Origin of the sequence: Streptomyces sp. NPDC053474 (genome assembly GCF_044544845.1) — a bacterium.
GTDB lineage: Bacteria > Actinomycetota > Actinomycetes > Streptomycetales > Streptomycetaceae > Streptomyces.
The window spans coordinates 351,977-463,508 of the sequence record NZ_JBITXV010000005.1 but is presented as its reverse complement, the minus strand read 5'-3'; the positions used below and the strand labels follow the sequence as shown (position 1 = coordinate 463,508).

The 111,532-nt window shown below is 72.6% G+C and carries 107 protein-coding genes, 1 tRNA gene and 1 riboswitch (1 of these 109 only partly in view); of the genes, 52 read left to right on the top strand and 56 right to left on the bottom strand.

Annotation, left to right across the window (positions count from 1 at the left end; all coding sequences use genetic code 11):
- Both ACIG3E_RS14930 and ACIG3E_RS14925 read left to right on the top strand, forming a co-directional pair.
- Positions 1-249, top strand: partial view of a trans-aconitate 2-methyltransferase gene (locus ACIG3E_RS14930; protein WP_242719512.1) — the final stretch only. The gene continues 522 nt to the left of window position 1, outside the view; 249 of the gene's 771 nt are visible here — the last part of the coding sequence; the start codon falls outside the window, past its left edge; the stop codon is at positions 247-249.
- 751 nt (positions 250-1,000) lie between these two features.
- Entirely contained in the window at positions 1,001-1,162 is a 162-nt protein-coding gene (locus ACIG3E_RS14925; RefSeq protein WP_399615629.1) for a hypothetical protein, read from the top strand.
- An 80-nt stretch (positions 1,163-1,242) separates the two neighbouring features.
- Here the strand turns inward: ACIG3E_RS14925 and ACIG3E_RS14920 are convergent, their stop codons facing one another.
- Positions 1,243-2,004: a phosphoglyceromutase gene (locus ACIG3E_RS14920; protein ID WP_399615627.1), complete on the bottom strand. Its 762-nt coding sequence runs from the start codon at positions 2,002-2,004 to the stop codon at positions 1,243-1,245.
- A 173-nt stretch (positions 2,005-2,177) separates the two neighbouring features.
- On the opposite strand from ACIG3E_RS14920, the gene ACIG3E_RS14915 reads away from it, so the two are divergent.
- The 3 genes from ACIG3E_RS14915 (at position 2,178) to ACIG3E_RS14905 (ending at position 4,035) form a co-directional block, all read left to right on the top strand.
- The gene (locus tag ACIG3E_RS14915; RefSeq protein ID WP_399615625.1) at positions 2,178-3,455 is read left to right on the top strand and encodes an MDR family MFS transporter; all 1,278 of its coding nucleotides are present in this window, start codon (positions 2,178-2,180) and stop codon (positions 3,453-3,455) included.
- Between the two features lie 74 nt (positions 3,456-3,529).
- Entirely contained in the window at positions 3,530-3,778 is a 249-nt protein-coding gene (locus ACIG3E_RS14910; RefSeq protein ID WP_138960437.1) for a hypothetical protein, read from the top strand.
- A 65-nt stretch (positions 3,779-3,843) separates the two neighbouring features.
- Entirely contained in the window at positions 3,844-4,035 is a 192-nt protein-coding gene (locus ACIG3E_RS14905) for a hypothetical protein (protein ID WP_399615832.1), read from the top strand.
- 9 nt (positions 4,036-4,044) lie between these two features.
- Here ACIG3E_RS14905 and ACIG3E_RS14900 read toward each other — a convergent pair whose 3' ends face one another.
- Positions 4,045-5,691: a hypothetical protein gene (locus ACIG3E_RS14900; RefSeq protein WP_399615622.1), complete on the bottom strand. Its 1,647-nt coding sequence runs from the start codon at positions 5,689-5,691 to the stop codon at positions 4,045-4,047.
- Positions 5,692-6,232: 541 nt separating this feature from the next.
- Positions 6,233-6,913: a phosphate signaling complex protein PhoU gene (gene phoU, locus ACIG3E_RS14895; RefSeq protein ID WP_399615620.1), complete on the bottom strand. Its 681-nt coding sequence runs from the start codon at positions 6,911-6,913 to the stop codon at positions 6,233-6,235.
- Positions 6,914-7,209: 296 nt separating this feature from the next.
- Here phoU and ACIG3E_RS14890 point away from each other — a divergent pair, with 296 nt between their 5' ends.
- Together ACIG3E_RS14890 and ACIG3E_RS14885 are read left to right on the top strand one after the other, a co-directional pair.
- On the top strand, positions 7,210-8,475 hold the full coding sequence (locus ACIG3E_RS14890) for a sensor histidine kinase (protein WP_399615618.1): 1,266 nt from the start codon (positions 7,210-7,212) through the stop codon (positions 8,473-8,475).
- Positions 8,472-9,152 carry a response regulator transcription factor gene (locus ACIG3E_RS14885; protein WP_030682312.1) on the top strand — a complete coding sequence of 227 codons (681 nt, stop codon included), beginning with the start codon at positions 8,472-8,474 and terminating at the stop codon, positions 9,150-9,152. The genes ACIG3E_RS14890 and ACIG3E_RS14885 overlap by 4 nt, the downstream gene beginning before the upstream one ends.
- Positions 9,153-9,290: 138 nt before the next feature.
- Here the strand turns inward: ACIG3E_RS14885 and ACIG3E_RS14880 are convergent, their stop codons facing one another.
- Positions 9,291-10,037: a DUF461 domain-containing protein gene (locus tag ACIG3E_RS14880; protein WP_399615616.1), complete on the bottom strand. Its 747-nt coding sequence runs from the start codon at positions 10,035-10,037 to the stop codon at positions 9,291-9,293.
- Positions 10,038-10,721: 684 nt separating this feature from the next.
- Between ACIG3E_RS14880 and ACIG3E_RS14875 the strand changes: the two genes are divergently transcribed.
- The 7 genes from ACIG3E_RS14875 to ACIG3E_RS14845 all read left to right on the top strand — a co-directional run bounded on the left by ACIG3E_RS14875 (position 10,722) and on the right by ACIG3E_RS14845 (position 17,776).
- The gene (locus ACIG3E_RS14875; protein WP_003953493.1) at positions 10,722-11,204 is read left to right on the top strand and encodes a CarD family transcriptional regulator; all 483 of its coding nucleotides are present in this window, start codon (positions 10,722-10,724) and stop codon (positions 11,202-11,204) included.
- A 454-nt stretch (positions 11,205-11,658) separates the two neighbouring features.
- Positions 11,659-12,396 (top strand): 2-C-methyl-D-erythritol 4-phosphate cytidylyltransferase, encoded by a 738-nt coding sequence (gene ispD, locus ACIG3E_RS14870; protein WP_399615614.1) that lies wholly within the window; start codon positions 11,659-11,661, stop codon positions 12,394-12,396.
- The gene (gene ispF, locus ACIG3E_RS14865; RefSeq protein ID WP_399615612.1) at positions 12,386-12,886 is read left to right on the top strand and encodes a 2-C-methyl-D-erythritol 2,4-cyclodiphosphate synthase; all 501 of its coding nucleotides are present in this window, start codon (positions 12,386-12,388) and stop codon (positions 12,884-12,886) included. The genes ispD and ispF overlap by 11 nt, the downstream gene beginning before the upstream one ends.
- 111 nt (positions 12,887-12,997) lie before the next feature.
- Positions 12,998-13,402 carry a PPOX class F420-dependent oxidoreductase gene (locus ACIG3E_RS14860; protein WP_399615609.1) on the top strand — a complete coding sequence of 135 codons (405 nt, stop codon included), beginning with the start codon at positions 12,998-13,000 and terminating at the stop codon, positions 13,400-13,402.
- A gap of 120 nt (positions 13,403-13,522) precedes the next feature.
- Positions 13,523-14,929: a cysteine--tRNA ligase gene (gene cysS / locus ACIG3E_RS14855; RefSeq protein ID WP_399615607.1), complete on the top strand. Its 1,407-nt coding sequence runs from the start codon at positions 13,523-13,525 to the stop codon at positions 14,927-14,929.
- An 88-nt stretch (positions 14,930-15,017) separates the two neighbouring features.
- Positions 15,018-15,959, top strand: a complete 942-nt coding sequence (gene rlmB / locus ACIG3E_RS14850) for a 23S rRNA (guanosine(2251)-2'-O)-methyltransferase RlmB (RefSeq protein WP_399615605.1) — start codon at positions 15,018-15,020, stop codon at positions 15,957-15,959.
- A gap of 113 nt (positions 15,960-16,072) precedes the next feature.
- On the top strand, positions 16,073-17,776 hold the full coding sequence (locus tag ACIG3E_RS14845; protein ID WP_399615830.1) for a DoxX family protein: 1,704 nt from the start codon (positions 16,073-16,075) through the stop codon (positions 17,774-17,776).
- A 100-nt stretch (positions 17,777-17,876) separates the two neighbouring features.
- On the opposite strand, the gene ACIG3E_RS14840 is transcribed toward ACIG3E_RS14845, so the two are convergent.
- The 3 genes from ACIG3E_RS14840 to ACIG3E_RS14830 form a co-directional block, all read right to left on the bottom strand.
- The gene (locus tag ACIG3E_RS14840) at positions 17,877-18,596 is read right to left on the bottom strand and encodes an NDP-sugar synthase (protein WP_399615828.1); all 720 of its coding nucleotides are present in this window, start codon (positions 18,594-18,596) and stop codon (positions 17,877-17,879) included.
- 109 nt (positions 18,597-18,705) lie between these two features.
- Complete coding sequence (locus ACIG3E_RS14835) at positions 18,706-19,164, bottom strand: hypothetical protein (protein WP_399615603.1); 459 nt, start codon at positions 19,162-19,164, stop codon at positions 18,706-18,708.
- A 243-nt stretch (positions 19,165-19,407) separates the two neighbouring features.
- Positions 19,408-20,544: an ABC transporter ATP-binding protein gene (locus tag ACIG3E_RS14830; protein WP_399615601.1), complete on the bottom strand. Its 1,137-nt coding sequence runs from the start codon at positions 20,542-20,544 to the stop codon at positions 19,408-19,410.
- Positions 20,545-20,752: 208 nt separating this feature from the next.
- On the opposite strand from ACIG3E_RS14830, the gene ACIG3E_RS14825 reads away from it, so the two are divergent.
- From ACIG3E_RS14825 to ACIG3E_RS14815, 3 genes are all read left to right on the top strand, one after another.
- A tRNA-Thr gene (locus ACIG3E_RS14825) sits at positions 20,753-20,829 on the top strand.
- 177 nt (positions 20,830-21,006) lie between these two features.
- Complete coding sequence (locus ACIG3E_RS14820) at positions 21,007-21,795, top strand: DsbA family protein (RefSeq protein WP_399615599.1); 789 nt, start codon at positions 21,007-21,009, stop codon at positions 21,793-21,795.
- 63 nt (positions 21,796-21,858) lie between these two features.
- Positions 21,859-22,767, top strand: coding sequence for an aminoglycoside phosphotransferase family protein (locus ACIG3E_RS14815; protein WP_399615597.1), 909 nt, complete (start codon positions 21,859-21,861; stop codon positions 22,765-22,767).
- Here ACIG3E_RS14815 and ACIG3E_RS14810 read toward each other — a convergent pair.
- The 4 genes from ACIG3E_RS14810 to ACIG3E_RS14795 form a co-directional block, all read right to left on the bottom strand.
- Positions 22,764-24,338 (bottom strand): hypothetical protein, encoded by a 1,575-nt coding sequence (locus ACIG3E_RS14810; protein WP_399615595.1) that lies wholly within the window; start codon positions 24,336-24,338, stop codon positions 22,764-22,766. The two genes, ACIG3E_RS14815 and ACIG3E_RS14810, sit on opposite strands and share 4 nt — an antisense overlap.
- Before the next feature lie 17 nt (positions 24,339-24,355).
- Positions 24,356-25,621, bottom strand: coding sequence for a GNAT family N-acetyltransferase (locus tag ACIG3E_RS14805; RefSeq protein WP_399615593.1), 1,266 nt, complete (start codon positions 25,619-25,621; stop codon positions 24,356-24,358).
- A 180-nt stretch (positions 25,622-25,801) separates the two neighbouring features.
- Positions 25,802-26,809, bottom strand: a complete 1,008-nt coding sequence (locus ACIG3E_RS14800; protein WP_399615591.1) for a zinc-binding dehydrogenase — start codon at positions 26,807-26,809, stop codon at positions 25,802-25,804.
- Between the two features lie 69 nt (positions 26,810-26,878).
- Entirely contained in the window at positions 26,879-28,093 is a 1,215-nt protein-coding gene (locus ACIG3E_RS14795; RefSeq protein ID WP_399615589.1) for an NAD(P)-binding protein, read from the bottom strand.
- A 1,037-nt stretch (positions 28,094-29,130) separates the two neighbouring features.
- Between ACIG3E_RS14795 and ACIG3E_RS14790 the strand changes: the two genes are divergently transcribed.
- On the top strand, positions 29,131-29,631 hold the full coding sequence (locus tag ACIG3E_RS14790; RefSeq protein ID WP_399615587.1) for a hypothetical protein: 501 nt from the start codon (positions 29,131-29,133) through the stop codon (positions 29,629-29,631).
- Positions 29,632-29,638: 7 nt separating this feature from the next.
- Here the strand turns inward: ACIG3E_RS14790 and ACIG3E_RS14785 are convergent, their stop codons facing one another.
- Complete coding sequence (locus ACIG3E_RS14785; protein ID WP_399615826.1) at positions 29,639-30,259, bottom strand: response regulator; 621 nt, start codon at positions 30,257-30,259, stop codon at positions 29,639-29,641.
- Positions 30,260-30,596: 337 nt separating this feature from the next.
- Positions 30,597-31,877, bottom strand: coding sequence for a sensor histidine kinase (locus tag ACIG3E_RS14780; RefSeq protein ID WP_399615585.1), 1,281 nt, complete (start codon positions 31,875-31,877; stop codon positions 30,597-30,599).
- A gap of 228 nt (positions 31,878-32,105) precedes the next feature.
- On the opposite strand from ACIG3E_RS14780, the gene ACIG3E_RS14775 reads away from it, so the two are divergent.
- Together ACIG3E_RS14775 and ACIG3E_RS14770 are read left to right on the top strand one after the other, a co-directional pair.
- Entirely contained in the window at positions 32,106-32,663 is a 558-nt protein-coding gene (locus tag ACIG3E_RS14775; protein ID WP_399615583.1) for a heme-binding protein, read from the top strand.
- Between the two features lie 73 nt (positions 32,664-32,736).
- Positions 32,737-34,197 carry a M1 family metallopeptidase gene (locus ACIG3E_RS14770; protein ID WP_399615581.1) on the top strand — a complete coding sequence of 487 codons (1,461 nt, stop codon included), beginning with the start codon at positions 32,737-32,739 and terminating at the stop codon, positions 34,195-34,197.
- Between the two features lie 93 nt (positions 34,198-34,290).
- Here the strand turns inward: ACIG3E_RS14770 and ACIG3E_RS14765 are convergent, their stop codons facing one another.
- Positions 34,291-34,851, bottom strand: coding sequence for a tellurite resistance TerB family protein (locus ACIG3E_RS14765; RefSeq protein WP_399615579.1), 561 nt, complete (start codon positions 34,849-34,851; stop codon positions 34,291-34,293).
- 180 nt (positions 34,852-35,031) lie between these two features.
- Complete coding sequence (locus ACIG3E_RS14760; protein ID WP_138960413.1) at positions 35,032-35,607, bottom strand: TerD family protein; 576 nt, start codon at positions 35,605-35,607, stop codon at positions 35,032-35,034.
- Positions 35,608-35,814: 207 nt separating this feature from the next.
- On the opposite strand from ACIG3E_RS14760, the gene arfB reads away from it, so the two are divergent.
- The gene (gene arfB / locus ACIG3E_RS14755; protein ID WP_399615576.1) at positions 35,815-36,246 is read left to right on the top strand and encodes an alternative ribosome rescue aminoacyl-tRNA hydrolase ArfB; all 432 of its coding nucleotides are present in this window, start codon (positions 35,815-35,817) and stop codon (positions 36,244-36,246) included.
- A gap of 87 nt (positions 36,247-36,333) precedes the next feature.
- Here arfB and ACIG3E_RS14750 read toward each other — a convergent pair whose 3' ends face one another.
- A complete protein-coding gene (locus tag ACIG3E_RS14750; RefSeq protein WP_399615574.1) occupies positions 36,334-36,852 on the bottom strand; it encodes a flavin reductase family protein in 519 nt (172 codons plus the stop codon).
- Between the two features lie 483 nt (positions 36,853-37,335).
- Between ACIG3E_RS14750 and cdgB the strand changes: the two genes are divergently transcribed.
- Positions 37,336-39,015, top strand: coding sequence for a diguanylate cyclase CdgB (gene cdgB / locus ACIG3E_RS14745; RefSeq protein ID WP_399615573.1), 1,680 nt, complete (start codon positions 37,336-37,338; stop codon positions 39,013-39,015).
- Between the two features lie 99 nt (positions 39,016-39,114).
- On the top strand, positions 39,115-40,089 hold the full coding sequence (locus tag ACIG3E_RS14740; RefSeq protein ID WP_399615571.1) for a carbohydrate-binding protein: 975 nt from the start codon (positions 39,115-39,117) through the stop codon (positions 40,087-40,089).
- Positions 40,090-40,148: 59 nt separating this feature from the next.
- Here the strand turns inward: ACIG3E_RS14740 and ACIG3E_RS14735 are convergent, their stop codons facing one another.
- The 5 genes from ACIG3E_RS14735 to ACIG3E_RS14715 form a co-directional block, all read right to left on the bottom strand.
- On the bottom strand, positions 40,149-40,997 hold the full coding sequence (locus ACIG3E_RS14735; protein ID WP_399615569.1) for a ketose-bisphosphate aldolase: 849 nt from the start codon (positions 40,995-40,997) through the stop codon (positions 40,149-40,151).
- Positions 40,998-41,043: 46 nt separating this feature from the next.
- Complete coding sequence (locus tag ACIG3E_RS14730) at positions 41,044-41,979, bottom strand: 1-phosphofructokinase family hexose kinase (protein WP_399615566.1); 936 nt, start codon at positions 41,977-41,979, stop codon at positions 41,044-41,046.
- A 130-nt stretch (positions 41,980-42,109) separates the two neighbouring features.
- A complete protein-coding gene (gene nagA, locus ACIG3E_RS14725; RefSeq protein WP_399615564.1) occupies positions 42,110-43,249 on the bottom strand; it encodes an N-acetylglucosamine-6-phosphate deacetylase in 1,140 nt (379 codons plus the stop codon).
- On the bottom strand, positions 43,249-44,247 hold the full coding sequence (locus ACIG3E_RS14720; protein WP_399615562.1) for an ROK family protein: 999 nt from the start codon (positions 44,245-44,247) through the stop codon (positions 43,249-43,251). Before ACIG3E_RS14720 ends, nagA begins: the two co-directional genes overlap by 1 nt.
- 71 nt (positions 44,248-44,318) lie before the next feature.
- Positions 44,319-45,212 (bottom strand): SIS domain-containing protein, encoded by an 894-nt coding sequence (locus tag ACIG3E_RS14715; RefSeq protein ID WP_399615560.1) that lies wholly within the window; start codon positions 45,210-45,212, stop codon positions 44,319-44,321.
- Between the two features lie 248 nt (positions 45,213-45,460).
- Here ACIG3E_RS14715 and ACIG3E_RS14710 point away from each other — a divergent pair, with 248 nt between their 5' ends.
- Genes ACIG3E_RS14710 through otsB form a run of 3 tightly spaced genes read left to right on the top strand, consistent with a single transcriptional unit; the run spans position 45,461 to position 47,847 of the window.
- Positions 45,461-46,681, top strand: coding sequence for an extracellular solute-binding protein (locus ACIG3E_RS14710; RefSeq protein ID WP_399615824.1), 1,221 nt, complete (start codon positions 45,461-45,463; stop codon positions 46,679-46,681).
- A gap of 40 nt (positions 46,682-46,721) precedes the next feature.
- The gene (locus tag ACIG3E_RS14705) at positions 46,722-46,979 is read left to right on the top strand and encodes a DUF3263 domain-containing protein (RefSeq protein WP_399615558.1); all 258 of its coding nucleotides are present in this window, start codon (positions 46,722-46,724) and stop codon (positions 46,977-46,979) included.
- A 16-nt stretch (positions 46,980-46,995) separates the two neighbouring features.
- On the top strand, positions 46,996-47,847 hold the full coding sequence (gene otsB / locus ACIG3E_RS14700) for a trehalose-phosphatase (protein ID WP_399615556.1): 852 nt from the start codon (positions 46,996-46,998) through the stop codon (positions 47,845-47,847).
- Between the two features lie 4 nt (positions 47,848-47,851).
- Here otsB and ACIG3E_RS14695 read toward each other — a convergent pair whose 3' ends face one another.
- Both ACIG3E_RS14695 and ACIG3E_RS14690 read right to left on the bottom strand, forming a co-directional pair.
- Positions 47,852-49,240 (bottom strand): trehalose-6-phosphate synthase, encoded by a 1,389-nt coding sequence (locus tag ACIG3E_RS14695; RefSeq protein ID WP_399615554.1) that lies wholly within the window; start codon positions 49,238-49,240, stop codon positions 47,852-47,854.
- Between the two features lie 172 nt (positions 49,241-49,412).
- Positions 49,413-50,408, bottom strand: a complete 996-nt coding sequence (locus tag ACIG3E_RS14690) for a glucosyl-3-phosphoglycerate synthase (RefSeq protein WP_399615551.1) — start codon at positions 50,406-50,408, stop codon at positions 49,413-49,415.
- Positions 50,409-50,578: 170 nt separating this feature from the next.
- A riboswitch (SAM riboswitch) is annotated at positions 50,579-50,730 on the top strand.
- On the opposite strand from ACIG3E_RS14690, the gene thrC reads away from it, so the two are divergent.
- The 4 genes from thrC to groL all read left to right on the top strand — a co-directional run bounded on the left by thrC (position 50,724) and on the right by groL (position 55,869).
- On the top strand, positions 50,724-52,046 hold the full coding sequence (gene thrC, locus ACIG3E_RS14685) for a threonine synthase (protein ID WP_399615549.1): 1,323 nt from the start codon (positions 50,724-50,726) through the stop codon (positions 52,044-52,046). (Overlaps the previous riboswitch by 7 nt.)
- A 101-nt stretch (positions 52,047-52,147) precedes the next feature.
- Complete coding sequence (locus ACIG3E_RS14680) at positions 52,148-52,423, top strand: MoaD/ThiS family protein (protein ID WP_399615547.1); 276 nt, start codon at positions 52,148-52,150, stop codon at positions 52,421-52,423.
- A 481-nt stretch (positions 52,424-52,904) separates the two neighbouring features.
- Complete coding sequence (locus ACIG3E_RS14675) at positions 52,905-53,108, top strand: cold-shock protein (RefSeq protein ID WP_005315736.1); 204 nt, start codon at positions 52,905-52,907, stop codon at positions 53,106-53,108.
- Positions 53,109-54,246: 1,138 nt separating this feature from the next.
- Positions 54,247-55,869: a chaperonin GroEL gene (gene groL / locus ACIG3E_RS14670; protein ID WP_030682188.1), complete on the top strand. Its 1,623-nt coding sequence runs from the start codon at positions 54,247-54,249 to the stop codon at positions 55,867-55,869.
- Between the two features lie 86 nt (positions 55,870-55,955).
- Here the strand turns inward: groL and ACIG3E_RS14665 are convergent, their stop codons facing one another.
- Both ACIG3E_RS14665 and ACIG3E_RS14660 read right to left on the bottom strand, forming a co-directional pair.
- The gene (locus ACIG3E_RS14665) at positions 55,956-56,216 is read right to left on the bottom strand and encodes a DUF397 domain-containing protein (protein WP_399615544.1); all 261 of its coding nucleotides are present in this window, start codon (positions 56,214-56,216) and stop codon (positions 55,956-55,958) included.
- A complete protein-coding gene (locus ACIG3E_RS14660) occupies positions 56,200-57,039 on the bottom strand; it encodes a Scr1 family TA system antitoxin-like transcriptional regulator (RefSeq protein WP_399615542.1) in 840 nt (279 codons plus the stop codon). The genes ACIG3E_RS14665 and ACIG3E_RS14660 overlap by 17 nt, the downstream gene beginning before the upstream one ends.
- A gap of 115 nt (positions 57,040-57,154) precedes the next feature.
- On the opposite strand from ACIG3E_RS14660, the gene ACIG3E_RS14655 reads away from it, so the two are divergent.
- The 4 genes from ACIG3E_RS14655 (at position 57,155) to ACIG3E_RS14640 (ending at position 58,227) form a co-directional block, all read left to right on the top strand.
- The gene (locus ACIG3E_RS14655; RefSeq protein ID WP_242719405.1) at positions 57,155-57,370 is read left to right on the top strand and encodes a hypothetical protein; all 216 of its coding nucleotides are present in this window, start codon (positions 57,155-57,157) and stop codon (positions 57,368-57,370) included.
- Positions 57,367-57,570: a hypothetical protein gene (locus ACIG3E_RS14650; protein ID WP_399615540.1), complete on the top strand. Its 204-nt coding sequence runs from the start codon at positions 57,367-57,369 to the stop codon at positions 57,568-57,570. The genes ACIG3E_RS14655 and ACIG3E_RS14650 overlap by 4 nt, the downstream gene beginning before the upstream one ends.
- 117 nt (positions 57,571-57,687) lie before the next feature.
- Complete coding sequence (locus ACIG3E_RS14645) at positions 57,688-57,867, top strand: hypothetical protein (protein WP_366791257.1); 180 nt, start codon at positions 57,688-57,690, stop codon at positions 57,865-57,867.
- Positions 57,868-58,053: 186 nt separating this feature from the next.
- Complete coding sequence (locus ACIG3E_RS14640) at positions 58,054-58,227, top strand: hypothetical protein (protein ID WP_158857758.1); 174 nt, start codon at positions 58,054-58,056, stop codon at positions 58,225-58,227.
- Here the strand turns inward: ACIG3E_RS14640 and murQ are convergent.
- On the bottom strand, positions 58,224-59,174 hold the full coding sequence (murQ, locus tag ACIG3E_RS14635) for an N-acetylmuramic acid 6-phosphate etherase (protein ID WP_399615537.1): 951 nt from the start codon (positions 59,172-59,174) through the stop codon (positions 58,224-58,226). The two genes, ACIG3E_RS14640 and murQ, sit on opposite strands and share 4 nt — an antisense overlap.
- Before the next feature lie 105 nt (positions 59,175-59,279).
- Positions 59,280-60,191: a MurR/RpiR family transcriptional regulator gene (locus tag ACIG3E_RS14630; RefSeq protein ID WP_399615535.1), complete on the bottom strand. Its 912-nt coding sequence runs from the start codon at positions 60,189-60,191 to the stop codon at positions 59,280-59,282.
- An 83-nt stretch (positions 60,192-60,274) separates the two neighbouring features.
- Here ACIG3E_RS14630 and ACIG3E_RS14625 point away from each other — a divergent pair, with 83 nt between their 5' ends.
- Both ACIG3E_RS14625 and ACIG3E_RS14620 read left to right on the top strand, forming a co-directional pair.
- Entirely contained in the window at positions 60,275-60,631 is a 357-nt protein-coding gene (locus ACIG3E_RS14625; RefSeq protein WP_399615533.1) for a hypothetical protein, read from the top strand.
- Positions 60,628-60,882 carry a DUF4031 domain-containing protein gene (locus ACIG3E_RS14620; RefSeq protein ID WP_399615531.1) on the top strand — a complete coding sequence of 85 codons (255 nt, stop codon included), beginning with the start codon at positions 60,628-60,630 and terminating at the stop codon, positions 60,880-60,882. The genes ACIG3E_RS14625 and ACIG3E_RS14620 overlap by 4 nt, the downstream gene beginning before the upstream one ends.
- A gap of 87 nt (positions 60,883-60,969) precedes the next feature.
- On the opposite strand, the gene ACIG3E_RS14615 is transcribed toward ACIG3E_RS14620, so the two are convergent.
- Positions 60,970-62,082, bottom strand: a complete 1,113-nt coding sequence (locus tag ACIG3E_RS14615; protein WP_399615529.1) for a GNAT family N-acetyltransferase — start codon at positions 62,080-62,082, stop codon at positions 60,970-60,972.
- 9 nt (positions 62,083-62,091) lie between these two features.
- Positions 62,092-62,736, bottom strand: coding sequence for a hypothetical protein (locus ACIG3E_RS14610; RefSeq protein ID WP_399615527.1), 645 nt, complete (start codon positions 62,734-62,736; stop codon positions 62,092-62,094).
- 196 nt (positions 62,737-62,932) lie between these two features.
- Between ACIG3E_RS14610 and ACIG3E_RS14605 the strand changes: the two genes are divergently transcribed.
- On the top strand, positions 62,933-63,610 hold the full coding sequence (locus ACIG3E_RS14605; RefSeq protein ID WP_399615525.1) for a maleylpyruvate isomerase family mycothiol-dependent enzyme: 678 nt from the start codon (positions 62,933-62,935) through the stop codon (positions 63,608-63,610).
- Positions 63,611-63,642: 32 nt separating this feature from the next.
- Here ACIG3E_RS14605 and ACIG3E_RS14600 read toward each other — a convergent pair whose 3' ends face one another.
- Complete coding sequence (locus ACIG3E_RS14600) at positions 63,643-64,572, bottom strand: hypothetical protein (protein WP_399615523.1); 930 nt, start codon at positions 64,570-64,572, stop codon at positions 63,643-63,645.
- A gap of 175 nt (positions 64,573-64,747) precedes the next feature.
- On the opposite strand from ACIG3E_RS14600, the gene ACIG3E_RS14595 reads away from it, so the two are divergent.
- Positions 64,748-67,000: a heavy metal translocating P-type ATPase gene (locus ACIG3E_RS14595; RefSeq protein WP_399615521.1), complete on the top strand. Its 2,253-nt coding sequence runs from the start codon at positions 64,748-64,750 to the stop codon at positions 66,998-67,000.
- 153 nt (positions 67,001-67,153) lie between these two features.
- Positions 67,154-67,843, top strand: coding sequence for a copper homeostasis protein CutC (locus ACIG3E_RS14590; RefSeq protein ID WP_399615519.1), 690 nt, complete (start codon positions 67,154-67,156; stop codon positions 67,841-67,843).
- Positions 67,844-67,852: 9 nt separating this feature from the next.
- Here ACIG3E_RS14590 and ACIG3E_RS14585 read toward each other — a convergent pair whose 3' ends face one another.
- Positions 67,853-70,000: a HelD family protein gene (locus ACIG3E_RS14585; RefSeq protein ID WP_399615517.1), complete on the bottom strand. Its 2,148-nt coding sequence runs from the start codon at positions 69,998-70,000 to the stop codon at positions 67,853-67,855.
- A 133-nt stretch (positions 70,001-70,133) separates the two neighbouring features.
- On the opposite strand from ACIG3E_RS14585, the gene ACIG3E_RS14580 reads away from it, so the two are divergent.
- Positions 70,134-70,340, top strand: coding sequence for a hypothetical protein (locus tag ACIG3E_RS14580; RefSeq protein ID WP_171075778.1), 207 nt, complete (start codon positions 70,134-70,136; stop codon positions 70,338-70,340).
- A 14-nt stretch (positions 70,341-70,354) separates the two neighbouring features.
- On the opposite strand, the gene ACIG3E_RS14575 is transcribed toward ACIG3E_RS14580, so the two are convergent.
- The 4 genes from ACIG3E_RS14575 to ACIG3E_RS14560 all read right to left on the bottom strand — a co-directional run bounded on the left by ACIG3E_RS14575 (position 70,355) and on the right by ACIG3E_RS14560 (position 77,087).
- Complete coding sequence (locus tag ACIG3E_RS14575) at positions 70,355-71,995, bottom strand: DNA repair helicase XPB (RefSeq protein ID WP_399615514.1); 1,641 nt, start codon at positions 71,993-71,995, stop codon at positions 70,355-70,357.
- A gap of 83 nt (positions 71,996-72,078) precedes the next feature.
- Positions 72,079-74,466 (bottom strand): tetratricopeptide repeat protein, encoded by a 2,388-nt coding sequence (locus tag ACIG3E_RS14570; protein WP_399615512.1) that lies wholly within the window; start codon positions 74,464-74,466, stop codon positions 72,079-72,081.
- The gene (locus ACIG3E_RS14565; RefSeq protein ID WP_399615510.1) at positions 74,463-76,091 is read right to left on the bottom strand and encodes a hypothetical protein; all 1,629 of its coding nucleotides are present in this window, start codon (positions 76,089-76,091) and stop codon (positions 74,463-74,465) included. Before ACIG3E_RS14565 ends, ACIG3E_RS14570 begins: the two co-directional genes overlap by 4 nt.
- A gap of 81 nt (positions 76,092-76,172) precedes the next feature.
- Complete coding sequence (locus tag ACIG3E_RS14560; protein WP_399615508.1) at positions 76,173-77,087, bottom strand: GDSL-type esterase/lipase family protein; 915 nt, start codon at positions 77,085-77,087, stop codon at positions 76,173-76,175.
- A 156-nt stretch (positions 77,088-77,243) separates the two neighbouring features.
- On the opposite strand from ACIG3E_RS14560, the gene ACIG3E_RS14555 reads away from it, so the two are divergent.
- Together ACIG3E_RS14555 and ACIG3E_RS14550 are read left to right on the top strand one after the other, a co-directional pair.
- Positions 77,244-79,682 (top strand): helicase-associated domain-containing protein, encoded by a 2,439-nt coding sequence (locus tag ACIG3E_RS14555; protein ID WP_399615506.1) that lies wholly within the window; start codon positions 77,244-77,246, stop codon positions 79,680-79,682.
- Positions 79,683-79,785: 103 nt separating this feature from the next.
- Positions 79,786-80,949: a hypothetical protein gene (locus ACIG3E_RS14550; RefSeq protein WP_399615504.1), complete on the top strand. Its 1,164-nt coding sequence runs from the start codon at positions 79,786-79,788 to the stop codon at positions 80,947-80,949.
- A 37-nt stretch (positions 80,950-80,986) separates the two neighbouring features.
- Here ACIG3E_RS14550 and ACIG3E_RS14545 read toward each other — a convergent pair whose 3' ends face one another.
- Genes ACIG3E_RS14545 through ACIG3E_RS14530 form a run of 4 tightly spaced genes read right to left on the bottom strand, consistent with a single transcriptional unit; the run spans position 80,987 to position 84,970 of the window.
- Positions 80,987-81,958 carry an ABC transporter substrate-binding protein gene (locus ACIG3E_RS14545; protein WP_399615502.1) on the bottom strand — a complete coding sequence of 324 codons (972 nt, stop codon included), beginning with the start codon at positions 81,956-81,958 and terminating at the stop codon, positions 80,987-80,989.
- Complete coding sequence (locus tag ACIG3E_RS14540) at positions 81,955-82,896, bottom strand: ABC transporter ATP-binding protein (protein WP_399615500.1); 942 nt, start codon at positions 82,894-82,896, stop codon at positions 81,955-81,957. Before ACIG3E_RS14540 ends, ACIG3E_RS14545 begins: the two co-directional genes overlap by 4 nt.
- Positions 82,893-83,975, bottom strand: a complete 1,083-nt coding sequence (locus ACIG3E_RS14535; protein ID WP_399615498.1) for a FecCD family ABC transporter permease — start codon at positions 83,973-83,975, stop codon at positions 82,893-82,895. Before ACIG3E_RS14535 ends, ACIG3E_RS14540 begins: the two co-directional genes overlap by 4 nt.
- A complete protein-coding gene (locus tag ACIG3E_RS14530; protein ID WP_399615496.1) occupies positions 83,972-84,970 on the bottom strand; it encodes a FecCD family ABC transporter permease in 999 nt (332 codons plus the stop codon). The genes ACIG3E_RS14535 and ACIG3E_RS14530 overlap by 4 nt, the downstream gene beginning before the upstream one ends.
- Before the next feature lie 138 nt (positions 84,971-85,108).
- On the opposite strand from ACIG3E_RS14530, the gene ACIG3E_RS14525 reads away from it, so the two are divergent.
- Entirely contained in the window at positions 85,109-85,774 is a 666-nt protein-coding gene (locus ACIG3E_RS14525) for an HAD family hydrolase (RefSeq protein WP_399615493.1), read from the top strand.
- On the opposite strand, the gene ACIG3E_RS14520 is transcribed toward ACIG3E_RS14525, so the two are convergent.
- A complete protein-coding gene (locus ACIG3E_RS14520; protein WP_138960378.1) occupies positions 85,738-86,001 on the bottom strand; it encodes a hypothetical protein in 264 nt (87 codons plus the stop codon). The genes ACIG3E_RS14525 and ACIG3E_RS14520 overlap by 37 nt on opposite strands.
- 210 nt (positions 86,002-86,211) lie before the next feature.
- Between ACIG3E_RS14520 and ACIG3E_RS14515 the strand changes: the two genes are divergently transcribed.
- On the top strand, positions 86,212-86,595 hold the full coding sequence (locus tag ACIG3E_RS14515; RefSeq protein WP_030363393.1) for a cold-shock protein: 384 nt from the start codon (positions 86,212-86,214) through the stop codon (positions 86,593-86,595).
- 102 nt (positions 86,596-86,697) lie between these two features.
- Here the strand turns inward: ACIG3E_RS14515 and ACIG3E_RS14510 are convergent, their stop codons facing one another.
- The 4 genes from ACIG3E_RS14510 to ACIG3E_RS14495 all read right to left on the bottom strand — a co-directional run bounded on the left by ACIG3E_RS14510 (position 86,698) and on the right by ACIG3E_RS14495 (position 90,405).
- The gene (locus tag ACIG3E_RS14510; RefSeq protein ID WP_399615490.1) at positions 86,698-87,555 is read right to left on the bottom strand and encodes a 1,4-dihydroxy-6-naphthoate synthase; all 858 of its coding nucleotides are present in this window, start codon (positions 87,553-87,555) and stop codon (positions 86,698-86,700) included.
- The gene (locus tag ACIG3E_RS14505) at positions 87,548-88,249 is read right to left on the bottom strand and encodes a futalosine hydrolase (protein ID WP_399615822.1); all 702 of its coding nucleotides are present in this window, start codon (positions 88,247-88,249) and stop codon (positions 87,548-87,550) included. The genes ACIG3E_RS14510 and ACIG3E_RS14505 overlap by 8 nt, the downstream gene beginning before the upstream one ends.
- 2 nt (positions 88,250-88,251) lie before the next feature.
- Complete coding sequence (locus ACIG3E_RS14500; protein WP_399615488.1) at positions 88,252-88,755, bottom strand: DUF2771 domain-containing protein; 504 nt, start codon at positions 88,753-88,755, stop codon at positions 88,252-88,254.
- Positions 88,756-88,932: 177 nt separating this feature from the next.
- Positions 88,933-90,405 (bottom strand): MFS transporter, encoded by a 1,473-nt coding sequence (locus tag ACIG3E_RS14495; protein ID WP_399615486.1) that lies wholly within the window; start codon positions 90,403-90,405, stop codon positions 88,933-88,935.
- 374 nt (positions 90,406-90,779) lie between these two features.
- Here ACIG3E_RS14495 and ACIG3E_RS14490 point away from each other — a divergent pair, with 374 nt between their 5' ends.
- The 4 genes from ACIG3E_RS14490 (at position 90,780) to ACIG3E_RS14475 (ending at position 96,818) form a co-directional block, all read left to right on the top strand.
- On the top strand, positions 90,780-91,730 hold the full coding sequence (locus ACIG3E_RS14490; RefSeq protein WP_399615484.1) for a DUF3027 domain-containing protein: 951 nt from the start codon (positions 90,780-90,782) through the stop codon (positions 91,728-91,730).
- Between the two features lie 83 nt (positions 91,731-91,813).
- Complete coding sequence (locus tag ACIG3E_RS14485) at positions 91,814-95,026, top strand: sacsin N-terminal ATP-binding-like domain-containing protein (RefSeq protein ID WP_399615482.1); 3,213 nt, start codon at positions 91,814-91,816, stop codon at positions 95,024-95,026.
- A gap of 143 nt (positions 95,027-95,169) precedes the next feature.
- Positions 95,170-95,997 (top strand): calcium-binding protein, encoded by an 828-nt coding sequence (locus ACIG3E_RS14480; RefSeq protein ID WP_399615480.1) that lies wholly within the window; start codon positions 95,170-95,172, stop codon positions 95,995-95,997.
- Positions 95,998-96,038: 41 nt separating this feature from the next.
- Entirely contained in the window at positions 96,039-96,818 is a 780-nt protein-coding gene (locus ACIG3E_RS14475) for a calcium-binding protein (protein WP_399615479.1), read from the top strand.
- A 3-nt stretch (positions 96,819-96,821) separates the two neighbouring features.
- Here the strand turns inward: ACIG3E_RS14475 and ACIG3E_RS14470 are convergent, their stop codons facing one another.
- Complete coding sequence (locus tag ACIG3E_RS14470) at positions 96,822-99,224, bottom strand: HAD-IC family P-type ATPase (RefSeq protein ID WP_399615477.1); 2,403 nt, start codon at positions 99,222-99,224, stop codon at positions 96,822-96,824.
- Between the two features lie 81 nt (positions 99,225-99,305).
- Complete coding sequence (locus tag ACIG3E_RS14465) at positions 99,306-99,581, bottom strand: DUF2530 domain-containing protein (RefSeq protein ID WP_399615475.1); 276 nt, start codon at positions 99,579-99,581, stop codon at positions 99,306-99,308.
- Positions 99,582-99,784: 203 nt separating this feature from the next.
- Between ACIG3E_RS14465 and ACIG3E_RS14460 the strand changes: the two genes are divergently transcribed.
- On the top strand, positions 99,785-101,233 hold the full coding sequence (locus ACIG3E_RS14460) for an NCS2 family permease (RefSeq protein ID WP_399615473.1): 1,449 nt from the start codon (positions 99,785-99,787) through the stop codon (positions 101,231-101,233).
- 116 nt (positions 101,234-101,349) lie between these two features.
- Here the strand turns inward: ACIG3E_RS14460 and ACIG3E_RS14455 are convergent, their stop codons facing one another.
- Entirely contained in the window at positions 101,350-101,526 is a 177-nt protein-coding gene (locus ACIG3E_RS14455; RefSeq protein ID WP_242719343.1) for a ribbon-helix-helix protein, CopG family, read from the bottom strand.
- Between the two features lie 166 nt (positions 101,527-101,692).
- On the opposite strand from ACIG3E_RS14455, the gene ACIG3E_RS14450 reads away from it, so the two are divergent.
- On the top strand, positions 101,693-102,130 hold the full coding sequence (locus ACIG3E_RS14450; protein WP_138960366.1) for a MarR family winged helix-turn-helix transcriptional regulator: 438 nt from the start codon (positions 101,693-101,695) through the stop codon (positions 102,128-102,130).
- A gap of 86 nt (positions 102,131-102,216) precedes the next feature.
- The gene (locus tag ACIG3E_RS14445) at positions 102,217-103,563 is read left to right on the top strand and encodes an MFS transporter (RefSeq protein WP_399615470.1); all 1,347 of its coding nucleotides are present in this window, start codon (positions 102,217-102,219) and stop codon (positions 103,561-103,563) included.
- Positions 103,564-103,612: 49 nt separating this feature from the next.
- On the opposite strand, the gene ACIG3E_RS14440 is transcribed toward ACIG3E_RS14445, so the two are convergent.
- A complete protein-coding gene (locus ACIG3E_RS14440) occupies positions 103,613-104,152 on the bottom strand; it encodes a GNAT family N-acetyltransferase (protein WP_399615467.1) in 540 nt (179 codons plus the stop codon).
- A gap of 17 nt (positions 104,153-104,169) precedes the next feature.
- Between ACIG3E_RS14440 and thpR the strand changes: the two genes are divergently transcribed.
- On the top strand, positions 104,170-104,739 hold the full coding sequence (gene thpR / locus ACIG3E_RS14435; protein WP_399615465.1) for an RNA 2',3'-cyclic phosphodiesterase: 570 nt from the start codon (positions 104,170-104,172) through the stop codon (positions 104,737-104,739).
- A 97-nt stretch (positions 104,740-104,836) separates the two neighbouring features.
- On the opposite strand, the gene ACIG3E_RS14430 is transcribed toward thpR, so the two are convergent.
- The 8 genes from ACIG3E_RS14430 to ACIG3E_RS14395 all read right to left on the bottom strand — a co-directional run bounded on the left by ACIG3E_RS14430 (position 104,837) and on the right by ACIG3E_RS14395 (position 111,353).
- A complete protein-coding gene (locus ACIG3E_RS14430) occupies positions 104,837-105,184 on the bottom strand; it encodes a hypothetical protein (RefSeq protein ID WP_399615463.1) in 348 nt (115 codons plus the stop codon).
- 26 nt (positions 105,185-105,210) lie between these two features.
- Positions 105,211-106,119: a radical SAM protein gene (locus tag ACIG3E_RS14425; protein WP_399615461.1), complete on the bottom strand. Its 909-nt coding sequence runs from the start codon at positions 106,117-106,119 to the stop codon at positions 105,211-105,213.
- A 316-nt stretch (positions 106,120-106,435) separates the two neighbouring features.
- Complete coding sequence (locus ACIG3E_RS14420) at positions 106,436-106,642, bottom strand: hypothetical protein (protein ID WP_399615459.1); 207 nt, start codon at positions 106,640-106,642, stop codon at positions 106,436-106,438.
- Between the two features lie 310 nt (positions 106,643-106,952).
- Positions 106,953-108,131 carry a helix-turn-helix domain-containing protein gene (locus ACIG3E_RS14415; protein WP_399615457.1) on the bottom strand — a complete coding sequence of 393 codons (1,179 nt, stop codon included), beginning with the start codon at positions 108,129-108,131 and terminating at the stop codon, positions 106,953-106,955.
- Between the two features lie 225 nt (positions 108,132-108,356).
- The gene (locus ACIG3E_RS14410; protein WP_399615456.1) at positions 108,357-108,764 is read right to left on the bottom strand and encodes a hypothetical protein; all 408 of its coding nucleotides are present in this window, start codon (positions 108,762-108,764) and stop codon (positions 108,357-108,359) included.
- A gap of 415 nt (positions 108,765-109,179) precedes the next feature.
- A complete protein-coding gene (locus tag ACIG3E_RS14405) occupies positions 109,180-110,172 on the bottom strand; it encodes an aldo/keto reductase (protein ID WP_399615454.1) in 993 nt (330 codons plus the stop codon).
- Between the two features lie 59 nt (positions 110,173-110,231).
- A complete protein-coding gene (locus tag ACIG3E_RS14400; RefSeq protein ID WP_399615452.1) occupies positions 110,232-110,819 on the bottom strand; it encodes a Uma2 family endonuclease in 588 nt (195 codons plus the stop codon).
- A gap of 66 nt (positions 110,820-110,885) precedes the next feature.
- Positions 110,886-111,353 (bottom strand): MarR family winged helix-turn-helix transcriptional regulator, encoded by a 468-nt coding sequence (locus ACIG3E_RS14395; RefSeq protein ID WP_399615820.1) that lies wholly within the window; start codon positions 111,351-111,353, stop codon positions 110,886-110,888.
- Positions 111,354-111,532 lie beyond the last annotated feature (179 nt).

The window sequence follows — 111,532 nt, the reverse complement described above, 5'->3', positions numbered from 1 at the left end:
CTGGCCGAGCGGCTGCCCAAGGCGCTGATCCACCGGAACGTGCCGGGCGAGCCGGTGCACGCCTTCCTGCGCGACTTCGACCGGGCGTGGGCGGCGGCCGCCCCGTACGCGTCGTACGGGGCGCGGCAGCGGTGGATCCGGTCGGTACGCGACCTGCGGGCCGACTGGCCGGTCGTGGACCGCGGTGCGCGGTGGCGGCAGGGCGAAGTGACGGTGCGCTGGGAGGCGCTCGCGCCGCGCGGGGCGTGAGGCGCGCCCGGGGCGTACGACTCACGGGGTGTGAGGCGCCCTTCTCTGACTTCAGGTAGCTGATCGCCTGGCGCGCGGCATGGCCCGCGACTGGAGCACAGGCCCGGCCGGGGGCCAGGTTGCGCGAGGGGAGTGGAGCGAGGCGCCCTGACGCGGGGGAGAGCGTTAAGGTCTTGGCTGAATACCTTGGCCATTCGGATCTTGGCCTGACGCTTCGCGTCTACGAACACCCCATGTGTCCAGCCGCGAGCGCTCCCACAAGGCAGTCGAGAACATTTACGATTACCTGGAGTTGGAGGAGGCTCTTTCAAAATTCGGAGGCGCGCGACACTCCCTATTGTGCATGCGTGCACGCGCAATGTGCACGCATGCACAAAGCTTGCCGAGGGGCGATGTAGGAAGCATAGGATGGGCTCCTCTATCGGCTTCACCTAGCAGCTCCTGAGGTCTGAGCCCCAGCTCGGAGCGCTCTGGAGCGCCTCGTTCCAGATTTATGGACGGCGCGCCTACGAATTGAGTCAGGCGCTAGATGCACCCATTTTTCGCTAGCGAAGAATGGAGGCCCAGGATCGCCTGATGATCACGAAGTTCAATCGTCCTGCGGGTTTGTTGAGCGAGCGGAAGCTGTGGGAAGGTCTCACCGCATACGAACGTTGCTTACCCCGGAGCGGAATTCTTTCACTTCCGCTTCCGGAAACCACTTGATCAATAACCCGATACGGACGGAGGCCATATGGTCCCGCGCACAGGCGTGACCGTCGACATCTGCCCACGCGACCTGCCGATCGCGCTCATCGGCGCCGGAGGAGGTGCGCTCGCCCTCTGGGCGCAGGCTCCGGTCGAGATCGCCATCCCTGTGGTGCTGCTGATCGTGCTCGACGTCCGGGTTCGGCGCATGCGCCGGAGCACCTGACGGCCCAGCGACGGCCCCAGAGCAGCAGCAAGGCCCCCACCGGCGAGGAAACCGCAGGTGGGGGCCTGGAACGCGTGGGCCTACTTCTTCTTGCCCTGGTTCTTCACGGCCTCGATCGCGGCCTTCGCTGCCTCCGGGTCGAGGTACGTGCCGCCCGGGTTCAGGGGCTTGAAGGCGGCGTCCAGGTCGTAGGCGAGGGGGATGCCGGTGGGGATGTTCAGGCCCGCGATGTCGGCGTCGGAGATGCCGTCGAGGTGCTTGACCAGGGCGCGGAGGCTGTTCCCGTGGGCGGCGACCAGGACGGTGCGGCCGGCCAGGAGGTCGGGGACGATGCCGTCGTACCAGTAGGGGAGCATGCGGACGACGACGTCCTTCAGGCACTCCGTGCGGGGGCGCAGCTCCGGCGGGATGGAGGCGTAGCGCGGGTCGTCCGACTGGGAGAACTCGGTGCCGTCCTCCAGGGCGGGCGGCGGGGTGTCGTAGGAGCGGCGCCAGAGCATGAACTGCTCCTCACCGAACTCGGCGAGGGTCTGGGCCTTGTCCTTGCCCTGGAGGGCGCCGTAGTGGCGCTCGTTCAGGCGCCAGGAGCGGTGGACCGGGATCCAGTGGCGGTCCGCGGACTCCAGCGCGAGCTGGGCCGTGCGGATGGCGCGCTTCTGGAGCGAGGTGTGGACGACGTCGGGCAGCAGGCCCGCGTCCTTGAGCAGCTCGCCGCCGCGGACCGCCTCCTTCTCGCCCTTCTCGTTGAGGTTGACGTCCACCCAGCCGGTGAACAGGTTCTTCGCGTTCCATTCGCTCTCGCCGTGGCGGAGGAGGATCAGCTTGTACGGTGCGTCGGCCATGCCCACGAGCGTAATGGAACTCCGGAGGGGGCCGCGTCCCGGAGCGATTGACGCTACCTGTCAAATGAGTAGTCCGCAGGAGCCGCGGTTGCGTAAGTTGTGACTGCTGTTCCTGGTACTTACATGCCCGATCGCCGCGGCGGCCGGGCCCGCACCGCCCCGGGGGTCCTCGCATGCCGCTCACCGCCGCAAGACGCGCCGTCAAGGAATCCGTGTCGGGCCTGCCACCGGCGTTCTGGTGGCTGTGGACCAGCACCCTGGTGAACCGCCTCGGGGCCTTCGTCTCCACGTTCCTGGCGATCTACCTGACCCTGGAGCAGGGCTACTCGGCCACGTACGCGGGCCTCGTCGCGGCCCTGCACGGGCTCGGCGGAGTGGTGTCCTCCCTCGGCGCGGGCGTCCTGACCGACCGCCTGGGGCGGCGGCCCACGCTGCTCATCGCGCAGACGTCCACGGGCCTGTCCGTGGCGCTGCTCGGGTTCATGACCCACCCGGTGGCCATCGCGGCGGTGGCCTTCCTCGTGGGCATGGCGAGCAACGCCTCGCGGCCCGCCGTGCAGGCGATGATGGCCGACATCGTCCGGCCCGAGGACCGCGTCCGCGCCTTCTCGCTGAACTTCTGGGCCATCAACCTCGGCTTCGCCATCTCCTCGGCCGCCGCGGGCTTCATCGCCTCGTACAGCTATCTCGCGGGCTTCCTCCTGGAGGCCGCGATGACCCTCGCGTGCGCGGCCGTCGTCTTCGTGAAGCTCCCGGAGTCGCGGCCCGCGCCCGGCGAGGGGGAGGCGGGTGAAGGGCCGGAGCCCGGGCTCGGCACGGTGCTGCGGGACGGCCGCTTCATGGGCGTCGTCGGGCTCTCCTTCCTGGTCGCGCTGATTTTCCAGCAGGCGTACGTGGGACTGCCGGTCGCGATGGGCGAGGCGGGCTTCAAGCCGAGCGACTACGGCATCGCGATCGCCTTCAACGGCGTCATGATCGTGCTCCTGCAGATCCCGGTGACGCGGTTCATCGAACACCGGGACCCGCAGCGCCTGCTGGTGCTCTCCTCGCTCGTGGCGGGGTACGGCTTCGCCCTCACGGCGTTCGCCGGGTCGGTCGGCCTCATCACCCTCACGGTGTGCCTGTGGACGCTCGCCGAGATCGTCAACGCCCCCACCCAGACGGGCCTGGTCGTCCGCCTCTCGCCGACGAACGCGCGCGGCCGCTACCAGGGCATGTACACCATGTCGTGGGCGGTCGCGGCGCTCGCGGCCCCGCTGATCTCCGGCTCCGTCATCGACCGCTTCGGCGCGGACTGGCTGTGGGGCTTCTGCGCGGTCGTGGGCACGGTCGCGGCCCTCGGGTACTGGGGCCTCATGCGCAACCTCCCGGACCCGGTGGCGTACGAGAGCGGGCCGCGGCCCGGCAGCGGCAGGGAGAAGGCGGCGGAGAAGGCCGACGCCAGCGGCTGAAAGCCCCCGGCCCGGCCGCTACGGTGACAGCAGTGCCGGGACCGTCCAGGGACCCCAGGGAGAGTGACCCGACCATGGCCGAACCACTGAAGACCTTCATCGGCGGCGAGGAGGTCGAGGTGCCCAACACGATCCCGGACATCCGCGCCGCCCTCCCCGAGGACCGGCGCGCGGACTTCGACCGCGCCATCAACGGGGCGGGGGTCGACGAGATCCACTCGGTGATGCGCCACTGGATGCTCCAGGCCGTGCCCGACCCCGAGGCCGAGGCCCTCCTCGACCGCCTCGCGGCCGACGAGGCCGAGAGGCGGAGCATCGCGTGAGCCGTCACCGGAGCCGGAGCTACCGGATCACTTACGCGCCGCCCGCCGACGACACCCTCGCCAAGATGGGCGACGCCGACCAGTTCCGGGCGGCGATGGAGCGCACCCTCGGCCGGGACCCCTACGGGCACGGTTCGACGGCCGTGGACCAGGAGCGGGACCGCAGGGAGGCGACGGTCGGCGGCGCGATCGTCCTCTACTACGTGTCGGGTTCGGTCCTGACGGTGACCGTCGTCCGCCTGGTCCCCTTCAGTTGAGTCCTGCCTTCAGCTGAGTTCCAGGGAGCGCTGGGCCTCGTACAGATTCCGGGGACGTACGGCACCGGGTGAACCGTAGGCCTCGATGCGGGAGGCGAGCTCTCCGGAGAAGTCCGGTACGTCGATCTGGTCGAACTCCCGCACAAGGGAGATGCCGACCGTGGCGCTGTACGGTGCGATGTCGTCAATTTTGATCAGTCCGGCGCGCTGGTTGCTGACGGTGACGTTCCAGTGGGTGAACCGGGCGCCGTAGAGGGGCCCGGCGCTGGCGTCGCCGCCGTGCCGCCCGTCGTTGTTGACGACGATCTCCGTGCGGACGTTCGCGAACGGCATGCCCCGGTGCGTGTCGAAGGTGCCCGTCTCCATGCGGCCGCGCGACCAGACGTTGTACGAGGACAGCCCCTCCACGTTGATGCCGTGCAGCTGCGTCCCCGGGGGCGCGGGCACGGTCCGCCGCTCGACGCGGAAGTCCTCGATCAGGTTGTCGTGCGAGCCCTCGCGGCAGAAGTACGGGTGGTGCGCGCCGCGCCCGCCGACGGAGGTGCGGCGCAGGGTGCAGGCGGACGCGGCAACGAGCCCGAAGCCGTTGTCCACGTGCCGCACGCGCACGTCGTCGGCCCAGCAGTCGTACGCGCACTGGAAGGCGACGCCGTTGAACCCCTTGTCGAGGAGGTGTGGCGACTGCGGCGTCTCCATGGCCTCCAGGGTGAGCCCTTCGACGCCGGAGCCGGTGAGGGCGGTGACGTGGGTGGTGAGCAGCGGATTCCACTCGGGCCGCACGTCGAGCGGGAGCGGCCGCTCAAGGGTGACCGCGCGCCCGTGCACCTCGGTGACCCGTACGGGCCACTCGTAGGGGACGTACGAGGTCAGCTTCGTCTTGTCGTCCCAGGAGTACGCCTCGGGGCCCGGGCCGCCGCCCGCCATGTGCTCCAGGAGGGTGTGGCCGCGGTCGTCGGCGAGGCGGAGGAGGACGAGGTCGCCGGGGCGCACGCGCGCGGGGTCCGCGACGCGCACGGTCCGGTCGCCGCGGCGGGCGGGGGAGAGGGCGGTGAGGCCGCGCCACTGGTCCCGCCGGTTTCCGGTCCACCCCTCGAAGGGCCACTGCCCGGCCCGGATCGCGGCGACGAGGGAGTCCCAACGCTCCTGCGGGCACAGCCAGATGAGCCCTCCGGCCCAGGACCAGCTGGACTTGTCCCCGCCGTAGCGGCTGCCGTAGGGGCCGATCAGCTCGGTGAGGTGGCGGGTGGCGACGAGCGTGGTGCGGCCGCTGCCCGCGCCGCGCAGCACGACGTCGTCGTGCGCGATCCGGACGACGCCGTCGATCCGGTACGTGCCGGGTTCGAGCTGGACCGTGCCCCCGCCGGCCCTTCCGGCGGCGGCGAGGGCACGGTTGATCGCGGGCGCGGCGTCCGCCCCTGCGTCGGGGCGGCGGACGGGGAAGACGGCGCGCGGCCTTCGAAAGCGGCGCTCGCCCCCTCGGTACCCGGCGCGGCCCACGTAGGGGATCTGCGGGTGGGCGTAAGGGTTCCGGGCGAACTCCCGCCAGAGCGCGGCCGGGTGGGGCTCCCCGGCCGCGGCGGGCCCGGCCCCGGTCGCGGCGGCGGTCGCGACGGCGAGGGCTCCGCCCAGGACACCGCGTCTGCTGAGGTTGGGCATGGGGCCCTCATCTCCTCGCGGGTGTTTATGTGGATGAACGAGGTTCACGTCCGCGTCGAGCGGGAGCATGGCACGGCACCGCACCGCGCGGGAACCCCTCGGTGCGGCTCAGATCCATGAACGGCCACTAACGGGCCCTGCCGGGCGGGCAGTTCGCAGAAGGGAGGGGGTTGCACGGAGGGCGGCGAGCGGCGCTCGGGGGGCTGAGCGCGCGTACGTGCGCCGTTGACGCGCCCCGTTGCCCGGTGCATGGAATGGAGAGCAGGCAGTACGTCTCACGCCTTCGAGGAGGAGACCATGGCTGAATCCCCTGAGCGCGACACCTGTATGAGCGGTTGCCAGTGCGGTCCGGGCTGCAGTTGCGGCTGCCAGTCGGGTGGGCCTTGCCAGTGTGGCGGCGGCTGCGGCTGACGCTCCGCTGGGCTTAGCGGAGGGCGCCGGGCCCGGGGCCCGGCGCCCATCCCCCGGGCCAAGCCCGTCCAAGGGGTCAGGCCCGTCCAAGGGGTCAGGCCCGTCCAAGGGGTCAGGCACGTCCCAGGGGTCAGGCCCCCTCCACAGCCGTGCTGCCCGGCTGCAGCTCATCCGCGTGCTCGCCCGTCACCAGGTACACCACCCGGTTGGCCACGGACACCGCATGGTCCGCGAACCGCTCGTAGTAGCGGCCGAGCAGCGTCACGTCGACCGCGGTCTCGATGCCGTGCTTCCAGCGGTCGTCCATGAGGTGCTGGAAGAGCGTGCGGTGCAGCAGGTCCATCTCGTCGTCGTCCTGCTCCAGCTGGAGCGCCAGGTCGACGTCCTTGGTGATGATGACCTCCGCCGCCTTGGCCATCAGGCGCTGCGCGAGCTGGCCCATCTCCAGGATGGTCGCGTGCAGGTCGCGCGGCACCGGCGACTCCGGGAAGCGCAGCCGCGCGAGCTTCGCCACGTGCTGGGCGAGGTCGCCGGACCGCTCCAGGTCGGCGCTCATCCGCAGCGAGGTCACGACGATGCGCAGGTCGGTGGCCACCGGCTGCTGGCGGGCCAGCAGTGCTATCGCGCGGGCCTCCAGGTCGTGCTGGAGGTCGTCGACCTTCTGGTCGGCGGCGATCACGGTCTCCGCGAGCTTCAGGTCCGCGTCGAGCATGGCCGTGGTGGCGCGCCCGATCGCCGACCCGACGAGACGGGCCATCTCGACCAGTCCCTCGCCGATCGAGTCAAGTTCCTCGTGGTACGCGTCACGCATCTGGCTGTCCCTCTCTCGTACGTCACAGGGGCGGGCCCCTACGTCATCAGGGGTTCTCCCCTACGCTCCCACGGTGTGGTGCGCACGCGTCCGTTACCGGCATCACAAGTGAATCGCCCCTGTCCTCCAGGTGAACGGTGGGATACGCCCCCTGCGCCCCGGAACGAACCGCTCCGCCGACCCGGCCACCCAAAATGAACCATCACTGTCCCCTCGGTGAACTCTGAGCGACGACTGTTCGAGGGGCCACTCGGATGGCTGTGGCTGGTGCTCCGACCACGCATAACCTTGGAGGCATGGACGTGAACGCGGCGGTCGCCGCAGCGGCAGCGATCGCCGGGGTGTGCACCGGTGTCATCGCCATGCTGGCGTTCCGCTGGAGCGAACGCGACCAGAAACGCCCCACTAGGACTTCCCTGCACACCGACCCCGTACTCCCACCCGGCGTCGACACCGTGCTCTCGGTGCTGCGCTCATCCGCCGTCGTGCTCGACGAGGCGGACAGCGTGGTCAAGGCCAGCTCGGCCGCGTACGCGCTCGGTCTCGTACGCGGCGGGAAACTGGCCGTCGAGCCCATGCTCCAGATGGCCAGGGACACCCGGCGCGACGGCGAGATACGGCAGGTCGAGCTGGACCTGCCGCGCCGCGGCACCGGCAGGGGCGACGCCCTCGCGGTCTCCGCGCGCGTGGCCCCGCTGGGCTCCCGGCTCGTCCTGCTGCTCGTCGAGGACCTCACCGAGGCCCGCCGCATCGAGGCCGTGCGCCGCGACTTCGTGGCGAACGTGAGCCATGAGCTGAAGACCCCGGTCGGCGCCCTCAGCCTCCTCTCCGAGGCCGTCATGGACGCCGCCGACGACCCCGAGGCCGTCGAGCGCTTCGCGGGCCGGATGCAGAACGAGGCGACCCGCCTGACCAACCTCGTGCAGGAGCTGATCGACCTCTCCCGGGTGCAGAACGACGACCCCCTGGAGGACGCCGAGCCGGTCCGCGTGGACGAGCTCGTCGCCGAGGCGATCGACCGCTGCCGCCACCAGGCGGGCACGAAGCAGATCACGATGGCCGCGGGCGGCACCGCCGACCTGCACGTCTGGGGCAACCGCGGCCAGCTGGCCGCCGCCCTCGGCAACCTCGTGGAGAACGCCGTGAACTACTCGCCCGCCCGCACCCGCGTGGGCATAGCGGCCCGGCGGGTCAACGCCCCCGGCGGGGACCTCATCGAGGTCGCGGTCACGGACCAGGGCATTGGCATCTCGGACAAGGACAAGGAGCGCATCTTCGAGCGCTTCTACCGCGTCGACCCGGCCCGCTCCCGCGCCACCGGCGGTACGGGCCTCGGCCTCGCCATCGTCAAGCACGTGGCGGCCTCGCACGCCGGGGAGGTCACCGTGTGGAGCTCGGAGGGACAGGGCTCCACCTTCACCCTGCGCCTGCCCGAGGCGGGCGCGACCCGCGAGCGCGGAGCCGGGCACGGCTTCGGCGACGAGGGCGCGCGCCAGGGCGCCAGGCCCGACGACACAACCGCATACGAACCCATTCCTGCCGCCCCGGAGGTCCTTCCGTGACCCGAGTGCTCGTCGTCGAGGACGAGGAATCCTTCAGCGACGCCCTGTCGTACATGCTCCGCAAGGAGGGCTTCGAGGTCGCGATCGCGGCCACCGGCCCGGACGGACTCGACGAATTCGAGCGCAATGGCGCCGACCTCGTCCTGCTCGACCTGATGCTGCCGGGCCTGCCCGGCACGGAGGTCTGCCGCCAGCTGCGCAGCCGCTCCAACGTCCCGGTGATCATGGTCACCGCCAAGGACAGCGAGATCGACAAGGTCGTCGGACTCGAAATAGGAGCCGATGACTACGTCACCAAGCCGTTCTCGTCGCGTGAGCTGGTCGCCCGCATCCGCGCGGTCCTGCGCCGCAGGGGCGAGCCGGAGGAGGTCACCCCGCAGGCCCTGGAGGCGGGCCCGGTCCGCATGGACGTCGACCGGCACGTCGTCACGGTCTCCGGCTCCAAGGTCGACCTGCCCCTCAAGGAGTTCGACCTCCTGGAGATGCTGCTGCGCAACGCGGGCCGCGTCCTGACCCGCATGCAGCTCATCGACCGCGTCTGGGGCGCCGACTACGTGGGCGACACCAAGACCCTCGACGTCCACGTCAAGCGCCTGCGCGCCAAGATCGAGCCAGACCCCGGCGCCCCCCGCTACTTGGTGACGGTACGAGGCCTGGGCTACAAGTTCGAGCCGTAAACCCCCGCGGGAGCGCCCCAAAGGGGCGCGGGGAACTGCGCGCCCAGCCACACACGGCCCGCAGGTCGGAACAACAGCACGTACGGGAGAGGGCGGGAACCCCAAAGGGTTCCCGCCCTCTCCCGTACGTGCGCGGCCTCAGTGCCCCGCGGCCTCGTGCGAGGCCCCCGCATCGGCGTCCGCCCCGTTAGCCGGGGCCCCCGCCTCACCGGAAGGGTTGCCCGACGGAGCCCCAGAGGCCCCCTCAGACGGCTTCCCGGACGGCTTGCCAGAGGGAGAGCCAGAGGGCTTACCGGAGGGCTTCCCGGAAGGGGAGCCGGACGGCTTGGCGTCCGGCGCCTTCGGCAGCTCGCTAGGCCCCCACTTCTCGAAGTAGCTCTCGGCGGGCACGACGAACGACTTCAGCTTGACGGCGCCGGTCTTGTCGAAGGCGAAGGTCACAGGCTGCGCGTTGCCGTCCTTGACGGCCTCGCGGCTGCTCGGCAGGACGGCGGACGCGTTGTCCTTGCCGCCGATGACGACGGAGCCGTGGGCCGGGATGACCAGGCCGCCGCCCTTGCCCTTCTTGCCGGGGCGGTCGCCCTTGGCGGGGCTCAGGGCGGCCTTCTTGCCCGTGCCGTCGACCGTGATCGACTCCAGGGTCTGGGCGGTGCGGCCGTTGTTGAAGACGGTCGCGGAGATCACCGCGGGACCGGTCGACTCGCGGTCCGGCTGCGTGATGATCATGGCGTTCTGGATCTTGATGTCGCCGACGGCGGTCGCCGCGTTGTCCGGCTTGATCTCGATCGTCTGGGCGTTGTTCCCGGCACCGCAAGCGGTGAGCGAGGCGAGCGAGATCGCGAGGGCGGTGGCGGCGATGGCGCCGCGTCGAAGGCTGCGGCTCACGGCGGCGGCAACTCCTTGAACGTGGGCGATACGGGCGGGCGGTTGCCCTAAGGGTGTGTCAGCGCGCTTAGGTTACCGAGCCGTTCCCGCACCGCGGCACCCGACCCGCCCCTACGTGCCACCAACCTCCGGCGCCTCCACCGCCCCACGCTTCCCATTGGCCTCACGTTTCGGCATTCGTATAACCACGTCAGTGGTGTCCCGGGGATTTCCCGTAAGGAATGCGGGGTGGGCCGGAAATTGATCAGCGTCCGGGTCGTCGCCGTATCGCGGTCGTATCGCCGCCGTATCGGCAAGCGCATCGGAGCGCGGTTCCGGCGCATGGGGCGCCCGCGCTTCTTGATCAATTCTGGATTCGCTCCCGCGCGGCCCGCACTTCGCCGCTCACCGGCGGGCGTACACGTGTCCCCGGTCACCGAACGGAGTAGCGGAAGTTCACCTGAGGGAACCCGGCAAACCGGGACGTTCGTCCCCTTGGGGCGCTCTCGCGGGGTGTGTAACGTGGGCGTTTCACCGTCGCCGGAGAGCGGCTCCGACCTGCGAATACCCCCTTCCGCAGCCGGTCCGCAGCACGTTCCTGTTGCTGTTGTCAAGCCCCGAGATATGCCCTGACCTGCGAAAACGCCATTCAGAAGACGCCGTATCCGTGTTACCCTGGATAGCCACGGAAGGGGTACCTGTCACATGACGTTCAAGGTTGGCGACACCGTGGTCTATCCCCATCACGGGGCCGCGCTGATCGAGGCCATCGAAACTCGTCAGATCAAAGGCGTGGACAAGACCTACTTGGTGCTGAAGGTCGCCCAGGGCGACTTGACGGTACGTGTGCCAGCGGACAACGCGGAGTTCGTCGGTGTGCGTGATGTGGTCGGCCAGGACGGCCTGGACCGGGTCTTCGAAGTACTGCGCGCGCCGTACGCCGAAGAGCCCACGAACTGGTCGCGTCGCTACAAGGCAAATCTCGAGAAGCTCGCCTCCGGCGACGTCATCAAGGTCGCGGAAGTAGTCCGTGACCTGTGGCGCCGGGAGCGGGAGCGCGGGCTGTCCGCCGGAGAGAAGCGCATGCTCGCCAAGGCCCGTCAGATCCTGGTGAGCGAGCTCGCGCTCGCGGAGAACACGAACGAGGACAAGGCCGAGGCCCTGCTCGACGAGGTCCTCGCGTCCTGACGACCGAAGCCGTCGCTCCGGCGCGTGCGGACACCGCCCCACCTGGGTGCACGTCCGGAATGGTCGCGTCCGGAATGATTCCGGGATGAAGGAACTGCCGCAGTGCCCGCCGACCCCTGAGGGGTGTCGCCGGGCACTGCGGCATGTTCGTACCCAAATGCGTACCCAACAGCGCTCGTACGCACGTCAAGGCTCTTGCACGCACATCGCCGCACGCACATCACGCTCGGGACGCACGCACATCACGCTCGGGATCCGGGGCCCGGCCACGCCCTGTCGTCCCCCGGACTTCACCGGCGGTTGGCGGGCACGGAAAGATCCCCCGGTACTTTGGCGTGCCGGGCTCGGGCAGCTGGCTCGACCAGATGTCACGGAAGGGTCCGGTCAAGGCGTCGCGCCCGGCACGGTGTGGCCATACCCATGTCGCCCGAGCGCACAAACCTGAACGGAACCGATGTCTGACGTAACCTCTCGCACCGCGGCCGTGATCCCCGCCGCGGGCCGCGGCGTACGCCTCGGCCCCGGTGCTCCCAAGGCCCTGCGCGCCCTCAACGGCACGCCGATGCTCGTCCACGCCGTGCGCGCCCTGGCCGCCTCGCGCGCCGTCGCGCTCGTCGTGGTCGTCGCCCCGCCGGACGGCGCCACCGAGGTCAAGACGCTGCTCACCGACCACGCGCTGCCCGAGCGCACCGACGTCGTCGTCGTGCCCGGCGGCGCCACCCGCCAGGAGTCGGTGAAACTCGGCCTCGACGCGCTCCCGCCGGACGTCGACGTCGTCCTCGTGCACGACGCGGCCCGCCCGCTCGTGCCCGTCGACACCGTCGACACCGTCATCGAGACCGTCCGCGACGGGGCGCCCGCCGTGGTGCCCGCGCTGCCGCTCGCCGACACCGTCAAGGAGGTCGAGCCCGGTGCGCCGGGGGCGCCCGAGCCGGTCCTCGCCACGCCCGAGCGCGCGCGGCTGCGCGCCGTGCAGACGCCCCAGGGCTTCGATCGCGCCACCCTGGTCCGCGCCCACGAGGCCGACGTCGTCGGCGAGGGCGCCACGGACGACGCCGGGCTCGTCGAGCGGCTCGGCGAGCCGGTCGTGCTCGTCCCCGGCCACGAGGAGGCGTTCAAGGTGACCCGCCCCCTCGACCTCGTGCTCGCCGAGGCCGTACTCGCCCGCAGGAGGGCCAACGATGGCTTCTGAACCGCTGCCGTACCCGCTGCCGCAGGTCGGCGTCGGCACCGACATCCACGCCTTCGAGGACGGCCGCGAGCTGTGGTGCGCCGGGCTCAAGTGGGAGGGCGAGGGGCCCGGGCTCGCCGGGCACTCCGACGCGGACGTCGTCGCGCACGCCGCGTGCAACGCGCTGTTCTCCGCCGCCGGGCTCGGCGACCTCGGCGCCCACTTCGGCACCGGCAGGCCCGAGTGGGCCGGGGCCTCGGGGCTCACGCTGCTCACCGAGGCCGCGCGGATCGTCCGCGCGGCCGGTTTCACCATCGGCAACGTCTCCGTCCAGGTGATCGGGGACCGGCCGAAGATCGGCAAGCGCCGCGAGGAGGCCCAGAAGGTCCTCTCGGACGCGGTCGGCGCCCCGGTCTCCGTCTCCGGCGCCACCACGGACGGCCTCGGCTTCCCCGGCCGCGGCGACGGGCTCGTCGGCATCGCCACGGCGCTGGTGGTCCGTACGGGCTGATCCGTACGGGCTGAGAGGGGGCCGAAACCCGCCCCGCCCCGTGGTGCGGAACAGCGGGATCCGATAGGGGTACGACTCGTCCAGCGATCAACCAGGCCGAGGAGCGAAGCCATGTCCGCCACCCTGTCGGAAGACCTCAAATCCCTGCTCGACACGCCCGTGTTCGTCACCGTCGCCACCATCCAGCCCGACGGCAGCCCCCAGCTCTCACCGGTCTGGGTGAAGCGCGACGGCGACGACCTCCTCATCTCCACCACCATCGGGCGGCAGAAGGAGCGGAACCTGCGCCGCGACCCGCGCGTCACGGTGCTCTTCCAGCCCTTCGACGCGCCGTACACCTACGCGGAGATCCGCGGCACCGCCGAGATCACCACCGAGGGCGGCCAGGAGCTGATCGACGAGCTGTCGCGGAAGTACACGGGCAAGGACTACGCCGACTTCAACCCGGCGTCCAAGGACGACGCACAGCGCGTGGTCGTCCGCGTGACGCCCCGCAAGGTCGTCGGCCGCATCTGACCGGACCGGGCGACTCCGGGCCGCCGTCCGGACGGCTCCCGGGGGCACCGACATCACAGTTGTGTGCCCCGCGCCCCCATGGGGCGCGGGGCACTGTCCCGCGCCCACTACCCTGGAGTGGTGACGATTCGCCTGTACGACACCAGCGCCCGGCAGATCCGTGACTTCCAGCCCCTGACCCCGGGCTGTGTCTCGATCTACCTGTGTGGTGCCACGGTGCAGGCGGCCCCGCACATCGGGCACATCAGGTCGGGCCTCAACTTCGACATCATGCGCCGCTGGTTCGCGTACCGCGGCTACGACGTGACGTTCGTCCGCAACGTCACGGACATCGACGACAAGATCATCCGGAAGTCGGCGGACCAGGACCGCCCCTGGTGGTCCATCGGCTACGAGAACGAGCGCGCCTTCAACGACGGCTACGACGCCCTCGGCTGCCTCCCGCCCACCTACGAGCCGCGCGCCACCGGCCACGTCACCGAGATGGTCGAGATGATGCGCGGCCTCATCGAGCGCGGCCACGCCTATGAGGCCGACGGCAGCGTCTACTTCGACGTGCGCTCCTGGCCGCGGTACCTGGAGCTGTCGCGCCAGGACCTGGACAAGATGCAGCAGCCCAGCGAGGAAGGCATCACCGGCAAGCGCGACCCGCGCGACTTCGCCATGTGGAAGGCCGTCAAGCCGGGCGAGCCCGCCTGGGACACGCCCTTCGGCCCCGGCCGCCCCGGCTGGCACCTGGAGTGCTCGGCCATGGCGCACAAGTACCTGGGCAGCGCCTTCGACATCCACGGCGGCGGCATCGACCTGATCTTCCCGCACCACGAGAACGAGATCGCGCAGGCCAAGGCCTTCGGCGACGACTTCGCGACGTACTGGGTGCACAACGCCTGGGTCACCATGAGCGGCGAGAAGATGTCCAAGTCGCTCGGCAACTCGGTGCTCGTCTCCGAGATGGTCAAGCGCTGGCGCCCCATCGTCCTGCGCTACTACCTGGGCACCCCGCACTACCGCTCGATGATCGAGTACAGCGAGGAGGCCCTGCGCGAGGCCGAGGCGGCGTTCGCCCGCATCGAGGGCTTCACGCAGCGCGTGGTGGAGCTGGCCGGGGGCGTCGTGGAGCCCGCGGCCGAGGTGCCGCCCGCGTTCGCCGACGCGATGGACGACGACCTGGGCGTCCCGCAGGCGCTCGCGATCGTGCACACCACGGTCCGGCAGGGCAACTCCGCGCTCGCCGCGGACGACAAGGAGGCCGCCGTCGCGCGGCTCGCCGAGGTGCGGGCCATGCTGGGCGTCCTCGGCCTCGACCCGCTCGACCCGCACTGGGCGGCGGCCACCGGCGAGGGCTCGGGCGACGAGCTGCACGGCGTGGTCGACGCCCTGGTCCGGCTCGTGCTCGACCAGCGCGAGGCCGCGCGCGGCCGCAAGGACTGGGCCACCGCCGACGCCATCCGCGACCAGCTCGCCCAGGCGGGCCTCGCCATCGAGGACAGCCCGTCGGGGCCGCGCTGGACGCTCGGCTCCCGCTAGCGGGACCCCGCGAATGTGCCGCCCGGCGCGCCGGGCGGCACACTGCATTGCAGAGACATACGTACGTAACCCGAGGAACAGGTAGGTCATGGCCGCTCACAACCGCCGCATGTCCGGCAAGAAGGGCGCGCAGGTCGGCAGCGGCGGCAAGCGGCGCCGGGCCCTCGAGGGCAAGGGGCCGACGCCGCCCGCCGAGATGCGCAAGGGGCATGCCAAGCAGCGCCTCGCGCAGGCCCAGGCGCGGCGCGCACAGGGCCGCCCGCAGCAGCGCCGTGGTGGCCCCAAGGGCACGGCCGAGATGGTCGTCGGCCGCAACCCGGTGTTCGAGGCGCTGCGGGACGGCGTGCCCGCGACCACGCTGTACGTCCAGCAGTTCATCGACAACGACGAGCGCGTCCGTGAGGCCATCCAGCTCGCCGGTGAGCGCGGTGGCATCCACCTGATGGAGGCCCCGCGGCCCGAGCTGGACCGCATGACCAACGGCCTCAACCACCAGGGCCTCGTGCTCCAGGTGCCGCCGTACGAGTACGCGCACCCGGAGGACCTCGCCGCGGCCGCGTACGACCAGGGCGAGGACCCGCTGATCGTCGCGCTCGACGGCGTGACGGACCCGCGGAACCTGGGCGCCGTGGTGCGGTCCGTGTCCGCCTTCGGCGGCCACGGCGTGGTCGTGCCCGAGCGCCGGGCGGCCGGGATGACGGCGGGCGCGTGGAAGACGTCCGCCGGTACGGCCGCGCGCACGCCGGTGGCGCGGGCCACCAACCTCACGCGGGCGCTCGAGGCGTACAAGAAGGCGGGCATCGCGGTCGTCGGCCTGGCCGCCGACGGGGAGCACGAGATCGGCGAGCTCGACGCCCTGGAGGGCCCGGTCGTCATCGTCGTCGGCAGCGAGGGCAAGGGCCTCTCGCGCCTGGTCGGCGAGACCTGCGACTTCCGCGTGCGGATCCCGATGCCGGGCGGGGCCGAGTCCCTGAACGCGGGCGTGGCCGCGGGCGTGGTGCTCTACGAGGCGGCCCGCCGCAGGCGCTGACCCTCCCGGCGTCGCCCCGCGGGGGGCGGGGAAAGGTGGGGGTTTGACGGGGTCCGGACAGATCCGGGCGGTCAAGGCAGTGTCCAAACCTCCCGTCACTCGGTTAGATGAGTGTGGACACCAGAACACCCCGCACACCCACGGGGGGACGCTCGTCAGGGTTCGACGACACTCCCGCGCTGAGCATGGTGAAGGTGCCCTGCGACCCCGCGCAGGTCATCGTCAATCACGCGAGCTTCCGCGTCCAGCTGCCCCCGGCAGGGCGGACCCCGTCGCCGCGCGTCGCCCGCCATGTGAGCGCCGCCGAGGAGACCGTGCGCATGCCCGCGGTGGGCGCGGCGGGCGGCGGGGCGCGGCGGCGCGCTCCGGTCGTCTGGAGCGGCAAGTCCGAGCCGGGTGACCCCGGCGCGGGCGGGCTGTTGCAGGCCGTGCGCGGCAGCGGGGTGCGCCGCGCGGCGGACCTGACGGCGGGCGGCGATCCGCAGGGCACCCGTGTCGGCTACGACGACGCCGGAGCCACCCAGGTCATCCCGCGCGTCGACGTCGACGATCCGTACGGCGACACCGTGCAGACCCCCGCCGTCGGCGGCGGCGACCACGGCCCTACCCGGCTCCTGCCGCAGATGCGCATGCCGGGCAGCGTCGACGACGAGGCGCACGCCGACGATCCGTACGACGACGGCTACGGGGACGAGGCCGCCGACTTCGCCGACGACGCGGCCGGGCGCCGCGCGGGGAAGTCGCCCAACGGCGTGCGGCACGCGTACTACCCGGGGCGCCGCCTCAACCTCGGCGTGGTGCTGCTCCCGCTGCGCGTCTTCCTCGGCTTCATCTCCATCTACGCGGGCATGGGCAAGCTCTGCGACCCCGTCTACTTCGACGGCGGCGAGCGCGGCTCCATGGTCAAGTGGCTGAACTCGCTGCACCCGTGGGCGCTCGCCGAGCCGCTGCGGGACTGGGCGCTCCAGCACCCCGTGGGCGCGGGCCTGGTCATCGCCTTCCTCCAGGTGATCGTCGGCGTCCTGACCGTGCTCGGGCTCTGGCAGCGGCTCGCCGCCGGGGTGGGGATGCTCCTGTCGATCGCGCTGCTCGTGACGGTGAGCTGGAAGACCGTCCCGGCGTACGACGCGCCCGACATCATCTATCTCGCCGCCTGGTCGCCGCTGATCATCGCGGGCGCCCCGGTGTACTCCGTCGACGCCCGGCTCGCCGGGGAGGCCTGGCGCACGCTCGGGCCGCGCGCCGCGCTGTGGGAGCTGCGCCGCCGGGTGCTGCGCAGGGGCGGGCTCATCGGCACCGTCGTGGTCGGCCTGACGCTGCTCATCGGCTCGCTGCTCGGCGGGGCGGTGCGGGACGCGGACCGCGTGACCGTGCCGGGGCCCGGCGAGGCGCCGCGCAACGAGCTGCCGGGCTCCCCGCTGCCGGGCGACCCGGACGGCAAGCGCGAGCGCCGCAGCGACCCGCGCCACCCCTCCGCCTCCGCGGGGACGCCGACGCAGGGCAGCACGGCGAGTCCCTCGCAGGAGGGCGCCACCGGCACGCCGGACGCGGCCCGCGAGTCGACGGGCAGCGTCAGCGGCACGGGCAGTCGGCCGAGCGCGACGCAGGGCACCGGCGAGCAGGCTCCGGCTCAGCAGCAGCCCGCGCCGACCCAGGAGCGGCCGCCCGCCGCCACCAGTGGCCCGACCTCCAGCGGCGGCACGGGCGGCGGCGCCGGGCCCAGCGGGGGTACGACCGGGGGCACCACGGGCGGTTCGGATGGCAGCACCGGCGGCAGTGGCGGCCGCCCTGGCCTGCTCGGCGGCGTGCTGGGCTGAGGCCGTCGTTAGCTGCAGGCCGTCTGTGGCTGGTCGCGCCCACGCGGCGGAGCCGCATATTGACTCAGCCCCGCGCCCCTTCGGGGCGCTGCCGCACTGCTCAGTGGTTCTGCGCGGCCAGTTCCTTGGCGGCCTCGGTGAGGTCCTTCGCGGTGTCGATGGCGCGCCAGTACGCGCCCTGCGGCAGCGGGAAGCCCGCGAGGCGCTTCTCCCGGGCCAGGCGCGGGAACGTGGTGCGCTCGTGGTCGCCGAGGTCAGGGAGCAGGGCGGTGAAGGCCGCGGAGAAGACGTACACGCCCGCGTTGATGAGGTACGGGGACGGCGGGGCCTCGATGAAGTCCGTGATGTGGCCGAACGCGTCGGTCTCGACGGCGCCCCAGGGGATGCGGGGGCGGGCGAGGGCGAGCGTGGCGGTGGCGTCCCGCTCGGCGTGGAAGGCCGCCATGTCGCGCAGCGAGAAGCGGGTCCAGATGTCGCCGTTCGTGGCGTACCACGGCTGGTCGGGCTTGGGCAGGTGGGCGGCCGCGTACTTGAGGCCGCCGCCGCGGCCCAGGGGCTCCGTCTCGACGACGGTGGTGACCTTCAGCGGCAGGTCGGCGCTCTCCAGCCAGTCCTGGAGGACCTCGGCGAGGTGGCCGCAGGAGACGACCGCGTCCGTCACGCCCTCGGCCGCGAGCCAGGCCAGCTGGTGGCCGATGATCGGGGTGCCCGTGCCGGGGATCTCGACCATGGGCTTGGGGCGATCATCGGTGTACGGGCGCAGCCGGGAACCCTGGCCGCCGGCCAGGACCACGGCCTGCGTGGGCTTTGCTGTGTGGATGTCACCGGTGGTCATGACGGAACCCTACGCGTTGGGGCGCGCAGGGTTCCGACGTGGCCGGCGCTGACAGGGGGCGCTAGGGGTGGGGCCGGGGTCGGCCCGGCGCGCCTCAGTTGTTGTGGTGGGCGGCGACGCCCGCGGCGAAGGACGTGTCGCAGACCGGGCGGGCGTACGACTGGGCGCGGCTCGGGCCGTAGGCGCGGACGGCGGCGCGGCCGAGGGCGCGGGCGATGGACACGCAGTGCTTGGCGAGCGACGGGTGCCGGTCGACCTCCTGCTGGAGGTGGGTGAGGGCGACGCCCGGGTTCTTCTCCTGGAGTTCCAGGAGGAGGCGGTCGCGCACGATCTCGTGGGGGCCGCGGGACCTGGCCGGCGCGGAGAGGTCGCCCGCGGAGGCGGTGAGGACCGAATCCGATGAGCTGCCGGACCAGTTGACCCGGGTGACCGCGAGCGTGCCGGACAGCACCAGGACGACGGGCAGGACGAGGGCGAGCGTGCGCCCGATGCGGCGGCCGGGGCCGCGGTGGCCTCGGCGCGACTTCTGGGTGTGGTTGGCGGAGTGCGTCACGCGAGTGAGGGTAGCGCTAGGTGATGATTTGGCGACATTTAGTCACCCGGTTGGGTGAGGGGGAATGTGGTTTGGCGCAGTGGATGTTGACGAACGCCGGGCGAAATGACCGATGTGCCGGGGTATTTGTCGACAACGCGCTGAGATGTCCCGGAGCGCGCGAAGGGCCCCGTGCCGGAGCACGGGGCCCTTCGGGCCGGTTGACGTCAGGGAAGCCCGGCGCTAGCCGCGCCCCGGGGGACGTCAGTCGGTGAGGCGTTCGCCGGTGGAGGTGGAGAAGACGTGGGTCTCGCCCGGGCGCGGCACGACGTGGAGCAGGGCGCCCTTCTCGGGGACCTGGCGGCCGTTGACGCGGACCACGAGGTCCTTCTGCTCGCCGCCGACCTCGGCGGTGCCGTACACATAGCCGTCGGCGCCGAGCTCCTCGACGACGTTCACGGACACGGCGAGACCGGCCGGGGCGTCCTCGGACTCCTTGGAGAGGGTCTTCGCGGCACCGCCGTTCTGCTCGACCACGTCGAAGTGCTCGGGGCGGACGCCGACGGTGACGGTGCGGTCGCCCTTGTCGGCGGCCGCGGCGAGGGCCTCGCGGCTCACCGGCACCACCGAGTTGCCGAACTTCACGCCGCCGTCGGTGATCGGGACCTCGACGAGGTTCATGGCGGGCGAGCCGATGAAGCCCGCGACGAAGAGGTTCGCCGGGCGGTCGTACATGTTGCGCGGCGAGTCGACCTGCTGGAGCAGGCCGTCCTTGAGGACGGCGACGCGGTCGCCCATCGTCATGGCCTCGACCTGGTCGTGGGTGACGTACACGGTGGTGATGCCGAGGCGGCGCTGGAGCGAGGCGATCTGCGTGCGGGTGGAGACGCGCAGCTTGGCGTCGAGGTTCGACAGCGGCTCGTCCATGAGGAAGACCTGGGGCTCGCGGACGATGGCGCGGCCCATCGCGACGCGCTGGCGCTGGCCGCCGGAGAGGGCCTTGGGCTTGCGGTCCAGGTACTCGGTGAGGTCGAGGATCTTCGCGGCCTCCTCGACCTTCTGCCGGATCGTGGCCTTGTCGACGCCCGCGATCTTCAGGGCGAAGCCCATGTTCGCGGCGACCGTCATGTGCGGGTACAGCGCGTAGTTCTGGAACACCATGGCGATGTCCCGGTCCTTGGGCGGCAGGTGCGTGACGTCGCGGTCGCCGATGCGGATCGCGCCGCCGTTCACGTCCTCCAGGCCCGCGAGCATGCGCAGGGAGGTGGACTTGCCGCAGCCGGACGGACCGACCAGGACGAGGAACTCGCCGTCCTCGATCTCGATGTCCAGACCGTCGACGGCGGGCTTGGTGGAACCCGGGTAGATCCGGGTCGCCTTGTCGAACGTCACAGTGGCCATGGTGAGGGCCCCCTTCACCGGCAGGAACGTGCCGGACGATCCGAGTAAAGGATGGGTCTAGTCCAGTCGTCTGGACTGCCCGTGACGCTACCCCGCTGGTCACCGCTCTGTCAGTAGTCCGGAGGTGATGACCTTCGACGAGATTTTCGACTGCGGCGGGGGTCCCGTTGGTTACACTGCACGGGCACGGCCGCACAGGGGCGTGCAGGCCTCCTTAGCTCAGCTGGTCAGAGCGCCGCTCTTGTAAAGCGAAGGTCGTCGGTTCGAATCCGACAGGGGGCTCCACACACCGTCCTCGCGAACCGTTTCCGCTGGGGCCGCCGCGAGGCCGTCCCGGCTCAGCCGAGGCCGGTGAGGCGGTCTGCCCCGTCCCGCCCGCCTCGCGTCCCGCCGGATAGATTTCCGGTACTTCGGGTGCCCTCAGCGGTACGTGGCGATTTCAGGAGTTCTGGAGGGCTTTTCATGGCCGTACGCAAGGCCGGGCGCGTGGCCGCGTCGGTGGCCGCCGTGGCGCTGCTCGGTGCCGTGGTCACCGGGTGCGACTCCGACGACGACGGCGACGGCGACTGGATGGGCGGGGGCAAGAAGTCCCCGTCGGCCTCCGCCGAGCCGTCCGACCCGGCCCGGAAGTCGCCGTCCCAGGACACCGGACCGGCGGCGAAGGTCCCGCCCGCCTCGGTGAACGACCTCGCGAAGGTCCCCACCGCCGTCAAGGGCGGCGTGATCACGGTCGGCGAGCCGTCCGCGAAGCACACGGTGAAGGTGTACGAGGACCCGCGCTGCCCCTTCTGCAAGAAGTTCGAGGAGAACGGCGCGCAGGCGCTCGTCGCGCCGCTGGCCGCGGGCGACGTGAAGGTCGAGTACACGATCGCCTCGTTCCTCGACAGCAACTTCGGCGGCGACGGCTCCAAGAACGCCGCCAACGCGCTGCGGGCCGCCGTGGACACGGGCAAGTTCCCGCAGTTCCACTCCGCGCTCTTCACCAACCAGCCCGAGGAGAGCGACGACGGCTTCACGCCCGCGTTCCTGCTGAAGGTCGGCGCGGCCGCGGGCATCAAGGACGCCGCGTTCGACAAGGCGGTGACCGGCAACGCGCACAAGGCGTGGGTGGCCACCGCCATGAAGGCGTTCACCGCCGACGGCGTCACCGGGACGCCCACGGTCGAGATCGACGGCAAGAAGGCGCCCGCCGACTCCCTGTACGACGAGGCCGACTTCGGGAAGGTCCTGAAGAAGGCCGGGGTCTCCTGATCGAGCCGGGTGGCCGGTTTTAATCGGGCGCGGCCCCGCCGCGACCCACGTAGGGTCGCGCCCGTGATCGAGATCCACGTACCGGACGCCCTGGTCGAATCCCAGCACCTGTACGCCGGGGAGGCGGGCCGCGCCTTCATCGCCGGGCTGCCGGAGCTGGCCGCGCGGACGCTGGAGCGCTGGGAGCTGACGCCCGTCGGCGCCTCCATGCACGGCATGGCGGCGCTCGTCCTGCCCGTGGAGCGCGCCGACGGCTCACCGGCCGTGGTGAAGTTCCAGGTCCTGGACGAGGAGACCGAGGGCGAGCCGGTCGCGCTGCGCGTGTGGGACGGCGACGGCGCGGTGCGGCTGCTCGACCACGACGCCGCCACCGGCACGATGCTGCTCGAACGGGCCGGTGACGGCCGGGAGCTGACCCGGTTCGCCGAGGCGGGCAAGGACGAGACCCGGGGGGCCGTCCTCGTCATCGCGGAGCTGCTCGCGCGGCTCACCGCCGGGCCCGCGCCCGCGGGCATGCGCACGCTCGGCGCCATCGCCGGGCAGATGCTCGACGACACCCCGGCCGCGCTCAAGGAGATCGCCGACCCGGCCGACCGGGCGCTCGTCGCACGCTGCGCGGACGCCGTGCGCGAGGTCGTGGGCGAGCCCGGGGACCGCATGCTCCACTGGGACCTGCACTTCGACAACGTCCTCGCGGCCGGGCGCGAGCCGTGGCTCGCCATCGACCCCAAGCCCCTCGCGGGCGACCCCGGCTTCGACCTGTGGCCCGCCCTGAACAACCTCTTCGACCCGGACGACGCGCGCTGGCGCTTCGACGCGATGACGGAGGTCCTGGGCCTGGACCGGGGGCGGGCGCTCGCGTGGACCCTCGGCCGGGTGCTCCAGAACACGCTGTGGGAGGTCGAGGACGGGCGTCCGGCGCCGGAGGAGGACCTGGAGCTGGCGCGGCGGCTGCTCGGGGGTCCGCTCTAGCCCTCGGGCCGGGCGTCGCGCACGGCGGCCCGCAGACCCGCGTCGCCCGGCATCTCCTGGGCGAAGTACCACCAGAAGGTGCCGCCGACGCTCGACGGGTAGCCGAGGGCGGCCGCGTAGTAGCGGCGGGCGACCCGCCGCCGGGCCGCGGCCGGGTCGTCCTCGTCGAAGGCCCAGTAGAACCGTGACGTGTCCGCGTTCCAGTAGCCCAGTTCGCCCAGGCCGACGCGCTGGTCGGGGAAGTCGGCCGCGAGCCGCGTCATCACCTGGTCGAAGGCGAGGCCGAGCGGGGCGTCCTCGATCCAGCTGGACAGCAGCACGACGTCGATGTCCTCGCGGACCGCGCGCGGCAGGTTCGCGCGCGGCCAGGTGAACGCCGACCAGCGGGCCGCGTCCGTGCCGAGCTGCCAGTACAGGGTCAGGACGACGTCGGCCCCGGGCCGCTTCTTGCGCACGTACGCCGCCGCGTCCGCGATCTTGTGCCGCATGCGGTCGCGCGGCGGCAGGAGCCGGTCGGTGCAGTCGCCGTCGGCGGTGGTGCGGGAGTCCGTCCAGCAGCCGTTGACCTCGTTGCCGATCTCCCAGGCCTCGATCTCCGGGAACGCGTCGACGTACCGCTTGATCCGGGCCAGATAGCCCGCGCGGGTGCCGAGCGCGCGGTGCTCGGAGCCGCCTGCGTACGCGGAGTCGACCGGCTGGCCGAGGACCTTCAGACCGGCGGCGTGGGCGGCGGCCACCGCCTCGCGGTAGCGCCGGGGGACGGGCCCGCGGGGGTCGTCGTCGGCGTCGAAGACGATCCGGGCCCAGCCGTGCGGGCGGGTCAGGCGCCCGGCGAGCGGCGCCCACCGCCGCGGGTCCGCGCCGTCGGCGACGGTCACGCCCGTCCACGGCGCGTGCGCGCGGCGGGCGCGCGGCCCGTACTCCTCCAGGAGCAGCCCGTACGCCGCGTCGACCGCGCTCAGGGCGCGCTGGCCGTGCTGGCCCCGGCCCGCGTCGGAGCCCGCGGCGTCGGCGCGGGCCAGCTCGCGCGCGGCCTGGCGGTAGGCGGCGGTGAAGCGGGCCGAGCGGCGGTAGGCGGGGCGCAGGGCGAGGGCCTCGTCCAGGCGGCGCTTGGCGTCCTTCGCGGCGGCGTGGTTGAAGACGACGGTGGTGCCGCGGGTGAAGCCCTTGCCGCCGTGGTCGAGGACGACGGTGGAGAAGCCCTGGTCGGTGGGCCAGTTGAGGGCGAGCGCCGCGGGTTTGCCGCGCCCGGGCAGGTCGAAGCGGAGCCGTCGCCCGTCCTCGTACAGCGGGAAGTCGTCGAGGACGCGCAGGGTGCGCGGGTCGACGAGGGCGTCGCTGTCGGAGCCGCCGCTGCCGTGGGTGACGGCGCGGGCGCGGCCGGGGGTCAGGAGCGTGCCGCGGCCCTGGGGGTCGTAGAACTTCAGGGCCACGGTGCCGCCCGTGCGGCCGGTGTCCGTGTGCGAGCCGGAGCCGCCGGAGGTGCAGCCCGCGGTGAGGACGGCGGCGAGCAGCGCGGCCAGGGTCTTCCGGTTGACCCGTGGCCGTCGCCCGTGGCTCGTTGCGCTCATGATCCGTACGCGGGCGGCTAGAACGAGTCGACCGTGTGCGGCAGCAGCGCGGTCGTGAGCGCCGCGTCCAGGGCGGCGGCCGCGCCCGGCGTGTGCTCGGTGACGGTGCCCGCTCGGACGAAGGACACGAGGGGCGCGCCGCCGAGGTAGGCCGAGCCGAGGTCCCGCACGTCGAGGGTGAGGTCGGCGGGGGCGTCGGTCGGCTCGTACGCCGCCGGGCCGCCCGCGGCGGTGACCGTCAGGCGGAAGCGGCCCTCGTTGGCGGGAAGCTGGGGGTCGCGGACCTCGAGGACCAGGTCGGCGGGGGCCGCCCAGGAGCGGGCGAGCAGCGCGGCGCGCACGTCGACGAGCCGGACCCTCAGGCCCGGGTACTGGCCCGTCACGCGGACCTGGTCGCGGTCCCCGGCGAACAGGAGCAGCGGGTCGTCGAGCGGGCGGCCCCACGCCTGGATCAGGCCCGTCAGGTCGATCGACGCCAGATAGCGCCACAGCGCGGCCTCGGCCTCCGGCGAGTCCGCCTCCAGCTCGTCCAGGCGGACCAGGCCGGGGGCTTCGTCGCGGCCCTTGGTGCGGTAGATGGCGTACCCGGTGACGCGGTCGGGCGCGGCCGCGTCACCGAGGACCACGACGCGCGGCGGCGACAGGTCGTCGTCGTCCTCGTCCTCCGTGGCCATCCACTCCTCGCGCCACCAGGCCTCGGTGCGCTCGATGCGGCCCGCGCGTGCGGCGCGCGTACGGTCGTAGTACTCGGCGAGCAGCGCGGGGGCGGCCGCCGGGTCCACCAGGCGCAGGGGGCCGTCGGCCGGGGTGATCCGCAGGGCCAGGGGGCGCTCGGACTTCACCTCGACGGTGTTGTTGTACGTGGCCGGGCCGAAGCCGAAGCGGCCGTAGATCGCGTCCTCCGACGCCCACAGCGCCGCCAGCGGACGGCCGCTCGCGCCGCATCGCTCGAACAGCGCCGCGACCATGCCGGAGAGCACGCCGCGGCGGCGGTGGGTGGGCGCGACGGAGACGAACGTGACGCCGGGGCACGGCAGTTCGCCGCCCGGCACGGACAGGGTGAAGCGGAAGGCGGCGAGAAGGCCGACCAGCGTCTCCCCGTCGTACGCCCCGACGCGGTCGCAGCCGCGCAGCAGGTCGTGGTGGTGCTTGCGCTTCTCGTCCTCCGGGTTCTCGTGGAAGGCGAGGTAGGACAGGTCGAGGGCGCGGTCCAGGTCGGTGTCGGGCAGGTCGCGGAAGGTGATGGCGGTGGACGGGGCCGGGCTGGGGGGTGCGGAGTCCATAATCCGGACGGTAGTTCGCGAAAGCCGCATGGGCATCCGATTTTTGCCGGAGTGGGACCGCCATTGCTGGAGTGGAACCGCTTTTGCCGAAGGGGGACCGCGCCTCCCGGACGGGCCCTCGGCTCACGGGCCCGGTGGATCAGGGGGGGCGGTGGATCAGGGGATCAGGGGCCCGGTGGATCAGGGGATCAGGACCACCTTGCCCGTGGTGGCGCGGGTCTCCAGGGCGCGGTGGGCCGCGGCCGCCTCGGCCAGCGGGAAGGTCTGCACGGCGGGGGTGAAGTAGCCGCCCTCCCAGGCGCGCAGGGCGGCCAGCTCCAGGGTGCGGACGGGGTTGTCGCCGCCCGCCTTCTCCAGCATGGCCCCGCCGAGCGGGTTGATCCGCGTGATGCCGCGCGCGGCCAGCTCCTCGTCGGTCAGGGCCACCGGGCCCTTCTTCTCCGACCAGCCGAAGGTGAGGTGGACGCCGCCGGGCCCGAGCAGGTCGACGGCGGCCCGGCCCGCGTCGCCGCCCACCCCGTCGAGGACCACGGTCGCGGCGCGGCCGCCGTCGCCCAGGCCCTTCAGGAACGCGCGGACCTCGTCGGGCCAGGCCGGGTCGGTGTAGTCGACGGCCAGGTCGGCGCCGTTCGCGCGGACGCGGGCCGTCTTGGCGGGCCCGCCCGCGAGCCCGATCACCGTGGCCCCGGCGTGCTTGGCGTAGCTCACGAGCAGGGTGCCGATGCCGCCCGCCGCGGCGGGGACGATGACGACGGAGTCGGCGTCGAGCTCCGTGTACTGGAGGATGCCCATCGTCGTGCGCCCCGTGCCGATGAGCCCGACGGCCTCGGGGAAGCCGAGCCCGTCGGCGAGCTCGTGCAGCCGGGCGGCCTCGGTCACGGTCAGCTCGGCGTAGCCGCCGGGGGCGAAGCCGATGTGCGCGACGACGCGACGACCGGCCCAGGCGGTGTCCACGCCCTCGCCGACGGACTCGACGGTGCCCGCGACCTCGCGGCCCGGGACCGTCGGCAGCTCGGGCAGCTGGGGCAGCGGACCCTTCTCGCCCTCCCGGATCGAGGTGTCGAGCAGGTGCACCCCGGCCGCCGCGACGGCGATCCGCACCTGGCCAGGACCGGGCTGCGGGTCCTCGACGGTCTCGTACGTGAGGTTCTCGGCGGGGCCGAAGGCGTGCAGGCGTACGGCGTGCATGGCGAACTCCTCAGGGGCGCGGGCTTGCTGGACCGGCGGGAACGGCCGACCGCCACCCACCCTTCAACCTCAAGCAGACTTGAGGTCAACCCAGGGTGTGGTGGCGGTCAGCCGGCCCGTGCCGGTCAGGGCCAGCGACACCGCCTCGATGGCGCTGTTGAAGGAGACCTCGCTGAGCAGCCCCGGCGCCGCCACCTGGTCGCCCGCCAGGAACACGCCGTCGCCCCGGTCCACCGCGGGCCGGTCGCGCCAGGTCGTGCCCGGCCGGTCGACGGCGCCCGTGCGGCCGGTCGCCACCGAGGCGCGGCGCCAGGTCACGCGCTCGCGCCAGTCGCGGAACCCGAGGTCGAGCAGCTCCTCCGCGCGCCTGACGCCGTCCGCCTTCGACTCGTGCGGGGCGAGCGGGATCTGCCCCTGGATCAGCTGCTCCCCCTGCGGGGCGAGCGTATGGTCCTGGGCGGTAAAACGCTCTATCCAGCCCGTGCCGTCAAGGTCCGACACCGCGAACAGATCGCCCCGGCGCGAGCGCAGCGCCAGGTCCACGAGCGTGGTGCGCCCGCTCTCCCAGGTCAGCCCCTCGTCCCCCAGGAGCCGCCGCGCGGCGTCGAGCGAGGTCGCGACGATGACGGGGCCGCGCCGCGCGGGCTCCGCGATGTCCCCGACGCGGGCCAGGGTCTCCACCCGGACGCCCAGGTTCCAGGCGCGGGCGGCCATCCGGTCGATGACCGCGCCCCAGCCGCCCACCGGGTAGTGCGCCTCCGGGGGCAGCTTCGCGGCCCGGCGGAACCGGGTCTGCACGAAGCGGGCGGACAGCGCGCCCGGGTCGTGGTGGAAGAGCGCCACGGCCGTGTAGTGGGCCGCCGCGCGGGCGCCCTCCGGGCCCACCTCGCGCGTGGCCCAGGTCAGGAAGTCCTCGTCGACGGGGGCCTGTTCGGGCGCCCGGCGCAGCAGCCGCAGCATCGCGAGCGGCGGGGTGCGGCGCAGCGCGCCCTGGTGGCGCAGCCGCAGCCGCGTGCCCTCCAGGGGCGGCAGCGGGGCCAGTTCGCCGATCAGGTCCCGCTGCTTGAGCCAGGTCCAGTGCGGGCCGCCGTTGTACAGCGCGTGCGGTCCTTCATTCGTCCGGTACGTGCCCTCAGCGGTGCGGGCGCGGCCGCCCAGCGTGTGGTGCGCCTCGTGCAGGGTGACCCGGGCTCCGCCCTCGGCGGCGGCGATGGCCGCGGTGAGGCCGGCGAAGCCGCCGCCGATCACCGTGACGGTGGGGGTGGTCGAAGGGGTGCGGGGCATGGGTGGGGTCCGTTTCTGTCGTGGTCCTGTACGGGTACGACGGGTCTGCCCTTGAACGATGTGACATCCGCAGGCCAGAGCCCTGCGGGGGCCTGCGCCCCAGCCTGGCCGCGGCCTTGCCCCCCTGCCCTGGCCTGGCGGGCTTGCCCTCTGCCCTGGCCTGGCGGCCTGCCCTCTGCCCTGGCCTGGCGGCCTTTCTCCCCTGCCCTGGCCTGGCGGCCTTGCCCCCAGCCCTGCCCGGCGGGCTTTCGCCGCTGCCCTGGCACAGCCCTGCCTCGGCGGGCGGTCGCCAACGGTCTGCTGCGGCCCTGCTTTGGTGGGCCCTTCCCGGGGCCTGCGGCTTAGCCCTGGCGGGCCGTTCGCGTCGGCGCGGTGTCGCTTGGCCCTGGCGGGCCTTCCCGCCCTCCCACCCGTGCCGCCCCGGCTTTCGGTCGCGCGGGCCCGACGCGGGGCGCTGCGGCTGGTCGCCCGCCCCCGCCGCTACCGCGGCGGACTCTCCCACCCGCCCACCCGTTGCGGCTGGCTTCGTCGGTGGGGGTGGGGGGTGGGACTGGCCCGGGCGCGTGGCATCGGCCGCGGTGGTGAGTTGGGTGGCGGGGCCTGCTGGGGCTTCGCCGGTGGGGGCGGGTGGGTGGGACTGGCCCGGGGGGCGCACAGTGCGCGGGGGTACTGGCTTCGCCTGGTGGGGCTCGTGCTGGGTGGCTGCGCCGCAGGTGGGGGCGGGTGGGCGGGAGTGGCCCGGGCGCGTGCAGCGTGGGCTTGCGGTGGCTGTGGCTGGGCGGGTCGCGCTGCTGTTGCCGCAGGCGGGCTCCTTCGTCCGCTGCGCGTGGCTCCTGGCTTCGCCGGGTAGGGCCCGCGCTGGGCTCCCGCGCCGCAGGTGGGGGCGGGCGGGTGGGATGGCTCGGGCAGGCGCGGCGTGGGCTCGTCGGTGGTGGGGCCGGTACCCGGGGCGGAGGGTGGCTGCGCGTGGTGGCTGGGGGCCGGGGCGGAGGGTGGCTGCGCGTGGTGGCTGGGGGCGCGCGTGGGAGCATCGAGGGGTGCTTGACATCGGCTACGCCCTCTCCCGCCGCTTCCCCGACCCACCCCAGCTGGACTACCGCACCGCGGACGTCCACGCCCTGCGGCACGACCTGTTCTGCGGGGACGTGTACCTGGCCGACACCAAGGCCGACCGGGAGTTGTCCACAGCCTGGGGATGGGTGCCGGTGCTCGACTTCGCGTGGGCCCTGTGCGACATCGTGGAGCGGCTCGACCAGGACCCGATGGGCAGCAGGGCCGCCCGGCCCCAGCACGCCGAGCTGGACTTCACCGAGTCCACGGACCGGATGCTCTTCGAGCGGCGCTTCGGCTGGGTCGACATCGACGCGGACTGGCTGGACCCGGGCGAGCCGCCGCTCACGTTCTCGCACGCCGAACTGCGCCGCGAGGCACGCGACTTCCTGCACGACGTGGTGGCCGACCTGACCGACCTGCACGAGGGGCTCGGCGAGAACCCGGCGCTGTGGACCCTCCTGGCCCGCTTCCCGCGCGTGTCCTAGGCCCCGGCTAGAGGAGGCGCTGCTCCTTGGCCACGGCCACCGCGCCCGCCCGCGTCTCCACGCCGAGCTTGTCGTAGATGCGGCCCAGGTGCGTCTTCACCGTGGCCTCGCTGATGAACAGCGCACGGGCGATCTCGCGGTTGCCGAGGCCCTGTGCCAGCTGGCCCAGGATGTCGCGTTCGCGCGGGGTGAGGCCGGGCCGGGGCTCCCGCATGCGGGCCATCACGCGGGACGCGACGGGCGGCGAGAGCGCGGTGCGGCCGCACGCGGCGGCGCGGATCGCCGAGAACAGCTCCTCGGGCCGCTCGGCCTTGAGCAGATAGCCGGTGGCGCCCGCCTCGATCGCACGGGTGATGTCGGCGTCGGTGTCGTACGTGGTGAGGACAAGCACGTGCGGCCTGCCGCCCCCGGCCGCCGCCGTGATGCGGCGCGTGGCCTCCACGCCGTCCATCCCGGGGCCCAGCTGGAGGTCCATGAGGACGACGTCCGGCCGCAGCTTCGCGGCCAGGGCCACCGCCTCCTCACCGGAACCGGCCTCCCCGGCCACCTCGACCCCGGGCGCGCTACCGAGCAGGGCGAGCAGGCCCGCCCGTACGACGGCGTGATCATCACAGACGAGAATCCGCACCGGCGCGCCACCCGAGCCGCCGCCCGGGGCGCCGCCCGGGCCACCGTCTGGGCCGCTGTCCGGGGCCCCACCCGGGCCGCCGTCCGGGCTGCCGTCTGGGGCGCCGTCCGGGCTGTCGCCCGAGCCGTCGCGCGGGGCGCCGTCCGAGCTGTCGCCCGAGCTGCCGTCTGGGGCGCCGTCCGGGCTGCCGTCTGGGGCGCCGTCCGGGCTGCCGTCTGGGGCGCCGTCCGGGCTGCCGTCCGGGCCGTCGCCCGGGCCGTCGCCCGGGCCGCCGTCCGGGGCACCACCCGGGCTGTCGCCCGCGCCGCCGCCAGGCCCGCCGCTCAGGTCCGGATCCTCAGCCGCGTTCATCATGCCTCCCGTGTCCGTCCTCTCGGTCCTCTCGGTCCTCTCGGCCCTCGTCGTCGAGCCCCAGCGGAATCGCCACCGAGAGCACCGTCCCCTCGCCCGGCGTCGACTCCACCGTCAGCGTCCCGCCCAGCTGCGCCGCCCGCGCGCGGATCGCCGGAAGGCCGTGCCCCCGCGCGCCCCGCGCCCCGCCGGGGGCCTGGGGCGAGAACCCCCGCCCGTCGTCCGCCACGTCGAGGACCACCTGGTCGTCGAGGTACGTCAGGGTCAGCGCGGCCGTGCCCGCGCCCGCGTGCTCGCGTACGTTCGCCAGCGCGCCCTGCGCGATCCGCAGGAGCGCCGCGCGGGCCCGGCCCGCCAGCGGGACCGGTGTGCCCTCGGCGTGGAAGCGGACCGTCAGGCCCGCGCCCGACTCCCGCCCCGCCAGCGTCCGCAGCGCCACGGGGAGCGCGTACGCCGGGTCGGGCCCCGCCTCCGCCAGGTCCACCGGGGCCAGGTCGTGGACGAGGCGGCGGGCCTCGGCGAGGCCGCGGTCGGCGATGGACCCGGCGGTACGGACGTGGGCGCGGGCCGCCGCCGCGTCCGTGTCCCACACCCGGTCCGCCGCCTGGAGCAGCATCCGCTGGCTGGACAGGCCCTGGGCCAGCGTGTCGTGGATCTCCATGGACAGGCGCTGCCGCTCGGCGAGCGTGCCCTCGCGCCGTTCGGTGGCGGCGAGTTCGCGCCGGGTGCGCAGCAGGTCGTCGATGAGGGCGCGCTGCCGCGCCGTCTGCCGCTGCATGTGGACGAACACCGCCGTCGCCACGGCCGCCACGGCGGGCGGCGCGAACGCCAGATTCGGGTCGAAGCCGTCCGCGAGCCGCAGCTGGGCCGCGACCACGAGGGCCGTGAGGACGGTGACGAGGGCGAGGGCCGCGCGCGTGGGCAGCGTCCGCAGGCCCGTGTAGAAGAGCGGCACCGCGCACCACGCGTAGCTCGGCGCGAGGACCACGAGGACCACCCACACGCCGACGACCGCGCCGAGCCACAGCAGCCGACGCGGGTTCGGCGTGGCGCCGAGGGCCGGGCCGAGTACGTACAGGAGGGCGAGTACGGCCGAGAGCGCGATGATCCAGGGCGTACGGGGCTCGCCGGGGTGGCGCAGCAGGAAGCGGGAGAGCGAGGCGGCGAGCAGCAGGAAGAAGGCGGTGTGCATGACGGCCGCGAGCCACCGGCCCTCCGGGCCGACGACTCCGGGACGGTCCGCTCCCGCCCCGTCACCTCCGTGCATCCCCGACCTCCTGACACGCGCGTGAACTGGGCAAACACCCTCATTGTGGCCCGCTGGGCGCAGGCCCGGGTCAACCGATCGGCTGACCCGGACGTCGTCCGAACCGCGCGCGACCCGCAGCCGGTGTGCCGACGGGGCGGACCGGAACCCGCCGGGAGGATCGAAGCACAGGGCCCGCCTCCGGACCCGTACCGCCGCACAGACCGTGCCGCCCCAAGGAGTCACACCATGAAGCAGCTCTCGCCGCGTGCCCGCGTCCTCACCGCCGCCGCCGTCCTCGGCGTCGTCGGCGCCGGGACGGTCGGCGCCGTGTCCGCCAGCGCCGACGCCCCGCAGGCCGCCGCCAAGGCCGCCGTCAGCGCCGACGCGGGCAGCCGCGACCTGACGCAGAGCACGCACCTCACCGTGGCCGCCGCGACGAAGGCCGCGCAGGCGACGCTGGACGCGGCGAAGAAGGAGAACCAGCGCGTCACGGTCGCCGTGGTCGACCGCAACGGCAACACCGTCGTCACCCTGCGGGGCGACGGCGCGGGCCCGCAGTCGTACGAGTCCGCCGAGCGCAAGGCCTACACCGCCGTTTCCTGGAACGCGCCCACCTCCGAGCTGGCCAAGCGCCTGACGCAGACGCCGAACCTCAAGGACATCCCGGGCACGCTGTTCCTCGCGGGCGGCGCCCCGGTCACCGCGAAGGGCGCCCCCGTCGCGGGCATCGGCGTCGCGGGCGCACCCAGCGGCGACCTGGACGAGAAGTTCGCGCAGGCGGGCGTGGCCGCGCTGGGCCGCTGACCCCCGGGCACGCTGACCCCCGGCACGCGGGGGCCCCGGCGCGGCGGGGAGCGGTGGCCATAGGATCACCGGGGTGATCTACCGAGCCACCGCCCCCCTGACCAAGGGGCCCCGCCGCACCCCCCTCGCGCTGCTCTGCGCCACCGCCCTCGCGACCGCGCTCACCGCGTGCACGAGCAGTGGCGTCGGCGGCACCCCGGGGGCCGCGGGCGTCCGCGACCCGTACTTCCCGAAGCTCGGCAACGGCGGCTACGACGTGGCTCATTACGGACTGAAGATCGGCTACGACCCCGAGTCCCGCCACCTGACCGGCACCGCCGACATCACGGCCCGCGCCACCAAGACGCTCAGCGCCTTCAACCTCGACCTCTTGGGCCTGGACGTGAAGTCCGTGACCGTCGAGGGCAAGGAGGCCCGCTTCCAGCGCGCGGGCAGCGAGCTGACCGTCCGCCCCCGCGACGACCTCGACCGGGGCGAGACCTTCCGCGCCACCGTCCGCTACTCCGGCACCCCGCAGACCGTCACGGACGCGGACGGCGCCAAGGAGGGCTGGCTCAAGGGGGAGGACAGCGCGCTCGCGACCGGCCAGCCCGCGGGCTCGATGGCGTGGTTCCCGGGCAACCACCACCCGGTCGACAAGGCCTCGTACGACATAGAGGTCACCGTCCCCAAGGGCCTGAAGGCCATCTCCAACGGCGAGTTGACGAAGGAGACCACCGCCAACGGCCGGACCACCTTCGGCTGGCACACCGCCGAGCCGATGGCCAGCTATCTGGCGACCGTCGTCGTCGGCACGTACGACACCAAGACGGCGATGACCGACAGCGGCATTCCCGTCTTCACCGCGATCGACCACACGCTGCCCAAGGCCAAGCGGAAGAAGACCGAGAAGGTCCTCGCGAAGATCCCCGACATCATGGACTGGGCGGAGCTCAACTTCGGCGACTACCCCTTCTCGTCCACCGGCGCCGTCGTCGACGGCCGCGCGGACCTCGGCTACGCCCTGGAGACCCAGACCAAGCCGCTGTTCCCCGTCGAGGACGCCGACACCACGACCCTCGTCCACGAACTGGCCCACCAGTGGTTCGGCGACTCGGTGACGCCGAAGAGCTGGCAGGACATGTGGCTCAACGAGGGCTTCGCGACGTACGCCGAGTGGCTGTACGAGGAGGACAACGACGGCGACACCGTCGAGGAGCGGGTCGACGCGATCTACGAGGACGAGGACGAGGAGTACGACTCCGACGTCTGGGACTTCCCGCCCGCCAAGCAGCCGGACGCCGCGAGCATCTCCGACGACCCCGTCTACGCCCGGGGCGCCATGGTCATCCAGAAGATCCGCGAGACCGTCGGCGACGACACCTTCTACGACATCATCCAGGGCTGGGCGAAGAAGTACCGCCACGCCAACGCGGACACCGAGGACTTCACCACGTACGTCGAGAAGCACGCGGGCGACGACGAGGCTCGGGGCGAGCTGAAGCGGGTGTGGTCGGACTGGTTGTACGGCGACGGCAAGCCGGACCAGCGCTGAGCGCTTCGCTGGACTTGCCGCGATGGGCCGTCTGTCGTCTGCGGGGCCGTTGTGGCTGGTCGCGCAGTTCCCCGCGCCCCTTCGGGGCGCTCCTCAGAGGCCGAACTCCTGCGGTGACAGGCCGAGGGTCGCGCAGGCCTCGCGTAGGGCCTGTTCCTCGGCCGGGGCCACATAGCCGTCCGCCCCGGCGATGACGAAGCCGGTCTGGACGACCGCGCGGGCCTCGGCGGGCTTCTTCGCGGCCTTGGCGATCTCCTGCATGACCGTGGCCTTGCCCTGCTGGAAGTTGAAGGACAGCTGGTCCGCGTGCTTGTTGAAGCGCTGGCGGAGCTGGTCCGGGGGGAAGTTCTGCAACACGTCGTTCTGCAGGATCAGGGATTCGACGTGCTGGCGCTCGGCCGGGTCGACGGTGCCGTCGGCGGCGGCCACCAGGGCGCACATGGCCATGCTCGCGTCGCGGTAGGCGCCGCTCTTCAGCTCCGACTTCAGCGAGGTCAGCTGGGTCTTGAGCAGGCCGATCAGCTGGGCCTTGGACCCCTTGGAGCCGCTGCCGTGCGTGCCGTGCCCGGGCGCGCCGTGCCCGCCGGAGGTGCGCCCGCCCTGCGTCTGCTGCAGGGTCTTGGCCTGGTCTTTGATCCGGTCCCACATAGCCATTCCGCGCCACCTCGGCTTCTGCCCGTGTCGTACCCGTCGGCCGCGCGCTGTGCGCACGTCGTCCTGGAAACGCCGCCCCGCGCCGCGAAGTTCCCCGCGCGGCCCGCGTCTTGGGGCGGACACGGGACGGGCCCCGGCCGGAAGGAGTCCGGCCGGGGCCCGTGGTCAGTCGCGGTGGACTCAGACGTTGACGCCGAAGTCCTGGGCGATGCCGACCAGGCCCGAGGCGTAGCCCTGGCCGACGGCGCGGAACTTCCACTCGGCGCCGTTGCGGTAGAGCTCGCCGAAGACCATGGCGGTCTCGGTGGCGGCGTCCTCCGACAGGTCGTAGCGGGCGATCTCGGCGCCACCGGCCTGGTTCACGATGCGGATGAACGCGTTGCGGACCTGGCCGAAGTTCTGCGAGCGGTTCTCGGCGTCGTAGATCGAGACCGGGAAGACGATCTTCTCGATGTCGGCGGGCAGGCCCGCGAGGTTGACGTTGATCTGCTCGTCGTCGCCCTCGCCCTGGCCCGTGACGTTGTCACCGGTGTGGACGATCGTCTGGTCCGGCGTCGCCTTGTTGTTGAAGAAGACGAAGTGGGCGTCCGAATAGACCTTGCCCTGGGTGTTCACCGCGATCGCGGAGGCGTCCAGGTCGAAGTCGGTACCCGTGGTGGTGCGGACGTCCCAGCCGAGGCCGACCGTGACGGCGGTCAGGCCCGGTGCCTCCTTGGTGAGCGAGACGTTGCCGCCCTTGGACAGGCTTACAGCCATTGTTGGGAGTCCCTTCCCTAGTCGCCTATGTGCGGGCTTCACTCTGGGGGCGAAGCTACCGGCATCCCTATGAACGCCGTGGGGGGTACCCAAGGTTCCATATGCGGACGCGCTTCTTTACTTTCTTTGCCGAAGGTGCCCCGGGACGTGGCCGCGGCGGCGGAAAACAGGTGTCGTACGGCGCGCGGACGCGGGATCATAGGAGACATGTCTGGTCGCGAACACGTCATCCGGGGCTCGGTCGTCCTGCCGGAGGCCGAGCTCCTGTGGCGTTTCTCGCGCTCCTCGGGGCCCGGCGGCCAGCACGTCAACACCAGTGACTCGCAGGTCGAGCTCCGCTTCGACCTGGCGCGCACCGAGGCGCTGCCCGAGGTCTGGAAGCGGCGGGCCCTGGAGCGGCTCGCGCCCCGGCTCGTCGACGGCGTCGTGAGCGTCCGCTCCAGCGAGCACCGCTCCCAGTGGCGCAACCGGGAGGCGGCGGCCGTCCGGCTCGCCGCGCTGCTCGCGGAGGCCACCGCGCCGCCGCCCAAGCCCCGGCGCCCCACCCGTATCCCGCGCGGGATCAACGAACGGCGGCTGCGGGAGAAGAAGCAGCGCGCGCAGACCAAGCAGGGCCGCTCGGGAAAGGGCTGGCAGTAGCAAGGGCTGCCGGTTGGCCGTCCCGCTTCAGCCCGGCTGCCGGTAGCCGCCCCGCCTTCAGCCCAGCGGCCGGTTGGCCGCCCCGCCTCAGCCCAGCTGCCGGTAGCGGCCCCGGAAGTACAGCAGCGGGCCGCCGTCCGCGCTGGGCAGCTCCGCCGTGAGGACGCGGCCGATCACCAGGGTGTGGTCGCCCGCCGCCACCGTCTGCTCGGTGCGGCACTCCAGGGCGGCGAGCGCGCCGCCGACCAGGGGCGCGCCGCTCTCCCGGCCGCGCGCGTAGGGGATGTCCTCGAAGAGCAGCCGGTCGCTGATGCGGCCCTTCATGGCGAAGCGGCCCGCGATGTGCCGCTGGCTCTCGGTGAGGACCGACACGGCCCACAGGGGCTGCTCGGCGAGCAGGTCGTCCATGCGGGAGCCCGTCCGCAGGCTGACCATGACCAGGGGCGGATCCAGGGAGACCGAGAGGAAGGCGGTGGCCGTCATGCCCACGTCCTCGCCGGCCGGAGCCATCGGGTCGTCCGGGTCCAGCGGGGGCTCCTGCGCGGTCACCAGGACCACGCCCGCGGCCAGGCGGGACATGGCGGCGCGGAACTCGTCGTTGCTCACCCCCACAGGATGAGGGGTGGACGGGGCGGGAGGGGGCTGTGTGTTCAAGGTCAGATCGGCAACCACACGACTGACGCTAGTGCCGGTCCCGGCCGCGCCGCATCGGCCCCGGGGCCGAGACCGGTCCTAGGCCGGGACCTAGGACTCCGCTTGTGACCCGGTCCGTCACCCACCCGTTCCCCCCACGTCCCACCAGCGCAACGGAGCCTCATGTTCCGGTCGTAACCATGCGCTCCCACCTGTGACTTGAGTCACAGGGCCCATATTTTGTTGACCCTGTGTACCGGGTGGGCAGCTCGCTGTGATTCAGTGACCGTGGCAATCAGACAGACGCTGAGGGCACGGAAGCACAGCACCGTACGTAGAAGTACGAAGGCGTACAGCACCGTACGAAGCCAGAAGAGTCACGAAGAGTCAGAGATTACGGACACTGAGGACGCTGCGGATCCTGGAGTTGCTGTCGAGGTCTCGGGGAGAGCGAGCATGGAGACCGAGTCGGAGCCGTACGTCCGTCTTGCGACCCTGCGGCAGCTGCACCAAGTGGTGGCGGACCTCAACACGGCCCGCAGCCTCGCGGACACGCTGCAGACCGTCGCCGACGGCGTGGTGAACGGCCTGGGCTATGAGCTGGCGTGCGTCAACCTCGTGCGCCCGGACGGCGACCTCGTCGTCGCCGCCTTCGCGGGCAACCCCGCCGCCGAGGCGCTCATCACCGGCCGGGTCGGCTCCCGCGAGTCCTGGGACCGCCGCCTCGCCATGGGCGATGCCTGGGGCGCCCTGCGCTTCATCCCGCACACCGAGGGCTGGGTCCTCGACGAGGACGACGTACCGCAGTGGTACACCGAGGGCCCCGAGCCCCGCTTCGAGGACGAGTGGCACCCCTCCGACCGGCTCTTCGCCCCCATGTACGCCACCGGCGGCTCCGGCGGCGAACTGCTCGGCGTGATCTCCGTCGACCGCCCGCGCAACGGCCGCAGGCCCGGCGCCTGGGGCCGCGAAGCCCTCCAGATGTACGCCTTCCAGGCCGCCATCGCCATCAGCAACGCCCGGCTGCGGGCCAACATGCAGCGCGCCCTCGTCCGCCTGGAGCGCGAGCAGCAGGCGCTGCGGGCCAGCGAGGAGTCCTTCCGGCAGGCCTTCGAGTACGCGCCGAGCGGCATGGCCATCGCCGAGATGGGCGGCGACCAGCACGGCCGCATCCTGCGCACGAACGACGCGCTGTGCCGCCTGCTCGGCCGCCCCGCCTCCGCGATGCGGCGCTACTCCTTCTCCGACCTGGTCCACCCCGAGGACATCGGCACGCTCCTGCGCACCTCCGCCGAGGGCGGCCGCGCCGAGCTGCGCTTCGGGCGCCGCGACGGCACCTACGTCTGGGTGTCGCTGCGCAACTCCGTCGTCGCGGACGCCGCGGACGGGCCCCGGTTCCTGCTCACGCACGTCGAGGACATCGAGGAGCGCAAGCGGCGCGAGCTCCAGCTCGCGCACCGCGCCTCGCACGACTCGCTCACCGGCCTGCCGAACTCCGCCGAGCTGCGCGCCCGGCTCAGCGCCCGTCTCTGTCGCAGGCCGCACGCGGGCCGTCCGAGCACGGTGGACTCGCTGGACGCGGCGTACGACAACAGCGGCCTCTACGGCGGCGCCGCCGGTCACCCGGCCGGGCACGGGCACGCCGCCCCGCCCGGCGCGCACCACGGCGCCCAGGGCGACTTCGACCACCACGTGCACACCGTCGCCCCGCCCGAGGAGACCGAGGCGGACGACGGCACGAAGGGGCTCGCCGTCCTCTTCTGCGACCTCGACGGCTTCAAGTCGATCAACGACCGCTTCGGGCACCACACCGGCGACGCCGTCCTCATCGAGGTCGCACGGCGTCTGACCAGCGGCGTCCGCGACGGCGACACCGTGGCGCGGCTCGGTGGCGACGAGTTCGTGGTCCTCGCCGACGGGCTCGGCAGGGCCGACGCGCAGGACCTCGCGGTGCGGCTGCGGAACGCCATCATCCCGCCCATCAGGGTCGAGGGCCGGGCCGTGCGCGTCGGCGCCAGCTTCGGCATCGGCTGGGCCCACTGCGGCATGTCGGCGGACGAGGTGTTGCACTCCGCCGACCAGCGGATGTACGTCGAGAAACGTTCCCGTGCCAAGCAGCACCGACGGGCCGGATAGGCCCCGCACCGGGAACTTGTTGATGTCGACGGCACCTTGGGCGGTCACCCGGAGCGGGTAGGCTCGCCCGCATCCGCGATGCGAGGGAGTGACCTGCGAATGACGCCCGGCAACAACGGCGAGCAGACGCCGAACGCGCCACAGGGCGACGACGACCCGTTCGGCTACCTGTACGCCGACGGCCAGGCGGCCGGTGCCACCCCGCCCTCTGGAGGCGGCGGCTACGGCTACCCCGGGCCCCGGTCCTCGTACCACCAGGTGCGCCCGGTGGGCGAGCGGCAGTACGGGCAGCAGCAGCCCCCGGCCCAGGGCGGCTACGGCTACCCCCCGCAGCAGCAGCCCTACGGCCAGCCCAGCGCGCACTACACGGCCCCCGAGGCCCAGCCCGGCGCCACCGCCCCCGTCCGGCAGGTGCCGCCCCCGGCCCCCGCGGGGCGCGGCCGCGGGCCCAACACCAAGGGCCTGCTGATCGGCGCGATCGCGGTCGTCGCCGTGGTCTCGCTCGGCATCGGCGCGGCCATGCTCACCGGCGGCGACGACAAGGACGACGACAACAAGGCCGGGCCCTCGCAGCGGCAGAGCGAGTCCGGCGACCCCAGCCCCAGCGCGTCCAAGGACAAGGACAAGCCGGACAAGAAGGTCGAACTGCCCGAAACGGATGCCAAGGCCCTCAAGTTGGAGGGCGGCACCACCACCGCGTCCGACATCGACGGCGCCAAGTCCGCCGGCGGCGTGTACGTGGCCGGGCTCAACAAGGTCGGCGCGCAGGTGACCTGGACCGTCAACGGCATCCCCAAGGACGGCGCGTACACGGTCTTCGTCGGCTACGGCGTGCCCGGCAAGGCGGCCGAGACGACCCTCGTGATCAACGGCACGCCGTCCCCGCGCAAGCTCAACATGGACAACTTCGCGCACGCGGAGGAGGGGGCCTGGGACAAGGGCTGGACGAAAACGTTCGCCTTTGTGGAGCTGAACAAGGGCACGAACACGATCTCCGTGTCCTGTCAGCAGGGCGACAAGTGCGACGCGAACCTCGACCAGATGTGGCTGAAGGCGGGCCACGTCAAGGGCTGACCCTTTGTGGCGCTTCGCGCCTCGTCCTCAAACGCCGGACGGGGCTGAGGGGCTTGCTGTCAGCCGACAACGGTGAGGAAGTGGGCCACGACGTCGGCCATCGCCGCGCGCGCGGGGGTGAGGTACTTGCGGGGGTCCACCGTCCCTGTGTCTTCGGCCAGGAAGTGGCGTACCGCTCCGGTGAAGCCGGTGTTCAGGGCCGTGCCCACGTTCACCTTCACCACCCCGGCGGCGATCGCCGCGCGGATCTCCGCGTCGGGGACGCCGCTCGACCCGTGCAGGACCAGCGGCACGGGAACCCGCGCGCGCAGGGCGCGGATCAGCGCGTGGTCCAGGGAGGCCGAGCGCTCCGTCATGGCGTGCTGGGAGCCGACCGCGACGGCGAGGGCGTCGACCCCGGTGTCGGCGACGTAGGCGACGGCCTCGTCCGGGTCCGTGCGCACGCCGGGCGCGTGCGCGTCCAGGGGCGCCTCGCCCTCCTTGCCACCCACGCGGCCCAGCTCCGCCTCGACCCAGATGTCCCGCTCGTGTCCCCAACGCACCGCGTCCGCCGTGGCCTTCACGTTCTCCGCGTACGACAGCTTCGAGGCGTCGAACATCACGGAGCTGAAGCCCGCGGGGTGCGCGGCCCGCAGCAGGTCCACGTCCGTGACGTGGTCCAGGTGCAGGGACAGCGGGGCCGAGGAGGCGTGGGCGACGGCCGCGGCGGCCTGGGCGATCGGGGTGAGGGCGCCGCCGTGGAACCGCACCGCGTTCTCGGATATCTGGAGCACGGCCGCGCGGCCCGCGCGCTCCGCGCCGAGCGCGATGGCCTCCGCGTGCTCCAGGGTGATGACGTTGAAGGCGGCGAGGCCGCGTCCCTCGGCACGGGCCCGGCCGATCAGCTCGCCGGTGGTGATCAGTGGCATGGTGCCCTCATTCCCGGGCGCGCGCGGCCCGTGTCGCCCAACCCCGTTACGCGGCCGACGCCTTGCCGCTCACCGTCACCTTCGGCAGGACGTCCTCGTACACCGCCCGGTCGAACTCGCCCGCGGCGGGCGCCGCGACGGTCGCCGCCGCCAGGGCCGCCGCCCGGGCGAGCCGGTCCGGCCAGGACAGGCCCTCCACCAGGCCGGAGAGCAGGCCCGCGACTGCCGAGTCGCCCGCGCCCGTCGGATTGCCGTGCACGGCGGCGGGCGGCGTCGCCCGCCAGGTGCCCTCGGGGGTGACGGCCAGGAGGCCGTCGGCGCCGAGGGAGGCGACGACGGCGTGCGCGCCCCTGCGGCGGGCGTCGCGGGTGGCCCTCGACGGCTCGTGGGCGCCGGTGAGTTCGGCGAGTTCCTCGGCGTTCGGCTTGACGAGGTCGGGGCGGGCGGCGACGCCGCGGCGCAGCGGCTCGCCGCTGGTGTCGAGCAGCACGGGCACGCGGGCGGCGCGCGCCGCCCGCACCAGGAGGGCGTACGCGCCGACCGGGACACCCGGCGGCAGGCTGCCGCACAGCGCCACGGCGGTGACGCCGCCGCCCCCCACCAACGCCTCGTACGCGGTGAGGAATCCGGACCACTCGGCGGGCGACACGGCCGGGCCCGGCTCGTTGAGCTGCGTGGTGTCGCCGGTGCGGGCGTCCACGACGGCGAGGGTGCGGCGGGTCGGGCCCTCGACGGGGCGCAGCGCGTCCACGAGGCCGGGGATGCGCGTGAGGTGGTCGCGCAGGGTGCGCCCGGTGGGGCCGCCCGCGAAGCCGGTCACCGTCACGGTGTGGCCGAGCGCGGCGAGCACCCGCGCCACGTTCACGCCCTTGCCGCCCGCGCGTTCGGTCACCTCGGTGACGCGGTGGGTGGTGTGGGGCGTGAGGGCCGGGACGCGATAGGTGAGGTCGAGGGCGGCGTTGAGCGTGACCGTGACGATCACAGCTTCACCCCCCGAGACGCCTGTTCCAGTACGGCTTTCGGGGCCTGATCATGCCAAAAAGAAGGCGGTTGGCCCAGACCTCGGGGCCAACCGCCTCACTGCGACCGGTTCACGCGCGGCCGCGCGCGCCTCACCGCGGGTCGATGACCCACTCGCCCTTGCGCAGCACGCCCTTGAGCGCGAAGTCCGCGTCCAGGACGACGAGATCGGCGTCCTTGCCGGGCTCCAGGGAGCCGACCCGGTCGTAGAGGCCGAGCACCTTCGCCGGGGTCGCGGAGATCGCGGTGACGACGTCCTCGACGGGCAGCCCGTCCACTGTCACCGCGCGGTAGAACGCTCTATCCAGAGTCAGAGTAGAACCCGCGATGGCGCCGCCCTCGGCGAGCCGCGCGACGCCCTCCGACACCACGACCTCCAGCGGGCCGAGGTGGTACGTGCCGTCGCCGAAGCCCGCCGCGTCCATCGCGTCCGTGATGAGCGCGACCCGGTCGGCGCCCGCGCGGTGGAAGGCCAACTGGAAGGCGGCCGGGTGCAGATGCGTGCCGTCGTCGATCAGCTCGACGGTGACCCGCTCGTCCTCCAGGAGCGCGGCGATGGGCCCCGGCGCGCGGTGGCCGAGCCCCGGCATCGCGTTGTACAGGTGCGTGGCCACGGTGGCGCCCGCGTCGACGGCCGCCGCCGTCTGCTCGTACGTGGCGTCGGTGTGGCCGATCGCGGCGATCACGCCGTGCTCGGCGAGCAGGCGCACGGAGTCGATGCCGCCGGGCAGTTCGGTGGCGAGGGTGACCATCTTGGCCTGGCCGCGGGCCGCGTCGAGCAGCTTGCGGACCTCCGCCGGGTCCGGGTGGCGCAGCAGGGACTCGCTGTGCGCGCCCTTGCGGCACGGCGAGATGAACGGGCCCTCGAAGTGGACGCCCGCGATCTCGCCCTGCTCGGCCAGCTCGCTGAGCAGGCCCGCGCGCTGCGCGAGGGCGTCCATCTCGCCGGTGACCGTGGAGGCGACGAGGGTGGTCGTGCCGTGCAGGCGGTGCGTCTGGACGCCGTGCAGGATGTCGTCGACCGTGCCGTTGGTGAAGGACGCGCCGCCGCCGCCGTGGTTGTGCATGTCCACGAAGCCGGGGACGAGCCAGTGGCCGGTCAGGTCGATCGTCTCGGCGTCCGCGGGAGCGCTCCCGGCGATGCGCGTGCCGTCCACGATGACGCGGCCGCCGTCCACGGTCCCGGTGGGCAGGACCACCCGGGCACCGGCGAGAACCTTGCTAGTGGCCATCAGGTGGTTACCTCCGGGGATGCGTCGGTGGGGGTGTCGTTCACGGTGGTGGTCGGTGTATCGGTACGCGGGCCCTCCGGCGTGAGCAGGTCCCAGGCGAGCAGGCCCGCGCCGAGGCAGCCCGCGGCGTCGCCGAGCGCCGCTGGGACGATCCCGGGCAGCGTCTGGAACTGCACCACGCGGTCCGCCACCGCCTGGCGCAGCGGCGTGAACAGCGTGTCCCCGGCCTCCGCGAGGCCGCCGCCGATGATCAGCGTGTCGGGGTCCAGGAGGGTGAGGGCCGTCAACAGGCCGTCGGCGAGGGCGTCCACGGCGTGCTGCCAGACCGCGGCCGCGCGCGGGTCGCCGGAGCGCACCGCCTTCGCGCAGTCCGCGGCGTCCGCCGCCGGGTCGCCGCTCGCCTCGGCCCACGCCTTGCTCACGGCGGACGCCGAGGCGAGCCGCTCCAGACAGCCGCGCTGGCCGCAGCCGCAGGGCGGGCCGCCGGGCCGGACGACGATGTGGCCGATCTCGCCCGCCGAGCCGTGCGCGCCGGGCTCGATGACCCCGTCGATGCCGATGGCGCCCGCGATGCCGGTGCCAAGCGGCACGAACAGGAAGCGCGCCGTGCCCCGGCCCGCGCCGAGGCGGCCCTCGGCGAGGCCGCCGGTGCGCACGTCGTGGCCGAGCGCCACGGGGACGCCCCCGAGGCGGGCGCTGATCAGGTCGCGCAGCGGTACGTCGGTCCAGCCGAGGTTCGCCGCGTACACGGCGAGGCCGCGCTCGGCGTCGACGATGCCGGGGACCGCGACGCCCACCGCGGCGGCGGGCTCGCCGAGGTGGGCCACGCCGTGGGCGCGCAGCTCCGCGGCGAAGTCCAGGATCGACTCGACCACGGCGTTCGCGCCGCGCTCACGGCCGGTGGGGCGGCGCGCCTCGTGCAGCAGCGTGCCGTCCGCCCCGACCAGGGCGGCCTTCATTCCGGTGCCGCCCACGTCCAGGGCGATGACATGTCTCACGGGGACAGTGTCGCGTGTGACCCCGCAAGAGGTCTAGTCCAGTGTGCACACCGTGCCGGACTGGGGTCCGGCTACTTGAGGACCACGCTCCGGGTCAGGTTGCGCGGCCGGTCCGGGTCCTGCCCCCGGTCCTCGGCCAGGCGCACGGCCAGGCGCTGGGCGCGGATCAGGTCGGCGAGGGGGTCGACGTCGGCGCGCGCCTCCAGGTGGCCGCCGACCCGGGCGACGTCGTCCGCGAGGCCCTCCGGCAGCGCCCCGAACATCCACGCCACGCGGCCCGGCGCGGTGACGGAGATCGGCCCGTGCCGGTACTCCATGGCCGGGTACGCCTCCGTCCACGCGCCCGCGGCCTCCCGCATCTTCAGGCCCGCCTCCAGGGCGAGCCCGTACGTCCAGCCGCGGCCGAGGAACGTCCACTGCTCCGCCGCGACCACCGCCTGTGGCAGCGGCTCGGCGAGCGTGCGCTCGGCGTCCGCCGCGGCCTCGGCGACCGGCTTGACTCCCGAGAGCGCGCCGAGCCCGGCCCGCAGGAAGGCCAGCGCCGTGGTCGCGAACCGGGTCTGCACGACGGACTCCTCGTCCGCCCAGTCCAGGACGGCCACCGCGTCGGCGGCGGCCATGACCGGCGTCTTCGGGTCGGCGGTCAGGGCCAGCGTCGGCACGCCGCCCCGCACCCGCCCGAGCAGGTCGAGCACCTCCGTCGTCGTACCGGAGCGGGTGATCGCCACGACCCGGTCGTAGCGCCGCCCGGCGGGGAACTCCGACGCCGCGAACGCGTCCGTCTCGCCCTGCCCCGCGGCCTCCCGCAGCGCCGCGTACGCGAGGGCCATGAACCACGAGGTGCCGCAGCCGGTCACGGCGATCCGCTCGCCCGGCTCGGGAAGCCCGGCGAAGGCCGCGGCGCTCTCGGCGGCCCGCCGCCAGCAGTCGGGCTGGGTGGCTATCTCATTTGCGGTACGCGACATGTGCCAAGGCTCCTTGCCGGTGCGGGAGTTGTGCCGGGCGTCGCGCGGGCGGCGCCCCGAGCAGTGCTTAGCAGCAGGGCGACCGGCCGGGCAATGGGTGACCGCCGTTGCAGAAGCGATACTGGGGTGGTGTAGACCTGGTGTGTCGACGCGGGGGAGACTCGCGTTCCGGTAAGTCTCGGCAAGGGTGGGAAAAAGCGGTGCAGCGGCGCGTGACAGGCCTTACGGCGGCGGTGGCCGCACTGAGCATGGCGGCGCTGCTCGCCGGATGCGGCGAATCGGGCGGATCGGGCGATGTGACCCTCAAGCTCGTGGCGGCCGACTACGGCGACTCGGCGGCGAACAGCTCCAAGAAGTACTGGGGCGAGCTGGCCGAGAAGTTCGAGGACGAGCACCCGGGCATCAAGGTCGACGTGACCGTGTACTCCTGGACGGACGTCGACCGCAAGGTCAAGGAGATGGTCGCGGACGGCGAGGCCCCCGACCTCGCGCAGATCGGCGCTTACGCGGACTACGCGGCGCAGGACAAGCTGTACAGCGCCGACGACGTGCTCTCCATCCCCACCCAGGCCGACTTCCTGGCGCCGCTGGCGAAGGCGGGCGTCTTCAACCGCGTCCAGTACGGCATGCCGTTCGCCGCGTCCACGCGCCTGCTGTTCTTCAACGAGAAGCTCTTCAAGAGCGCCGGGGTCACCCCGCCGGAGAGCTGGAGCGAGCTCCAGGCCGCCGCGAAGAAGCTCAAGGCGCGCGGCGTGAAGATCCCGTACGCGCTGCCGCTCGGCCCGGAGGAGGCGCAGGCCGAGACGTACCAGTGGCTGCTCAGCGGGGGCGGCGGCTACACCGACAACGTCGGCTCGTACGACTTCGACTCCAAGCAGAACGTCAACACGTTCACCTGGCTGAAGAACGAGCTGGTCGGCAAGGGCCTGACCGGGCCGACGCCGCCCGGCAAGCTCAACCGCGCCGAGGCCTTCGCCGCCTTCACGCGCGGCGAGGTCGGCATGCTCAACGGCCACCCGACGCTGATGCAGATGGCCGCCAAGAAGCACCTGAAGTACGGCATGGTCCCCATGCCCGGCGTCAACGGCAAGGCCCAGTCCACGATGGGCGTCGCCGACTGGATGATGGCCTTCAAGGAGAACGGCCACCGCAAGGAGATCCGCGAGTTCCTCGACTTCGCGTACTCCAAGAAGAACGTCCTGGACTTCTCGCGCGAGTACGACCTGCTGCCGGTGACCACGTCGGCGTCCCAGGAGATGGCCGACGACAAGGCGGACGCGAAGAAGCTCGGCGGCTTCCTGGAGGAGCTGCCCGCCTCCCAGCTGTACCCCGTCGGCAAGACGTCCTGGGCCCAGGTGTCCGTGCAGATCAAGAAGTACATCGGCAAGACCGTCGACCCGAACGGCGACCCGCAGGCGATCCTGAGCCAGCTCGACGCGAAGGCGGCGGCGGAGGAGAACGCGAGCTAGCGTGGGCCGGGTGAACGGTGTGCCTGAGGCGGAGCCTCCCGTGCCCGAGCCCTCCGAGGCCTCCGGGGCCGAGGGCGGCCTGTCCGCGCGGGCCAGGGCCGTGCTGGCCCTGGAGCGGCGCAACTGGAGCGGCCCCGGTGCCAAGGAGCGGGCCATCCGCGAGGACCTGGGCCTCGCCCCGGTCCGCTACTACCAGCTCCTCAACGCCCTGCTGGACGACGAGCGCGCCCTGGCCCACGACCCGGTCACCGTGAACCGCCTGCGACGGGTACGCGCCGCACGCCGCGCGGAGCGCTGACGCTAGGGTCGGTCCCATGGGCGACGACCGCACGCACTCCCCGTACGAGCCACTGACCCCCGCGGGCCGCGACGGCCTCGCCGCGATCCTGGCCCGCCCCGAACGCGCCGTGATCGCCCTGGACTTCGACGGCACGCTCGCGGCCATCGTGCCGGACCCCGAGCGGGCCCGGGCCCACCCGGACGCCGTCCCCGCGCTCGCCGCCCTCGCCCCGAGGGTCCGCTCCGTCGCGGTCGTCACCGGCCGCCCCGCGGGCGTCGCCGTGCGCTACGGCGGCTTCGCGGGCGTCCCAGGCCTTGAGCACCTCGTCGTGCTCGGGCACTACGGCGCGGAGCGCTGGGACGCCGTCACCGGCACCGTGCGCGCGGCCGAGCCGCACCCCGGCGTCGCCGCCGTACGGGCCGAGCTGCCCGGCTTCCTCGACGCGATCGGGGCCTGGCAGGGCACCTGGATCGAGGAGAAGGGCCGGGCCGTCGCGGTGCACACGCGCCGGGCCGAGGACCCCCAGGCCGCCTTCGACGCCCTGCGCGGCCCCCTCGGCGAGCTCGCCGCCCGCCACGGGCTGATCGTCGAGCCCGGCCGGATGGTCCTCGAGCTGCGGCCGCCCGGCGTGGACAAGGGCGTGGCCCTCGTCGAGTACGTACGCGAGGTGGGCGCGGAGTCGGTCCTCTACGCGGGGGACGACCTCGGGGACCTGCCCGCGTTCGCCGCGGTGGACAAGCTGCGGGCGGATGGTGGGGTGCGGGGGCTGCTTGTGTGCAGCGGCAGCGCGGAGGTCGCGGAGCTGGCGTCCCGCGCGGACCTGGTGGTCGATGGCCCTGCGGGTGTGGTCGGGCTCTTGGCCTGGCTGACCGCGGCCCTGGCCTGAAGGCCTACGCCTCCAGCGCCGCCAGCTGGTCCAGGAACCAGCGGGTCGGGGGGAGGGCCGTGGCCGCGACGGCGAGGCGTTTGGTGCGTTCGGCTCGTTCCGCCGCGGGCAGGAGCAGGGCCTCGTGGAGCGCGGCGGCCGTCCCCGTCACGTCGTACGGGTTCACCGCGAACGCGTCCTCGCCGAGCTCCTCATAGGCTCCCGCCTCCCGGGACAGGACGAGCGCGCAGCCCTCGTCGGAGACGACGGGGACCTCCTTGGCGACCAGGTTCATGCCGTCCCGGATGGGGTTGACCAGGGCCACGTCGGCGATCCGGTACGCGGCGAGGGAGCGCGCGAAGTCGTCCTTGACGTGCAGCACCACCGGCGTCCAACCGGCCGTGCCGAAGCGGGTGTTGATGGCCTCGGCGACGCGGGAGACCTCCGCCGTGTAGGCGCGGTAGACCGCGAGGTCCTGCCGCGAGGGGTAGGCGAACGCGACGTGCACCACCCGCTCGTGCCACTCGGGGTGCTCGTCGAGCAGCAGCTCGTACGCCCGCAGGCCCCGGACGATGTTCTTCGACAGCTCGGTGCGGTCCACGCGGACGATGACCTTCCGGCCCGCGCCCACCTGTTCGCGCAGGCTCACGAGCCGCTCCTCGACGTCCGCGCGCCGCGACCGCTCCCGCAGGAAGTCCGCGTCCGCGCCGAGCCCGTGCACCCCGACCCGCGTCCCCGACGTGCCGCCGAGCAGCCGCACGCAGCACTCCGTGAACGCGTCCGCCCACCGCCCGGTGAGGAAGCCGAGCCGGTCCGCGCCCAGCATGCCGCGAAGCAGCCGCTCGGCGATGTCGTCGGGCAGCATCCGGAAGTAGTCGACGGGCGCCCACGGGGTGTGCGAGAAGTGCCCGATCCGCAGGTCCTCGCGGAGCTCGCGGAGCATCCCCGGGACGAGCGCGAGGTGGTAGTCCTGCACCAGGACCGCCGCGCCGGGCGCCGCGCTCTCGGCGAGCGCCTCCGCGAAGGCCTGGTTGTACTGCTCGTAGGCGGCCCACTGGGCGCGGAACTCCGGGCCGAACTCCGGCTCCAGGGGCGTCTGGTACAGCATGTGGTGCACGAACCAGAGCACCGAGTTCGCGATGCCGTTGTACGCCGCCGCGTGGGTCTTCGCGTCGATGTCGAGCATGCGCACGCCGGGCTCGGAGACCCCGCGCCGCACCGCCTCGCGGTCGCCGTCGCCGAGCGCCGAGCACACCCACAGCGCGTCCGCCTCGTCGCCGATGGCGCTGAGCCCCGACACGAGCCCGCCCCCGCCGCGGCGCGCGGTCAGCTCGCCGTCATCACCGACGGCGTACGAGACGGGGCCGCGATTGGACGCGACGAGAACCCGGGCGGCGGCATGAACGGAGACCATGTTGCCGAACCTAGCCCGCCCGGGATGCCCGTAAACGCGCATCAGTACGAGTGGCCCATCACTTCCCGGACTCGACGCGAAGGCAAGCGCCCCGAAGGGGCGCGGGGAACTGCGCGACTAGCCCAGGACGGCCCGCGGACGAAAACCAGCCCCGGTGCCCCCGCAGGCCCGCTCAAGCCACGCGCCGCGCCGCATACTCCGCGACCTCCACCATAGGCGGCCGCTCCTCCGTATCCACCGCATACGTACGCGGCTCGAAGCCCCCCGCCCCCCGGACGAACTGCGTCAGCTCGGGCCGCACCAGATGCGCGCGGGCGAGCCGCAGCTGCGCCGTGCGGTAGATCGACGCGGCCATCCGCCCGAGGGCCTGCCCGTCCTGGTGCCGGTGCTTGCGCACCCCGACGTCGACCTGCGCGAGCGCGTCCAGGCCGACGGTGTGCAGCGCGTCCACGAGCAGCCCGAGCTCCACCCCGTACCCGACCGGGAACGGCAGGCGCTCCAGGAGCGACCTGCGGGCCGCGTACTCGCCGCCGAGGGGCTGGACGAAGCCCGCGAGCTGGGGCCAGTGCATGTTGAGCAGGGGGCGTGCCATCAGCTCGGTGACGCGGCCGCCCTGGCCCGCCGTGGCGCCGGGGCCCTCGCCGCCGGGGTCGCCGGGGGCGCCCGGGCCGTCGAGCATCGTCAGCGGACGGTCGTACATGGCCTTCACGAAGTGCACGTCCGGCTCGGTGAGCAGCGGGCCCACGATGCCGGTCACGAAGTCGGCCGAGAACTCCTTCAGGTCGGCGTCCACGAACGCGATCACGTCACCGTGCGTGACCAGGAGCGAGCGCCACAGGACCTCGCCCTTGCCGGGCACCGCCGGGACGCGCGGCAGGATGTCGTCCCGGCGCACGACCCGGGCGCCCGCGGCGCGCGCCACCTCCGCGGTGCGATCCCGCGAGCCGGAGTCCACCACCACGAGCTCGTCGACCAGGGGGACCTTCTCGACCAGCTCGCGGCGGATCTCCGCGACGATCTCCCCGACCGTCCGCTCCTCGTCGAGGGCGGGCAGCACGACGCTCACCGTGGTGCCCGAGGCCCGCTTCGCGGCGGTGAGACGGTCCAGCGGGCGGTCGGTCACGGACCAGGAACGCCTGCTCAGCCAGCGCTCGACCTCTTCCAGCACGCGGGTTCCTCCCGTTGGTGGCCGTATGTGATCCATCTCGCGGTTCGGACGACTATCTCAACTGTCCTGGCCGTCGGTTACAGTCTTGAACAAGGCCGGTGACCATCGCATGTCGGGGGTCGCCGTCCGTCACGGATGCCACAGGCACACCGCGTACAACAACCGAATACCGCTCATCCAGAGGGGCAGAGGGATACGGCCCGTTGAAGCCCCGGCAACCCTCCAGCCGGTCTCGTAGCGCCAGCGGCGCACCGCGAGGCTCCCGGCTCGGGAAGGTGCCAATTCCGTCTCGTGGCGAGATGCGCCGCGAGGAAGATGAGGAGAAAGGGCCTCGCCTCCATGGCTGTGCAGACCGTCGACACCACGCCCCCCGCGGACGCCACCGTCGACCTGGGACCCGCCTCGGGTCTCTCCTGCCGCGAGTGCGGCACCGTCTTCCCGCTCGGACCGATCTTCGCCTGCGCCGAGTGTTTCGGCCCGCTCGAAGTCGCGTACGACCTCCCTGTCGGAGACCCCGAGGCGCTCCGCGCGAGGATCGAGTCGGGACCGGCCAACATCTGGCGGTACGCCCCGCTGCTGCCCGTCCCCGCCGACGTCGCGGACAAGCCCAATCTGAACCCCGGCTGGACCAAGCTCGTCAAGGCCGACAACCTGGCTCGTGAACTGGGCGTCGAGCAGGGCAAGTTGTTCGTCAAGGACGACTCCGGCAACCCCACGCACTCCTTCAAGGACCGCGTCGTCGCGCAGGCCCTTGAGGCCGCGCGCGCCTTCGGCTTCACCACGCTCTCCTGCTCCTCCACGGGCAACCTCGCCGGGGCCGTCGGCGCCGCCGCCGCCCGCGCGGGCTTCCGCTCCTGCGTGTTCATCCCGCACGACCTGGAGCAGGGCAAGGTCGTCATGGCCGCGGTCTACGGCGGCGAGCTCGTCGGCATCGAGGGCAACTACGACGACGTGAACCGCTTCTGCTCCGAGCTCATCGGCGACCCGCTCGGCGAGGGCTGGGGCTTCGTCAACGTGAACCTGCGGCCGTACTACGGCGAGGGCTCCAAGACCCTCGCGTACGAGATCTGCGAGCAGCTCGGCTGGGAACTGCCGGACCAGCTCGTGATCCCCATCGCCTCGGGATCGCAGCTCACGAAGATCGACAAGGGCCTCAAGGAACTCATCAAGCTCGGCCTCGTCGCGGACAAGCCGTACAAGATCTTCGGCGCCCAGGCGGAGGGCTGCTCGCCGGTCTCCGCCGCCTTCAAGGCGGGCCACGACGTCGTCCGCCCGCAGAAGCCGAACACCATCGCCAAGTCCCTCGCCATCGGCAACCCGGCCGACGGTCCGTACGTGCTCGACATCGCCCGGCGCACGGGCGGCGCGGTGGAGGACGTGACCGACGAGCAGGTCGTCGACGCGATCAAGCTCCTCGCCCGCACGGAGGGCATCTTCGCGGAGACCGCGGGTGGCGTGACCGTCGGGGTCACGCGCAAGCTGATCGAGGAGGGGCTCCTCGACACCTCCCTCACCACGGTCGTCCTCAACACCGGGGACGGCCTGAAGACCCTTGACGCCGTCGCGGCGTCCTCGCAGGCGACCGCGACCATTCGGCCGAGCCTGGACGCCTTCCGTGCCGCGGGGCTTGCGGGCTGATCACTTCCCTGCGGGCCGTACTGGGCTGGTCGCGCAGTGCCCCGTGCCCCTTCGGGCGCTCCTGGACCGGGGCGCCCTCATGAACTACCGAGGTGAAGAGTATGAGCGTCAACGTTCGCATCCCGACCATCCTTCGTACGTACACCGGCGGGCAGGCCGAAGTGAGCGCCGAGGGGGCCACCCTCGCCGAGGTCATCGCCGACCTGGAGAAGAACCACACCGGGATCGGCGCCCGCGTCCTGGACGACCAGGGCAAGCTGCGCCGCTTCGTGAACGTGTACGTCAATGACGACGACGTGCGTTTCGAGCAGGGCCTCCAGACCGCGACGCCCGACGGCGCGGGCGTCTCGATCATTCCGGCGGTCGCCGGCGGCTGAGCCGTTCCGAAGCCCCTGCGGGGTGCTCGTGGAGCCGTTTCGTATACAACGGCTCTTGTTCCTACGCAGAGTTACCTCGATTGCCCCCTCCGCGAGAGAAGCGGAGGGGGCAATTCTGCATGGTTGAGCGCGGTACAGTTGGGAATGGAGCTTCGTTTTTGATGTCGGGCGGCCTGAGTCGCCTCGGTGAAGTCGGCCGCGGAGCCGACAAGAAGCAGCCAAAGTGTCCTGCCTATTTGAGCCGAACGTGGCTTTTGTCTGGCCCGACTTGCCCTGAACGCCGGTGAATTCTCCGCATATCGACGATCGGCCGTGCCCAGAATTCTCGTCCGATTGACCTGTTGCAGACGGCAGTTGGACAGATACATTCAGCCGCGGTCGACGCGTTCCGGCGCACATCCCCCAACCCATGGGGGGTGAGGTCTGACCCGGGTCCGTGAAGTGCGGTCCTGCGCAAGGGCCAGTAATAGGGGAGTTAGGCATGGCTCAGGGCACCGTCAAGTGGTTCAACGCGGAGAAGGGATACGGCTTCATCGCGGTCGACGGTGGTGCGGATGTATTCGTCCACTACAGCGCGATTCAGATGGACGGCTACCGCACCCTGGAAGAAGGTCAGCGAGTCGAGTTCGAGATCTCGCAGGGCCAGAAGGGTCCGCAGGCGGACATGGTCAAGCTCGCCGTCTGATCGGCTTGGCGCGATCGGCCACCAGCGACGCGTGGGCCCGCCTCCCGGTTCGGGAGGCGGGCCCTCCTCTGTTGGCCCCCACCCCAACCGGGGTCCCGGCCCCTGTCCTCCGGCCGCCCCTCACCCCCGGGCCACCGCCGCCGCTACCGCGCCGGTTGCTTTCCCGCCCGCCCGCCCATGGCCAGTCGCCTTCCCGGCCCGGGCGGGCCGCGCGCCTTGCCGTCCGTCCCTTGGGTGCGGGCTCGCCCTCTACGCCGCCGCTCCGCGGCGGATGCCTCCCACCCGCCCGCCCATGGCCAGGCGGCTTCGTGGTGGGGGGCTTCCCTGCCCGGGCGGTGTACTGCCGAGCAAACGGGCGGGTGGGTGGGAGACATCCGGCGCGGTAGCGCCGGTGTCGTGGGCGACGGGCCGCACCCGAGGGACGGGCAGGCGGCAGCCTGCGCCGCCGCTGCGCTGCGGGTGTCTCCCGCCCACTGGCGGGGGAGGGCTTCCCTGCCCGGGCGGTGTACTGCCGAGCAAACGGGCGGGTGGGTGGGAAAGCATCCGGCGCGGTAGCGCCGGTGTCGTGGGCGACGGGTCGCGCCCGACGGACGGGCAGGCGGCAGCGGCGGCGCCACGCCCGAGGGGAGGGGCAGGCGGGGGCTCGCGTTCGAAAAGGGGGCCGGGGCGGCAGCCCAGGTTTCGAGGGGCCCCGGGTGGCAGGGGAAGTGAGGGCCCACGGGTGCCCGCGCGCCGCCGCAGGCCGCCGGGCCGCCGGGGCGTCGCCGGCCACCGGGTGGCAAGGGGGCGTGAGGGCCCATGGGTGGCAAGGGGGCGTGAGGGCCCACGGGGGGGGCGAGGGGAAGAGGGCCCACGGGGGGCGAGGGGAAGAGGGCCCACGGGGGCGGGGGGAAGAGGGCCCACGGGATCAGGGGGAAGTGGGGAAGCCGGACCCCAGTGTGTGGGGGCGACCTTGCACTCGGAGGGGGCGAGTGCTAATCATTGGCGTTAGCACTCTACGAGTGAGAGTGACAGAAGGACCGGGTGGGTGAGGTCCGCAGGCCGGGTGGGGCAAGGAACCACAAGGCAGGCAGACCGTCCGTCGCGGGCGCCGGCGCGGTCCGAGTTTTTCCACCCCTGTCCGGGAGGACCACTTCACATGGCCAAGATCATCGCGTTCGACGAGGAGGCACGGCGCGGCCTCGAGCGCGGCATGAACCAGCTCGCCGACGCCGTCAAGGTGACCCTGGGCCCCAAGGGTCGCAACGTCGTCCTCGAGAAGAAGTGGGGCGCCCCCACGATCACCAACGATGGTGTGTCCATCGCCAAGGAGATCGAGCTCGAGGACCCGTACGAGAAGATCGGCGCCGAGCTGGTCAAGGAGGTCGCGAAGAAGACGGACGACGTCGCCGGTGACGGCACGACGACCGCGACCGTCCTGGCCCAGGCGCTGGTCCGCGAGGGCCTGCGCAACGTGGCCGCGGGTGCCAACCCCATGGCCCTGAAGCGCGGCATCGAGAAGGCCGTCGAGGCCGTCTCGGGCGCCCTGCTCGACCAGGCCAAGGAGGTCGAGACCAAGGAGCAGATCGCCTCCACGGCCTCCATCTCCGCCGCCGACACCCAGATCGGCGAGCTCATCGCCGAGGCCATGGACAAGGTCGGCAAGGAAGGCGTCATCACGGTCGAGGAGTCGCAGACCTTCGGTCTGGAGCTCGAGCTCACCGAGGGCATGCGCTTCGACAAGGGCTACATCTCGGCGTACTTCGCGACCGACATGGAGCGCATGGAGGCCGCGCTCGAGGACCCGTACATCCTCATCGTCAACTCCAAGATCTCCAACGTGAAGGACCTCCTTCCGCTCCTGGAGAAGGTCATGCAGTCGGGCAAGCCGCTGCTGATCATCGCCGAGGACGTCGAGGGCGAGGCCCTGTCCACGCTGGTCGTCAACAAGATCCGTGGCACCTTCAAGTCCGTCGCCGTCAAGGCCCCGGGCTTCGGCGACCGCCGCAAGGCCATGCTCGGTGACATCGCCATCCTCACGGGCGGCACGGTCATCTCCGAGGAGGTCGGCCTCAAGCTGGAGAACGCCGGTCTGGACCTGCTCGGCCGCGCCCGCAAGGTCGTCATCACCAAGGACGAGACCACGATCGTCGACGGTGCCGGTGACTCCGAGGCCGTCCAGGGCCGGGTGAACCAGATCCGCGCCGAGATCGAGAACAGCGACTCGGACTACGACCGCGAGAAGCTCCAGGAGCGCCTGGCGAAGCTCGCGGGCGGCGTGGCCGTCATCAAGGCCGGTGCCGCGACCGAGGTCGAGCTCAAGGAGCGCAAGCACCGCATCGAGGACGCCGTTCGCAACGCGAAGGCGGCCGTCGAGGAGGGCATCGTCGCCGGTGGTGGCGTGGCCCTGCTGCAGGCCTCCTCGGTGTTCGAGAAGCTGGAGCTGGAGGGCGACGAGGCCACCGGTGCCGCCGCCGTCAAGCTGGCGCTTGAGGCCCCGCTGAAGCAGATCTCCGTGAACGCTGGCCTTGAGGGTGGCGTCATCGTGGAGAAGGTCCGCAACCTCACCCCCGGTCACGGCCTGAACGCCGCGAACGGCGAGTACGTGGACATGATCGCCGAGGGCATCATCGACCCGGCGAAGGTCACGCGCTCCGCGCTGCAGAACGCCGCGTCGATCGCCGCGCTGTTCCTCACCACCGAGGCCGTCATCGCCGACAAGCCGGAGAAGGCCGCGCCGGCCGCTCCGGGCGGCATGCCCGGCGGTGACATGGACTTCTGAGCCGGTTCGTTCGGCTCGGGCTCGTCCTTCCCGAGGGCGGCACCCCCTGCTTCCAGCAGGGGGTGCCGCCCTCGGGCGTTTCCGCCCTACGCCTCCAGCGAGCTGATGAAGGCGGACCAGGCCGGGGGGTGGAAGAGGAGGTGGGGGCCAAGGGGGTCCTTGGAGTCCCGGACGGGGATGACGTCCGGGTGGCCGTCTGCCACCTCCAGGCAGTTGCCACCGTCCCCACCGCTGTACGTGGACTTGCGCCAGCGGGCTATCTCCAGGCAGTTGCCGCCGCTGCCGTCGCTGTACGTGGACTTGTGCCACGTAGCCGCGCTCAGGTCGTACTCAGGGCTGATCCTCATGGGCGTAATCCTCTGCCACTGATTCGATCAGGGCCAAGGATTTGCGCTGGGACAGTGCATTGGCCCCCAACAAATCGTATGCGAGTTCGTAGCGGGTGATGGTTGCCGGATCGTCCTCCAGCCGCCCGATGCCAGATCCTTCGAAGTAGACGAGTGGAGGTGCGTCTTCGAAGGCCATCAGCTTGAGGGAGCCGCCCATCGACGTGTGGGCACCTGCGCTGAACGGCAGCACCTGCACGATGACCCTGCGCTTGCGCGCGAGCTTGGCGACGTGTCGCAGCGCCTCGGCCATCACGACCGGCCCGCCGACCGTGCGGCGGAGGACTGCCTCGTCAAGCACCGCCCACATCAGGGGCGTTGTTGGGTCACTCAGGAGTGCTGCTCGTTCCAGTCGGTTCGCTACGAGTTCGTCGATGACCTCTTCCGGTGCCGTCGGGCGGTGGGCGATGAACACCTCGCGGGCGTAGCCCGGGGTTTGCAACAACCCCGGGATCAGCAGCGGCGCGTACTCCTTGATCGAGGTGGCGACCGCCTCCGCCTCCGCTGCCTCCGCGAAGTGGTCGGGGTACTTCGACTTCGCCAGGGCGCGGCAGTTGCGGGTGAAGAAGCCGCCCGTGCCGAGGGTCTCGTCGAAGTGGCGGGCGTACTCCAGGTGCATCCTGCGGGTACCGGCCTCCAGTTGGCCGATGAAGGAGCCGCTGACGAACAGCGGGGCGCCGAGGGCCTCCTGGCTGAGGCGGGCGCGCTCGCGAGCGTGGCGCAGCTCCGCGCCCAGTAACGCGCGGGGGTTGGACGACGGGTCGAGGTCTTTGGGGCGGGTCATCGGCAGGGAACTCCTCGGACACCGGGGACTGTTGGGTGGCCTGCGCTTTTCAGGGTAGGCGCGGGTGAGCACCCTGGGTGAGGAACGTTGAACACTCAGTAGAAAGGCGTAGGTCATGGCAATGACGGCGGAGGAGAGGGGCCGCGCGGCCGAGGACGCGGTGGCGGCGCTGCGCGCGGAGCTGGCCCGGCTGGGGCTGACGCTGCCCTCGCTGCGCGTGGACCCCCTGACGATGGCGGCCGAGGCCCCGTACCCGCTGGTGGAGTTGGGGAGGTGCAACCTGGACACGGCGATGCGCCTGGTCGCGGTGTTGCGCGGGGCGGCGAAGTGAGCCCGGGGGAGTACGCGGTCGACGTACGGGACGGCAGCGTCGGCCAGGTGATGGGCCACGAGGGCGGCTACGTACAGCTGCGGCCGGTGGGCGGCGGCCGGGAGTGGGACTGCCCACCGGAGTCGACGGCCCCGGCGTCGACGGGGGAGGTGCTGAGGGCCCGCGTCCGCCAGGTGAACCGGGAAGGGCGGCTTCCGTGACGGGTGGGGCGGCGGGAGCGGTCGACGAGGCCGCCGCGTTCGTCCGGGCGGCCGGGCGTGACGCGACACTGCTGAACACCGGCTGAAGAAACCGCAGTTGCGCGGGAGACTGGGCGCATGAGCTACCGGCCGAGCAATCCGCCTGCCCGCTGCATCAAGTGCGGGGACGTTCATCTGATCCTGTCGCAGGCCGTGAACCCGAGGACGGGCGAGGTGGAGTACCGCTTCACGTGCCTGGACTGCCGCGTCGCGTGGCCGCAGGACCAGCACGGAGGCGCTCCCGACGACTACGCCTAGCCAAAGGGCGCTCCGCCATGCGCGAACCGCCGTGTGCACGTCCGTTGGGCAGCGACACCTGCCCCGCATGCGGAAGCAAGAGCGTGATGATGCACCCTGATGGAAGGTTTCAGTGCATGGACTGCAACACGATCTGGACGTAGGCGAGTGACCATGGCGGACGCAGCGGGTGTCATCAAAGGGCCCATGTCGGATCAGATGGCGTGGGCATCGTTGTACGAGCTCGCCCTGAGCGTGGCGGAACGCCTTGGGGCCACCGTTCCGGACGCCGCCCGCGAGGTGGGGCGGTACGAGTTCCTCGAAGCCGTCCTGAACGTCGATGACGGATGGCGTCTGGACTGGAACGGCAGGCCGTCCTAGCCCCGCAGGCCAGGCCTCGTCGCCGCGAGGGCCGCGCGGAGGTTGCCGTTCGTCTCCGACAGGAGGCGGGTCGCCGTGGGGGTGTCCACCGCGCCGAGGATCGTGAGGATCGCGGGCTTGACCTCGCCGTCCGTCGCGGCCAGGGCGCGTTCGATCTCGTCGTCGGGGGCGCCCGTGGCGAGGGAGACGATGCGGCGGGAGCGGGCGCGCAGCTTCTCGTTGGAGGCGCGGACGTCGACCATCAGGTTCCCGTACGTCTTGCCCAGGCGGATCATCGTGATCGTCGAGATCATGTTGAGGACCAGTTTTTGCGCCGTGCCCGCCTTCAGGCGGGTGGAGCCGGTGAGGAGTTCGGGGCCGACGACGACCTCGATGCCGTGCTCGGCGGCCGCCGCGAGCGCGCTGTCCGCGTTGCAGGACAGGCCGATCGTCAGGGCTCCGAGGGCGCGCGCGTGCTCGACGGCGCCGATCGCGTACGGCGTGCGGCCGGAGGCCGAGATGCCGACGACCGTGTCGTCGGGGGTGAGCGCGAGCGCCGTCAGGTCCTCGGCGGCCAGGGCCTTGCTGTCCTCCGCGCCCTCGACCGCCGTGACCATCGCGGTCGGCCCGCCCGCGATCAGGCCGACGACGTCACCGGGGTCGGTGTTGAAGGTCGGCGGGCACTCGGACGCGTCCAGGACGCCGAGGCGCCCGGCCGTGCCCGCGCCCGCGTAGACCAGGCGGCCGCCGCGCGCCATGCGCTCCGCCGTGGCGTCGATCGCGGCGGCGATCCGGGGGAGCTGCGCGGCGACGGCGGTGGGGACGGTCGCGTCTTCGCCGTTCATGATCCGGGCGATGTCCTCGGTGGGCAGCCGGTCGATCTCGGCGAGCTCGGGCCGGAAGGCCTCGGTGGTGAGGGACGCGAGCTCGGCACGTAGTTCGCCGTAGCCGTCGGGGGAGGGGGTCATGGGTGCTGCGACTCTTTCGGGGGAGAGGCGGGCGGTGTACTCAAGCCCGTCCGGCGTTTGAGGACGAGCGCGAAGCGCGACAAAGGGCCGCGCCAAGGCAGGGGCTCAGCCGTTCCGGTGCCGATGGGCCAGGGCTTCGTACGATGCCGCGAGCGCAGGCGCAGCCGTCTCGTACGTGCGCTGGGCCACGCCCACGAACAGGCAGTCCACGACCAGGAGTTGGCTCGTACGGGACGACATGGCCGCCGGGCGCAGCTCGCTCTCGCGGGCGGTGGAGGTGGTCAGTATGTGGTCGGCGTACTGCGAGACGAGGCCCTCGGGGCGGCCGGTGACGGCGATCGTCGTGGCGCCGTGCTCGAAGGCGACCCGCAGCGGCTCGATGACGTCGCCCGTCGAACCGGAGTGGGTGATCGCGATGGCCACGTCCTTCGCGCGCAGCGTCACCGCGTTGGTGACGGCCAGGTGCGGGTCCGAGTGCGCGTGCGCGACCTGGCCGATGCGCAGGAGCTTCTGCGCGAGGTCCTGGGCGACGAGCCCCGACGCGGCCACGCCGTAGATCTCCGTGCGGCGGGCCGAGGCGAGCGCGGCGACGGCCGCCCCGAGCTGCACCGTGTCGAGCCCGGCGGCCGTGTCGGCGAGGGTCTGCTGCTCGTCGTACGCCAGCTTGGCGACGACGTCGGCGATCGGGTCGTCCACGGCGATGTCCGCCGTGACGGCCGGGGCGCGGCCCGACTGCTGCTGGGCGGCGAGCCCGGCGAGGGCGAGCCTGAGGTCGCGGTAGCCGGGGTAGCCGAGGAGGCGGGCGGTGCGCACGACCGTGGCCTCGCTGGTGCCGGTGAGCTCGGCGAGGCCGGTGACCGTGAGGGCGGCGCAGCCCGCCGGGTCGCCCGCGACGGCCTCGGCGACGCGCTGCATGGAGCGGGTCATCGACGGCCCGAGCGTGCGCACCTTCGCCGCGAGGGCGGCCGGGGCGGGCGGAGCCCCGCCCGCGAAAATTTCCTTCACGTCAGAGGTCACTCCTGAAAGATATTTTCACCGTCGTGACCGGGTCAAGACTCCTGCCGACCGCACCGCGGGGCACGGGGGGCGACAATGGCTGCATGGACACGATTGACCCGCTGGAGCAGGCGTTGCACGCGGCCCGCGCCCTGGTCCTCGCCGACCTCGCCGCGCGCGAGGTCGCGCAGGCCGACGTGGTCTCCTTCGTCGAGGAGTCCGTGGCGCACCGCCGCTGGTGGGTCGAGCAGTGGCCCGAGGGCGCGGCGTACGTCGCCGGGCTCGTCGCCCAGGACGTACAGGACCGGATCCTGGAGCGCTACGGCCGCTGGCCGCTGTGCCCGGTGTGCGGCACCGGGGAGCCGCACGCCCTGGACGTGGAGCCGGAGCTCGGGCCCGACCCGCACTGGGTGTGCGGCAAGGCCGGGGTCGTCGTGGCGCCGGTGGGCAGGCTGTCGTGACGCTGTACATCGACCCGCCGGTGTGGCCCGGCCACGGGCGGCTCTGGTCCCACCTCGTCAGCGACGTCTCGTACGAGGAGCTGCACGCGTTCGCCGCGCGGATCGGGGCGCCTCGGCGGGCCTTCGAGCGGGATCACTATGACGTGCCTGCGGAGCGGTACGGGGCCGCTGTGGCCGCGGGGGCTCTTGAGGTGGGGTCCAAGGAGCTGGTGCGGAGGCTCACTGCGGCGGGGCTGCGGCGGCGGAAGTAGCCCTCGCGGGGCGCCCCGGGCCCACCCCTTCCCGATCTGGGGGCTCCGCCCCCGTACCCCCGTTTTTCGGCGCTTCGCGCCTCGTCCTCAAACGCCGGACGGGCTGAAACTGTCGCTGGGGCGGGCTGACATCGTGTAGGTCCGCTGGTTCTCGCGGTCGGTGGACCGTTCGAAGCCTGCCCTGCGCAGGACCGCCTCCGACGCCGTGTTGCCCTCGTCCACCACCGCGCGCAGGCCGGTGACGCCGGGCAGGCCGAGAGCCCAGGCGGCCAGCGCGCGCAGGGCCTCCGTGGCGTAGCCGTTGCCGCGGGCCGCGGGGGCCAGGTCGTAGCCGAGCTCCGCCCAGCCCTCGTGGTCGGGGGCGCCGTGGAAGCCCATGGCGCCCACCGCGACCTGGTCGGCGGTCCGCACGATCGCGTACGAGCCCCACTCGGGGCGGTGCGTGCCCGCCGCGTACGCCTGCGCGATCAGTCCGGCGCCGGTCCGCGTGCCCTCGCACGGGCCGCCCGCGATCCAGTCGAGGCCGCCGGTGCCGCCCGCGGCGAGGTCGGCGAGGGCCGGGGGCGCGAGCTCCAGGAGCGCCACGGGCCCGGCGGGCAGGTGGATCTGGTTGTGCCAGCGCCAGCGCTCCAGGCGGGACCGCCCCGGCAGGGTGCCCCGGCCCGTCGCCCACAGCAGCGTCCGCCAGTGCGACGCGCCGTCCCGGGCGGGCGGCACGTGCGGGAACTGCCAGGCGAGCAGGGCCTCGCAGAGCCGCTCCGGCGGCTCGTACGCCACCTCGAAGGCGCTCAGTACGTCGTACGTGTGCAGCAGCAGCTCCACGATGCCCATGGCGGCGAAGCCGTGCGCGTCCGCGCTGCCGTGCGGGAACGGGTGGAAGCCGCGCCCGCCCCTCGGCGTCGTGCGCACCACCGCCGCGAGCAGACCGGCCGACGCCTCGATGGCGTGCACCGCGTCCGCGGGGCCCGTGCCCTCGTCGAGGCGGATGTCGATCGGGACGTACGCGTCCTTCGCCCGTCCCGTGAGCTGGGCCGCGTACGCCGTGAAGTCGCTCACCACGTGCTCCGCCGTCGCCAGGCAGCTCCACTGGAGGCCGCCCGCGGGCCGCGTCCAGTCGTACTCCGCCGTCGCCACCGCGCGCAGCGCGCCGCAGGCGTGCGCCACCGCCTCGTCGATCTCGTCCGCACCCATCGTCAGCATGGCGCGAGGCTACGTGAGGAGCGCCAGTTCGGCCGACAGGTTTTCGCGCGCCGGGGCCTCCCAGTGCGCCGCCCCGTGCGGGGTGCGGAACAGCCTCGGCAGGGCCAGGAGTTGGCGCAGCACGTCCGCCCGGCCTTGGCGGAACGCCTCGTCCGGGACGAAGGCGTACTCCTCGCGGACCGCCGCCGCGTACGCCGCGTACGCGTCCGGGGACGCGGCCAGGATCGCCAGGTCCGCGTCGCACAGGACCTCGCCGTCGCGGTCGCCCTCGGCGGGGTCGTGGGTGACGGTGAGGCGGACCAGGCGGGCCACCTCCGCGGTGTCCTCGTCCGTCAGGCCCGCCTCCGGCAGGGCCCGCTCGGCCAGGCGGGCGCTGCGCTCCTCGTTCTCCGAGCGGTCCGGGGCGTAGACGGCGTCGTGGAACCAGGCGGCGAGCCGCACCAAGTGCGGGGCGTCCGCGTGCTGTTCCAGGGTGTCGATGTGGTCCAGGACGGTGGTGAGGTGGGTGATCGTGTGATAGCGGCGGTGCGGTTCGGCCCAGCGGGCCAGGAGGTTGTCCGCGTACGGTTCCGGGGCCGGGGCCGCGGGCCCTTGGCGGGCCTCGGCGAGTGTCCGGCACCAGCGGGCGCGCAGCGCGTCATGGAGGGTGGCCATGCCCCGACCCTACGCGGCCCTCCACGCCGCCCCCGCTCCTGCGAGGCCCTCCCCTGCGGGGCCTCTCCCACCCGCCCACCCGTTCCTGTCCCAGTGACCTGGCCCCGGCCCCGACCTTGCGGCTTGCCCGTGGGTGGGGGGAAGAGACGGTGTGGGGGCGTTGCCAAGTGGCGGTCGGGGGGGTTGGGTGGCCGACATGACGAGCGAGCCCTCGACGCCCGGCGCGGCGTTGGAATCCGACCGCCCCGGCCGACTCCTGCGTACCGAACGCGACGCCCTCATACCCCTCTTGCGCGCCGCGGACGACGCCGCGTTCGCCGTGCCCACCTGCTGCCCGGGCTGGACGGTCCGCCACGTGCTCGCCCACTGCGCGGCCGCGCTGACCCGGGTGATCGAGAGCCGGTTCGACGAGGGCGTGTTCACCGCCGAGGGCAACGACCGGGACATCGCCGAGCGTGCCGACTGGCCCGTCGCGCGCGTCGTGGACGAGCTGGAGCACGGCATGACGAACGCGGGCGCCGCCATCGCCGCGGGCAAGGGCCTGTTCGACGGGGTCGCGCTCGGCGAGTGGGTGCACGCCGGTGACGTACGGGACGCGTGGGGGCTGCCCGGTGCCTACGGCGGCGCGGGCCTCGGTGACGCGCTTCCGCTGCTCGCGGCCTTCAGCAGGCAGCGCGCCGCGCTGCCGCTGCACGCCGACGTCGACGGCCTGGACGAGCCGCTGATCCTCGGCGTGAGCGACGGCCGCAGGCCGCCCGCGCGGTACATCGGGGACGCGCCGACGCTGATCCGCCTTTACGCGGGACGGCCGCTGGGGGACGCCCGGTACGAGCTGGCGGGCGCGACGGAGGGCGAGCTGACGATCTTCGGCTGAGGCAGGCGGGGCCGGATCCGGGGCGGCGGGGCTCAGTGGCCGTGGCCGCCGGTGTCCTCGTGCCGGGCCTCGCCCCCGCCCGCCCGTACGGTGAACGCCGCCGTCCGCACCTTCCCCTCGTGCCGGAAGTCCAGGAACAGGCGGTACGTGCCCGCGCTCGGCGCCGTCGCCGTGAAGGAGACCTCCGGGCCCGGCTTCGTCGTGCCGTCGCCCGGCTCGCCGTTGGGGTGGACGTGGAGGTAGGCGAGGTCGCCGGAGCGCAGCGCGACCAGGTGGCCGTACGCGCCCAGATACGGCTGGAGGTCGGTGACGGGCTTGCCCCGGCGGGTGACGCGCAGGGTCAGTTCGCCCGGCTCGCCGGGGGTCAGGGCGCCGTCCAGGCGCACCTCGTAGCCGCCCGCGGTCTTCGCCGTGGACGACGGCTTCAGCGCGGGCGCGGGGGCGTACGCGCCCGTCACCGCCAGGTCCGCGCCGAGGGTCACCTTCTCCTTCGCCCGCTCGGGCCTGAAGTCCGCGAAGACGCGGTAGTCCCCGGCCTTCGGCAGCGTCGCGGGGGTCGTCCAGGTGCCGTCGGCGGCCCGGGTGGGGTGCAGGTGCCGGTACGTCGTCAGGTCGCGTGAGGCGACGATCAGGTGCAGCTCCTTGCCGTGGTCCTCGGCGTACCGGGTCACGGGGCGGCCCGAGTCCGTCAGGATCCTGAAGCGCAGGTCGGTGCGGTCGCCCGCCCGGGCGCGCGGGGTCCTCAGGTCCAGGGCGTAACCGTCGGCCGCGATCTGGAGGCCGCCCGGGGTGTGGTCCCCGCCCGCGCTCGGAGGGTCGCCCTTCGCCGTCTTCTCACCGTGTTCCTCGGTGTGCGCCACGGGCTTGCCCACCGTGTCGACGCTCGCGCCCACCGCGTACGTGGTGCCGAACGTCGCCGCGACGGCTGCGGCGAAGGCGGTGATCTTCAGTCCGGTGTTCATGGCGTCGGCTCCTTGTGACGGGGTCGCTGAATGCCTCCGACAATACCCCTAGGGGGTATGAAGTCAAGCCGTGATCCCTTCTTGCTTTCGGTACCCCCCGGGGGTATAAATGAGCCTCGTCAGGCATACCGGCCCCGGGTACCCCGGGCAGAGCGCGTCACGAGGAGCAGAGGACATGTCCACTACGCAGGTAGAACTCTCCATCGGCGGCATGACCTGCGCCTCCTGCGCGGCCCGCATCGAGAAGAAGCTGAACCGCATGGACGGCGTCGAGGCGAGCGTCAACTACGCCACGGAGAAGGCGAAGGTGAGCTTCGAGGGCGACGACCTCGCCGTGGCCGATCTGATCGCCACCGTGGAGGCCACCGGGTACACCGCGCAAGAACCCGCGCCGCCCCGCGCGGAGGAGGGAGGCGGGGGAGCGCCGGACGCCGAGGACGAGGACGCCGCGCTGCGGCCGCTGCGGCAGCGCCTTCTCACCGCCGTCCTGCTGTCCGTGCCCGTCATCGCCATGGCGATGGTCCCCGCCCTCCAGTTCACGTACTGGCAGTGGCTGTCCCTGACCCTCGCCGCGCCCGTGGTGACGTACGCCGCCTGGCCCTTCCACAAGGCGGCGTACACCAACGCCCGGCACGGCGCGGCCACGATGGACACGCTGATCTCGGTCGGCACGTCGGCCGCGTTCCTGTGGTCGCTGTGGGCGCTGTTCTTCGGCTCGGCCGGGGAGCCCGGCATGACGCACGCCTTCGAGCTGACCATCCAGCGCACCGACGGCGCCGGGAACATCTATCTGGAGGCCGCGGCGGGCGTCACCGCGTTCATCCTCGCCGGGCGGTACTTCGAGGCCCGCTCGAAGCGGAAGGCCGGAGCCGCGCTGAAGGCGCTGCTCGAACTGGGCGCCAAGGACGTCACCGTCCTTCGTAACGGGACTGAAAAGAACGTTCTAGTTAGCGAGTTGAAGGTCGGGGACCGGTTCCTCGTGCGGCCCGGCGAGAAGATCGCCACCGACGGGCGCGTGGTCGAGGGCGCCTCCGCCGTGGACGCCTCCATGCTCACCGGCGAGTCCGTGCCCGTGGAGGTCGGCGAGGGCGACGCCGTCACCGGCGCGACCCTGAACGTCGGCGGCCGACTGGTCGTCGAGGCGAGCCGCGTCGGCGCCGACACGCAGCTGGCCCGGATGGCCAAGCTCGTCGAGGACGCGCAGAACGGCAAGGCCGCCGCGCAGCGCCTGGCCGACCGCATCTCCGCGGTCTTCGTGCCCGTCGTCATCGCGCTCGCCGTCGCCACGCTGGGCTTCTGGCTCGGCAACGGCGTGGGCCTCACCGCCGCGTTCACCGCCGCCGTGGCCGTACTGATCATCGCCTGCCCGTGCGCCCTGGGCCTGGCCACGCCGACCGCGCTCATGGTCGGCACTGGGCGCGGCGCTCAGCTCGGCATCCTCATCAAGGGCCCCGAAGTCCTGGAGTCCACCCGCCGCGTCGACACGATCGTCCTGGACAAGACCGGCACCGTCACCACCGGCAAGATGACCCTCCTGGCCACGCACGTCGCCGAGGGCACCGACGAGGCGGACGTCCTGCGGCTCGCGGGCGCCCTGGAGCACGCCTCCGAGCACCCGATCGCCCAGGCCGTGGCCGCCGGAGCGGCCGCCGAGGTGGGCGCGCTGCCCACGCCCGAGGACTTCGCGAACGTCGCCGGGCTCGGCGTGCAGGGCGTCGTCGAGGGCCACGCGGTGCTCGTGGGGCGCGAGCAGCTGCTCGCCGAGTGGGTGATCCACCTGCCCGCGGAGCTGAAGGAGGCCAAGGACGCGGCCGAGGCGGCGGGCCGCACCGCCATCGCCGTCGCCTGGGACGGCGAGGCGCGGGCCGTGCTCGAAGTGGCCGACGCGGTGAAGGAGACCAGCCCCGAGGCCATCCGCCGGCTGCGTGAGCTCGGCCTCACGCCGATCCTGCTCACCGGTGACAACAAGGCCGTCGCCGCGTCCGTGGCCGCCGAGGTCGGCATCGCCCCCGAGCACGTCATCGCCGAGGTCCTGCCGCAGGACAAGGTCGACGTCGTCAAGCGCCTCCAGGGCGAGGGGCGTTCGGTGGCCATGGTCGGCGACGGCGTCAACGACGCGGCCGCCCTCGCCCGGGCCGACCTGGGCCTCGCGATGGGCACGGGCACGGACGCCGCGATCGAGGCGGGCGACCTGACGCTGGTCCGCGGTGACCTGCGCGCCGCCGCCGACGCGATCCGGCTCTCCCGCAAGACCCTCGGCACCATCAAGTCCAACCTCTTCTGGGCCTTCGCCTACAACGTGGCGGCGCTGCCGCTGGCCGCCGCGGGCCTGCTCAACCCGATGATCGCGGGCGCGGCCATGGCCTTCTCGTCGGTCTTCGTGGTCGGCAACAGCCTGCGGCTGCGCGGTTTCCAGCCACTGAGCTGACCCATCCGAGCCCGTATGGCTTGATCACCCCGGTGCGCCTCCGCCGCGCGCCGGGGTGATCTGCGCGTACCCTGGTAATTGGACTAGACCTGTGTTTCTGTGGTGCCCGCCGATACGACGTCGGCCCCACAGAAGGCCAGAAGGAAGGCACCCATGAGCAAGCGCGCACTCCTGGAGGTGATCGCCCTCGACGCCGAGGACGCGATCGCGGCCCAGGCCGGAGGTGCGGACCGGCTGGAACTGGTCACCGACATGGCCGCCGACGGCCTCACGCCGTCCCGCGCGGACTTCGCCGCGATCCGTGCCGCCGTGGACATCCCCCTGCGCGTCATGCTGCGCGTCGCCGACGGCTTCGCGGCCGGGGACGTCGACGAGCTGGTGCGCCGGGCGCGCGAGCTGCGCGCCGAGGGCGCCGACGAGTTCGTCCTCGGCTTCCTCGACGAGGCGGGCGGGGCCGACCTGGCCGCCGTCGAGGCAATCGTCGACGCGCTCGACGGCTGCCGCTGGACCTTCCACCGCGCCATCGACCGGGCCGCCGACCGCGACGCCCTGCGCAAGCAGCTCGCGGACCTGCCCGGACTCGACACGTACCTCACGGCGGGGGCCGCGGGCGGCGTCGACGAGGGGCTGCCCACGCTGGTGGGCGAGGCCGCGCGGGCCGGGGAGCCCGGGTACGAGCCGCGCATCCTCGTGGGCGGCGGGCTCCGGCTCGAACACCTCGCGCGGCTGAAGGCGGCGGGGCTCGACGCCTTCCACATCGGCGGCGCAGCCCGGCCCCACGGGTGGGGCCGGGCCCTGTCGGCCGAGTCCGTGGCCACCTGGCGCGCGGCCGTCGACGCCTGAGCCCCGGCGTCAGCCCAGGGCCGGGGGCAGGGCCCCGGTGTGGAGCACCGTGAGGCCCGAGACGGCTCGGGTCAGGGCCACGTACAGGCGGCGCAGGCCGGTGCGTTCGTCGGGCTCGTCGGCCACCACGGCGGCGGGCTCGTCGAGCACCACGTAGTCGTACTCAAGGCCCTTGGCCAGCGAGGCGGGCACGAGGGTGAGCCGGGCCTCGGCGGTCGTCTCCTCGCCGGGCGAGAGGTACGGGACGCCCGCCGCGTCCAGGGCCCCGGCGAGCGCGGCGATCCGCGCGTCCGCCGCGATGAGGCCGATGGACCCCTCGCGCCGCAGCGACGCGGCGCAGGCGTCGAGCACCGCCGCGTCCAAACCGTCGGCCGCGACCTCGCGCACTTCCAGGGAGCCCGGCGACTCACGGACCGACGCGACCTCCGTCAGGCCAGGCGCGATCGCGGGCAGCAGCCGTGACGCGTACGCGATGACCTCGCGCGGCACGCGGAAACCGGCGGTCAGCTCCTCCACCACCGCGTCCTGCTTGCCCAGGTGGCCGAGCGCCTCGGCCCACGTCGGCGTCGCCCACGGCGTGGTGCCCTGCGCCAGGTCGCCGAGGACGGTGACGGAGCCGGTCGTGCAGCGGCGGCCCACCGCGCGGTACTGCATGGGGGAGAGGTCCTGTGCCTCGTCGAGGACGACGTGGCCGAGGGAGTGGGTGCGGGCGACGAGGTCCGAGGCCTCGTCGATCAACACCGCGTCCGCTGCGGACCACTTGGTGCTCTTCGGCGTCCGCGCGGGCTTCGCCCACAGGACCGCCTGCTGCTCCTCCTCCGAGAGGATCCCCTCGGCGTGCGCGGCGAGGAACTCCGCGTCGGCGAGCAGCCGGTGCACGAGCTTCGCCGGGTCGACCGGCGGCCAGATCGCCTTGACGGCGGCCTTCACCGCCGCGTTGCGGGCCACCGCGTCCTGCACGCGGTCGTCGGGGGCCTCCCCGGACCGCTCCATCTGGACGAGCACGGCGTGCGCGATCCGCTGCGGCAGCGCCTCGCGCGCCGCGCCGTAGCGCATGTCGCGGGCCTGCAACTCCCGCACGATGTCGTCGAGTTCGTACGACGGTACGCGCCAGCGCCGGGAGCCGCGGACGACCACGACGCCCTCGGTGGGCGGCGTGACGTGCGAGCGCACCGCGCGCCGCAGCACCTCGGCCATGCGGGCGTCGCCCTTGACCAGGGCGGCGGCCGGGTCGTCCGTGCCCCGCACCTCCACGTGCGCCACCAGGTCGTCGACGGTGGCCTGCTTGACCTCCAGCTCGCCGAGCGCGGGCAGGACCTGCTCGATGTAGTGCAGGAAGGAACGGTTCGGCCCGATGACGAGCGTGCCCGTGCGGGCGAGCCGCTCGCGGTGGGCGTAGAGGAGGTAGGCGACGCGGTGCAGGCCGACCGCGGTCTTCCCCGTGCCGGGGCCGCCCTGCACGCACACCGAACCGGCGAGCCCGCCGCGGACGATCTCGTCCTGCTCGGGCTGGATCGTCGCCACGATGTCGCGCATCGGGCCCACGCGCGGGCGCTCGATCTCCTCCTGGAGCAGCTTGCTGACCTGCTCGGCCTCGGTCGCGTCCGTGAGGTGCTCGTCCTCGTACGCGGTCAGCTCGCCGCCGGTGTACCCGAAGCGGCGGCGCAGCGTGACGTCCATCGGGTCCTTCTTGGACGCCCGGTAGAACGGCTGCGACACGGGGGCGCGCCAGTCGATGACCATGGGGTCGCCGTGGGCGTCGTGCACGTGCCGCCGCCCGATGTAGAACCGCTCGCCCTCGGCTCCCTCGGCCTCCTCGGCCCCCGGCGCGTGCGCGTAGTCGAGGCGGCCGAAGAACAGCGGGGTGTGCGCGAGGTCCGCGAGGGCCTTGATCCGGTCGTCGATCTGGCCCTGGAGGACCTCGGCGTTGACCCAGTTCGCGGTGACGTCGCGGATGTCCAGGGCCTCGACGTCCTCCCGCATGGCGCGCAGCGCGGCGCGGGAGGACGTCAGATGGGCCCGCTCGCGGGCGAGCGGGTCGGCGGATACGGCGTTCACGGGGGCTGCCTCCGGTGACGGGGGAAGGAGGAATCCTAGGTGAGCCGCAGGGAGCGGCACCAACGGATTTCCTGGTCCGGAAGCCGAACCCTGACTCATCCCTGAGACGGGCCTCAGGGTCGCCGTCCATCCGGAGGTGTAGAGGGCGCGGGCCCGGAGTCGTACCGGTGGACACGGACGGTTAGACCCGCAGGCCGATGTCCGCGGGCGCCCCGGGAACGACCATGGAGACATGAGCAGCGCAGTCATCACCCCCGCGTCCCTGTCCGCCCCCTCCAGCGGCCCGCGCCGCGCCGACGGCGCGACCGCCGTCTCCGAGGCCCACCGCCCGCACCGCGTCGGCGACGCCCTGCGCGCCGCGAAGGTCTTCATGGGCGCCGTCGTCGGCGTCGTCGTCCTCGGGGAGTACGCGGAGGAGGCGGGCGTCCGCCGCCGCTGACGTCGAGCCCCGGTTCACTCCGCGAGCAGCGCCTCCGCGTCGACGATGCGGTACGCGTACCCCTGCTCCGCCAGGAACCGCTGGCGGTGCGCGGCGAAGTCCTGGTCGATGGTGTCGCGGGCGACCACGGAGTAGAAGTGCGCCTGGTGGCCGTCGGCCTTCGGGCGCAGCACGCGGCCGAGGCGCTGGGCCTCCTCCTGCCGCGAGCCGAAGGTGCCCGAGACCTGGATGGCGACGGTCGCCTCCGGCAGGTCGATGGAGAAGTTGGCGACCTTCGACACCACGAGCACGGAGATCTCGCCCTCGCGGAAGGCGTCGAAGAGCTTCTCGCGCTGGGCGTTGGACGTCTCGCCCTTGATCACGGGCGCGTTCAGATGCTCGCCCAACTCGTCCAGCTGGTCGATGTACTGGCCGATGACGAGGATCTGCTGCCCCGCGAACTTCCGGACGATCGCCTCCGTCACCTTCCGCTTCGTGGCCGTCGTCGCGCAGAAGCGGTACTTCTCCTCGGCCTCCGCGGTGGCGTAGGAGAGCCGCTCGCTGTCGGTGAGGTTGACGCGCACCTCCACGCAGTCGGCGGGCGCGATGTATCCCTGCGCCTCGATCTCCTTCCACGGCGCGTCGAAGCGCTTGGGCCCGATCAGCGAGAACACGTCCGACTCGCGCCCGTCCTCGCGGACGAGGGTCGCGGTGAGCCCGAGGCGGCGCCGCGCCTGGAGGTCGGCGGTGAACTTGAAGACGGGCGCGGGCAGCAGGTGCACCTCGTCGTAGAGGATCAGCCCCCAGTCGCGGGAGTCGAAGAGCTCCAGGTGCGGGTAGATGCCCTTCCGCTTGGTCGTCAGGACCTGGTACGTGGCGATCGTGACGGGCCGGATCTCCTTCTTCGTACCGCTGTACTCGCCGATCTCGTCCTCGGTGAGCGAGGTGCGCTTGATCAGCTCGTGCTTCCACTGGCGGGCGGAGACGGTGTTCGTGACGAGGATCAGCGTGGTCGCCTTCGCCTCGGCCATGGCACCCGCGCCGACGAGGGTCTTGCCCGCGCCGCAGGGCAGCACGACGACGCCGCTGCCGCCGTGCCAGAAGCCCTCGACGGCCTGGCGCTGGTAGGGCCGCAGCGCCCAGCCGTCCTCGTTGAGGTCGATCTTGTGGGCCTCGCCGTCGACGTACCCGGCGAGGTCCTCGGCGGGCCAGCCCAGCTTGAGCAGCGTCTGCTTGATCTGGCCGCGCTCGGAGGGGTGCACGACGACCGTGTCCGGGTCGATCCGGGCGCCCACGAGCGGCTGGACCTTCTTCGACCGCAGGATCTCTTCCAGGACCGGCCGGTCGGTGGTGGTGAGCACGAGGCCGTGCGTCGGGTGCTTGCTGAGCGTGAGGCGGCCGTAGCGGGCCATCGTCTCGGCGACGTCGACGAGCAGCGCGTGCGGCACCGGATACCGCGAGAACTCCACGAGGGCGTCCACGACCTGCTCGGCGTCGTGCCCCGCCGCCCGCGCGTTCCACAGCCCGAGCGGCGTCACGCGGTACGTGTGGATGTGCTCCGGGGCGCGTTCCAGCTCGGCGAACGACGCGATGGCACGACGGCAGGCGTCGGCCCGCTCGTGGTCGACCTCCAACAGGAGCGTCTTGTCCGACTGGACGATGAGGGGTCCGTTCACGACTCTCAGGGCCCTTTCTGCTGCGATCACTGCTGGAGATCAGCCGGGCGGCCAAACCTCCAGTGTGCCGCATGCGCGAGCGATCACATGCGGCTCTCAGCGGGGCGCATGACGCCTCCGGTCCGCTTTCGCACCTGGTCGACGAGGTCGAGCGCCTCGATGGAGCCCGGCGTATCGCCGGTCTGGTGATACAGATCGGCAGCCAGCTCCAGGTTCTGCAGGGCCTCGGTGTTGTGGCCTTGCCGGAAGAGCGCGTGGGCGAGGTTCTTGAGCTCGGTTGCCAAGCCGTGATCGTCTCTGGCGTCGAGAAACACTTCCAGAGCGAGGGTGTGCAGCCGTGTGGCCTTGTGCCACTTGTTCTGTGCCTGCCGTACCTGGGCCATATTGCCCAAGATCATCGCTTCGCCGTGGCGGTTTCCCAGGCGGCGGAAGATGTCCAGGGCCTCACGTTGTGCGGTGAGGGCTGCTTCGGGCTCTCCGATGGAGAGTAGTGCGCTGGCGAGATTGGACAGCTCGACTGCTCTGTCGTGGGGCATGAGCAGGCCATCGGCAATGTCGAGCGCACGCTTGTGCAACTCCACGGCTCGCTCGGCCTCTCCGGCGTTGCGCGTCACCTTGGCCAGGCCGCCCAGAGCCTGGGCGCAACTACGCAGGTCACCCTGGGTCTGAAAGATCTTCGCAGCCTTACGGAAGGCGCGGGAAGCTTCCTCTGGACGGCCCATCTCGATCAAGGTCTCGCCGGTGTTGCTCAGAGCGCTCGCTACTCCACTCCGGTCACCGGCACGCTTGAACAGCTGTGCCGCCTGGGTGTGGGCCGCTACGGCCCGCTCGAATTCACGCTGCTCGTGGAGCGACAGTCCGAGGTTGTTCAGGGCGCCGGCCAGAGCTTGGGGCTTCTTCAGCCGACGGCAGATCTTGATGGCCTTGTAGTGCGCACGAACGGACTTCCGCAGTTTGCGCATGTCCCGAAGCACTACACCGAGTGAACTCAGCAGACCGGCTTCGCGGTAGCTGTCCCCGTCCCTTCGGCTCGATCTGACGCCTGCGGTCAATACCTGCCTGGCGTCCTCCAGGTATCGCATCTCCGTCAGGAACTGCGCGACGGGCCCCGCCAGGGCCGCGCACGTCAGATCGTCGCCGACCTGATGGGCCCAGGAGGCCGCTGCGACCAGTGTGCGTCGCTCAGCCTCGAGCCATCGCAGCGCACTGGCTCGATCAGCGAATCGAGGCTCCGCCCTTGAGTGCGGTTCCGCGGGGGCGAAGAGCCTTTCGCAGGCCAGGGTGGTCATCTCGTGGAAATGGACGAACAGGTTCATGAGCCCTTCGCCCCAAGAGTCGTTGCCCGACTGGAGCAGCTGCCAGGAGTAGAGACGCACGAGACTGTGTTGTTGCCAGCGGCCGTACGGTTCTCGTGCTTCGACCAGATGCCTACGGGCCAGGGCCAGCAGGAGCTGCTCGGTGTCCTTGGCACTCCGGCCGTACAGCTGCGCCGAGGCTTCGGTGGAGAAGTCCGCCCCGGGATGCAGGCACATCAGCCGGAAGAGCTTGGCCTGCTCTTTGGTGAGCCTCTGATAGGACAGGTCGAACGCTGCGGTCACAGCCCGGTTCTCGCGGCTCAGCATGGGGAGTCGCGAGTGCGCGTCCTTCAAGTCCCGGCACAGGTCGGACAGAGGGCGGGTCGGCACGTCCACGAGCAAGGACACCAGGATGCGGAGGGCCAGTGGCAGGCCGCCGCACAGCTTGACGAGCTGGTCGGCCTCGGCGACCTCGTCATCCACCCTCGCGTCTTCAGGCAGAGCGGTACGGAGAGCGTCGCCCAGCAGTTCTCGCCCTTCCTCTAGGGAAAGCTCCCGCAACGTCAGCGTTAGGGCGTCCAAATCCGCAAGGGAGTGCCGTGAGGTCACGAGCGTGGCCGTACTCCCATCGCCGGGCAAGAGGTAGCGAATCTTGTCTGTGGGGGGTACGTCGTCCAGGACGACCAGAACGCGTCGCCCGGCGGCAGCCAGGGCGCCGAGCGCAGAGCGGTACATGAGAGCGCGTTCCTCGATCCCCGGAGGAATGTGCTCCGGGGGAATGCTGAGCGCCCGAAGGAAGGTACCGAGCACACTCTTCGGGGATACCTTGCGCTTGGCGTCGTAGCCGTGCAGGTCGGCGAAGAGGACCCCGCCGGAGAACCAGCCTTCTTCCCGTAGCGCTCGGTGGGCGGCTTGGAGCACGAACTCGCTCTTGCCCACCCCCGCCAACCCGGTGACCGCCACGGTACTGGCCATCTCGCCCGGCGCTGCCGGTGCCATGACCGTGAGGACCTGCTCCATCTGGGCGCGGCGCCCCGCGAAGGTCGTCGACCGTCGGGGAAGTCCGGCGAGCGCGGGGTCCGGGCGGTCCGGCAGCGTCAAGGTGACGGTCTGCCCCTGGACGACGAAGCCGAAGAAGACTCCTCCGCTGATGTGGTTCTCGGTTCTGTCGGTCATGCCCCGGCCTGCTGGTGTCGGGTGACGGCCCTGCTGAAGGCGAGGACCTCGGCCATGGTGAACAGGCTTCTGTTCTCCTCAGTGACCACGTATCCGACCTCACGCCAGGCGTGGAGGAACGCGGGGTCGATTCCGATCTCGGCCGCGCGCCCTGCCATCTCCAACAACTTGTTGTCGAAGTGCTCCCTGGTGAGGCGGGTGGGTTCGTCGGCATCGGGATCGAAGAACACCGGGTCGCCGGGCCCCGGCTCTCGGCCGAACTTCTCTCGGAAGAACTCCAGTTGACGCTCTAGATCGTTCTGTAATTTGGGGGACATCCGAATCACGGAGCTACCGTCCGCGTTCCAGATGCGTTCGCCCGCGCGTTCGGCGTGATGCTGCGGTCCCGTAGCCTCACGGGACTTCTTGCGGAGTTTGTGCAGCACCGCATCGCGCACGGCTTCACGGCGCTCGGTCCATCGCTCGTCAGGCTCGTCCTGCGAGCTGTCCGTGTCGTCGATGTCGTCCGGCTCGTCGAGGTCGGCAGCGCTCAGGCGGGCGGCGTTGAGGCGCATTCTGGTGTGCATGCCCGCCCAGTCCAGTAGGTCCGGCGTGACCACTGTTCCTTGCATGGACACTTTGGAGATCCCCAGCTCGAAGGCCAGGCGCGGTAGGGCAAGACCGGGAGAACTGGTCCAGAGGAGGGCCTCGGAGGGGATCGGCTCGGTGAAGGCGGGCATGGCGAAGAGACAACCGAGGGTCTCGGAGACGGACATCTCAAGCCCGGGAGCAACAAGGAGGACATCGAGCACCGGTACCAGCGGCGATGCCTCGTCCAGGGAGAGCGCCCACATCGAGGCGTGCTCGCCCATGTCCTCCAGAGGTTCACCGGGCTTTGCCATGAGCGCCGCGTACAAAGCCGGCAGCAGCGCCCCGGATTCCTCCTGCACTGGCAGCCCGGCCTCATGAAATCGACGTAGCCCGTCGCAGAGGATGCCTTGAGGTGTGCCATCAGGCCACACATCCTCTTCCATGGCCTTCCAGAACCGCCTGACCCGCTTCTTCGCGTCTTTCGGCGGCTCCGGGAACCGCAGCTCCGGAGATGGTCCGAAGACCGCGCGGCAGCCCTGGAGGGCCGCATCGGGCAGCAGTCGCCGGGGCAGACGGCGCTCGTCGAGTCCGGCCGCCTCAAGTCGACCGACGAGCGCCAGCAACAGCTCTCCGTCGTCCACCGGGATACCCAGTTCTTCGCTCGCCGAGACGGCTTCACGGACGAAGCGCAGGATGCCCTTCCCGTGCACTGTGCCTCGTAACAGGCGCAGCCACGCGTCACGCGCGTTGGCGAACTCGAACTCGTCACGGAAGTTCCTTGGCCAGGCCGTGCCCAGGAAGAGCACGTCCAAGGGGTCGGTCTCCTGCCACCAGTCCGGATCGGTCCCCTCCTGCTGGGCGAACCCCAGCCCCGCGTAACCGAACGCATAGGCACCGGCCAGGCTTAGCTTCCCCGGCTTGTTGGAGCGCAGCAGCCGCTCCAGTGCCTGCTCGCCTACAGCTCGCGGGTCACCCCTGCCCGTGCCGTGGGCTGCGGCGGCCGGGGGTGTTCGCCGTGCCAGCCGTTCCCGCTTCTTCCTCGATGCTTTGCCCACGATGCCCCTCCCGTTCGCCTGTACCGCCCTTCCCGGACGTAAGGATGACGCATCTCAGCGGTCGCTCGCGGGACTCCGGGTTCAGCCGGTCAGGGTGGTCAGGTGGACCGAGAGGGTCTTGTGGCCCTCGGGGGTGGGGTGGAGGCCGTCGGTGAGGAGGTCGGGGCGGGTGTGGAGGGGGTGCCACAGGTCGAGGAAGTCGATGTGGTGCGCGGCGCACCAGGAGCGCAGGTCCTCGCGCAGCTGGAGGGCGCGGGCCTCGGTGAAGCACAGGCCCTCGTAGTCGGCGGTCCTGGACTCGTCGAGCCAGAGGGGGCCCGCGACGACGAGCCGGGCGTTGTGGGCGTGGGCCGCGGCGGCCAGGGTGCCGAGGTGGTCCGCGAGCCGGTCGAGGCCGCCGGGCAGCGCGGAGTCGTTGATGCCAGCGGCGACCAGGAGGGTGTCGGGCAGCCGGGGTGCGAGGAGCGCGGGCGTCTGCGCGGCGACGTCGGCGAGGGTGCTGCCGGGGATGGCCAGGTTGAAGACGCGGTGGGCGCTCTCGTCCGCGGCGATGTGGGCGGACGCCAGGTGCGCGGCCCAGCCGCCGTACGGGTCGCAGCGGCCGTAGGCGATGCTGTCGCCGACGATGACGATGCGCGCGGCCGGGCGCAGCGGCCGCGCGTCGAGATAGGCCCAGGCGCTCTCGCCGGAGGTGAGGAGGACCCGCCGCCGCACGTAGTCGTCGACCTCGTAGGCGTCGGCCGCGGCGAGGTCGGCGTCGGTCAGGCGGAGGACGGCGCCCTCGACCTCGGCGCCGACGCGGCGCTCCAGGGTCAGGTGCACGTCCAGGCCGCTGGTGGCGATGACGTCCGGGTCGGTGATGGTCAGGGGCCTGGTCGCGTACCCGGCGAGGGCCGCGGGGGAGCTGGGCACGGCCCGGCCGAACAGGGTCGTCTGGACGTGCTCGTCCAGGAGAGTGCCGAAGGAGAACAGGGCGTGCGGGCGGGACTCGGACACCGGAGCTGCCATCACCTTTCTAGAAAGAACGTTCTAGCCAGTCTAATGATGGGTCCGCCCCCGGCCGCCCGTGGGGGCGCGCGACCCCGCTCGCCCGCCGGGGCGCGTACGGCACGGCACACCGGCGCCCGCCGGTGACCCGCTACCGTTGCCAGGATGAGTACCCCGGAAGCCCCCCGTTCCCTTGCGGAAGCCCTCCGGGCGAGCGACGACGCGACGCTCGTCGCGCTGTTGCGATCCCGGCCCGACCTCGTCAGCCCCGTGCCCAACGACCTGACGCAGCTGGCCACCCGCGCGGGCACGCGGGCGTCGGTGGTACGTGCCCTGGAACGCCTCGACCGGTTCGCGCAGCAGGCCGCCGAGGCCCTGGCCGTGGCCCCGGACCCGGCGTCGTACGAGGAACTCGCGGGGCTGCTCGCGCCCGCGCCGGGCGAGGCCGTCGACCGGGCCCTGACGACGCTGCGCGGGCAGGCGCTCGTCTGGGGCGCGGAGAGCCGCCTGCGCCTGGTGCGCACCGCGCGCGAACTGCTCGCGCCGACACCGCAGCGGCCCTCGCCGACGGGGCTCGGCCCGACGGTCGCGGAGGCCACGGCGGGCATGTCGCCGGGCCGGGTGCAGAGCGTCGTCACGGCCGCCGGGCTCGCCTCCACGCACGACGCGGTGTCGGCCGTGGAGTCCCTCACCGCGCTCTTCACCGACCAGCAGCGGATGTCCCGCCTCCTCGACGAGGCGCCCGCCGAGTCCGTCGAGGTCCTGTCCCGGCTCGTGTGGGGCCCGCCGTACGGGCAGGTCACCGCGGACCCGGCCCCCCATCTGCGGTGGCTGCTCGACCGGGGCCTGCTGCTCCCGACCGCGCCGGGCACGGTCGTCCTGCCCCGCGAGGCCGCGCTGCACCTGCGCGGGGGCCGCGCCCACCGCGTCCTCGAACCGTCGCCCCCGGCGGTGGAGGTCGCGCGCGAACACCGTCCACAGGTGGTGGACGCGACGGCGGCCGGGCAGGCCTACACCGCGCTCGCCACCGTCGAGGAGCTGCTCAAGGACTGGGACGAGGGCGGCCCCGCCGTCCTGCGCGCGGGCGGCCTGAGCGTCCGGGACCTGAAGCGGACCGCCGTCGCCCTGGACGTGGCGGAGCCCCAGGCCGCGTTCTGGGTCGAACTGGCCTACGCCGCCGGGCTCCTGGCCGCCGACGGCGAGGCCGACGAGCGCTACGCCGCGACCCCCGCCTACGACAGCTGGCAGGAGCTGCCCGCCGCCGAGCGCTGGGCCCGGCTCGCCACCGCCTGGTACGAGGCCACCCGCACCCCCGGCCTCGTCGGCGGGCGCGACAGCAAGGACCGCACCCTGTCCGCGCTCGGCCCGGGGCTCGACCGCTCCGCCGCGCCCGAGGTGCGCCACCGCGTCCTGACCCTCCTCGCCGACCTGCCCGAAGGCGCCGCGCCCGCCGAGGAGTCCGTGCTCGACCGGCTGCGCTGGGAGCGCCCCTCCGGCGGCGGCCCCACCGAGCCGCGGGCCCGCCTGGCCCGGTGGACGCTGGCCGAGGCGGAGCTCCTCGGCGTCACCGGGCGCGGGGCGCTCGCCGCCCACGGCCGCGCGCTGCTCGCCGGGCGGCCCCCCGCGGACCCCCTCGCGCAGGGCGCGCCCCCGTCCGCCGCCGAGCGCGCCGCCGCCGGTGCCGAGGCCGCCCGGATCCTCGCCCCGCTGCTCCCCGAACCCCTCGACCACGTGCTGCTCCAGGCCGACCTCACCGCGGTCGCCCCGGGGCCGCTGCGACGCCCCCTCGCGGACGCCCTCGCCGTGCTTGCCGACGTGGAGTCCAAGGGCGGCGCCACCGTCTACCGGTTCACGCCGGGCTCCGTGCGCCGCGCGCTCGACACCGGGCAGAGCGCGTCCGACCTGCACGCGTTCCTCGCCGCGCACTCCCGTACGCCCGTCCCGCAGCCCCTCGCGTACCTCATCGACGACGTGGCCCGCAGGCACGGCCATCTGCGCGTCGGCGCCGCCTCCGCGTACGTGCGGTGCGACGACGAGGGCGTACTCGACGAGATCCTCGCGGACAAGCGGGCCCACGGGCTGCGGCTCCGGCGGCTCGCGGGCACCGTGCTCGCCGCCCAGGCCGACCCCGCCACGCTCCTCGAAGGGCTGCGCGCCATGGGCTTCGCGCCCGCCGCCGAGAGCGCCGAGGGCGACGTCCTGATCACCCGCGCGCACAGCCACCGGACGCCGCCGCGCACCGCCCCCGAGCCGGTTCCCGACGGGCCGCCGCTGCCCGACGCCACGCTCATCGACGCCGCCGTACGCGCCATCCGCGCCGGGGACCTCGCCTCCACGACCCCGCGCAAGGCGGCGCCCGCCGCGACCGGCGAACTGCCCCGCACCACGTCCGCCGAGACCCTCGCCACCGTGCAGGCCGCCGTCCTCACCGGGGAGGCCCTGTGGATCGGCTACGTCAACGCCGAAGGCGCGGCGAGCCAGCGCGTCATCGCGCCGGTCCGGGTCGAGGGCGGCTTCGTCACCGCGTACGACCACACGGCGGACGAGGTCCGCACCTACCCGCTGCACCGCGTCACGGGCGTCGCGGAGCTCGCCGACGACTGACGCCGGAGCCCGCCGCCCAGGGGCCGTGACCTGCCGGGTCACGGCGACGCGGTAACTTCGTTGTCCGGGCCCACCTCAACACCGCAGCCCCGGAGGGAACTTCGTGGGGATCGAGAGCGACCAGCTCGTCTTCGACTACCTGAGCCGCGTCGGCGACCTCGCGCAGCAGCGCCAGCTGTCGTCCGCCGCCCGCATGCGGCTCGTGTCCGAACTCCGGGGCGAGATCGACCGCCGCCGCGCCAAGGCCGCCGACAGCCCCGCCGCGGTGCGGCGCATCCTGGACCGCATCGGCTCCCCGGACGAGCTGGTCACCGCGGCGGCCGACACCCCGGCCGAGACCCCGGACGCGCCTGCCGCGCCCGCCGCGCCCGCGCCCGCCGCGCCCGAGCCCAAGCGCCCGCGCCGCGTGGTGCCGCGCCCGCGCCGGGCGGCCGAGCCGCCGCGCCCCGAGCCGCCCCGCCCCGCCCCGCCGCACCTCGCGGGCACCGACGAACTCGGCGACAGCGCACCGGACCTGGAACCCGACTGGTGGCGGGTGGAGCGCGTCCCGGAGGAGGGCGCGCACACCGTGTACGGGTTCGTGGGCGGGGTGGAGATCCCCGAGATGCTGCGACGGCCGCCCACGGACCTGGAGAAGAAGGGGGCCGGTACGGAGCGCGAGGAGGACGAGCCCGAGGACGGGGAGGACGCCGAGGGAGCCGAGGCCGAGGACGAGGAGGAGGCCGCGCCGGACGAGGAGCGCCGCCGCCGCTTCGGCATACTCCCGCTCCTGACGAAGGACGCGCCGCCCGCCAGGAGGACACCGCTGACCAAGGGCGGCCCTGCCCTCAAGGGCGCCGAGGAGGCTCCCGGCAAGGAAGCCCCCGACGCGGAAGAGCCTGTTCCGGACGGCTCCGCCGGGGCCGGGGTGCTCGCCGGTGTCCGGTCCCTCAGCAACCCGGTCCTGCTGCTCGCCGCCGCCGCGCTCGTCGTCGGCGCGGTCATCGGCAACTGGTTCGCGCTCGGCGGCGGTTGGGTCGTCGCCTGGTTCTCGCGCAAGCTCAGCCCGGCCGAGAAGAAGGCCGCGGTGATCGCCGTGCCCGCGCTCACGATCGCGGGCGGCATCGCCTGGCTGTGGGGCAGGTCGCAGGGCAAGTGGGGCGAGCCCATCGCCAAGGGCCAGATGAACGCGGCGGTCGAGGAGACCTGGCCGTGGGTGGTCCGGGCGGCGGCCGTCGCCTCCGCGCTGTTCCTCGTGTGGAGGTCGCAGCGGAGCAAGCCCGAGTAGCCGCGCGGCAAGGCCGAGTGGCCGCGCGGGGCGGCCGCTACTTCTTCGTCAGGTCCGCCTTCAGCTCGTCCAGGATCTTGTCGGCGGCCGTGTAGCCGATGCCCTGGATCCACAGCTCGTCGTTGACGACGTGGACGTTGCCGGACTTCACGGCCCTCATGTTCTTCCACAGGCCGCTGTTCACGGTCTGCGTCTGCTTGGCCTTCTTCGGATCGCCGTACGTCGACTGGAAGATGACGTCCGTGTCGGCGAGGTCGATCTTCTCGGGGCTCACGTCGTACGAGAACCCGTCCTTGGCCTTCTGGGAGATGGGCGCGCGGCCCAGGCCCACGTCCTTGAGGATCGTGGCGATGTACGACTGCTCGCCGTAGATGCGGATGTCGGCGCCCTGGACGAAGCGCACCACGTTGACCTCGGTGGCCTTGGCCTTCGCCGGGCCGCCGATCGCCGCCGTGACCTCCTTGACGTGCGCGTCGTAGGCGGCGACGGCCTTCTTCGCCGCGGCCTTCCTTCCGAGCGCGTCCGCGTGCGTCCGGAAGTTCTCCTTCCAGGGGTAGCCGGTGGTCTCCGTCATGACGGTCGGCGCGATCTGCTTGAGCTGGTCGTACTTCGCGCCGTGGCGGATCTTGGAGGTGAGGATCAGGTCCGGCTTCAGACCGGCGATGGCCTCCAGGTTCGGGTTCATCATCTCGCCGACGTCCTTGACGCCCGCGAGCTCGTCCTTCGGCAGATAGCCCGGGAAGCCGCCGCCGGAGGCGTCGGTGTGCGTGGCGCCGACCGGCTTCACGCCGAGGGTGAGCGCGGAGTCCAGCTCGGCGGTGTCGAGCACGACGACCCGCTCGGGCGCCACGGGCACCTTCACGTCGCCCATGGCGGTCTTCACGACGTGCGTGTCGCCGGAGTCCGCGTCCTTGTCGTCGTCGGACGAACCGCACCCGGCGAGCGCGAGCGCGCCGGTCACGGCGAGGGCGCCCACGGTACGGACGCGGCGGCGGGGGCTGCGGTTCATGAGGAGGGCCTTTCGTCGGGGGAGGGCTTCTCGTCCTCCGGGGCCGGACGGTCTGCGGGGGCCGGACGGTCTGCGGGGGCTGGACGGTCTGCGAGGGCGGGACGGGCGTCGGGCGCCGGGCGGTCCTGCGGGGCCGGGGGCCGCCACGGGGTGCCCGGCACCACCAGCGGCGAGCCCGTCACCGGATCGGGGACGACCACGCACTCCAGGCCGAACACGTCCCGCACGAGCTCCGCGGTCACGACGTCGCGCGGCGCGCCCTCGGCGACCACCCGCCCCTCCTTCATGGCGACGAGGTGGTCGGCGTAGCGGGCGGCCTGGTTCAGGTCGTGCAGGACGACGGCGACCGTCCGCCCCCGGTCGTGGTTCAACTGCCGTACGAGGTCCAGGACCTCGACCTGGTGGGAGATGTCCAGGTACGTCGTCGGCTCGTCGAGCAGCAGCAGCTCGGTCTCCTGCGCGAGGGCCATGGCGATCCACACGCGCTGCCGCTGCCCGCCCGACAGCTCGTCGACGGCCCGCTCGGCGAGCCCGGCCACGTCCGTGCGCTCCATCGCCTCGGTGACGGCCCGCTCGTCGGCGTCCGACCACTGCTGCCACCACCGCTGGTGGGGCTGGCGGCCGCGCGCCACCAGGTCCGCGACGGTGATGGCCTCGGGCGCGACCGGGGTCTGCGGGAGCAGCCCGATCCGCTGGGCGATGCGCCGCGTCGGCAGCTTCGCCAGTTCCTCGCCGTCGAGCAGGACGGCGCCGCCCTTGGGCTTGAGAAGGCGTCCGAGCGCGCGCAGCGTCGTCGACTTGCCGCAGGCGTTCGGGCCGACGACGACGGTCACCGCGCCGTCGGGGATCGCGAGGTCGAGCGCGTGCACGACCGTACGGTCCTCGTAGGCGAGGGTCAGTTCGCGCGCGGTCAGGCGCGCGCCTGCGGGGGCGCTCACGCGGTGCCTCCATTGCGGACGGAACGGCTGCGGACGATGAGCCAGATCAGATAGGGCGCCCCGACGGCGGCCGTGAGGACGCCCACCGGCAGCTCGGTGGGCGAGAAGAGCCGCCGGGCCAGCAGGTCGGCGAGGACGACGACGAGCGCGCCGAGCAGCGCCGAGCTGACCAGCGGGATCTGCGCGGTCCTGGTCAGGCGCCGGGCGATCTGCGGGGCCAGCAGCGCCACGAAGTCGACGGGCCCCGCGGCCCCGGTCGCCACCGACGCCAGGACGACGCCGAGCAGCACGAGCCCGGTGCGCACCCGGCCGAGCCGCACGCCGAGCGCGGTCGCCGTGTCGTCGTCCATCGACACGGTGCGCTGGGCGCGGGCCGCCCAGGCCACGCACGGCAGGAGGACGAGCAGCGTCAGGGCGAGGGGTTCGGCCTCCGGCCAGCCGCGGCCGTTCAGCGACCCGGTCATCCAGATCTGCGCCTGCTGCGCGACGAGGTAGTCGCCCTTCGTCATGAAGAGGGTGGTCACGGACCGCAGCGCGATCGCGAAGCCGATGCCGATCAGCACGAACCGCGTCGCGTGCAGGCCGCCGCGCCACGCGAACGCGTACACGAGCAGCGCGGCGGCGACGCCGCCCGCCACGGACAGATACGGCAGGACCGTGTACGAGGTGAGCCCGAACGTCATCGCGGCGACCGTCACCGCGCTCGCGCCCTGGCTGATCCCGATGATGTCCGGGCTGGCCAGGGGGTTGCGGGCGACGGTCTGGATGAGCGCGCCCGCGACCCCGAAGGCGGCGCCGACGAGCAGCCCCACCGTCATCCGGGGTTCGCGGAGGGTGCCCACGACCAGCTCGTCCGCCGAGGGCCGCCCGAAGACGACCTTCAGGGCCTCGACGGGCTGGACGTAGGTCTCGCCGACGCAGAGGTAGGCGAGGCAGGCGGCGGCGAGGAGGAGCGCGAGGGCGGTGGCCACCGCCGTGGCTCTGCGGTGGGCCAGGAAGGTGGCCCGGCCCAGGCGGACGACCGCGTACCCGGCGGGACGCACCCGCGGCGGGGCGACGGGAGGGGAATCGAGACTCATGCCGCCACCGCCTTCCTGCGGACGAGGGTCACCAGGAACGGGACGCCGATCAGGGCGGTCATCACACCCGCGGGGACCTCGCTCGGCGGGAAGACGATCCGGCCCACCGTGTCGGAGACGAGGAGCATCACGGGCCCCAGGAGGGCGGCGAGCGGAAGCACCCAGCGGTGGTCGCTGCCGATGACGGCGCGGGCGATGTGCGGGACCGCGAGGCCGATGAAGGCGATGGGCCCGGCGGCGGCCACGCCGACGCCGGTCAGGACGGTGGCGCCGAGGCCGCCCACGACGCGGACGAGGGCGACGTTCTGGCCGAGGCCCTTGGCCACGTCCTCGCCGAGGGCGAGGGCGTCGAGCCCGCGGGCGACGGAAAGCACGAGCAGCAGCCCGGCGAGCAGGAACGGCCAGGTCTGGCCGACGATCGCGGCCTCGCGCCCGGAGAGCGCGCCGACCTGCCAGAAGCGGAACTCGTCGAGCGCGGACGCCCGGGTGGTGAGGATGCCCGTGGTCACGGAGACGAGCAGGGCGTTGATCGCGGCGCCGCCGAGGGCGAGTTTGACGGGGGTCGCGCCGCCCCGGCCGCTGGCGGCGATCGCGTAGACGGCGACGGCCGCGAGGGCCGCGCCGGTGAAGGCGTACCAGACGTATCCGGTGAGGGTGTGCGTGCCCGCGTACGCGATGGCGACGACCACGCCGACCGAGGCGCCCTGGCTGATGCCGAGGATGCCGGGGTCGGCGATGGGGTTGCGGGTGATGCCCTGGAGCGCGGTGCCCGCGACGGCGAGCGCGGCGCCGACCATGACGCCGAGGACCGTGCGCGGCACGCGCATCTCGCGGACCACCTCGGCGGCGTCGCTGTGCCCGCCGTGCAGCAGGGCGTCGAGGACCGCGGACGGCGCGATCGCGCGGGCGCCGACGGCGAGGCTGAACAGGACGGCGAGCAGCAGGGCCACGACGGCCGCCGTCATCACGACGGCGCGTCTGGCGTTCACACGCATCGGCTGGCTCGTTTCGCAGGACGAGGGCGGCGCGGGGCCGCCGAAGAGCGGGGTGAAGATTGGTAAGGCTTGGCTAAGAAGCATAAGGGGGTCCGGCCACCCCGACCGGGCCCGCGGCCCCCCGGCACAATGGGCGCCATGACCTCACGGACTGCACGGACCACCCGGGACGGCGGCGCGCTCACCGTCGGCTTCGACCTCGACATGACCCTGATCGACTCCCGGCCCGGCATCCACGCCTGTTACGTGGCGCTGTCCGAGCGGACCGGTACGTACGTGGACGCGGACCTGGCCGTGACCCGCCTCGGGCCGCCCCTCGAACAGGAGTTGGCCCACTGGTTTCCGGCCACCGAGGTCGCGGCGACGGCGGAGCTCTACCGTGAGATGTATCCCACATACGCGATCGCTGCCACGCCCGCGCTGCCCGGCGCCCGCGCGGCCGTCGACGCGGTGCGCGCGGCGGGCGGCCGCGCGGTGGTCGTGACCGCCAAGTACGAACCGAACGCCAAGCTCCACATCGAGCACCTCGGCATCGCGGCGGACGCCGTGGTCGGCAACCTGTGGGCGGAGCGGAAGGCGCAGGCCCTGCACGAGTACGGGGCGTCCGTGTACGTCGGCGACCACACCGGGGACGTACGCGGGGCGCGTACGGCGGGCGCGCTCTCCGTAGCGGTGGCGACCGGGCCGTGCGACGCAGCGGAACTGCGCGCGGCGGGTGCCGACGTCGTACTCGACGATCTGAGCCAGTTCCCGGCCTGGCTCGCGGCTCACGTGGCCGATGGGCCCGCCGCTGACCTGGCCTGACGTCGCTGCACGGCGATGGACCTGAACACGCCTGCCCCGGCGATGAGGAAACCCACGCCCATCAGCATGCACACCGCATAGGCGACGGGTGGGAATGGGTCACCGCCGAGGAACAGCGGAGCCACCGTGACCAGCGTGGCCACGGCACCGACGAAGAAAACGATCGCGCCAATCCGCACGAGGCCGTCGCCCGGTCCGGTGGAATTCGCTTGGGTTTTGTCACGCACCGGACCAGGGTAGTTCCCAGCGCGAAGGAAGAAACCGGGGACGTCTTGTCACCGGCCCCGGGACCAATAGTCTTGGTGCTGGCGGGTCGTGCGACCCGCTGTAGTGCTATCCAGAGCCGTTTTCGCCCGGCGGACGGGACCGTGAGGGTCCACGCCGAAGGCGGCGCGGTGCCGCCGATACGACGACTAGTACGAGGACGAGGACTTCACGTGCCTACCGGCAAGGTCAAGTGGTTCAACAGCGAGAAGGGCTTCGGCTTCCTCTCCCGCGACGACGGCGGCGACGTCTTCGTGCATTCCTCCGTACTGCCCGACGGCGTCGACACACTCAAGCCCGGCCAGCGCGTGGAATTCGGCGTGGTCGCCGGACAGCGGGGGGACCAGGCCCTTTCGGTGACGCTTCTCGACCCGACGCCGTCGGTCGCCGCGGCGCAGCGCCGCAAGCCGGACGAACTGGCCTCGATCGTCCAGGACCTCACCACCCTCCTGGAGAACATCACCCCGATGCTGGAGAAGGGGCGTTACCCCGACAAGGCCTCGGGCGCGAAGATCGCGGGACTGCTGCGCGCGGTGGCCGACCAATTGGACGTGTGACAGGACCTCATGGCACGCCGGACGGGCTGGATTTCCAGCCCCTCCGGCGTTTGAGGAGCGGGGGTCTGGGGGCGGAGCCCCCAGGATCAGGAGCCCCCAGGATCAGGGGAACGCCAGGGCCCCCGGGGCCAGGGCCGGTACCAGGCCCTCGGCTGCGGCGCGGGTCAGGAGCCCGCGCACCGCGGCGTAGCCGTCCTCGCCCAGGTCCGCGGTGAACTCGTTGACGTACAGGCCGATGTGCTGGTCGGCCACCTTCGGGTCCATCTCCTGCGCGTGCTCCAGGACATAGGGGCGCGAGGCCTCGGGGTCGTCCCAGGCCGCGCGCACCGACGCCCGGGCGGCGGCCGCGAGCTGGCGCAGCGCGTCCTCGCCGAGGGACCGCTTCGCGATGATCGCGCCGAGCGGGATCGGCAGGCCCGTCGTGGCCTCCCAGTGCTCGCCCATGTCGGCGAGCCGGTGCAGGCCGTAGTTCTGGTACGTGAAGCGCGCCTCGTGGATGACGAGGCCCGCGTCGACCTCGCCGTCCCGCACGGCGGGCATGATCCGGTCGAAGGGCAGCACGACGATCTCCCCGACGCCGTCCGTAAGGACGTCCGCCGCCCACAGCCGGAACAGCAGGTACGCCGTCGACCTCTCGCTCGGCACGGCGACCGTCTTGCCGCTCAGGTCGACCCCCGGCTCCCGGGTCAGCACCAGCGGTCCGCAGCCACGGCCGAGGGCGCCGCCGCAGGGCAGCAGCGCGTACTCGTCGAGGACGTACGGCAGCACGGCGTACGACACCTTGAGCACGTCGAACTCGCCGCGCTCGGCCATGCCGTTGGTGATGTCGATGTCCGCGAACGTCACGTCGAGCGCGGGCGCGTCCGGAAGGCGGCCGTGCGCCCAGGCGTCGAAGACGAAGGTGTCGTTGGGGCAGGGCGAGTACGCGATGCGCAGGGCCTCGGGGGTGGTGTCAGTCATGCCTGTTCCAACTCTCCAGTACGGGCGCGAACTTCCCGAACGCCCCGGTGAGCGCGGCGAGCGCGTCCCCGATGCGCCAGGCGGCCCGGTCACGCGGGCCCACCGGGTTCGAGACCGCGCGCACCTCGCACACGGGAAGGCCGTGCACGGCGGCGGCCTCGGCGACGCCGAAGCCCTCCATCGCCTCCGCGAGCGCACGCGGATGGCGGGCGCGCAGCGCGGCCGCGCGCTCGGCGGAACCGGTGACGGTCGACACCGTCAGGACCGTGCCCGTCGCGGCGCCCGTCGCGGCGGCGAGCTCCCGCACGAGGGCGTCCGGCGGCTCGTAGGTGACCCGGCCGAAGCCCAGCTCGGTGACCGGCAGGAAGCCGTCGGCCGTCTCGGCCCCCAGATCGGCCGCGGTCACGGCGTCGGCGACGACCAGCGACCCCACCGGCGCGTCCGGCGGGAAACCGCCGCCGATTCCGGCGGAGACCACGAGGCCGTACGGCGTGCCGTGCGCGGCGGCGGTGGCGAGCGCGGCCGCGGTGCCCGCGGCGGCGGCCGCGGGGCCGACACCGACGGCGAGCACGTCCACGCGGCCCGCGCCGCCCGCGGGGTCGGCCCCGGCGGACAGGCCTGAGGCCACCGCGTCCCGCTCGGCGGGGACCGCGGTGGCCACCAGGACGCGTGGGCCCCGCCCGGTCCCGGTCAGCGTCAGGCGTCCTTGTCCTTCTTCAGCTTGAACGACCACAGGCCCGTGGCCTTCGGCGCGCCGCTCTTGCTCTTGCCGCCCTCGAGGAGGCTCACGGTCGTCGAGGAGCCGCCACCGCCGTACTGCTGGTTGAAGAACACGCTGCCCGGGATGACGACGTACGTCTTCTTGCTGGCCTCGGTCAGGGGCTGGCCGTTCATCAGCAGCGTCCAGCCCTTGTCGGCGATCTCCGGGTCGACGCCGAAGCGGACCTTCTCGTCGGGGTCGACGGTGATGGACTTGATGTCCTTCGTGTCCTTCAGGCAGTCCTGTACGGCGGACTGCGTGAGCTCCTTGCCGTCCTTGTAGCAGGAGGCCTCGGAGTGCACGGACTTGCTGCCGACCGTCACGGTGGCCAGCGGCGTCGGCTTGTCACAGGCCGACAGGACGAGCAGTCCGGCGGAGACGGCGCCGAGGGCGGCGGCGGCGCGGCGGCTGCGCGTTGAGCGGGGTACCAGGGAGGTCATGGCGGAAGGCTATCTCCTGGTCCCTGGGGCCCTGCGGCCCGCCCCGCCGGGTCGCCTCCGGCGCGGCCTGCCCACCCACCGCTACCGCGGCGGGTTTCCCCCTCCCACCCGCCCACCCGTTCCTGCCCCGGCGACCTGGCCCGGCCCCGACCTAGCGGCTTGCGGGTCGTTCGTTTCTTACGCCAGGACCCTGTGGTTGCCGCCCCGGCGGGCCGCCGCCAAGAGGCCCCGTACCGTCGGGAGCCAGCCAGCCGCCACGATCGCCGCCGCTACGGAGAGGCCTAGGGTTCCGTTCAGGGGGAGGGCGATGCCGATGCCGCCGCCTACCACCCAGGCCATCTGCAGCAGGGTCTCGGCGCGGGCGAACGCGGACGTGCGGACCGCCTCCGGCACGTCCCGCTGGATCAGCGCGTCGAGCGACAGCTTCGACAGGGCCTGTGCGAAACCCGCGACGGCCGCCAGACAGGCGATGCCCACGGGGCTGTAGAACAGCGTCGCGCACACCGCGACCCCGAGTACCACCGCCACCACGGTCACGATGATCATCTCGGGCGCGCGCGACTTCAGCCAGGCCCCGACGGCCGTGCCGAGCGCGTTGCCCGTGCCCGCGGCGACCCCGACGATGCCGAGGGACACCGCCGCGCTCTGCCCGCCGAGGGGATGCTCGCGCAGCAGGAAGGCCAGGAAGAAGATCAGGAAGCCGGAGAGCCCGCGCTGCGCGGCGTTGACGGCCAGGCCGTGCGTCACGGCCGGGCCGACCGTCCGCAGGCCGAGGCGGCCCCCGCGGGTCGCGTCCCCGCGGTCCCTGGCGCGGGCCAGGCGCAGATGCTCCTCGTCCGCCGCCAGCAGCGCCTTGCTCTCGCCCTTCGCCGAGTCCACCTTGCGGGGCAGCGTGAACGACAGCACGGTCCCGGCGATGAACACCACGCACGCCCCGTACAGGGGCCAGCGCGACCCGAGCGACTGGAGCCCCGCCCCGACGGGCGCGGCGAGCCCGGTCGCGAGCAGGCCGCTCAACGTCACCCGGGAGTTCGCCTTCACCAGCGAGAACGCGGGCGGCAGCAGCCGGGGCACGACGGCGCTGCGGACCACGCCGTACGCCTTCGACGCGACGAGCACGCCGAGCGCGGCCGGGTACAGCTCCAGGCCGCCCGTGGCCACCGCGCTCGACAGGATCAGCGCGAGCAGCGCCCGCGCCAGCATCGCGCCCGCCATCGCGGCGCGGCGGCCGTGGGGGAGGCGGTCCAGGAGGGGGCCGATGACGGGGGCGAGGAGCGTGAACGGTGCCATGGTGATGGCGAGGTAGAGCGCGACGCGGCCGCGGGCCTCGTCGGTCGGCACGGAGAAGAACACCGTGGACGCGAGCGAGATGGTGATCAGCACGTCGCCCGCGCCGTTCACCGCGTGCAGCTCGATCAGCTTGCCCAGGCCGGACTCGCCCGCCCCGTGGGCGTGGGTGGCCTTGCGGATGCCGCGGGCCGTTCCGGTGAACGGCAGGTGCAGCGCGCGGGCCAGCGCACGGGCTGCCCTGCTTGCCGGGCGGGGGGAGCGGAGCCCGTGGGACGACGACGACCTGACGCCAGCCACCCAGTCATAGTGCCCCCTTCCGCCCCCGACTAGTGGCACCTCTCCCACCCGACGTCCCCCCATGTCGCCCCACCCACCCCTGACCAGGGACTTTCCCCGTACTGGGCTGGACGGCTCCGACTTGGCCCGGGGCCGGGCCGGGTCGCCGGGGTGGGAACGGGTGGGCGGGTGGGAGGGAAAAACCGCGTGGCGGCCCCGGCCGGGCGGCTCGGGTGGGCGCCGGTGTGGGCCCAGGGGCCAGGAACAGGTAGCGTGCGTAACGCGCCTGCGGCGGAAGCTCTCGGCCGCGCGCCTCATGGCCATCCCGCAGAATGGATGGCGTAGGCGCGCCCGTGACGTCGGGCGCGGACGTCGACGCGGCCCCCTGGTCCGCTCCGTCCGTGCCCCCGCGTAAGGGTGGCGCACCCGTGAGACGGCGTAGGAGAGAAGCGATACCTGTGAGCGCAGCGACAACGCGAAGCCGCACCCAGCGCACCCCGCGTACCCCCGACCGCCTCTGCGCCGAGGCCGTCGGGTTCGCCCGGGCCGCGGCCGAGGAGGCCGCCGCGCCGGGGGTGGTCGGTGAGCATGTCGAGGTCGTCGTGGAGGGCGACCGCGTCGTCACGCATCTCTTCGAGTGCAAGGAGCTGGGCTACCGCGGCTGGCGCTGGGCGGTGACCGTGGCCCGCGCCTCCCGCGCGAAGGTCGTCACGCTCGACGAGACCGTGCTGCTGCCGGGCCCGGACGCGCTCCTGGCCCCCGAGTGGGTGCCGTGGAGCGAGCGGCTGCGCCCCGGCGACATGGGCCCGGGCGACCTCCTGCCGACGGACGCCGAGGACCTGCGCCTGGAGCCCGGTTACTCCGGCGAGGACGCGCCGCCGCCGAACTCCGTCCTGTCGCAGGAGCTGGCCGAGCGCGCCGAGGCGGAGAACGCGGACCTCACCGCCGCCGACGCCCCCGAGGCCGCCGCCGACGCCGCGCCCGCCCGCGGCTCCCTCGCGGCCCTCGCCGAGGAGCTCGGCATGCGCCGCGCCCGGGTGCTTTCCCGGTACGGTCTGCACACCTCCGCCGACCGCTGGGACGAGGGGTACGGCGCGAAGACGCCGATGGCGCAGGCCGCGCCCGCGTCCTGTGTGAGCTGCGGCTTCCTGGTGCCCATCGGGGGCTCGCTCGGGCAGGCCTTCGGCGTGTGCGCGAACGAGTTCGGTCCCGCGGACGGCCACGTGGTCTCGCTCGCGTACGGCTGCGGCGGGCACTCCGAGGCCGCGGTCATGCCGAAGCCGCCGCGCCCCGCCCCGCCGGTCCTGGACGAGACGAGGGTCGACGAGCTGCCGCTGCGGCCCGCCCCCGACTCGGGCTCGGTCCCGCCCGCCGACGCGGGGGCGAACGAGGACCTGGGCCACTCCTAGGGCCTGGGCCGCCCCCGGAGGGCGCCCCGCGTGGGACGCGGTACCGTTCGCCCCCACAGCCAACCGGAGAAGGGCGACGAACCGTGAGCAAGACCGTGCGGCCTGCCACCGAGGGCACCGACCCGTTCGGCACCGCCCGTCTGCGCCGCTCCGTGCTGGAGGCCTGGGCGGCGAGCCCGGCCCGGTTCCGGGAGGACGCCAACGCCGAGGAGGACCTGGCGCTCGGCGGCTACCGCGACCGGCTGGTCGTCGAGCTCGCGCAGAACGCCTCGGACGCGGCCGCCCGCGCGGGCGTCGCGGGGCGGCTCGCGCTCACGCTCCAGGACGGCGTCCTCGCCGCGGCGAACACCGGCGCCCCGCTGGACGCGGCCGGGGTGGAGTCCCTGGCGACGCTGCGGGCGTCCGCGAAGCGGGAGGGCGACGCCCGGCGGCGCACCACCGGACGCTTCGGCGTGGGCTTCGCCGCCGTGCTCGCCGTGTCGGACGAGCCCGCCGTGGTGGGCCGTACCGGCGGGGTCCGCTGGTCCCTCGCGGAGGCCCGCGAACTGGCCGCCGAGACGGCCAGGTTCAGCCCGGGCCTCGGCGACGAGATGCGGCGGCGCGACGGCCACGTACCGCTCCTGCGGCTTCCGCTTGCGGCGGAGGGCACCGCTCCGGACGGGTACGACACGGTCGTGATCCTGCCGCTGCGGGACGTCGCCGCCGAGGACCTGGTGACGCGGCTGCTCGCCGGCGTCGACGACGCGCTGCTGCTCGCGCTGCCCGGCCTGGAGGAGGTCTCCGTCCGCACCCCGGACGGCACGACGCGGGTCCTGCGCCGCTCCACCGACGGCGCGGACACCGTCGTGGCGGACACCCGGGAGGGCACGACGCGCTGGCGCACCGTCACTCGTGCAGGGGAGCTGGACGCGCGGCTGCTCGCGGACCGCCCCGTGGAGGAGCGCCTGCGCCCGTACTGGCAGCTCACCTGGGCCGTGCCGGTGGCCGACGACGGCGCGCCGGGGGCGCCCCGGACGAGCCCGGTGCTGCACGCGCCGACCCCCAGCGACGAGCCGCTCGGCGTGCCCGCGCTGCTGATCGGCACGTTCCCGCTCGACACCAGCCGCCGCCACGCCGCGCCGGGCCCGCTCACGGACTTCCTGGTGGAGCGGGCCGCGGACGCGTACGCCGAACTGCTCGCCGGGTGGCGGCCGGTGACGGAGGCGGTCATCGGCCTGGTGCCGGGGCCGCTCGGCCGCAGCGCGCTGGACGGCGCGCTGCGCCAGGCGGTGCTCGACCGGCTGCCGCGCACCGCGTTCCTGCCGCCCGCCGCCGGTCCGGCGCGCGAGCCCGCCGACGGTGCCGTGCGCGAGCCCGCCGCCGGTGCCGTGGGCGAGCCCGCCGACGCGTGGTCGCAGGACGCGGCCCCCGAGGCGCTGCGCCCGCGCGACGCGGAGGTCGTGGAGGGCGCGGGCGCGGACACCGTGCGGGTCCTCGCCGAGGTCCTGCCCAGCCTGCTGCCCGCGGGCCTGGAGCGCCGGGGCGAGCTGCGCACGCTCGGCGTCGCCCGGGTGCCGCTGACCGAGGCGGTCGACCGGCTCGCGGGCCTGGAGCGGGAGCCGTCCTGGTGGCGGCGGTTGTACGACACCCTCGCCGGTGTCGACCCCGACCGGCTCTCGGGGCTGCCCGTGCCGCTGGCGAGCGGGCGTACGACGATCGGGCCGCGCCAGGTCCTGCTGCCCGCGCCCGGCGACGCGGCCGCGCCCGCCGCCCTGGCCCGGCTCGGCCTGAAGGTCGCCCACGCGGACGCCGCGCATCCGCTCCTGGAGAAGCTCGGCGCGCTGCCCGCCACGCCCCGCGCGGTCCTGACGACGCCCCAGGTGCGGGCGGCGGTGGCCGCGTCGCTCGACGACGACTCCTGGTACGACGGCCTCGACGAGGAGGCGGGGCTCGGCGCCGACGAGCTCGCGGACCTCGTGCTCGGCCTCGTCCGCGACGCCGACCTCGCGCCCGGCGACGAGCCCTGGCTCGGCGCGCTCGCGCTGCCCGACGAGGACGGCGAACCCGCGCCCGCCGGTGAACTCGTGCTGCCCGGCAGCGCGTTCGCCGAGGTCATGCGCGAGGGCGAGCTGGCCTTCGTGGACGCGGACGTCGCCGCGCGGTGGGGCGAGCAGCCGCTGGCCGCCTGCGGGGTCCTCGCCTCCTTCACCCTCGTACGCGCCACGGACGTGGTCCTCGACCCGGACGACCTCGAGCCCCGTGACGGGGACTTCGCCGAGCCCGACGACGTGGGCCTGCTCGACGCGGTCGACGTGTGGTGCGAGGACGTGCTCGACCGGCTGCCGGAGACGGCGGTGCCGCCCGTGGCCACGGAGATCGTGGCGGTGCGGGACCTGGACCTGGTGGCCGACGACCAGTGGCCGCGCGCGCTCGCGCTGCTGTCCCGGCCGCCGCTGCGGGACGCCCTCACCCAGCCGGTGCGGGTGCTGCTCCCGGACGGCACGACGGAGAGCGTGCGCCCGTACACGGCCTGGTGGCTGCGCGGCCACCCGGTCCTGGACGGCCGCCGCCCGGCCGGTCTGCGGGCGGCGGGCGGCGATCCGCTGCTGGATGGCCTGTACGACTCCGCCGACGCGGCGGGCTTCGACGACGAGCAGGTCCTTCGTGCGCTCGGCGTCCGCACGTCGGTGGGCGCGCTGCTCGCCGAGCCCGGCGGGGCCGCCGAACTCCTCGACCGGCTCGCGGACCCGGAGCGGACCGTTTCCCCGGCCCAGCTGCACGCCCTGTACGGGGCGCTGGCCGACGTCGACCCGGAGCAGGTCACGCTGCCGGACGAGGTGCGGGTGGTCCTGGGCGGCGAGGGCGCGGAGGTCATGTGCGTCGACACCGGGGACGCGGTGGTCGCGGACGCCCCCGACCTGCTGCCGCTGACCGCGGGCCTGCCGCTGCTTCCCGTGGCCCCGGCGCGGGCCGGTGACCTCGCGGAGCTGCTCCAGGTGGAGCGGCTGAGCGCGTACGTGCGGGCGGAGGTGGACCCCGCGGCGGGCGTGGAGCACGAGGTTCCCGAGGCCGTACGGGTGCTGCTCGGCCCGGCCACCCCGGCGACGTACCGCGAGCACGAGGAGCTCGTCGTGGACGGCGTGGACCTGGAGTGGCGCCGTACCCCCGACGGCACGGTGCACGCCGCGACCGTGGAGGGCGTCGCCGCGGGCCTGGCCTGGGCGGCCCGCCAGTGGCCGCGCCGCTTCGAGGTGGCGGCGCTCCTGGAGGATCCCTCGCGGACGGGTGAACTGGCGCGGGACCGCTGGTTCGACTAGCCCTGCCAGGGGGTTTCACGGAACGTACAACCTTTGGCCATGGGTGCGGGTCTGATTCTCGGACGTCAACAGACTCCTAGATCGATCGGGCCCCGTGTGACGGCTGCCGCACCACGGGGCTCCTCCTCCACCAGGGGAAACACATGCGCATCCGTGCCACCGTGGCTGCCGTCTCCGGCGCCCTGGCCCTGTCCGCCCTCGTCGCTCCGGCCGCGCAGGCCGCGGGGCCGGACGTCCCCGCTCTGCCGAAGAACGCGCAGAAGGGCGACACCAAGATCACCAAGGCGGTGGTCAACGGCGGCAAGGACATCGTGGTCGGCACCACCGCCAAGAAGAAGTTCACCATCGCCGTCACCGCGACCGACGCCAAGGGCATCGCGGGCGGCGGCGGTCTCCTGTGGCACGGCCGGAAGTTCGACGACCAGAACCTCAGCGGTGTGCTTGCCCCGACCGCCGACGAGAAGTGCAAGAAGCTCAGCGCCACCAGCGCGACCTGCACGGTGACCATCACGGTGAACCCGAAGGCCTCCTGGGACAAGAACGGCCTCGCCAACCACATGGCGGGCGGCGGCTGGAAGCTCTTCGCCGCCGCGGGCGGCAAGGACGACGACTACGTCTTCCGCACGGCGTACAAGACGGGCATCCACCTCAAGCGCGCCGCGAGGCTCACCGTCAACGCCTCTCCCGAGCCGGTGCGGAAGGGCAGGACGATCACGGTCGCGGGCGCCCTGACGCGTGCCAACTGGGACACCGGCAGGTACGCGGGCTACACCCAGCAGTCGGTGAAGCTCCAGTTCAAGAAGAAGGGCGCGAGCGCCTACACGACGGTCAAGACGGTGAAGTCCGACGCCAAGGGCAACTTGAAGACCACGGTGAAGGCGTCCGCGGACGGCACCTTCCGCTATGTCTTCGCCGGTACGTCGACCACTCCGGCCGTCACCTCCGCCGGTGACGCCATCGACGTCCGCTGAGCCACCTCCGTACCGCACGAGCACTCCTGAGGAACCACCCCATGCGCATCCGCACCACCGTGGCCGCCGTCTCCGGCGCCGTCGTCCTGTCCGGTCTCGCCCTCCCGGCCGCCCAGGCCGCCGACTCGCACAAGGGCCACACCAAGATCACGAAGGTCGTCGTCAACGGCGGCAAGGACATCGTGCTCGGCACGGCCGACAAGAAGATCACGATGACCGTCACGGGCACCGACCCGAAGGGCATCAAGGACGGCTTCGTCGCGCTCTGGTACGGCAAGAAGCTCGACTGGAGCCGCCTGGAGGGCGTGCTGAGCCCGGCGAAGGACCCCCGCTGCACCAAGATCGACGCGAAGCGCGCCACCTGCAAGATCGTCACCGTCGCCCACCCGCGCGGGCTCAAGAACAGCACCGCGGGCACGTGGAACGTGGCGGCGGGCCTGCTGGGCAAGGGCCGCGCCGAGAACCACGTCATCAAGGAGAAGTACAAGACCGTCCGCGTCCAGCGCGCCACCAAGCTCACCACCAACGCCTCCCCGGAGCCGGTGCGGAAGGGCGAGGCCGTCACCGTCTCCGGCGTGCTCACCCGGGCCGACTGGGAGTCGCGTGAGTACGCGGGCTACGGCCAGCAGTCGGTGAAGCTCCAGTTCAAGAAGAAGGGCGCGAGCGCCTACACGACGGTCAAGACGGTGAAGTCCGACGCCAAGGGGAAGCTGAAGACTTCGGTGAAGGCGACGGCGGCCGGGACCTTCCGGTACGTGTTCGCCGGGTCGGCGACGTCCCCGGCCGTGGTGGCGGCCGGGGACTTCGTCGACGTGCGGTAGGCGTTACGCCGCGAAGCGGCGGTCGACCCAGCGGAAGGCGAACTCCGTCGCCGCCGAGGCGACCGCCGCGATCGCGACCGCCGCCCACGGCATCGTCGTACCGACCAGCTTCAGGGCGAAGAAGTCCTGGAGGTAGGGGATGGTCAGGACCAGCAGGAAGCCCAGGCCCATGGCCGCCACCAGGCAGATCCGCCACCAGGTGTACGGACGGGCGATGATGGCCAGGACCCACAGCGAGACCAGGAAGAGCGTGAGCGTGGCCGCGCTGGTCTCGGCCTCGCGGGCGCCGTCGCCCACGTAGTGGTGGCGGGCCAGCAGATACGTGGCGAAGGTGGAGAGGGCCGCGATGATGCCGCCGGGCAGCGCGTAGCGCATGACTCTGCGGACGAAGTGCGGCTTGGCGCGCTCCTTGTTGGGGGCGAGCGCCAGGAAGAAGGCCGGGACGCCGATCGTCAGGGTGGACAGGAGCGTCAGGTGGCGGGGCAGGAACAGGTACTCGACCTGGGAGCAGACCACCAGCAGGGCGATGACGACCGAGTAGACCGTCTTGACGAGGAAGAGCGTCGCCACGCGCGTGATGTTGCCGATGACCCGGCGGCCCTCCGCCACCACTGAGGGCAGCGTCGCGAAGCTGTTGTTGAGCAGGACGATCTGGGCCACCGCCCTCGTGGCCTCCGAGCCCGAGCCCATGGACACGCCGATGTCCGCGTCCTTGAGGGCCAGGACGTCGTTCACGCCGTCGCCCGTCATGGCGACCGTGTGGCCCTTGGACTGGAGCGCGCCCACCATGTCCCGCTTCTGCTGCGGGGTCACGCGGCCGAAGACGGAGTTGGCGTCCAGGGCCTCGGCCATCTCGTCCCGGTCGGTGGGCAGCTGCCGGGCGTCCACCGTGTTCTCGGCGCCGGGCAGGCCCAGTTTGCCCGCGACCGCGCCCACGGAGACCGCGTTGTCACCGGAGATGACCTTGGCCTGGACGTCCTGCTCCGCGAAGTAGCGCAGGGTGTCGGCGGCGTCGGGCCGCAGCCGCTGCTCCAGGACGACCAGGGCCGTGGGGCGCGCCCCCGCGGCGAGGTCGGGGGCGTCCAGGTCGCCCGCGGCGCGGGCGAGGAGCAGCACGCGCAGGCCCTGGTGGTTGAGGTCCTCGACCTCGTCGAGCGCCGGGTCCCCGGCGGGAAGCAGGACGTCGGGCGCGCCGAGCAGCCAGGTCGAGCTCTCGCCGTCGCTCTCGCTGAAGCTGGCGCCGCTGTACTTGCGGGCGGAGGAAAACGGCAGCGACTCGGTGCAGCGCCACTCCTCGCTGTCGGGGTAGGCGTCGATGATGGCCTGGAGGGAGGCATTCGGGCGCGGGTCCGACTCGCCGAGGGCGCCGAGGACCTTGCGTACGTAGGTCTCGTCGGAGCCGTTCAGGGGGCGCAGCTCGGTGACGTCCATGCCGCCCTCGGTGAGCGTGCCCGTCTTGTCGAGGCAGACGGTGTCCACGCGCGCGAGGCCCTCGATGGCCGGGAGCTCCTGCACGAGGCACTGCTGGCGGCCGAGGCGGATGACGCCGATCGCGAAGGCCACGGAGGTGAGGAGGACCAGGCCTTCGGGGATCATCGGGACGATGCCGCCGACCGTGTACGCGATCGACTCCTTGAAGTTGTCGTCCTTGACGACGAGCTGGGAGATGACCAGGCCGATCGAGGTCGGGATCATCAGCCACGTCACGTACTTGAGGATCGTGGAGATGCCGGTGCGCAGCTCGGAGTGGACGAGGGTGAAGCGGCTCGCCTCCTCGGCGAGCTGGGCGGCGTAGGCCTCGCGGCCCACCTTGGTCGCCGTGAAGGCGCCGCCGCCCGCGACCACGAACGAGCCGGACATGAGCTTGTCGCCGGGCTTCTTCAGGACCGGGTCGGCCTCGCCGGTCAGCAGGGACTCGTCGACTTCGAGGCTGTCGGACTCGACCGTCTCGCCGTCCACGACGATCTTGTCGCCGGGGCCCAGCTCCACCAGGTCGCCGAGGACGATCTCGGAGGTGGAGATCTCGGCGGCCACGCCGTCGCGCCGGACCGTCGGTTTGGCCTCGCCGATGACGGCGAGCCCGTCGAGGGTCTTCTTGGCGCGCAGCTCCTGGATGATGCCGATGCCGGTGTTCGCGACGATCACGAAGCCGAAGAGGCTGTCCTGGATCGGCGCGACGAACAGCATGATCGCCCAGAGCACGCCGATGATCGCGTTGAAGCGCGTGAAGACGTTGGCCCGGACGATCTCAGCGGTGGAGCGGCTGCTGCGGACCGGTACGTCGTTGACCTCGCCGCGGGCGACCCGCTCGGCCACCTCCGCCGCGCTGAGGCCGGTGGCGCGTCCTGTCGGCGGTGGCACCGGGTGGACCGGGTCGAGCTCGGCGCCCGCGTCGATATGCGTCATGCCTTCGACGGTAAGGGGGGATCAGGGGCTTCACCCCTTGAATGTCTGAAAGATCCGACCTCGGTAGGAGGGGGTTTGCCCTCAGGTCGCATCCCGTACTGCGGCGGTACGAGAAGCCTCCGCCCGCTTGATGGCCGCCTCGCGCCCCCGCACGTACCAGATGCCGATCAGGCCGAGGCCGCCGCCCGCGAGGCAGGTCCACACCCACCAGGTGGCGTCGCGGTCGTCGAACCAGCCGTAGAACGGCAGCTGGACCAGGAAGAGGACGAACCAGAGGATCGTGCCGCCGGTGATGGTGGCGACGACGGGCCCTTCCAGGGGCTCCGGCGCCTCGTGCTTGGGTGTCCACTTCGCCATGCCCTCAGCTTAGACGGGGCCCTCACCGGCCCGGAGCGCGCTCCGGGACCCCTTGTGCCCCAAGGCTCTACGCGCGGAGATAGCCATTTCACGCTCATGTATTCATACTGAAACGGCTTCTTAATGGCCAGTTGCTTTCGTATGAAGATACAAAAACGCGCAAGCTCGGCTTATCCCGTTCAACAGAGGTCATGAGGTCCCGCATGTCCCCCTCGGCCACCGCCCCGGTCGACGCCAAGCAGCCGCCCCCGAACCCCCCGCAGGGCGGGCTCGACGGGTTCTTCAAGATCTCGGAGCGGGGCTCGACCCTGGCGCGGGAAGTGCGCGGCGGCTTCGCCACCTTCTTCGCGATGGCGTACATCATCGTGCTCAACCCGATCATCCTGGGCAGCGCGAAGGACATGTACGGCCACCAGCTGGACAACAAGCAGCTGGTCACCGCCACCGTGCTCACCGCCGCGTTCACCACGCTGCTCATGGGCGTCATCGGCAACGTCCCGATCGCGCTCGCGGCCGGGCTCGGCGTGAACACCGTGGTGGCGCTCCAGCTCGCGCCCCGCATGTCCTGGCCGGACGCCATGGGCATGGTGGTGCTCGCGGGCTTCGTGGTGATGCTGCTCGTCGCCACCGGCCTTCGGGAGCGGGTGATGAGCGCGGTGCCGCTCGGCCTGCGCAAGGGCATCGCGATCGGCATCGGCCTGTTCATCATGCTGATCGGCCTGGTCGACGCGGGCTTCGTCTCGCGCATCCCGGACGCCGCCCACACCACCGTGCCGCTCCAGCTCGGCGGCGACGGCCACCTCAACGGCTGGCCGGTGCTCGTCTTCGTCCTCGGCGTGCTGCTCACCCTCGCGCTCCTGGTGCGCAAGGTGCCGGGCGCGATCCTGCTCTCGATCGTCGTGATGACGGTCCTCGCCATGATCATCCACGCGGTCGCCGACGTGCCCTCCTGGGGTCTGACGACCCCCGAGTGGCCCGGCAACCCGGTCGCGACGCCGGACTTCGGGCTCGTCGGCGAGATCAGCCTGTTCGGCGGCTTCGAGAAGGTCGGCGTCCTCACCGGCGTCCTGTTCGTCTTCACCGTGCTGCTCTCGTGCTTCTTCGACGCGATGGGCACGATCATGGGCATCGGCGACGAGGCCCACCTCACCGACGACAAGGGGAACTTCCCCGGCATCAACAAGGTCCTGTTCGTCGACGGCATCGCCGTCGCGGCGGGCGGCGCCTCGTCCTCCTCGGCCACCACGTGCTTCGTGGAGTCCACGGCGGGTGTCGGCGAGGGTGCCCGCACCGGCTTCGCCAACGTCGTCACCGGCGGCCTGTTCACCGTGGCGCTCTTCCTCACCCCGCTCGCCACGATGGTGCCCTCGCAGGCGGCGACGCCCGCGCTGCTCGCGGTCGGCTTCCTGATCCTGTCGGGCTCCATCGGGCAGATCGACTGGAGCGACTACACGATCGCGATTCCGGCGTTCGTGACGATGCTGATGATGCCGTTCACGTACTCGATCACGAATGGCATCGGCATGGGGTTCATCACCTTCGCCGTGCTGCGGCTCGCGGCGGGGCGGGGGCGGGAGGTGCCCGTCGCGATGTACGTGGTCTCGGCGGTGTTCGCCTTCTACTACCTGATGCCCGCGCTTGACCTTACGTAGGTGCTTGTCTGCCGGTCCGTTGTGGCTGGTCGCGCAGTTCCCCGCGCCCCTTTGGGGCGCCCCCTCTGAGGCCGCGTGCCGTGTCCGGGTCCCGAGTCCGGGCGCGGGGCGCGGCCTCAGGCGTAGAACCTCTCTGTTTCCTCGACGGACGACTTGAACCGCTCGTCGAAGTCATCACGGATGAGCGTCCGGACCACATAGTCCTGGACGCTCATTCCCCTTTTGGCGGCATGCTTGCGGAGCCGGTCGAGCAGCTCGCTGTCCATCCGCAGGCTGAGCACTATCGATGCCATGCCCGCCAGGGTCGCCGCCCCCGGACGGGCGGTCGTGACTTTCCGAATCCGACTCACTCGTTCGGGTGATGAAAGGGTTCCGTGTCCCGGTTCCTGGGCAGGTCCCGCTTCCCGTGTGCGTTTATGCGGTGGTACTTAGCCTGAGTAATGAGTTACTCTAAAGACCATGCCGGACCTCTCCCATGGCGACGACGCCGCCGCCGTGAATTCACTGCGCTCCGCCGTGATGCGCCTCTCCCGTCGACTCAAGCACCAGCGGGTCGACGAGTCGCTGAGCCCGACCGAGATGTCGGTGCTCGGCACCCTCGCCCGCTGTGGCAACGCCACCCCGGGCGAGCTCGCCCGCAAGGAGCACGTGCAGCCGCCGTCGATGACCCGCATCGTCGCGCTGCTCGAAGCCAAGGGTCTGGTGCGGCTCGAACCGCACCCCGACGACCGCCGCCAGAAGGTGGTCACCCAGACCGAGCAGGCCGAGACCATGCTCGAGGAGAGCCGCAGAAAGCGGAACGCGTGGCTCGCGCGGCTCACCGAGGAGCTCGACGACGACGAGTGGGCGAAGCTCCGCGACGCCGCGCCCGTGCTGGAGAAGCTGGCCCACCTGTGACCGACTGACCACCGGCACGGCCTCCTCGGGGGCCGTGCCCCTCAGGGCCCCACCCGGGCCCGGACCGCCAAAGGAGGCGAACTCTTTTGAGTACGGGATCCGGAGCAGACTCCGCCCCCGCACCAACCACCCTCGACCCCACCGCCCGCTCCAAGACCTCCATGTTCAGCTCGCTGCGGATCCGGAACTACCGGCTCTTCGCGGCCGGGGCCGTCGTGTCGAACACCGGCACCTGGATGGCCCGCATCACCCAGGACTGGCTGGTCCTCAGCCTCACCGGGTCCTCCGCGGCCGTCGGCATCACGACGGCCATGCAGTTCCTGCCGATGCTGCTCTTCGGCCTGTACGGCGGTGTGATCGCCGACCGGTTCGCCAAGCGGAACCTGCTCTTCGTCACCCAGGGGGCCATGGGTCTCGGCGGCCTGTTCCTGGCCGCGATGACCCTCACGGGCCACGTCCAGGTCTGGCACGTCTATGTGACGGCCTTCTTCACCGGCCTCGTCACCGTCGTCGACAACCCCACCCGCCAGTCCTTCGTCTCCGAGCTGGTCGGCCCGGACCAGGTGCGCAACGCCGTCAGCCTGAACTCGGCCAACTTCCAGTCCGCCCGCCTCATCGGCCCCGCCGTCGCGGGCGTCGTCACCGCCGCCGTCGGACCCGGCTGGGCGTTCCTCGCCAACGGCCTGTCCTTCCTGGCGCCGATCGCCGGTCTGCTGCTCATGCGCACCGGCGAGCTGACCCGCAGCCCGCTCGCCCCGCGCCGCGGCAAGGGCCAGCTGCGCGAGGGCCTGGCCCATGTGCGCGCGCACCCGGAGCTGATCTGGCCCATCGTCCTGATCGGGTTCATCGGCACGTTCGGCTTCAACTTCCCGATCTGGCTGAGCGCGTACGCCGACGACGTCTTCCACGGCGGCTCCGGCATGTACGCGGCGTTCACCACGCTGATGGCGGCCGGTTCGCTGATCGGCGCGCTGCTCGCCGCCCGGCGCCGGACGTCCCGGCTGCGGATGCTCACCGCCACGGCGGGCCTCTTCGGCGTCGCCCTGATCGCCGTGGCCGCCGTGCCGAACGCGTACGTCTTCGCGGCGCTGCTCATCCCCGTCGGCGCGATCGGCCTGACCGTCAACGTCACCGCGAACTCCTCGGTGCAGATGGCCACCGACCCCGAGATGCGGGGCCGCGTGATGAGCCTGTTCATGATGGTGTTCGTCGGCGGCACCCCCTTCGGCGGGCCGCTCTTCGGCTGGCTCACCGACACCTACGGCGTCCGCGTGAGCTTCGCGCTCGGCGGGCTCGTCGTCGCGGTGGCCTCGCTCGGCGTCGGCCTCGGCCTGGCGCGCGCGGCCAACCTGCGCCTGAAGGTGGATCTGCGCCGGGGCCGCCAGCACGTGCGCTTCGTGCCGCGCGAGGTGGCCCTGGCCCCGGCGGCGTGATCCGGCCCCCGAGCCCCGGTCCCGTACGCGGGCCGGGGCCGGGCCGCGCTCAGACCCGCATGGCGAGGACCTGGCCCGGCCAGGTGCCGTCCTTCGCCGTGAAGGTCTCCGTACGGACGAAACCGTTGCTCTCGTAGTACGCGACGAGCCTGCCGCCGTTGCCCGCGTAGCAGTCGACCCGCAGCAGGGACACGCCCTGCGCGCGGGTCTCGGCCGCGGCGTGGGCCAGGAGCGTCCTGCCCACGCCCCGGCCCGCGAAGCGCCTGGCGGTGGCGAGGTAGTGCACGTACCGCTCGGGCTCGTCGACCGGCGCCACGTAGCCGGTGGGGCCGTCGGTGAGCATCAGCATGCCCGCGGGCTCCCCGTCCACCTCGGCGATCCACGGCGTGCCCGTGGCGAGGTACTTCTCCACGGACTCCACCACCCGCGGATTCGTCGACAGCGGCTCGGTGCCCCACTGCTTCGTGTACCCCTGCGCCACCAGCCACTCGGCGGCGCTGTCGAGCAGGCCGAGGAACACGGGGACGTCCTCCGCGCCGCCCGTGCGTATGCGTATGGGGCCGGTGTGATCTGTGCTGTTGCTGTCCATCAGGGCAGGCTAGCCGCATGAGACTCTTCGTGGCGGTGCTGCCCCCGGAGCCCGTGGTGGCCGAACTCGCCGAACGCGTGGACGACTTGCGGCGGCTGCCCGGCGCGGGGGCGCTGCGCTGGACCGAGCGTGCCGGGTGGCATCTGACGCTGGCCTTCTTCGGCGAGGTCGACGACGCGGTCCTGCCCGACCTCGGCGCGCGGCTCGGGCGGGCGGCCGGGCGCACCGCGCCGTTCGCGCTCGCGCTGCGCGGGGGTGGGCGGTTCGGGGACCGGGCGCTGTGGGCGGGGGTGGCCGGGGAGGTCGCCGCGCTTCGGCTGCTCGCGGGGCGGGTGGCTGCGGCGGGGCGCAGGGCCGGGGCCGGGCCCGGCGGGGACGCGGGGCGGGGCTTTCATCCCCACCTCACCCTGGCGCGGGGGCGGGGGGAGGTGGGGCTGCGGCCGTTCGTGGAGGGGCTCGGGGGGTTCTCGGGGGCCGGGTGGGAGGTGGGGGAGGTGGTGCTCGTACGCAGCCACTTGCCCCGGGCCGGGCTGCGGGGGGCTCGCCCCCGCTACGAGCCCCTGACCACCTGGCCCCTCCCCACCTGAGCCCCGGCCCCTCCCGCGCCGAGCCCCGGCCCCTCCGGTGCTGCCCCGGCGGCCTGGTGCGGCCCCGGCCTGGCGGAACAGGGAGGGCCCGTGCCGGTCACTGCTGAATGTGTTCGGAGCTGTCCAAGGAACGAAGCTGAGCCAGCCGCTGCTGGTACAGGGGTCCGGCCACGTGCGCGGCTCGCGCCTCGCTCGGCGCCGACTGCTCAATGAGGTGGTGGGCCACAGCCTTGAGGTGTGCCGCCCACGCCAACACGTGTTGCTGAGCCGTCCGCCCGCACTCCTGCGGCTCGCCAGGGAGACACAGCGGGAGATCAGGGCCGACCTTGTTCGCGGCGTGCCGGATGTACCCAGCGATGGTGGCCCATTCCTCTTCGCTCCGCTGCACGGCACCGACGGGGGTTTCCGTGCCCCACTTGCTGAAGTCGTCGCCGTGGTCGTCCATTTGTGCGCTCCTGCGGTTCCGGAGGGTCAAGTGGGTGCGCCGATCGTAGCCGCCTCCGCCACGGCGTCGGCCTCCCTCGGATCGCAGTGCCCCACGGAGGGGACACACGGTCCGCAGGGCCCGCACATGGGGAGGAACTGAGGCGGTGTGCACGACTGCGCACCTTCCCCGTGCACGGCGGTAATCTCGGCTGCCACCGTGGTCATCTGTTCGCCACCCCAGATGTCGGCGAGCGGCGTTCGGAGCACGTTGCCGATGGCCAGGAACCGCCCCAGCACGCACGGCCACACGTCCCCGGCAGGACCGATGGCGCACTTCTCGTGGGCACAGTGCCCGCACAGGTCGGCGATCGTCGGTGTGGCCCCGTTGCTGGCCCGGCCGAATGCCCGCGTACGGTCCCCGCCGACCGTTTCCACCCCCAGCGCCACCAGGTCGCCCGCCGCTTCCTGCACGCGCTGACCTTGGTTCACGGCAACGACGCCGCCCCTCAGCGGGATACCGAGGCTGAGCGCTTTGGCGACGTTCGCGCGGGTCCGCTTGTGGGAGTCCCGGAGCCGGGTCACCTGGTCGTGCTCGGCGGCCGTGTCCGAGTAGTACGACGTGGCGAGCTTGACCCCGCACTCCTTGAACGTCTCCCACAGATGGCCCCGGATGCGGGTCAAGTTGGAGAACACCTCGACCGACAACCCTGCCCCGTGGGCGTGCGTGATCAGTTCCCGCAGGTGCGGGTACAAGGTCGGTTCGCCGCCGATGAACTGGACGTCCTCGGCGCCCATGGCTGCCACCTGGTCGATGGTGCGTGTCCAGTCCTGCACAGTCATCGTGCCGTGTGTCCCCTTGGGGGACGAGTCGGCGTAGCAGTGATCGCAGAACTCGTTGCAGAGTCCCGTCACCTCTAACCACGCGAATTTCAGCGAGTTCTGGGCAGCGCTCATCTGGAGACTCCTTGCGGATGGGATGAGAGATTGCGCTCCGCCTTGGGGCGCGAGTACGTCCTGGCGCTGGATCAGGTGGCCCGTTGGCGCCCTGATGTGCGGCAGCGTCGGCAGGGGAAGGGGCAGGCTGGAAGTTCGCGTGCCCGGCCCTGTGGAATGTGGACGACGCCGGAGCGCCGATCCAGCGCGCCGCCGAACTGGTCCCACCAGCCGGGCGGTGACTCCGCGTACGGGCCTGTGGGGTCGTCGATGAGGCCCATCGACTCTGAGGGCAGCGAGAGGTGATCAGCACGCTTGTGGGGGCGTGCAAGGGCAGTCACTGCCGCACCACTTTCAGGAGCAAGGCGCGGAGTTCATCAAGGTCGCTGGCGGGACCGAACGTGTCCGTTTCCCACAGTTCCCCATCCCTCAGCGAAACCAGCGTGACCGTGCCCATGGGGCCGACCCACGCGAGCGCTTCCCCGATCCGGCCGTCTGAGTCCTTGACCAGGTCGCCCGGCGCGGGCACCCACGGGACGATCACGGCAGTGACCCAACAGGGCGCGTCCACACACGCGCCTGCCACGCCTCGTCGTCAGTCGGCTCGCGCAGTCGGTCACGCGGGGCCGTCCACTCGATCCCTCCACCAGGAGGTACGAGGTGCACGTTCCCCTCGTGCAATCTGCGAACTTCTCCGATGCGGCTGTCCGCCGTGTCCACCGCGTACGTTCCCGTGGTGGGGTCCCATTCGTCAGTCATGGATTCTCGCCGTCCCCTCGCGTTGTCTCTGCAACGACCATCGGACGGCAACGCCCACCAAACAATGGGGAGTTTGGGGGGCGCCTGAGTGAAACTCACATATCCGCAGGTAGGCGTACCGCGTCGGCCAGTTCTCGGATCTCAGGGGTCAACCGCCTACGCTGGCGCACCACCTTGCCGAGGATGTCTCGCGCGAAGCGCTGGTTCGGCAGCCATTCGGGGGAGTTATTCCGGATCTCGGTCAGTTTCTCGATGGCCCGCCCGTAGTTCCGTAGCTCCACCTCGGCGTTCGCCACATCAAGCAGGTGACGGTTCCAGTTGTTCGACGTGGGGCGACGACCGCCCATGGGAACGAGGGCGGACAGTCTTAGCACTTCATCCGGGCGCTGCACGACGGAAGCGTTCTCGGCTCGCTTCAAGGCCACGGTGGTCGGCCCGAACGCCCGGAGGAAGTCGCCGCCGGGCGCGTGCTCTCGCCCCAGGGCCACAGCGGCGGCATGCGCCAAGCGGAGCGCGTCATCAGCGTCCCCTGGACGCTCGTCCCGCACGCTGGCGGCAGACAGCCGCAGCAGCGCCCAACCCCACGCGCTCAACTCATCCGGCGTCGCTCGGGACATGCGGGGCTCAAGCTCGTCGGCCCACCGGACAGCCAGCTCGCGGGCCGCTGACAGGCGTCCTTGGCGGAGGAGCAGCCAGCACTGGGTGGTGACCGTGGCGGCTCCCTCCAGTCTGTCGGCGGACCCGTCCAACGCGCGTGACAAGGCCACCTCCGCGGCCTCGAACTGGCGGGTCTGGACCATGAGCCACCCAGCGAGCTGCAAGAGCCGCACCCGGACGCTCCGGCCTTCTGCGCCCAGTAGTTCCGCCTCGCGAAGCAGCGGCGGCAGCACGGTGGAAAGTTCCGTGAACTGGTCCCCTGAGAACAGCGGCGTCATGTCCCGTACGAGGGTCTGAACACCCGCCACGGTCGGTGGTACGTCATCCGGGCCCAACACCGGCGCCGGACCCATGAGAACGGACCGCACGCCCGCCCAGCGCTCCACGGTGTCAGCATCCGGATCACCGGCCTCTGCCCGGTCGCCCTGTAGATAGCTCGTGGTCGTGCGCAGGGGAGCGGCCAGCTTTCGTAGCGTTTCCAGACGAGGCGTGCCGCATCGGCCTTGCTCCAGGTTCTCGACGGTCCGGAACGACACCCCGGATGCCTGGGCGAGCTCGCGCTGCGTGAGATCAGCGCGCTTGCGGAGTTCCCTCAACCGATCCCCGACACTGCTCATGGTTCGCAGCGTACGCCGAGGCGCTACGGCAGGGCTGCGGGGCGCTCGGCCCCGCTACGAGCCCCCGACCACCTGGCCCCTCCCCACCGCCCCCGTGCCACCCCAGCGGCCTGGCCGGACCCCGACCTGGCGGCTCGCGCGTTGTCCTTCGTCTGCCGCGCTGCGCCCCGGAGGAGCAGCGCTGTGGTGGGCGCTGCCGTTCGTCGAGGAGGCCGGAGGGGCCCGTTACCGTACCTCTGCCGTGATCTTCCACGGCACGACGACGAGGGGGCAGGTGCGACCGGGGTCGGCGCGGCAGTGGCGCACCGCGGTGATCGTGCTGACGCCGGGGCTTTCGGCGTGGAAGACGGCCTGGGCACCACCGTTCGGTGTCGTGCTGCCTGAGGTCCGCCGCAGCACCAGGGGGACGCTGGACACCGGAATGCTCCAGGTGTAGGTGAGCCCGTTGGCGCGGTAGCTGGAGAGCCTTACCTCGACGTCGTCACCGAGATCCAGGATGACGTTCCGGCCGTCGTCCGCGTTCGTCAGCGTCACCCGGGTGGCTGCCGCAGCCGGACTCGCCGCAGCCGGACTCGCCGCAGCCAGGGCGAGCCCTACGGCCAGAGGGACGGCAGCGTACTTCGATGTCTTCATGTTCTCCCCAAGGGTCCTCGGACCAGGCCGAACGGGCTTGGTCTTCAAGAGCCAACTTGGCCCGCACAAGGGGTGGATATGTGAGCATGAGTCGCAAACTGCCCGATCGGATGACGGCGTCGGGCCGTGACCAGGACGTCTACGCCCGACCGGGGCGGGGCTGGGGCGCCCCGTGGGGGATCTGCCGGGGCGGTTACGCTCGATGGCGTGGATCCCAAGACCAGGAACCGGATCATGGCCGGTGTGCTCGTGTTGATGTTCGTCGTGGTGGCGCTGGCGGCGGCAGCCGGAAAGTAGCTGCCCCCGCCGGGCGACGCGCGTACGACGGGCGTGGAGCGGGCCGGGCCCCAGGCGGACCCCGGCCCCGGCCCGGCCCCGGTGTAGCCCAGCCGAGCCCCAGCCCCGCAGCCCGGTGCTACCAGGCGAAGGCCTCTGGGGACGGGCCCGGGCCCGGGAAGATTTCGTCGAGGGATGTGCGGAGCTCCGCGCTCAGGTCGAGGTCGACCGCGCGGAGGGCCGACGTGAGCTGCTCGGCCGTGCGCGGCCCGACGATCGGCCCGGTGACGCCGGGGCGGGTGAGCAGCCACGCCAGGGCCACCTCGCCGGGGGCGAGGCCGTGCTTGTCGAGCAGGTCCTCGTAGGCCTGGATCCGCGCCCGCACGGCAGTGTCGGCCAGCGCCTCCGCGGCCCGGCCCTCGGCCCGCCGCCCGCCGCTGACCTCCTTCTTCAGGATGCCGCCGAGCAGACCGCCGTGCAGCGGCGACCAGGGGATGACGCCGAGGCCGTACTCCCGCGCGGCGGGGACGACCTCCATCTCGGCGCGCCGCTCCGCGAGGTTGTACAGGCACTGCTCGCTGACGAGGCCGTAGCTGCCGAGGCGGCGCGCGGTCTCGTTGGCCTGGGCGATCTTGTAGCCGGGGAAGTTGCTCGACCCCGCGTACAGGATCTTGCCCTGCTGTACGAGGACGTCGATGGCCTGCCAGATCTCCTCGAACGGGGTGTTCCGGTCGATGTGGTGGAACTGGTAGACGTCGATGTGGTCGGTCTGGAGGCGCCGGAGCGAGGCCTCGACGGAGCGGCGGATGTTGACGGCCGAGAGGAGGTCGTGGTTGGGCCAGGGCGGGGTCCCGTCATCGGCCATGTTCGCGTACACCTTCGTGGCGAGCACGACCTTGTCGCGGCGCCCGCCGCCCCGGGCGAACCAGCTGCCGATGATCTCCTCGGTGCGGCCCTTGTTCGCACCCCAGCCGTACACGTTGGCGGTGTCGAAGAAGTTGATCCCCGCGTCGAGCGCGGCGTCCATGATGGCGTGGCTGTCGGCTTCGTCCGTCTGCGGCCCGAAGTTCATGGTCCCGAGCGTGAGTCGGCTGACCTTGAGTCCCGTGCGTCCCAGCTGTGTGTACTTCATGGGGTCCAAGCCAACGGCTTGAAGTGGGCTCTAAGCAAGGGGTCCGGGGGAGCCGGGGGTCAGTCGCGGGGGAAGTCGGCGGTCTTGAGGACGAGGTCGACGACCGTGCCGGTCAGGTCGACCTCGTCACCGAAGTCGGACTTGGACACGGCCTGGTACTCGCCGTTCTTGGGGTTGCTGTAGACGTGGCAGCGGCCTTGGTACGGATCAGCGATGAGGTAGACGGGTACACCGGCCTCGGCATAGGTGGTCTTCTTCGGGCCGTAGTCGTTCCGCCCGGTGCCTCGGGAGATGACCTCCGCGACGAACTCCACGTCCTCGTAGCGCCAGCGCCCTTCCGCGTCCGGCTTCGCTCCGTCGCGGAACCTCGCCACGTCCGGGCAGAAGCCGTTCTGGTAGCCGGGGAAGTCGATGCGTACGTCCGTCATCACCAGTGCGTCACGGCCGAACCTGTCGTCCAGTGCGTAGAGGATCCTCCGGATGATCTGCCAGTGCACATTGCGCTGCGGCACCATGGCGACTGCCCCCTCGACAACCTCTGCCTTGATTCCCTCGGGGACCATCCGCTCGATCAGCTCGAACCACTGGTCCAGGCTCTCGGCGTTGTAGTCGGCCATGTCGATCCTGTCGTTCTCTACGACGGACATCGTGGCTCCTCCCCGGCCCCCGGTCGTGGGCAGCCGCGCAGTACAACGATACGCACGGAGACCCGGTCACGCCCCGCCCAGCCACCCCGCCGCGTCCAGGCGGAACGCCTCCGCCGGAACGACCGCGCGCAAGTCGTCCTCCAGGGCGCGTACGCGGTCGGGGCCCAGGGCGCGCGCCCACTCGGCGCGCAGCTCGTCGAAGACCGCCGCCGAGCGGGCCAGGGCGTCCAGGCCGTGCGGGGTGAGGCGGACCAGTTTGCGGCGGGCGTCGGCGGGATCGGCGGCGCGCTCGGCGTAGCCGAGGGCGATGAGGCGGTCGACGGTCTTGCCCGCGGCCTGCTTGGAGACGCCGAGGCGGCGCCCGACGTCGCTGGCCGTGGCCCCGGCGGCGCCGATCGCCTGCATCGCGAAGCCGTACGCGGGGCGGACGTCCGGGTGGCCCTGGCGGGCGAGTTCGGCGTGCAGGCGGTCGATCAGGGTGCGGAACCCCGCGAAGAGCAGCAGGGGCAGCTCATAGCCGGGGGTCTCCCGCACGGGCCCCTTTTTGTCGGCCTTCCCGCGGCCCGTCCCGTCGGTCTTTCCGTGGTCTGCCCTGTCGGCCTTTCCGCGGCCCGCTCCGCCGGTCTTGCCGCGGCTCGTCCCGTCGGTCTTTCCGTGGTCTGCCCCGTTGGTCTTTCCGTCGGCCGTCCCGTCGGTTTTCCGGCCGCCCGCCT

Coding starts and splice junctions, on each gene's coding strand:
- ACIG3E_RS14920 (WP_399615627.1), bottom strand. CDS start 2,004: ATGGCCGACGCACCGTACAAGCTGATCCTCCTCCGCCACGGCGAGAGC.
- ACIG3E_RS14915 (WP_399615625.1), top strand. CDS start 2,178: ATGCCGCTCACCGCCGCAAGACGCGCCGTCAAGGAATCCGTGTCGGGC.
- ACIG3E_RS14910 (WP_138960437.1), top strand. CDS start 3,530: ATGGCCGAACCACTGAAGACCTTCATCGGCGGCGAGGAGGTCGAGGTG.
- ACIG3E_RS14905 (WP_399615832.1), top strand. CDS start 3,844: ATGGGCGACGCCGACCAGTTCCGGGCGGCGATGGAGCGCACCCTCGGC.
- ACIG3E_RS14900 (WP_399615622.1), bottom strand. CDS start 5,691: ATGCCCAACCTCAGCAGACGCGGTGTCCTGGGCGGAGCCCTCGCCGTC.
- phoU (WP_399615620.1), bottom strand. CDS start 6,913: ATGCGTGACGCGTACCACGAGGAACTTGACTCGATCGGCGAGGGACTG.
- ACIG3E_RS14890 (WP_399615618.1), top strand. CDS start 7,210: ATGGACGTGAACGCGGCGGTCGCCGCAGCGGCAGCGATCGCCGGGGTG.
- ACIG3E_RS14875 (WP_003953493.1), top strand. CDS start 10,722: ATGACGTTCAAGGTTGGCGACACCGTGGTCTATCCCCATCACGGGGCC.
- ispD (WP_399615614.1), top strand. CDS start 11,659: ATGTCTGACGTAACCTCTCGCACCGCGGCCGTGATCCCCGCCGCGGGC.
- ispF (WP_399615612.1), top strand. CDS start 12,386: ATGGCTTCTGAACCGCTGCCGTACCCGCTGCCGCAGGTCGGCGTCGGC.
- ACIG3E_RS14860 (WP_399615609.1), top strand. CDS start 12,998: ATGTCCGCCACCCTGTCGGAAGACCTCAAATCCCTGCTCGACACGCCC.
- rlmB (WP_399615605.1), top strand. CDS start 15,018: ATGGCCGCTCACAACCGCCGCATGTCCGGCAAGAAGGGCGCGCAGGTC.
- ACIG3E_RS14830 (WP_399615601.1), bottom strand. CDS start 20,544: ATGGCCACTGTGACGTTCGACAAGGCGACCCGGATCTACCCGGGTTCC.
- ACIG3E_RS14820 (WP_399615599.1), top strand. CDS start 21,007: ATGGCCGTACGCAAGGCCGGGCGCGTGGCCGCGTCGGTGGCCGCCGTG.
- ACIG3E_RS14810 (WP_399615595.1), bottom strand. CDS start 24,338: ATGAGCGCAACGAGCCACGGGCGACGGCCACGGGTCAACCGGAAGACC.
- ACIG3E_RS14805 (WP_399615593.1), bottom strand. CDS start 25,621: ATGGACTCCGCACCCCCCAGCCCGGCCCCGTCCACCGCCATCACCTTC.
- ACIG3E_RS14800 (WP_399615591.1), bottom strand. CDS start 26,809: ATGCACGCCGTACGCCTGCACGCCTTCGGCCCCGCCGAGAACCTCACG.
- ACIG3E_RS14795 (WP_399615589.1), bottom strand. CDS start 28,093: ATGCCCCGCACCCCTTCGACCACCCCCACCGTCACGGTGATCGGCGGC.
- ACIG3E_RS14780 (WP_399615585.1), bottom strand. CDS start 31,877: ATGCACGGAGGTGACGGGGCGGGAGCGGACCGTCCCGGAGTCGTCGGC.
- ACIG3E_RS14775 (WP_399615583.1), top strand. CDS start 32,106: ATGAAGCAGCTCTCGCCGCGTGCCCGCGTCCTCACCGCCGCCGCCGTC.
- ACIG3E_RS14765 (WP_399615579.1), bottom strand. CDS start 34,851: ATGGCTATGTGGGACCGGATCAAAGACCAGGCCAAGACCCTGCAGCAG.
- ACIG3E_RS14760 (WP_138960413.1), bottom strand. CDS start 35,607: ATGGCTGTAAGCCTGTCCAAGGGCGGCAACGTCTCGCTCACCAAGGAG.
- arfB (WP_399615576.1), top strand. CDS start 35,815: ATGTCTGGTCGCGAACACGTCATCCGGGGCTCGGTCGTCCTGCCGGAG.
- cdgB (WP_399615573.1), top strand. CDS start 37,336: ATGGAGACCGAGTCGGAGCCGTACGTCCGTCTTGCGACCCTGCGGCAG.
- ACIG3E_RS14740 (WP_399615571.1), top strand. CDS start 39,115: ATGACGCCCGGCAACAACGGCGAGCAGACGCCGAACGCGCCACAGGGC.
- ACIG3E_RS14735 (WP_399615569.1), bottom strand. CDS start 40,997: ATGCCACTGATCACCACCGGCGAGCTGATCGGCCGGGCCCGTGCCGAG.
- nagA (WP_399615564.1), bottom strand. CDS start 43,249: ATGGCCACTAGCAAGGTTCTCGCCGGTGCCCGGGTGGTCCTGCCCACC.
- ACIG3E_RS14715 (WP_399615560.1), bottom strand. CDS start 45,212: ATGTCGCGTACCGCAAATGAGATAGCCACCCAGCCCGACTGCTGGCGG.
- ACIG3E_RS14710 (WP_399615824.1), top strand. CDS start 45,461: ATGGCGGCGCTGCTCGCCGGATGCGGCGAATCGGGCGGATCGGGCGAT.
- otsB (WP_399615556.1), top strand. CDS start 46,996: ATGGGCGACGACCGCACGCACTCCCCGTACGAGCCACTGACCCCCGCG.
- ACIG3E_RS14695 (WP_399615554.1), bottom strand. CDS start 49,240: ATGGTCTCCGTTCATGCCGCCGCCCGGGTTCTCGTCGCGTCCAATCGC.
- thrC (WP_399615549.1), top strand. CDS start 50,724: ATGAGGAGAAAGGGCCTCGCCTCCATGGCTGTGCAGACCGTCGACACC.
- ACIG3E_RS14680 (WP_399615547.1), top strand. CDS start 52,148: ATGAGCGTCAACGTTCGCATCCCGACCATCCTTCGTACGTACACCGGC.
- ACIG3E_RS14675 (WP_005315736.1), top strand. CDS start 52,905: ATGGCTCAGGGCACCGTCAAGTGGTTCAACGCGGAGAAGGGATACGGC.
- groL (WP_030682188.1), top strand. CDS start 54,247: ATGGCCAAGATCATCGCGTTCGACGAGGAGGCACGGCGCGGCCTCGAG.
- ACIG3E_RS14665 (WP_399615544.1), bottom strand. CDS start 56,216: ATGAGGATCAGCCCTGAGTACGACCTGAGCGCGGCTACGTGGCACAAG.
- ACIG3E_RS14660 (WP_399615542.1), bottom strand. CDS start 57,039: ATGACCCGCCCCAAAGACCTCGACCCGTCGTCCAACCCCCGCGCGTTA.
- ACIG3E_RS14655 (WP_242719405.1), top strand. CDS start 57,155: ATGGCAATGACGGCGGAGGAGAGGGGCCGCGCGGCCGAGGACGCGGTG.
- ACIG3E_RS14645 (WP_366791257.1), top strand. CDS start 57,688: ATGAGCTACCGGCCGAGCAATCCGCCTGCCCGCTGCATCAAGTGCGGG.
- ACIG3E_RS14640 (WP_158857758.1), top strand. CDS start 58,054: ATGTCGGATCAGATGGCGTGGGCATCGTTGTACGAGCTCGCCCTGAGC.
- murQ (WP_399615537.1), bottom strand. CDS start 59,174: ATGACCCCCTCCCCCGACGGCTACGGCGAACTACGTGCCGAGCTCGCG.
- ACIG3E_RS14625 (WP_399615533.1), top strand. CDS start 60,275: ATGGACACGATTGACCCGCTGGAGCAGGCGTTGCACGCGGCCCGCGCC.
- ACIG3E_RS14615 (WP_399615529.1), bottom strand. CDS start 62,082: ATGCTGACGATGGGTGCGGACGAGATCGACGAGGCGGTGGCGCACGCC.
- ACIG3E_RS14610 (WP_399615527.1), bottom strand. CDS start 62,736: ATGGCCACCCTCCATGACGCGCTGCGCGCCCGCTGGTGCCGGACACTC.
- ACIG3E_RS14605 (WP_399615525.1), top strand. CDS start 62,933: ATGACGAGCGAGCCCTCGACGCCCGGCGCGGCGTTGGAATCCGACCGC.
- ACIG3E_RS14600 (WP_399615523.1), bottom strand. CDS start 64,572: ATGAACACCGGACTGAAGATCACCGCCTTCGCCGCAGCCGTCGCGGCG.
- ACIG3E_RS14595 (WP_399615521.1), top strand. CDS start 64,748: ATGTCCACTACGCAGGTAGAACTCTCCATCGGCGGCATGACCTGCGCC.
- ACIG3E_RS14590 (WP_399615519.1), top strand. CDS start 67,154: ATGAGCAAGCGCGCACTCCTGGAGGTGATCGCCCTCGACGCCGAGGAC.
- ACIG3E_RS14585 (WP_399615517.1), bottom strand. CDS start 70,000: ATGAGTCAGGGTTCGGCTTCCGGACCAGGAAATCCGTTGGTGCCGCTC.
- ACIG3E_RS14580 (WP_171075778.1), top strand. CDS start 70,134: ATGAGCAGCGCAGTCATCACCCCCGCGTCCCTGTCCGCCCCCTCCAGC.
- ACIG3E_RS14570 (WP_399615512.1), bottom strand. CDS start 74,466: ATGACCGACAGAACCGAGAACCACATCAGCGGAGGAGTCTTCTTCGGC.
- ACIG3E_RS14555 (WP_399615506.1), top strand. CDS start 77,244: ATGAGTACCCCGGAAGCCCCCCGTTCCCTTGCGGAAGCCCTCCGGGCG.
- ACIG3E_RS14545 (WP_399615502.1), bottom strand. CDS start 81,958: ATGAACCGCAGCCCCCGCCGCCGCGTCCGTACCGTGGGCGCCCTCGCC.
- ACIG3E_RS14535 (WP_399615498.1), bottom strand. CDS start 83,975: ATGAGTCTCGATTCCCCTCCCGTCGCCCCGCCGCGGGTGCGTCCCGCC.
- ACIG3E_RS14530 (WP_399615496.1), bottom strand. CDS start 84,970: ATGCGTGTGAACGCCAGACGCGCCGTCGTGATGACGGCGGCCGTCGTG.
- ACIG3E_RS14525 (WP_399615493.1), top strand. CDS start 85,109: ATGACCTCACGGACTGCACGGACCACCCGGGACGGCGGCGCGCTCACC.
- ACIG3E_RS14510 (WP_399615490.1), bottom strand. CDS start 87,555: ATGACTGACACCACCCCCGAGGCCCTGCGCATCGCGTACTCGCCCTGC.
- ACIG3E_RS14500 (WP_399615488.1), bottom strand. CDS start 88,755: ATGACCTCCCTGGTACCCCGCTCAACGCGCAGCCGCCGCGCCGCCGCC.
- ACIG3E_RS14495 (WP_399615486.1), bottom strand. CDS start 90,405: ATGGGGGGACGTCGGGTGGGAGAGGTGCCACTAGTCGGGGGCGGAAGG.
- ACIG3E_RS14480 (WP_399615480.1), top strand. CDS start 95,170: ATGCGCATCCGTGCCACCGTGGCTGCCGTCTCCGGCGCCCTGGCCCTG.
- ACIG3E_RS14475 (WP_399615479.1), top strand. CDS start 96,039: ATGCGCATCCGCACCACCGTGGCCGCCGTCTCCGGCGCCGTCGTCCTG.
- ACIG3E_RS14470 (WP_399615477.1), bottom strand. CDS start 99,224: ATGACGCATATCGACGCGGGCGCCGAGCTCGACCCGGTCCACCCGGTG.
- ACIG3E_RS14465 (WP_399615475.1), bottom strand. CDS start 99,581: ATGGCGAAGTGGACACCCAAGCACGAGGCGCCGGAGCCCCTGGAAGGG.
- ACIG3E_RS14460 (WP_399615473.1), top strand. CDS start 99,785: ATGTCCCCCTCGGCCACCGCCCCGGTCGACGCCAAGCAGCCGCCCCCG.
- ACIG3E_RS14455 (WP_242719343.1), bottom strand. CDS start 101,526: ATGGCATCGATAGTGCTCAGCCTGCGGATGGACAGCGAGCTGCTCGAC.
- ACIG3E_RS14450 (WP_138960366.1), top strand. CDS start 101,693: ATGCCGGACCTCTCCCATGGCGACGACGCCGCCGCCGTGAATTCACTG.
- ACIG3E_RS14440 (WP_399615467.1), bottom strand. CDS start 104,152: ATGGACAGCAACAGCACAGATCACACCGGCCCCATACGCATACGCACG.
- thpR (WP_399615465.1), top strand. CDS start 104,170: ATGAGACTCTTCGTGGCGGTGCTGCCCCCGGAGCCCGTGGTGGCCGAA.
- ACIG3E_RS14430 (WP_399615463.1), bottom strand. CDS start 105,184: ATGGACGACCACGGCGACGACTTCAGCAAGTGGGGCACGGAAACCCCC.
- ACIG3E_RS14425 (WP_399615461.1), bottom strand. CDS start 106,119: ATGAGCGCTGCCCAGAACTCGCTGAAATTCGCGTGGTTAGAGGTGACG.
- ACIG3E_RS14415 (WP_399615457.1), bottom strand. CDS start 108,131: ATGAGCAGTGTCGGGGATCGGTTGAGGGAACTCCGCAAGCGCGCTGAT.
- ACIG3E_RS14410 (WP_399615456.1), bottom strand. CDS start 108,764: ATGAAGACATCGAAGTACGCTGCCGTCCCTCTGGCCGTAGGGCTCGCC.
- ACIG3E_RS14405 (WP_399615454.1), bottom strand. CDS start 110,172: ATGAAGTACACACAGCTGGGACGCACGGGACTCAAGGTCAGCCGACTC.
- ACIG3E_RS14400 (WP_399615452.1), bottom strand. CDS start 110,819: ATGTCCGTCGTAGAGAACGACAGGATCGACATGGCCGACTACAACGCC.